Origin of the sequence: uncultured Microbacterium sp., assembly GCF_937927635.1 — a bacterium.
GTDB lineage: Bacteria > Actinomycetota > Actinomycetes > Actinomycetales > Microbacteriaceae > Microbacterium.
Genome location: NZ_CALBRW010000003.1, coordinates 56870 through 166698 on the forward strand (window position 1 = coordinate 56870; position 109829 = coordinate 166698).

Annotated in this window: 114 protein-coding genes, 1 tRNA gene and 2 pseudogenes (1 of these 117 cut by a window edge); 74 read left to right on the forward strand and 43 right to left on the reverse strand. The window is 68.9% G+C overall.

What is annotated here, in order from left to right:
* The 6 genes from Q0568_RS00570 to Q0568_RS00595 form a co-directional block, all read left to right on the forward strand.
* Positions 1-174: the 3' end of a D-ribose ABC transporter substrate-binding protein gene (locus Q0568_RS00570; RefSeq protein ID WP_298860544.1), read on the forward strand. 774 nt of this gene lie to the left of the window's left edge; only the last 174 of its 948 coding nucleotides appear in the window; its start codon lies beyond the left edge, outside the window; its stop codon occupies positions 172-174.
* Positions 171-1154: a ribokinase gene (locus Q0568_RS00575; RefSeq protein WP_366941298.1), complete on the forward strand. Its 984-nt coding sequence runs from the start codon at positions 171-173 to the stop codon at positions 1152-1154. The genes Q0568_RS00570 and Q0568_RS00575 overlap by 4 nt, the downstream gene beginning before the upstream one ends.
* Positions 1151-1534: a D-ribose pyranase gene (gene rbsD / locus Q0568_RS00580; RefSeq protein ID WP_298860546.1), complete on the forward strand. Its 384-nt coding sequence runs from the start codon at positions 1151-1153 to the stop codon at positions 1532-1534. Before Q0568_RS00575 ends, rbsD begins: the two co-directional genes overlap by 4 nt.
* Positions 1535-1720: 186 nt before the next feature.
* Positions 1721-3169, forward strand: a complete 1449-nt coding sequence (locus Q0568_RS00585; protein ID WP_298860548.1) for a glyceraldehyde-3-phosphate dehydrogenase — start codon at positions 1721-1723, stop codon at positions 3167-3169.
* 224 nt (positions 3170-3393) lie between these two features.
* The gene (locus Q0568_RS00590; protein WP_298860551.1) at positions 3394-4440 is read left to right on the forward strand and encodes a winged helix DNA-binding domain-containing protein; all 1047 of its coding nucleotides are present in this window, start codon (positions 3394-3396) and stop codon (positions 4438-4440) included.
* 35 nt (positions 4441-4475) lie between these two features.
* Positions 4476-5255, forward strand: coding sequence for a thioesterase family protein (locus tag Q0568_RS00595; protein WP_298860554.1), 780 nt, complete (start codon positions 4476-4478; stop codon positions 5253-5255).
* A gap of 227 nt (positions 5256-5482) precedes the next feature.
* On the opposite strand, the gene Q0568_RS00600 is transcribed toward Q0568_RS00595, so the two are convergent.
* Entirely contained in the window at positions 5483-6925 is a 1443-nt protein-coding gene (locus Q0568_RS00600) for an XRE family transcriptional regulator (RefSeq protein WP_298860557.1), read from the reverse strand.
* A 201-nt stretch (positions 6926-7126) separates the two neighbouring features.
* Between Q0568_RS00600 and Q0568_RS00605 the strand changes: the two genes are divergently transcribed.
* The 3 genes from Q0568_RS00605 (at position 7127) to Q0568_RS00615 (ending at position 9962) form a co-directional block, all read left to right on the forward strand.
* Positions 7127-8908, forward strand: a complete 1782-nt coding sequence (locus Q0568_RS00605; RefSeq protein WP_298860867.1) for a phosphoenolpyruvate carboxykinase (GTP) — start codon at positions 7127-7129, stop codon at positions 8906-8908.
* A gap of 164 nt (positions 8909-9072) precedes the next feature.
* Positions 9073-9516: an OsmC family peroxiredoxin gene (locus tag Q0568_RS00610; protein ID WP_298860559.1), complete on the forward strand. Its 444-nt coding sequence runs from the start codon at positions 9073-9075 to the stop codon at positions 9514-9516.
* Positions 9516-9962, forward strand: a complete 447-nt coding sequence (locus tag Q0568_RS00615; RefSeq protein ID WP_298860561.1) for a hemerythrin domain-containing protein — start codon at positions 9516-9518, stop codon at positions 9960-9962. The genes Q0568_RS00610 and Q0568_RS00615 overlap by 1 nt, the downstream gene beginning before the upstream one ends.
* Positions 9963-10260: 298 nt before the next feature.
* On the opposite strand, the gene Q0568_RS00620 is transcribed toward Q0568_RS00615, so the two are convergent.
* Positions 10261-12162, reverse strand: a complete 1902-nt coding sequence (locus Q0568_RS00620; RefSeq protein WP_298860563.1) for an ABC transporter ATP-binding protein — start codon at positions 12160-12162, stop codon at positions 10261-10263.
* Positions 12163-12304: 142 nt separating this feature from the next.
* Between Q0568_RS00620 and Q0568_RS00625 the strand changes: the two genes are divergently transcribed.
* Positions 12305-12583, forward strand: a complete 279-nt coding sequence (locus tag Q0568_RS00625) for a hypothetical protein (RefSeq protein ID WP_298860564.1) — start codon at positions 12305-12307, stop codon at positions 12581-12583.
* The gene (locus tag Q0568_RS00630) at positions 12564-12938 is read left to right on the forward strand and encodes a type II toxin-antitoxin system VapC family toxin (protein WP_298860567.1); all 375 of its coding nucleotides are present in this window, start codon (positions 12564-12566) and stop codon (positions 12936-12938) included. The genes Q0568_RS00625 and Q0568_RS00630 overlap by 20 nt, the downstream gene beginning before the upstream one ends.
* Position 12939: 1 nt before the next feature.
* Here the strand turns inward: Q0568_RS00630 and Q0568_RS00635 are convergent, their stop codons facing one another.
* Positions 12940-13146, reverse strand: coding sequence for an AsnC family protein (locus tag Q0568_RS00635; RefSeq protein ID WP_298860571.1), 207 nt, complete (start codon positions 13144-13146; stop codon positions 12940-12942).
* A gap of 91 nt (positions 13147-13237) precedes the next feature.
* On the opposite strand from Q0568_RS00635, the gene Q0568_RS00640 reads away from it, so the two are divergent.
* From Q0568_RS00640 to Q0568_RS00650, 3 genes are all read left to right on the forward strand, one after another.
* Complete coding sequence (locus Q0568_RS00640; protein ID WP_298860574.1) at positions 13238-13621, forward strand: HAD-IA family hydrolase; 384 nt, start codon at positions 13238-13240, stop codon at positions 13619-13621.
* A 59-nt stretch (positions 13622-13680) separates the two neighbouring features.
* Entirely contained in the window at positions 13681-13983 is a 303-nt protein-coding gene (locus Q0568_RS00645; RefSeq protein ID WP_298860577.1) for a type II toxin-antitoxin system Phd/YefM family antitoxin, read from the forward strand.
* 76 nt (positions 13984-14059) lie between these two features.
* The gene (locus Q0568_RS00650) at positions 14060-14485 is read left to right on the forward strand and encodes a DUF2269 family protein (RefSeq protein ID WP_298860580.1); all 426 of its coding nucleotides are present in this window, start codon (positions 14060-14062) and stop codon (positions 14483-14485) included.
* Positions 14486-14512: 27 nt separating this feature from the next.
* Here Q0568_RS00650 and ribH read toward each other — a convergent pair whose 3' ends face one another.
* The 6 genes from ribH to Q0568_RS00680 form a co-directional block, all read right to left on the reverse strand.
* Positions 14513-14986 (reverse strand): 6,7-dimethyl-8-ribityllumazine synthase, encoded by a 474-nt coding sequence (ribH, locus tag Q0568_RS00655; protein ID WP_298860582.1) that lies wholly within the window; start codon positions 14984-14986, stop codon positions 14513-14515.
* On the reverse strand, positions 14983-16257 hold the full coding sequence (ribA, locus tag Q0568_RS00660) for a GTP cyclohydrolase II (RefSeq protein ID WP_298860585.1): 1275 nt from the start codon (positions 16255-16257) through the stop codon (positions 14983-14985). The genes ribH and ribA overlap by 4 nt, the downstream gene beginning before the upstream one ends.
* Positions 16254-16895: a riboflavin synthase gene (locus Q0568_RS00665; RefSeq protein WP_298860588.1), complete on the reverse strand. Its 642-nt coding sequence runs from the start codon at positions 16893-16895 to the stop codon at positions 16254-16256. The genes ribA and Q0568_RS00665 overlap by 4 nt, the downstream gene beginning before the upstream one ends.
* Positions 16895-17932 carry a bifunctional diaminohydroxyphosphoribosylaminopyrimidine deaminase/5-amino-6-(5-phosphoribosylamino)uracil reductase RibD gene (ribD, locus tag Q0568_RS00670; RefSeq protein WP_298860591.1) on the reverse strand — a complete coding sequence of 346 codons (1038 nt, stop codon included), beginning with the start codon at positions 17930-17932 and terminating at the stop codon, positions 16895-16897. Before ribD ends, Q0568_RS00665 begins: the two co-directional genes overlap by 1 nt.
* Positions 17933-18177: 245 nt before the next feature.
* Entirely contained in the window at positions 18178-19041 is an 864-nt protein-coding gene (locus Q0568_RS00675) for a DNA-formamidopyrimidine glycosylase family protein (protein ID WP_298860594.1), read from the reverse strand.
* A gap of 40 nt (positions 19042-19081) precedes the next feature.
* Positions 19082-19645, reverse strand: coding sequence for a GNAT family protein (locus Q0568_RS00680; protein ID WP_298860597.1), 564 nt, complete (start codon positions 19643-19645; stop codon positions 19082-19084).
* A gap of 209 nt (positions 19646-19854) precedes the next feature.
* Between Q0568_RS00680 and Q0568_RS00685 the strand changes: the two genes are divergently transcribed.
* The 3 genes from Q0568_RS00685 to cydC all read left to right on the forward strand — a co-directional run bounded on the left by Q0568_RS00685 (position 19855) and on the right by cydC (position 27871).
* Positions 19855-20760: a permease gene (locus Q0568_RS00685; protein WP_298860599.1), complete on the forward strand. Its 906-nt coding sequence runs from the start codon at positions 19855-19857 to the stop codon at positions 20758-20760.
* 9 nt (positions 20761-20769) lie between these two features.
* Entirely contained in the window at positions 20770-24309 is a 3540-nt protein-coding gene (mfd, locus tag Q0568_RS00690; RefSeq protein WP_298860602.1) for a transcription-repair coupling factor, read from the forward strand.
* A 208-nt stretch (positions 24310-24517) separates the two neighbouring features.
* A complete protein-coding gene (cydC, locus tag Q0568_RS00695) occupies positions 24518-27871 on the forward strand; it encodes a thiol reductant ABC exporter subunit CydC (RefSeq protein ID WP_298860605.1) in 3354 nt (1117 codons plus the stop codon).
* A 194-nt stretch (positions 27872-28065) separates the two neighbouring features.
* Here cydC and Q0568_RS00700 read toward each other — a convergent pair whose 3' ends face one another.
* Both Q0568_RS00700 and Q0568_RS00705 read right to left on the reverse strand, forming a co-directional pair.
* On the reverse strand, positions 28066-28875 hold the full coding sequence (locus tag Q0568_RS00700) for a M56 family metallopeptidase (RefSeq protein WP_298860608.1): 810 nt from the start codon (positions 28873-28875) through the stop codon (positions 28066-28068).
* 4 nt (positions 28876-28879) lie between these two features.
* Positions 28880-29236 (reverse strand): BlaI/MecI/CopY family transcriptional regulator, encoded by a 357-nt coding sequence (locus tag Q0568_RS00705; RefSeq protein ID WP_298860614.1) that lies wholly within the window; start codon positions 29234-29236, stop codon positions 28880-28882.
* Positions 29237-29364: 128 nt separating this feature from the next.
* On the opposite strand from Q0568_RS00705, the gene Q0568_RS00710 reads away from it, so the two are divergent.
* The 3 genes from Q0568_RS00710 to Q0568_RS00720 all read left to right on the forward strand — a co-directional run bounded on the left by Q0568_RS00710 (position 29365) and on the right by Q0568_RS00720 (position 32923).
* Positions 29365-30939: a cytochrome ubiquinol oxidase subunit I gene (locus tag Q0568_RS00710; RefSeq protein WP_298860617.1), complete on the forward strand. Its 1575-nt coding sequence runs from the start codon at positions 29365-29367 to the stop codon at positions 30937-30939.
* Between the two features lie 21 nt (positions 30940-30960).
* Complete coding sequence (gene cydB / locus Q0568_RS00715) at positions 30961-31998, forward strand: cytochrome d ubiquinol oxidase subunit II (RefSeq protein WP_298860620.1); 1038 nt, start codon at positions 30961-30963, stop codon at positions 31996-31998.
* Positions 31999-32326: 328 nt separating this feature from the next.
* Positions 32327-32923: a gamma carbonic anhydrase family protein gene (locus Q0568_RS00720; RefSeq protein ID WP_298860623.1), complete on the forward strand. Its 597-nt coding sequence runs from the start codon at positions 32327-32329 to the stop codon at positions 32921-32923.
* An 89-nt stretch (positions 32924-33012) separates the two neighbouring features.
* On the opposite strand, the gene gdhA is transcribed toward Q0568_RS00720, so the two are convergent.
* Entirely contained in the window at positions 33013-34380 is a 1368-nt protein-coding gene (gene gdhA / locus Q0568_RS00725) for an NADP-specific glutamate dehydrogenase (protein ID WP_298860625.1), read from the reverse strand.
* A gap of 142 nt (positions 34381-34522) precedes the next feature.
* Positions 34523-37189, reverse strand: a complete 2667-nt coding sequence (locus Q0568_RS00730) for a phosphoenolpyruvate carboxylase (protein WP_298860628.1) — start codon at positions 37187-37189, stop codon at positions 34523-34525.
* Positions 37190-37270: 81 nt separating this feature from the next.
* Here Q0568_RS00730 and Q0568_RS00735 point away from each other — a divergent pair, with 81 nt between their 5' ends.
* From Q0568_RS00735 to Q0568_RS00745, 3 genes are all read left to right on the forward strand, one after another.
* On the forward strand, positions 37271-38434 hold the full coding sequence (locus tag Q0568_RS00735) for a Na+/H+ antiporter NhaA (protein WP_298860635.1): 1164 nt from the start codon (positions 37271-37273) through the stop codon (positions 38432-38434).
* A gap of 64 nt (positions 38435-38498) precedes the next feature.
* On the forward strand, positions 38499-39122 hold the full coding sequence (locus Q0568_RS00740; RefSeq protein ID WP_298860870.1) for a MazG family protein: 624 nt from the start codon (positions 38499-38501) through the stop codon (positions 39120-39122).
* Between the two features lie 189 nt (positions 39123-39311).
* Positions 39312-40574 (forward strand): ATP phosphoribosyltransferase regulatory subunit, encoded by a 1263-nt coding sequence (locus Q0568_RS00745; RefSeq protein ID WP_298860873.1) that lies wholly within the window; start codon positions 39312-39314, stop codon positions 40572-40574.
* A 64-nt stretch (positions 40575-40638) separates the two neighbouring features.
* On the opposite strand, the gene Q0568_RS00750 is transcribed toward Q0568_RS00745, so the two are convergent.
* Positions 40639-41112 carry a DUF4442 domain-containing protein gene (locus tag Q0568_RS00750; RefSeq protein ID WP_298860638.1) on the reverse strand — a complete coding sequence of 158 codons (474 nt, stop codon included), beginning with the start codon at positions 41110-41112 and terminating at the stop codon, positions 40639-40641.
* Positions 41113-41229: 117 nt separating this feature from the next.
* Between Q0568_RS00750 and Q0568_RS00755 the strand changes: the two genes are divergently transcribed.
* From Q0568_RS00755 to Q0568_RS00790, 8 genes are all read left to right on the forward strand, one after another.
* The gene (locus Q0568_RS00755) at positions 41230-41580 is read left to right on the forward strand and encodes a GntR family transcriptional regulator (protein WP_298860876.1); all 351 of its coding nucleotides are present in this window, start codon (positions 41230-41232) and stop codon (positions 41578-41580) included.
* On the forward strand, positions 41577-42617 hold the full coding sequence (locus Q0568_RS00760) for a DUF1648 domain-containing protein (RefSeq protein ID WP_298860641.1): 1041 nt from the start codon (positions 41577-41579) through the stop codon (positions 42615-42617). Before Q0568_RS00755 ends, Q0568_RS00760 begins: the two co-directional genes overlap by 4 nt.
* 1 nt (position 42618) lies before the next feature.
* The gene (locus Q0568_RS00765) at positions 42619-43599 is read left to right on the forward strand and encodes a CPBP family intramembrane glutamic endopeptidase (protein WP_298860644.1); all 981 of its coding nucleotides are present in this window, start codon (positions 42619-42621) and stop codon (positions 43597-43599) included.
* Positions 43600-43827: 228 nt separating this feature from the next.
* Positions 43828-45108, forward strand: coding sequence for a phosphopyruvate hydratase (gene eno / locus Q0568_RS00770; protein ID WP_298860647.1), 1281 nt, complete (start codon positions 43828-43830; stop codon positions 45106-45108).
* Positions 45109-45226: 118 nt separating this feature from the next.
* Entirely contained in the window at positions 45227-45694 is a 468-nt protein-coding gene (locus Q0568_RS00775) for a septum formation initiator family protein (RefSeq protein WP_298860649.1), read from the forward strand.
* A 48-nt stretch (positions 45695-45742) separates the two neighbouring features.
* Positions 45743-46276, forward strand: a complete 534-nt coding sequence (locus tag Q0568_RS00780) for a DUF501 domain-containing protein (RefSeq protein ID WP_298860652.1) — start codon at positions 45743-45745, stop codon at positions 46274-46276.
* 11 nt (positions 46277-46287) lie between these two features.
* Complete coding sequence (locus tag Q0568_RS00785; protein WP_298860655.1) at positions 46288-47640, forward strand: S8 family serine peptidase; 1353 nt, start codon at positions 46288-46290, stop codon at positions 47638-47640.
* A 20-nt stretch (positions 47641-47660) separates the two neighbouring features.
* On the forward strand, positions 47661-49220 hold the full coding sequence (locus tag Q0568_RS00790; RefSeq protein ID WP_298860658.1) for an FAD-dependent oxidoreductase: 1560 nt from the start codon (positions 47661-47663) through the stop codon (positions 49218-49220).
* A 60-nt stretch (positions 49221-49280) separates the two neighbouring features.
* Here the strand turns inward: Q0568_RS00790 and Q0568_RS00795 are convergent.
* Positions 49281-49353 (reverse strand) — tRNA-Leu (locus Q0568_RS00795).
* An 85-nt stretch (positions 49354-49438) separates the two neighbouring features.
* On the opposite strand from Q0568_RS00795, the gene Q0568_RS00800 reads away from it, so the two are divergent.
* The 3 genes from Q0568_RS00800 (at position 49439) to Q0568_RS00810 (ending at position 52616) form a co-directional block, all read left to right on the forward strand.
* The gene (locus tag Q0568_RS00800; protein WP_298860661.1) at positions 49439-50668 is read left to right on the forward strand and encodes an alanine racemase; all 1230 of its coding nucleotides are present in this window, start codon (positions 49439-49441) and stop codon (positions 50666-50668) included.
* On the forward strand, positions 50665-51978 hold the full coding sequence (locus Q0568_RS00805) for a D-arabinono-1,4-lactone oxidase (RefSeq protein WP_298860664.1): 1314 nt from the start codon (positions 50665-50667) through the stop codon (positions 51976-51978). Before Q0568_RS00800 ends, Q0568_RS00805 begins: the two co-directional genes overlap by 4 nt.
* A 71-nt stretch (positions 51979-52049) precedes the next feature.
* Positions 52050-52616, forward strand: coding sequence for a LemA family protein (locus Q0568_RS00810; protein WP_298860667.1), 567 nt, complete (start codon positions 52050-52052; stop codon positions 52614-52616).
* Between the two features lie 42 nt (positions 52617-52658).
* Here Q0568_RS00810 and Q0568_RS00815 read toward each other — a convergent pair whose 3' ends face one another.
* A complete protein-coding gene (locus Q0568_RS00815) occupies positions 52659-53915 on the reverse strand; it encodes a crosslink repair DNA glycosylase YcaQ family protein (protein ID WP_298860670.1) in 1257 nt (418 codons plus the stop codon).
* 69 nt (positions 53916-53984) lie between these two features.
* Here Q0568_RS00815 and Q0568_RS00820 point away from each other — a divergent pair, with 69 nt between their 5' ends.
* Complete coding sequence (locus Q0568_RS00820) at positions 53985-55181, forward strand: AI-2E family transporter (protein ID WP_298860673.1); 1197 nt, start codon at positions 53985-53987, stop codon at positions 55179-55181.
* Entirely contained in the window at positions 55178-56407 is a 1230-nt protein-coding gene (ilvA, locus tag Q0568_RS00825) for a threonine ammonia-lyase (RefSeq protein ID WP_298860676.1), read from the forward strand. The genes Q0568_RS00820 and ilvA overlap by 4 nt, the downstream gene beginning before the upstream one ends.
* Positions 56408-56470: 63 nt before the next feature.
* Here ilvA and greA read toward each other — a convergent pair whose 3' ends face one another.
* Positions 56471-56956 (reverse strand): transcription elongation factor GreA, encoded by a 486-nt coding sequence (gene greA, locus Q0568_RS00830; RefSeq protein ID WP_298860679.1) that lies wholly within the window; start codon positions 56954-56956, stop codon positions 56471-56473.
* Between the two features lie 116 nt (positions 56957-57072).
* Complete coding sequence (locus tag Q0568_RS00835; RefSeq protein ID WP_298860682.1) at positions 57073-57459, reverse strand: DUF4307 domain-containing protein; 387 nt, start codon at positions 57457-57459, stop codon at positions 57073-57075.
* Between the two features lie 74 nt (positions 57460-57533).
* On the opposite strand from Q0568_RS00835, the gene Q0568_RS00840 reads away from it, so the two are divergent.
* The gene (locus tag Q0568_RS00840; RefSeq protein WP_298860685.1) at positions 57534-57833 is read left to right on the forward strand and encodes a hypothetical protein; all 300 of its coding nucleotides are present in this window, start codon (positions 57534-57536) and stop codon (positions 57831-57833) included.
* A 40-nt stretch (positions 57834-57873) separates the two neighbouring features.
* Here the strand turns inward: Q0568_RS00840 and Q0568_RS00845 are convergent, their stop codons facing one another.
* Both Q0568_RS00845 and Q0568_RS00850 read right to left on the reverse strand, forming a co-directional pair.
* Entirely contained in the window at positions 57874-58347 is a 474-nt protein-coding gene (locus tag Q0568_RS00845) for an S-ribosylhomocysteine lyase (RefSeq protein ID WP_298860688.1), read from the reverse strand.
* A gap of 28 nt (positions 58348-58375) precedes the next feature.
* Positions 58376-59110 (reverse strand): hemolysin III family protein, encoded by a 735-nt coding sequence (locus Q0568_RS00850; protein WP_298860691.1) that lies wholly within the window; start codon positions 59108-59110, stop codon positions 58376-58378.
* 68 nt (positions 59111-59178) lie between these two features.
* Here Q0568_RS00850 and Q0568_RS00855 point away from each other — a divergent pair, with 68 nt between their 5' ends.
* From Q0568_RS00855 to Q0568_RS00865, 3 genes are all read left to right on the forward strand, one after another.
* Positions 59179-59961 carry an isoprenyl transferase gene (locus tag Q0568_RS00855; protein ID WP_298860694.1) on the forward strand — a complete coding sequence of 261 codons (783 nt, stop codon included), beginning with the start codon at positions 59179-59181 and terminating at the stop codon, positions 59959-59961.
* A gap of 17 nt (positions 59962-59978) precedes the next feature.
* Positions 59979-61109 (forward strand): aminotransferase class V-fold PLP-dependent enzyme, encoded by a 1131-nt coding sequence (locus tag Q0568_RS00860; protein WP_298860697.1) that lies wholly within the window; start codon positions 59979-59981, stop codon positions 61107-61109.
* A gap of 216 nt (positions 61110-61325) precedes the next feature.
* Positions 61326-62633, forward strand: a complete 1308-nt coding sequence (locus tag Q0568_RS00865) for a PhoH family protein (protein WP_298860879.1) — start codon at positions 61326-61328, stop codon at positions 62631-62633.
* Positions 62634-62762: 129 nt separating this feature from the next.
* Here Q0568_RS00865 and Q0568_RS00870 read toward each other — a convergent pair whose 3' ends face one another.
* The 6 genes from Q0568_RS00870 to xseA form a co-directional block, all read right to left on the reverse strand.
* Entirely contained in the window at positions 62763-63599 is an 837-nt protein-coding gene (locus Q0568_RS00870) for a DUF559 domain-containing protein (protein WP_298860700.1), read from the reverse strand.
* 212 nt (positions 63600-63811) lie between these two features.
* The gene (locus Q0568_RS00875) at positions 63812-65206 is read right to left on the reverse strand and encodes an aspartate ammonia-lyase (RefSeq protein ID WP_298860703.1); all 1395 of its coding nucleotides are present in this window, start codon (positions 65204-65206) and stop codon (positions 63812-63814) included.
* Positions 65203-65874, reverse strand: a complete 672-nt coding sequence (locus Q0568_RS00880) for a carbonic anhydrase (RefSeq protein WP_298860707.1) — start codon at positions 65872-65874, stop codon at positions 65203-65205. Before Q0568_RS00880 ends, Q0568_RS00875 begins: the two co-directional genes overlap by 4 nt.
* Positions 65871-66512, reverse strand: a complete 642-nt coding sequence (locus Q0568_RS00885) for a DUF4245 family protein (protein WP_298860710.1) — start codon at positions 66510-66512, stop codon at positions 65871-65873. The genes Q0568_RS00880 and Q0568_RS00885 overlap by 4 nt, the downstream gene beginning before the upstream one ends.
* Positions 66509-66748, reverse strand: a complete 240-nt coding sequence (locus tag Q0568_RS00890) for an exodeoxyribonuclease VII small subunit (RefSeq protein ID WP_298860713.1) — start codon at positions 66746-66748, stop codon at positions 66509-66511. Before Q0568_RS00890 ends, Q0568_RS00885 begins: the two co-directional genes overlap by 4 nt.
* Before the next feature lie 257 nt (positions 66749-67005).
* Positions 67006-68283 (reverse strand): exodeoxyribonuclease VII large subunit, encoded by a 1278-nt coding sequence (gene xseA, locus Q0568_RS00895; protein WP_298860716.1) that lies wholly within the window; start codon positions 68281-68283, stop codon positions 67006-67008.
* A gap of 240 nt (positions 68284-68523) precedes the next feature.
* On the opposite strand from xseA, the gene Q0568_RS00900 reads away from it, so the two are divergent.
* From Q0568_RS00900 to Q0568_RS00910, 3 genes are all read left to right on the forward strand, one after another.
* Positions 68524-69525: a 4-hydroxy-3-methylbut-2-enyl diphosphate reductase gene (locus tag Q0568_RS00900; protein ID WP_298860882.1), complete on the forward strand. Its 1002-nt coding sequence runs from the start codon at positions 68524-68526 to the stop codon at positions 69523-69525.
* 76 nt (positions 69526-69601) lie between these two features.
* On the forward strand, positions 69602-70123 hold the full coding sequence (locus tag Q0568_RS00905) for a DUF6264 family protein (RefSeq protein ID WP_298860719.1): 522 nt from the start codon (positions 69602-69604) through the stop codon (positions 70121-70123).
* 9 nt (positions 70124-70132) lie between these two features.
* Entirely contained in the window at positions 70133-71368 is a 1236-nt protein-coding gene (locus tag Q0568_RS00910) for a hypothetical protein (RefSeq protein WP_298860722.1), read from the forward strand.
* Between the two features lie 22 nt (positions 71369-71390).
* On the opposite strand, the gene Q0568_RS00915 is transcribed toward Q0568_RS00910, so the two are convergent.
* Complete coding sequence (locus Q0568_RS00915) at positions 71391-71882, reverse strand: DUF2231 domain-containing protein (protein WP_298860724.1); 492 nt, start codon at positions 71880-71882, stop codon at positions 71391-71393.
* A gap of 84 nt (positions 71883-71966) precedes the next feature.
* On the opposite strand from Q0568_RS00915, the gene Q0568_RS00920 reads away from it, so the two are divergent.
* The 3 genes from Q0568_RS00920 (at position 71967) to Q0568_RS00930 (ending at position 73708) form a co-directional block, all read left to right on the forward strand.
* The gene (locus Q0568_RS00920; protein WP_298860727.1) at positions 71967-72473 is read left to right on the forward strand and encodes a sigma-70 family RNA polymerase sigma factor; all 507 of its coding nucleotides are present in this window, start codon (positions 71967-71969) and stop codon (positions 72471-72473) included.
* Positions 72470-73123 carry a zf-HC2 domain-containing protein gene (locus tag Q0568_RS00925; RefSeq protein WP_298860729.1) on the forward strand — a complete coding sequence of 218 codons (654 nt, stop codon included), beginning with the start codon at positions 72470-72472 and terminating at the stop codon, positions 73121-73123. Before Q0568_RS00920 ends, Q0568_RS00925 begins: the two co-directional genes overlap by 4 nt.
* A gap of 78 nt (positions 73124-73201) precedes the next feature.
* Positions 73202-73708, forward strand: a complete 507-nt coding sequence (locus Q0568_RS00930; protein WP_298860732.1) for a hypothetical protein — start codon at positions 73202-73204, stop codon at positions 73706-73708.
* Between the two features lie 56 nt (positions 73709-73764).
* Here the strand turns inward: Q0568_RS00930 and Q0568_RS00935 are convergent, their stop codons facing one another.
* The 7 genes from Q0568_RS00935 to Q0568_RS00965 form a co-directional block, all read right to left on the reverse strand.
* Positions 73765-76944 carry a type I restriction endonuclease subunit R gene (locus Q0568_RS00935; protein WP_298860735.1) on the reverse strand — a complete coding sequence of 1060 codons (3180 nt, stop codon included), beginning with the start codon at positions 76942-76944 and terminating at the stop codon, positions 73765-73767.
* The gene (locus Q0568_RS00940) at positions 76941-77702 is read right to left on the reverse strand and encodes a nucleotidyl transferase AbiEii/AbiGii toxin family protein (RefSeq protein ID WP_298860738.1); all 762 of its coding nucleotides are present in this window, start codon (positions 77700-77702) and stop codon (positions 76941-76943) included. The genes Q0568_RS00935 and Q0568_RS00940 overlap by 4 nt, the downstream gene beginning before the upstream one ends.
* 11 nt (positions 77703-77713) lie before the next feature.
* Positions 77714-78514: a type IV toxin-antitoxin system AbiEi family antitoxin gene (locus tag Q0568_RS00945; protein WP_298860741.1), complete on the reverse strand. Its 801-nt coding sequence runs from the start codon at positions 78512-78514 to the stop codon at positions 77714-77716.
* A gap of 49 nt (positions 78515-78563) precedes the next feature.
* A complete protein-coding gene (locus Q0568_RS00950) occupies positions 78564-79877 on the reverse strand; it encodes a hypothetical protein (protein ID WP_298860744.1) in 1314 nt (437 codons plus the stop codon).
* 119 nt (positions 79878-79996) lie between these two features.
* Positions 79997-81097, reverse strand: a complete 1101-nt coding sequence (locus Q0568_RS00955) for a restriction endonuclease subunit S (protein WP_298860747.1) — start codon at positions 81095-81097, stop codon at positions 79997-79999.
* Positions 81090-82778 carry a class I SAM-dependent DNA methyltransferase gene (locus Q0568_RS00960; protein ID WP_298860750.1) on the reverse strand — a complete coding sequence of 563 codons (1689 nt, stop codon included), beginning with the start codon at positions 82776-82778 and terminating at the stop codon, positions 81090-81092. Before Q0568_RS00960 ends, Q0568_RS00955 begins: the two co-directional genes overlap by 8 nt.
* Entirely contained in the window at positions 82778-84769 is a 1992-nt protein-coding gene (locus Q0568_RS00965) for a hypothetical protein (RefSeq protein WP_298860752.1), read from the reverse strand. Before Q0568_RS00965 ends, Q0568_RS00960 begins: the two co-directional genes overlap by 1 nt.
* A gap of 215 nt (positions 84770-84984) precedes the next feature.
* Between Q0568_RS00965 and Q0568_RS00970 the strand changes: the two genes are divergently transcribed.
* Complete coding sequence (locus Q0568_RS00970) at positions 84985-85539, forward strand: hypothetical protein (RefSeq protein ID WP_298860757.1); 555 nt, start codon at positions 84985-84987, stop codon at positions 85537-85539.
* A 48-nt stretch (positions 85540-85587) separates the two neighbouring features.
* Entirely contained in the window at positions 85588-86670 is a 1083-nt protein-coding gene (locus Q0568_RS00975) for a TM2 domain-containing protein (protein WP_298860760.1), read from the forward strand.
* 105 nt (positions 86671-86775) lie between these two features.
* Here Q0568_RS00975 and fbaA read toward each other — a convergent pair whose 3' ends face one another.
* Entirely contained in the window at positions 86776-87804 is a 1029-nt protein-coding gene (gene fbaA, locus Q0568_RS00980) for a class II fructose-bisphosphate aldolase (RefSeq protein ID WP_298860763.1), read from the reverse strand.
* A 183-nt stretch (positions 87805-87987) separates the two neighbouring features.
* Here fbaA and glpX point away from each other — a divergent pair, with 183 nt between their 5' ends.
* Positions 87988-88974, forward strand: a complete 987-nt coding sequence (glpX, locus tag Q0568_RS00985; protein ID WP_298860766.1) for a class II fructose-bisphosphatase — start codon at positions 87988-87990, stop codon at positions 88972-88974.
* A 156-nt stretch (positions 88975-89130) separates the two neighbouring features.
* Entirely contained in the window at positions 89131-89367 is a 237-nt protein-coding gene (locus Q0568_RS00990; RefSeq protein ID WP_298860769.1) for a hypothetical protein, read from the forward strand.
* 23 nt (positions 89368-89390) lie between these two features.
* Here the strand turns inward: Q0568_RS00990 and Q0568_RS00995 are convergent, their stop codons facing one another.
* Complete coding sequence (locus tag Q0568_RS00995) at positions 89391-89975, reverse strand: 3'-5' exonuclease (RefSeq protein WP_298860772.1); 585 nt, start codon at positions 89973-89975, stop codon at positions 89391-89393.
* A gap of 59 nt (positions 89976-90034) precedes the next feature.
* On the opposite strand from Q0568_RS00995, the gene Q0568_RS01000 reads away from it, so the two are divergent.
* From Q0568_RS01000 to ychF, 3 genes are all read left to right on the forward strand, one after another.
* Positions 90035-90775 (forward strand): class I SAM-dependent methyltransferase, encoded by a 741-nt coding sequence (locus Q0568_RS01000; RefSeq protein WP_298860775.1) that lies wholly within the window; start codon positions 90035-90037, stop codon positions 90773-90775.
* A gap of 222 nt (positions 90776-90997) precedes the next feature.
* Positions 90998-91267 (forward strand): hypothetical protein, encoded by a 270-nt coding sequence (locus tag Q0568_RS01005; protein ID WP_298860778.1) that lies wholly within the window; start codon positions 90998-91000, stop codon positions 91265-91267.
* A 47-nt stretch (positions 91268-91314) separates the two neighbouring features.
* On the forward strand, positions 91315-92385 hold the full coding sequence (gene ychF / locus Q0568_RS01010; RefSeq protein WP_298860781.1) for a redox-regulated ATPase YchF: 1071 nt from the start codon (positions 91315-91317) through the stop codon (positions 92383-92385).
* A gap of 61 nt (positions 92386-92446) precedes the next feature.
* Here the strand turns inward: ychF and Q0568_RS01015 are convergent, their stop codons facing one another.
* Positions 92447-92809 (reverse strand): hypothetical protein, encoded by a 363-nt coding sequence (locus Q0568_RS01015; RefSeq protein ID WP_298860784.1) that lies wholly within the window; start codon positions 92807-92809, stop codon positions 92447-92449.
* Between the two features lie 638 nt (positions 92810-93447).
* Between Q0568_RS01015 and Q0568_RS01020 the strand changes: the two genes are divergently transcribed.
* The 9 genes from Q0568_RS01020 to Q0568_RS01060 all read left to right on the forward strand — a co-directional run bounded on the left by Q0568_RS01020 (position 93448) and on the right by Q0568_RS01060 (position 98917).
* Positions 93448-93651 (forward strand): hypothetical protein, encoded by a 204-nt coding sequence (locus tag Q0568_RS01020; protein ID WP_298860787.1) that lies wholly within the window; start codon positions 93448-93450, stop codon positions 93649-93651.
* Positions 93648-94040 (forward strand): hypothetical protein, encoded by a 393-nt coding sequence (locus tag Q0568_RS01025; RefSeq protein WP_298860790.1) that lies wholly within the window; start codon positions 93648-93650, stop codon positions 94038-94040. Before Q0568_RS01020 ends, Q0568_RS01025 begins: the two co-directional genes overlap by 4 nt.
* Complete coding sequence (locus Q0568_RS01030; protein ID WP_298860793.1) at positions 94037-94765, forward strand: bifunctional DNA primase/polymerase; 729 nt, start codon at positions 94037-94039, stop codon at positions 94763-94765. Before Q0568_RS01025 ends, Q0568_RS01030 begins: the two co-directional genes overlap by 4 nt.
* Complete coding sequence (locus tag Q0568_RS01035; protein ID WP_298860796.1) at positions 94762-95865, forward strand: AAA family ATPase; 1104 nt, start codon at positions 94762-94764, stop codon at positions 95863-95865. Before Q0568_RS01030 ends, Q0568_RS01035 begins: the two co-directional genes overlap by 4 nt.
* Before the next feature lie 225 nt (positions 95866-96090).
* Positions 96091-96399, forward strand: coding sequence for a WhiB family transcriptional regulator (locus Q0568_RS01040; RefSeq protein ID WP_298860799.1), 309 nt, complete (start codon positions 96091-96093; stop codon positions 96397-96399).
* The gene (locus Q0568_RS01045; protein WP_298860802.1) at positions 96396-96968 is read left to right on the forward strand and encodes a hypothetical protein; all 573 of its coding nucleotides are present in this window, start codon (positions 96396-96398) and stop codon (positions 96966-96968) included. The genes Q0568_RS01040 and Q0568_RS01045 overlap by 4 nt, the downstream gene beginning before the upstream one ends.
* Before the next feature lie 324 nt (positions 96969-97292).
* Positions 97293-97580: a hypothetical protein gene (locus tag Q0568_RS01050; RefSeq protein WP_298860805.1), complete on the forward strand. Its 288-nt coding sequence runs from the start codon at positions 97293-97295 to the stop codon at positions 97578-97580.
* A 2-nt stretch (positions 97581-97582) separates the two neighbouring features.
* Positions 97583-98239 (forward strand): recombinase family protein, encoded by a 657-nt coding sequence (locus tag Q0568_RS01055; RefSeq protein WP_298860809.1) that lies wholly within the window; start codon positions 97583-97585, stop codon positions 98237-98239.
* 351 nt (positions 98240-98590) lie between these two features.
* Positions 98591-98917, forward strand: a complete 327-nt coding sequence (locus Q0568_RS01060) for a hypothetical protein (protein ID WP_298860812.1) — start codon at positions 98591-98593, stop codon at positions 98915-98917.
* Positions 98918-99027: 110 nt separating this feature from the next.
* Here the strand turns inward: Q0568_RS01060 and Q0568_RS01065 are convergent, their stop codons facing one another.
* Entirely contained in the window at positions 99028-99513 is a 486-nt protein-coding gene (locus tag Q0568_RS01065) for a hypothetical protein (protein WP_298860815.1), read from the reverse strand.
* Between the two features lie 239 nt (positions 99514-99752).
* Between Q0568_RS01065 and Q0568_RS01070 the strand changes: the two genes are divergently transcribed.
* On the forward strand, positions 99753-99941 hold the full coding sequence (locus Q0568_RS01070; protein ID WP_298860817.1) for a hypothetical protein: 189 nt from the start codon (positions 99753-99755) through the stop codon (positions 99939-99941).
* A 183-nt stretch (positions 99942-100124) separates the two neighbouring features.
* On the opposite strand, the gene Q0568_RS01075 is transcribed toward Q0568_RS01070, so the two are convergent.
* Positions 100125-101465, reverse strand: a complete 1341-nt coding sequence (locus Q0568_RS01075) for a recombinase family protein (protein WP_298860819.1) — start codon at positions 101463-101465, stop codon at positions 100125-100127.
* A 145-nt stretch (positions 101466-101610) separates the two neighbouring features.
* Between Q0568_RS01075 and Q0568_RS01080 the strand changes: the two genes are divergently transcribed.
* From Q0568_RS01080 to Q0568_RS01115, 8 genes and pseudogenes are all read left to right on the forward strand, one after another.
* The gene (locus Q0568_RS01080; RefSeq protein WP_298860821.1) at positions 101611-102048 is read left to right on the forward strand and encodes a VOC family protein; all 438 of its coding nucleotides are present in this window, start codon (positions 101611-101613) and stop codon (positions 102046-102048) included.
* 119 nt (positions 102049-102167) lie between these two features.
* The gene (locus Q0568_RS01085) at positions 102168-102449 is read left to right on the forward strand and encodes a type II toxin-antitoxin system RelE/ParE family toxin (protein ID WP_298860824.1); all 282 of its coding nucleotides are present in this window, start codon (positions 102168-102170) and stop codon (positions 102447-102449) included.
* The gene (locus tag Q0568_RS01090; protein ID WP_298860827.1) at positions 102424-102738 is read left to right on the forward strand and encodes a HigA family addiction module antitoxin; all 315 of its coding nucleotides are present in this window, start codon (positions 102424-102426) and stop codon (positions 102736-102738) included. Before Q0568_RS01085 ends, Q0568_RS01090 begins: the two co-directional genes overlap by 26 nt.
* A complete protein-coding gene (locus Q0568_RS01095; protein WP_298860829.1) occupies positions 102735-103211 on the forward strand; it encodes an NUDIX domain-containing protein in 477 nt (158 codons plus the stop codon). The genes Q0568_RS01090 and Q0568_RS01095 overlap by 4 nt, the downstream gene beginning before the upstream one ends.
* Before the next feature lie 238 nt (positions 103212-103449).
* Positions 103450-103902: a hypothetical protein gene (locus Q0568_RS01100; protein ID WP_298860833.1), complete on the forward strand. Its 453-nt coding sequence runs from the start codon at positions 103450-103452 to the stop codon at positions 103900-103902.
* Positions 103903-104039: 137 nt separating this feature from the next.
* Positions 104040-104255: pseudogene (locus Q0568_RS01105) on the forward strand (aldo/keto reductase); the annotation flags it as partial.
* Positions 104256-104281: 26 nt separating this feature from the next.
* Positions 104282-104719 (forward strand): cupin domain-containing protein, encoded by a 438-nt coding sequence (locus Q0568_RS01110; protein WP_298860836.1) that lies wholly within the window; start codon positions 104282-104284, stop codon positions 104717-104719.
* Positions 104716-105096 carry a DUF2255 family protein gene (locus Q0568_RS01115; protein ID WP_298860839.1) on the forward strand — a complete coding sequence of 127 codons (381 nt, stop codon included), beginning with the start codon at positions 104716-104718 and terminating at the stop codon, positions 105094-105096. The genes Q0568_RS01110 and Q0568_RS01115 overlap by 4 nt, the downstream gene beginning before the upstream one ends.
* Positions 105097-105169: 73 nt before the next feature.
* Here the strand turns inward: Q0568_RS01115 and Q0568_RS01120 are convergent, their stop codons facing one another.
* Genes Q0568_RS01120 through arsM form a run of 3 tightly spaced genes read right to left on the reverse strand, consistent with a single transcriptional unit; the run spans position 105170 to position 107488 of the window.
* Positions 105170-105574: an arsenate reductase ArsC gene (locus Q0568_RS01120; RefSeq protein ID WP_298860841.1), complete on the reverse strand. Its 405-nt coding sequence runs from the start codon at positions 105572-105574 to the stop codon at positions 105170-105172.
* Complete coding sequence (gene arsB, locus Q0568_RS01125; protein ID WP_298860885.1) at positions 105571-106620, reverse strand: ACR3 family arsenite efflux transporter; 1050 nt, start codon at positions 106618-106620, stop codon at positions 105571-105573. Before arsB ends, Q0568_RS01120 begins: the two co-directional genes overlap by 4 nt.
* A 58-nt stretch (positions 106621-106678) precedes the next feature.
* Complete coding sequence (gene arsM, locus Q0568_RS01130) at positions 106679-107488, reverse strand: arsenite methyltransferase (RefSeq protein WP_298860843.1); 810 nt, start codon at positions 107486-107488, stop codon at positions 106679-106681.
* 86 nt (positions 107489-107574) lie between these two features.
* Here arsM and Q0568_RS01135 point away from each other — a divergent pair, with 86 nt between their 5' ends.
* From Q0568_RS01135 to Q0568_RS01145, 3 genes are read left to right on the forward strand one after another with little or no spacing between them, the layout of a single operon-like run.
* Positions 107575-107946 carry a metalloregulator ArsR/SmtB family transcription factor gene (locus Q0568_RS01135; RefSeq protein ID WP_298860846.1) on the forward strand — a complete coding sequence of 124 codons (372 nt, stop codon included), beginning with the start codon at positions 107575-107577 and terminating at the stop codon, positions 107944-107946.
* Positions 107947-107992: 46 nt separating this feature from the next.
* Complete coding sequence (locus Q0568_RS01140) at positions 107993-108514, forward strand: GNAT family N-acetyltransferase (protein ID WP_298860849.1); 522 nt, start codon at positions 107993-107995, stop codon at positions 108512-108514.
* Positions 108502-109149 (forward strand): DUF2809 domain-containing protein, encoded by a 648-nt coding sequence (locus Q0568_RS01145; protein WP_298860852.1) that lies wholly within the window; start codon positions 108502-108504, stop codon positions 109147-109149. The genes Q0568_RS01140 and Q0568_RS01145 overlap by 13 nt, the downstream gene beginning before the upstream one ends.
* A gap of 28 nt (positions 109150-109177) precedes the next feature.
* Here Q0568_RS01145 and Q0568_RS01150 read toward each other — a convergent pair.
* A pseudogene (locus Q0568_RS01150) lies at positions 109178-109714 on the reverse strand (class I SAM-dependent methyltransferase); the annotation flags it as partial.
* Positions 109715-109829: the final 115 nt, after the last annotated feature.

Sequence of the window (109829 nt, forward strand, 5' to 3'; positions counted from 1 at the left end):
AAGGCCATCAAGGCCGGCACCATGGTGGGCACGATCGCCCAGCAGCCCGGTGAGCTGGGCAAGCTCGCCGTCGACCAGGCCGTCAAGGCGCTCAAGGGCGAGAAGGTGGACGCCACCGTTCCCGTCAAGGTCGTCTCGGTGACCTCGAAGAACGTGGACGAGTACCTCAAGTGACATCCGATCGACTGGACGACGCCGTGCCGGAGGGAACCCCCTCCGGCACGGCGGCCGGAGGCGTCTGCGTCGTCGGATCCATCAACGTCGACGAGATCGTCGTCGTGCAGCGGCATCCGCGGCCGGGGGAGACGCTGCTGGCTGCCTCATCGGCCGTCGCCCCGGGAGGGAAGGGCGCCAACCAGGCTCTCGCCGCGGCGCGGCTGGGGGCGCGCGTGAGCATGGTCGGCGCCGTGGGCGATGATGGTCGCGCGCAGACCGCACTGACCCTGCTGGCCGACGCGGCCGTCGGCCTGGCAGACGTCGCGCATGTCGACGGGCCCACGGGCATCGCCCGGATCACCGTCGACGAAGGCGGGGAGAACACGATCATCGTGATCCCCGGGGCCAACGCGCGCGTCGATGCCGAGCGGGTCGCGGAGCACTCCGACTCGATCTCGCCGGCGGCGGTGGTCGTGCTGCAGGGCGAGATCCCGGTGGCCGCCTCCTCGCGGGCGGCGGGGCTGGCGACAGGCCGGGTGCTGCTCAACCTGGCACCGGTGATCGACGTCCCCGCGGAGCTGCTGCACGCGGCCGACCCGCTCGTGGTCAATGAGCACGAGGCCCGGCTGCTGCTGGCGCAGCTGGCCGGGGAGACGCGATCGGATGCCGATGACGAGCGCGTCGCGGTCCGACTGCGCGAGCACGGGGTGCGATCCGTGGTGCTCACGCGCGGCGAGCGGGGCGCCGTATGCGCCGACGGCGACGGCGTGACGGCGATCCCCTCGCCACAAGTGGACGCGGTGGACACCTCGGGAGCGGGTGACGCGTTCGTCGGCGCGCTGGCTGCGCGCCTGGCCGAAGGCGATGATCTGCGCACGGCCGCGCGGTTCGCGGCGCGGGTCGGCGCCTTCGCGGTGCGATCCGCCGGAACCCAGCCCTCCTACCCCTGGGCGGGTGATGACCTGCCGTCCGCGGCGGAGGACGGGGGAGCGGCATGAAGCGCGGCGGGATCATCAACGCGCATCTCGCTGCTGAGCTGTGTCGTCTGGGGCACACCGACACCGTCATGGTCGCCGACAGCGGCCTGCCGATTCCGGCGGGGGTCGCGGTCGTCGACCTGGCGCTGGTGTTCGGCATCCCTCGGTTCGTCGACGTGCTCGACGCTCTCCGGAAGGAATGCGTCTTCGAGGGATGCACGGCGGCGCAGGAGGCTCGCGGCACCACCGTGGGCGGGATGATCGAGGAGCGGTTCCCCGGCACGGTCTTCGTGCCGCACGACGAGCTCAAGACGCTCACTGCGCAGGCCAAGTTCGTGGTGCGCACGGGTGAGGCCACGGCGTTCTCGAACGTGCTGCTGCGCTGCGGCGTGCCGTTCTGAGCACAATCCGCGGATTCCGGCGTTAAGAATGCCCGTTCTGTACGCGGCATGCATAGTCGGACCGATCTTGCCTCCCGAAATCCGCGGATTCATGCGCCGGTGGAGGCTAGCCTGGTTACGGCGAATCCGCCTCCTCACCTCCGCATCGTGAAAGAACGGTGCTGGAACACGCTCGCAAGGACGCACATGGAACACGTCGTGACCCACCACGATGACTGGCACATCAACGAAGAGCTCGCAGAGCGGATGATCCCGCTCATCGGCGGCCTGAACCGCAGGCACGACGTGGTCACGTCGTTGCACGGCCACCGGCTGCTGGGACTCTCCACCACCGGCATCCTGGAGGTGCACGAGCGGGTCGCGCAGCTGGGCCACAAGCAGCTGGCGCTCGCCGACACGCTGGCCGTGCTTGAGGCGCTGTGCGAGCTCGGCCCCGGCGCCTCGTCGCTGGACGTTGCGCGACTGGTCGAGGGGCACGCGGCGAGCGGCAAGGAGCTCGACGACTACCTGCGCGATGAGCTCGCCCCGGCGCTCGGCGCCGAGCTCGCCGAGCCCGTCGATGTGGTGCTGTACGGCTTCGGCCGCATCGGCCGGCTGCTGGCCCGCATCCTCATCGCCCACAAGGGCGGCGGCAGCGGCCTGCGCCTGCGCGGCATCGTCGTGCGCCGCGGCTCGGAGAACGACCTCGTCAAGCGCGCCTCGCTGCTGCTGCGCGACTCCGTGCACGGCCGGTTCGAGGGCACCGTCGATGTCGACGAGGAGCACGATCAGATCATCGCCAACGGCACCCGCATCCAGCTGATCTACTCCGACGATCCAGGCACCATCGACTACACCGCCTACGGCATCCACGACGCCATCGTCGTCGACAACACCGGCCGCTGGCGCGACGAGCAGGGCCTCAGCCGTCACCTGCAGTCCACCGGCGTCGCCCGTGTGCTGCTGACCGCGCCCGGCAAGGGCGAGCTGAAGAACATCGTGCACGGCATCAACGACGCGATCATCGAGCCGACCGACCGGATCCTGTCGGCGGCATCCTGCACGACCAACGCCATCACCCCGGTACTGGCGGCCATGCATGAGGCGTACGGCATCGTACGCGGGCACGTCGAGACCGTGCACTCGTTCACAAACGACCAGAACCTCATCGACAACTTCCACAAGGGCGACCGTCGCGGACGCTCGGCGGTGCTGAACATGGTCATCACCGAGACCGGCGCGGCCAAGGCCGTGGCCCGCGCGCTGCCCGAGCTGGCGGGAAAGCTCACCGGCTCCGCCATCCGCGTGCCCACGCCTGACGTGTCGCTGGCCGTGCTGCACCTGACGCTGGAGAACCCGGCCACCAAGCCGGAGCTCAACGACTACCTGCGCCGCGCGTCGCTGCACTCCAAGCTGCGTCAGCAGATCGACTACGTCGAGAGCCCCGAGGTGGTCTCCAGCGACTTCGTCGGCTCGCACCGCGCGGGCATCGTCGACGGCCTGGCGACCGTCGCGAACGACCACGACGTGGTGCTGTACGTCTGGTACGACAACGAGTACGGCTACTCCTGCCAGGTCGTTCGCGTGCTCGAGGACATGGCCGGCACTCACCCCGTGGTGCTTCCCGCGCGTCGCGAGGTCACGCTGCACGCCTGAGTGCTGATCGTCCCCTCTCCGGATTCAGAGATGCCGAGAAGGGGCAGATGGGCCCGGCGGCGATGGCCTGAGAGCCGGAGCATGTCTGATCGGTATCCGCGGCGACCCTGCGAAGACTCAGCCGCCGGGACCTCGGGCCGCTGACCCCGACGCTCGTACTGAGCGAGCGCCAGTGAGTCGAAGTGAAGTGCCGCGATGTCGGCGGTCACCGGCATGATGGGCGGATGACTCCGCGCACCATGCTGGACCGCCGACTGCGCTCGCACCGGCTGCGGGCTCCCGCTGCGAGCGTGACGGATGCCGCGCGGCACATGCTGGCCGTGCAGAGCCAGGATCTGCTGGCCGGGCGGTGGGCGCTCGGCGTCCGCACCAAGGGGTCTCCGGTGATCGCCGACGTCGACGCGGCGTTCGCGCGCGGAGACCTGGTGCGTGCGTGGACCATGCGCGGCACGCTGCACATCATCCCCGCGTGCGACCTGGCGTGGGTGCTGTCCGTCACGGGGGAGCGGCAGCGTCGCCAGGCCGCGGGCAGGCAGCGCGATCTCGGGATCGACGAGCGGATGCTGGGCACGGCATCCGCCGTGCTCCGTCCCGCCCTGCGCGACGGCGGATGCAGCCGGGCCGAGGCATTCGCGCTGTGGGACGCGGCCGGCATCGGCCCGCGCGCGCAGCGCGGCTACCACCTGCTGTTCGCGCTCACCATCGCCGGAGAGATCTGCCAGGGTCCCGTCGTCCCGAACGAGCGCGGTGTCGCGCGGGAGCAGCGGTTCATGCTCGTCGAGGACTGGGTGCGCTCCTCCGACACCCCGGCTGATCCGCTCGCGGAGCTGTTCGTCCGCTACATCGACGGGCACGGCCCCGCCGGTGTCGCCGACTTCGCCTGGTGGTCCGGACTGACGCTCGGGACGGCGCGGGACGCGCTGCAGCGGGCAGTCGGCCGCATACAGGAGATCGAGGAGGGGCTGTTCGTCGCGCTGTCCACACCGCGACGCTCGCCGAAAGCGGCGGAGGCGTTCGCCCTGCCGGCCTTCGACGAGTACTACATCTCGTACGCCGACCGCGGCATGACCAGCTCCCCGGACGTGCAGGTCGCCGTCGGACCGGGGAAGAACGGCATGGTGCGGCCGATGCTCGTCGAGCGTGGACGCGTGATCGGCACCTGGTCGCACGCGGATGCCACCCGGCACCTGCCGCCGGAGCTGTTCGCCGGCGAGCAGCAGTCTGCGGCCACGGCATCCGCCCTCGCCCGCTTCGCCCGCTTCATCGGCTGAACGGTGCGGGTGCGGGCACGCGGCAGAATGAGAGCGTGCCGAGCTACTTCCACCGCCTGTCCGAGACCGCCTTCGAACCCACCGAGCACGTCGGTGGCGCGTGGAACGAGGCCGAGCAGCACATCGCACCGGTCCTCGGCCTGCTCGCGCACGTCGTCGAGGCCGAGCACGCAGTCCGGCGCCCGGACGCGCTGCTGGCGCTGTCGCGCGCGAGCTACGACATCCTCGGAGTCATCCCGATGGACGCGTTCGAGATCCAGGCTCCGCGCGTGGTCCGGCCCGGGCGCACGATCGAACTGGTCGAGGTGACGCTGACGCACGGCGGACGCGCCGCCGTCACACTGCGGGCCTGGATGCTGCAACCGGGCGACACCGCGGCGATCGCCGGCATCCCGTTGCCGTCGCTGCCCGACCGGGAGACGCTCCCGGAGTGGTCGCCGGGCGATGTGTGGCCCGGTGGCGCCATCCGCTCCATCGACGCGCGCCGCGAGGCGGTCGCCACCGGCCGATCGCGATGCTGGATCCGGCCCCGCTACCCGTTGCTGGAGGGTGAGGCGATCTCGTCGCGGTCACGGATGCTGGGCATGGCCGACTTCGCCAACGGCATCGCCACGCGCGTACCGCCCGAGCAGGCGCTCTACCCGAACGTCGACCTCACGGCCAGCCTCTTCCGCGAGCCTGCGGGGGACTGGTTCGGCCTGGACACCTCGGTCTCGTTCGGCCCCGACGGCGTGGGCCTGACCGAATCCGTGCTCAGCGACGCCTCGGGCGCCGTCGGCACATCCTCCCAGACCCTCACCGTCCGCCCGCGCTGAGTCGGCTGCTCCGTCGTTCGGCCTGCGATCCGGCATCCGACCCCGCTGAGAACCGGAGGATGGCCGAGATCCGGACGGATCCGGCGGGCGTCATCCGGATCTGGGCGATCCTCCGGTTCTGGGCAGGCGGGCGGGCGCAGAACGGATGCAGGATGCAGGATGCAGGATGCCGGATGCCGGATGCCGGATGCAGGGCGCGTGCCGACAGTGCGACGCCGGGCGCGGGACTACTCGCCGGCGTGCCGGTCGAGGAACGAGTAGACCTCGCTCTCCTCGACACCGGGGAAGGCGCCGCGGGGGAGCGGCGAGAACATGTGCGTGTGCACGCGGGCACTGGGCCAGGCGCGGCCGTCCCAGCGCTTCGACACCTCCGCCGAAGCGCGCCGGCAGCAGCTCTCGTCGGGGCAGGTCGATTGCGCGCGGTTCGAGGTCTCGCGTCCGCGCCACCAGCGGGCGTCGTCGAACGGCACGCCCACAGTGATGGAGAATCCCCCCGAACCCGTCGAGCCGGTCTGCGTGGCGCACCAGAACGTGCCCGACGGGGTGTCGGTGTACTGGTAGTGCTCGGTGGTGCGGTTGCGCTGGTCGAAGGCCGCGCGGGCCGAGAACTTGCGGCACGCCGGCTGGCCCTCCACGGCGCCCGTGACGTCCATCGGCAGCGGCAGGTCGTCGTTCTCGTACACCCGCGTGATGGCACCGCTCTCGTCGACGCGCAGGAAGTGCAGGCGCATGTCCAGGTGGTGCGTCATGAGGTTCGTCATCCGCAGTCCTGCGGCCTCGTGCGTCACGCCGAAGGCGTCGCGGAAGTCCTCCACCGCCAGGTTGCGGTCCTTCTTGGCCTGCTGCAGGAACGCGACGCCGGCGGTCTGGGGGATCAGGCAGCAGGCCGCGAAGTAGTTGATCTCCAGGCGCTGCTGCAGGAAGTCGGCGTAGTCGGTCGGCCGGGTGTGCCCCAGCAGGCGGTGCGCCATGGCCTGCAGCGCCATCGAGCGCAGGCCGTGTCCGCCCGGGATGGAGGCCGGCGGCAGGTAGATGCGGCCGTTGTCCAGGTCGGTGATCGAGCGCGTCGACGACGGCAGGTCGTCGACGTAGATCAGCTCGAAGCCGAGCTTCTCCGCCATGATGCTCACGGTGCGGTGCGTGAGCGCGCCCGAGGTGTGTCCGGCCGCCTTGAGCTGCTTCTCGGCCAGCGCCTCGATCTCCGGCAGGTAGTTGGACTTCTCCCGCATCCGCAGGCGCAGCTCGGTGTTGGCGCGACGCGCCTCCTCCGGCGTGGCGATGGCCTCGCGCTCGCGGCGGTGCAGCTCGCGGTGCAGGCCCAGGATCGCCTCGAGGGTGTCATCGCTCATGCTCTTGGACGCGCGGATCGACGCGATGCCCAGCTGGCGGAACACCGGGCTTGCCTGAGCGCGGTCCAGTTCGATCTCCAGCGCCGCGCGGTGGTTCGGCGGCTCACCGGAGATGAGGTCGGCGACATCCGTGCTGCACGCCTGGGCGATGGCCTGCAGCAGCGACAGCTTCGGCTCGCGCTTGCCGTTCTCGATCAGGCTCAGCTGCGAACCCGCGATGCCCACCAGCGCGCCGAGTTCGTCGAGGGTGTAGCCCTTCTTGGTGCGGTGATGCCGGATGCGATGTCCGAGCGTGCTGAGCTCGAGTCCTGTGGTCGCCATTCCTTGAGCATACCCGAAAGAAGAACAGTTCTTTCCGTGCGAATCGGCCGAAAGCATGCGCAAAACACCGTGAAGATGGATGTATCGCATCCCTCTTCATTAGGAGAAGACATGGCTATGGCCGATACGTACGCCCCCCGCACCTCCCCCGTCGCTCCCGTTCGCAGCTTCGGAGAGGTGCCCGCGTATGACACGCCGGCCATGAAGGAGCTGCGCGACTGGGTCGACGGCATCGCCGCGCTCACCCAGCCCGCCCGCATCCACTGGATCGACGGCTCCCGTGCCGAGAACGACGCGATCATGCACCGTCTGGTCGACGAGGGCAAGATCATCAAGCTCAACCCCGAGTGGCGTCCCGGTTCCTACCTCGCCCGCTCGCACCCCAGCGACGTCGCCCGCACCGAAGCCCGCACCTTCATCGCCTCCGAGAAGGAGGAGGATGCCGGTCCCACCAACAACTGGGCGGACCCGGTGCAGATGCACGCCACCATGGACAAGGTGTTCGCCGGCTCCATGCGCGGCCGCACCATGTACGTCATCCCCTTCTCGATGGGCCCCGTGGGCGGCGCGCTGTCGCACATCGGCGTGCAGGTGACCGACAGCGCCTACGCCGTGGCATCCGTCAGCATCATGACGCGCGTCGGAGACGCCGTCACCCGCCAGATCGCAGAAGGCGCACCGTGGGTCAAGACTGTGCACTCGGTCGGCGCTCCGCTCGAGCCCGGCCAGGCCGACGTCGAGTGGCCGTGCAGCGACGAGAAGTACATCGTGCACTTCCCCGAGACCCTCGAGGTCTACTCCTACGGCTCGGGCTACGGCGGTAACGCGATCCTCGCCAAGAAGTGCTTCGCGCTGCGCATCGCCTCGGTGATCGCCCGCGACGAGGGCTGGCTGGCCGAGCACATGCTGCTCATCCGCGTGATCTCGCCCGAGGGCAAGCAGTACCACGTGGCGGCCGCGTTCCCGTCGGCCTGCGGCAAGACCAACCTGGCCATGCTGCGCCCGACGATCCCCGGCTGGAAGGTCGAGACCCTCGGCGACGACATCGTCTGGATCCGCCCCGGCGAGGACGGTCGCATGTACGCGATGAATCCCGAGGCGGGCTTCTTCGGCGTGGCACCCGGCACCGGCGAGTCCACCAACGTCACCGCGGTGGAGACGCTGTGGGGCAACACGATCTTCACGAACGTGGCGCTGCGCCCCGACGGCGACGTGTGGTGGGAGGGTCTGACGGACACCCCGCCGGCCAACCTCATCGACTGGCAGGGCAACCCGTGGACCCCGGACTCCGGCCGCCCGGCCGCGCACCCGAACTCCCGTTTCACGGTCTCGGCCGCGCAGTGCCCGCAGATCTCCGAGGACTGGGAGAAGCCCGAGGGCGTCCCGCTGGATGTGATCCTGTTCGGCGGCCGCCGTGCCACCAACGTGCCGCTGGTCGTCGAGGCCACCGACTGGACGCACGGCGTCTTCCTCGGTGCGACCATCTCGTCCGAGCGCACCGCCGCCGCCGAGGGCACCGTCGGCGAGCTGCGCCGTGATCCGTTCGCGATGCTGCCGTTCTGCGGCTACAACATGGGCGACTACTTCGGCCACTGGCTGCAGGTCGGTCGAGCGCTGCGCTTCGACCGCGCTCCGCGCATCTTCCAGGTCAACTGGTTCCGCCGTGGCGAGGACGGCCGCTTCCTGTGGCCGGGATTCGGCGACAACTCCCGCGTGATCGACTGGATCATCCGCCGCATCGATGGGAAGGTGGGCGCCGTCGACAGCCCCATCGGCCGCCTGCCGCGTCGCGAAGACCTCAACCTCGAGGGCCTGACGATCACGGATGCCGATCTGGACGAGCTGTTCGACGTGAACGTGGACGCGTGGAAGGGCGAGGCCGACTCGACCGAGGAGTACTTCTCGATCTTCGGCAGCAAGCTGCCCGCCGCCATGCGCAGTGAGCTGGATGCCCTGCGCTACCGGCTCTCCACCGCGCACTGAGCGCATCGACAGACCCGCGACGGCGGGATGCGGGAGACGACCCATGGCTGAGTGGTCTCCGGCATCCCGCCGTCGCGTCATGCGCGGGCATTGGAGGAATTTTCCACAGGGTTTATTGTGGATAAATACCACGCCTGTGGATGACCACCCGAGAACGGAGCGACATGAGCATCGCAGCACGCACAGCCACCACCACCTGGGACGGCGCCCTGGCCACCGGTACCGGCACCTTCGGCGCGACCAGCAGCGGCGCGCTCGACGGTCAGACGGTCACCTGGGGCTCGCGCACCGAGGCGCCCGAGGGCAAGTCCAGCCCCGAGGAGCTGCTGGCCGCCGCGCATTCGTCCTGCTTCTCGATGGCGCTCGCGCTGACGCTCGGAGAGCACAAGACCCCGCCGACCAAGTTGGTCGTCACCAGCGAGGTCACCCTGGACGCCGTCGACGGCGTGCCCACCATCACCACCTCCGCCATCACCGTGCGCGCCACCGTGCCCGGTGTGGATGCCGCGACCTTCGCCTCGATCGCCGACGAGGCTGCGAAGCTGTGCCCCGTCTCGCGCCTGTTCGGCGGCGCGACCATCACGGTCGACGCCCAGCTGGACGCCTGATGGCCGAGGGCACGGCGCTGGCCGACGCGCTGACCGCCGAGCACCGCGCGATCGACGTCGGCATCGAGGACTTCCTCGGCGACGCCTCGAACCCGAAGCCGCTGCAGGACGCGATGCTCGCACTGCGCCGGCACATCTACCTGGAGGAGGAGTTCCTCTTCCCGCCGTTGAAGGCCACCATGATGATGCCGATCTTCGTCATGCTGCGCGAGCACGGCGAGCTGTGGCGGGCCATGGACGACGTGGACGCCACGGTCGCCGCCGGCGACGATGCGGACGCCAAGTGCCGTGACCTGCTGGTGCTCCTGGACGACCACAACAAGAAGGAGGAGCCCATCGTCTATCCGCATTCCGATTCGGATCTGGACGACGACGTGCGGGCCGAGCTCGCCGAGTTCCTCAGCAACGGCACCTACCCGGAGGGCTGGGTCTGCGAACAGGCCTGACTCCGGTCACTGGACCGTCGAGACCCCCTCACCGTTGACGCGGCGGCGAGGGGGTCTCGGCTATCTGCAGGGTCGTGACCAGGGCTCTGCTCGCGGGTCTCATAAGGCTCCCTCGCACCCCCGGAGCCAGCGATATGGCACCCGCGACACTCCCGGGCGTAGGGCTGCTGCTCTCGCGGGGCCGGAATGGCGGCCTCATGCTGTGGAAGCCAGCCATCTGGGACCCGCGGGATCAGGCCGGCTGAGCGGCCACCGGCTCTGCTCGGCGGTCGTGCCGGTTCGGGGAACCGCGATCGCCTCAGACCAGCAGCTGGTGCTTCGCCAGGTCGCGGTACAGCGGCGTGGACTGCACGAGCTCGGAGTGCATGCCCTGGCCGATCACCCGGCCATCCTGCAGCACGACGATGACGTCGCTGTCGACCACGGTCGAGAGCCTGTGCGCGATGACGAGCAGCGTGCGATCCTCGGCGGCCGCGTCGATGGCCTCGCGCATGCGCTGCTCGTTCACGCCGTCCAGCGATGAGGTCGACTCGTCCAGCAGCAGGATGGGGGCCTCGGTCAGCAGGGCGCGGGCGATGGCCAGCCGCTGGCGCTCACCGCCGGAGAGCATCACGCCGTCCTCACCGACCGGGGCCTCGAGTCCCAGCGGGCTGCGCTCCAGCACGTCGCCGAGGTTCACCGAGCGCAGCACGCGCTCGCAGTCGGCGTCGGTGGCATCCGGGGCCGCCAGTCGCAGGTTCTCGGCAAGCGTGCCCGCCAGGGTCGGGGCGTCCTGCTCGACGTAGCCGAACTGGGCGCGCAGCTGCTCCCGCGGATACGCGCGCACGTCGTGGCCGGCCAGTCGGATGGACCCGGCGGTGGGGTCGTAGAAGCGCTCGATCAGCGAGAGGATCGTGCTCTTGCCGGCGCCGGAGGGGCCGACCAGTGCGACGCGTGAGCCGCGCGGCACGGCGAACGAGACGCCCTTGAGCACATCCCGGTCGTCCTCGGTCGGCGAGGCATCGGCCGGGGCAGGCGAGTCGGATGCCGCGCGCTCCAGGTGCGCGTCGACCAACAGCGACTGCGCCTCCTTCGCCGCCGCCTCGCGGGCCGCGATCACGGCATCCGGATATCGGAACCGCACCTCGCGGAACTCGATGGCGGGGGCGCCGACGACGGGAGCCGCCGTGGTGGCGGCATCCGCGTCGTCGTGCTGGGTCTCGGTGGGCAGGTCCAGGATCTCCTGGATGCGGCCCAGCGCGCCCAGCGCCTGGTTGACCGACGTGATGGCGCCGAATGCCTGCCCGAGGGGCATCACGAGCATGAACAGGAACATGATGAACGTCACCAGCGAGGCGATGCTGAGGGCACCGGATGCCACGCGGAAGCCGCCCACGCCCAGCACCACCAGCAGGGAGACCTGCAGTGCGATGCCCGCCACAGGCACGACCATCGATGAGATCTTCGCGATGCGCACGCCCAGTCCGTAGGCCTCGCCGGCGAGGGAATCCACAGCATCCGTCTCGCGCTCGGTCGCGCCCGACGCGCGCACCGTGCGGATGCTGGAGATGCCCCGTTCGATGCCGCTGGCGAGCTCGCCGACCTTCTGCTGCTGCGCGGCGGATGCCGTGCGGATGCGTCCGGAGAGCAGCACGACCGCGACGACCGACCCGCCGATCACCAGCACGATCAACAGCAGGAGCAGCGGGTCGATGATGAGCATGGCGATGAGGGCGCCGACGAACAGGATCGCGCCGCCGACGGCATCCGCAAGACCCTGCGTGAGCACCGCGTACAGCAGGGTGGTGTCGGTTCCGACGCGGGAGACGAGGTCGCCGGTGCGACGCGCGTCGAACTCGCTGATGGGCAGGTGCAGGATACGGGCGATGAGCTGTCGGCGGCTGGAGTAGACCACGGCCGTGCCCGTGCGCTGCAGCAGGTAGTGCTGGTAGCCGGAGATGACGGAGGCCACGATCACCAGGGCGACCAGCAGCCAGACCAGCGCACCGAGCGCCCGGCCCTTCTGCACCTGCGAGATGACCTGCCCCACCAGCAGCGGCTGGGCGAGCGAGGCGGCGGCGCCGACGATGCTGAGCACCGCGACGAGCGCGAGCACCTTCTTGTGCTCGAACAGGAAGGGGAGGAGCTGGCGGAACGTGGCGCGCGGACCGTCCTGCTGCGCGCCGCGCCCGCGTCGGCGTGCTGTCGCCGTACGGGGCATGGGGAACCTTCTTCGGATTCGGGGGCGCTCCATTGTCTCTGGGTCGCCTATGCATCTCCCCATTCGCGAACTCCGAGGAAGTTGTCCACAGATAGCTCTTGAGCGCATGTGCAGCGCATGCGACCATGGGAGCGTGTCTCGCATGCTGCAAGTGAGGAACCTCCCCGATGAGGTGCACGCGCGTCTCAAGGAGCGCGCTGCCGCGGAGCGGATGTCGCTGTCGGACTACGTGGCCCGCGAGTTGGAGAAGCTAGTCAGATACCGCAGCAATGCGGAGATCCTGGCGGCTGCGCGCGCGAGGCGGATCGCTGAGGGGACCACGACGACCAGGGAGGAGATCGTGGAGACTCTCCATGAGGTGCGTGCTGAACGGGATGCCGAACTGGATCGGAGGATACGGGATGCCCGATCTGGTTCTTGATGCTTCCACGGTCGTCGAACTCGTTCGCGGCGAACTCGAGTGGACTCTGGACGGCGATCTCCATGCGCATGCGGGCCTGGATCTCGAGGTGCTCTCCGTGCTGCGTCGGATGGCGCTGCGCGACGAGACCCCACCGCATGTGGCGAGGGAGTCTCTCGACGTCTTCATGGCGCTGATCATCGAGCGCCATCCGGTTCGAGACCTTCTGCCGCGGGTCTGGGCCATGCGGCACGACATCTCCGCCTACGACGCGGGCTATGTCGCGCTGGCGGAAGCACTCGGTGCGCCGCTTGTGACGCACGACAGCAGGCTCGCGAAGACCGCCGAGCGCTATTGCGAGGTCATCGTCCCCTAGCTCACGCCTTCCCGAATCTCTTGTGCGCGGCCTGCTTGCTGACACCGAGGGCGCTGGCGATGGCCTGCCAGGAGTAGCCGGCCAGGCGGGCGCGGCGCACCTGCGCCTCTTCGGCGCGCGCCAGTTCGCGCCGGATACCGGTGAGTCGATGCAGCTCGGCGATCGGCTCGCCTTCGGGATCGACGGAGAGGGCGGTGTGAACGGACATGTCGTCAATATAAGTTGACGAAGGGCAGAAGTCAAGCAGGGTTGACGATATTCCGGATCAGGCATGATGGACGGATGCCGATCGCGCCGCCATGCGCGCCGACTTCTGGGACGCCTACTGCGGCACGGGCAACACCGAGCTCATCGACTACGCGCGGTCGCTGAAGAGCCGAGTCGGTCTGGCCATCCTGTCGAACTCCGCCGACGGCGCCCGCGAGGAGGAGGCGCGGCGCTACGGCTTCTCGAAGATCTTCGACCCGATCTGCTACAGCCACGAACAGGGCGTGAGCAAGCCCGATCCTCAGGCATACCTCGCCACGCTGCGCCGGCTGGATGCCGATCCCGCCGACGTGCTGTTCATCGATGACCATCAGGAGTCCACTGACGGCGCCGCGGCCATCGGCATCCGGGGCATCCTGCACCGCGACAATGCGACGACGATCGCCGCGATCGAGAGGTTCCTCGCTCGCGATTGATCGGGTTATCCACAGCGCGGCGGATCGCCTCCGAAGCCGCACCTGATCGGGGAGCATGGATGCATGTTCTCGAGGCAGTGCAGAAGCAGATGACCTACCTGGTTGACCAACGTTGGTCTGGTGCTTACCCTGACCGTATGAAGACGGTGAAGGTGCAGTATGCGAAGACGCATCTGTCCTCTCTGCTGCACGACGTCGAAGCCGGCGAAGAAGTGATGATCGCGCGCGGTGATCGACCGGTTGCGCGTCTGGTTCCGCTTCAGACATCCGATCAGCGTGAACTGGGGTTCGTGCCGTATGACGTGCCCGACTCGTTCTTCGATGCGCTTCCGGACGACGAGCTCTCAGCCTGGGAGTCCTGACAGTGCGGTTCCTGCTCGACACTCACGTGCTCCTCTGGGCACTCACCGCTCCCGAGCGTCTGAGTAGGCTCTAGGCATGGGTACCGTCATGATCCTCCTGCACGTCCTGACCGCCGTCTTCATCGTCGGTCCGATGGCCATCATCCCGATGACCGGCCTGCGCACACTGCGCTCCGGCAATGCCTCCGCGGTGCGCAGCCTTGCGAAGTCGACAGCGATCTTCTCCTGGCTGTCGCTGCTCACCTTCCTGCTCGGATTCGGCGTCGCCGGCATGTGGAAGATCAGCATGGGCACGCCGTGGGTGCTGATCTCGACCATCGCCTACGTGATCGCGTTCGTGCTGAGCACCTTCGTCGTCGTGCCGCAGATGCGCAAGGCCGCCGACCAGGTCGAGGACGCGGCCGCGGGCGCCAAGCCCGCCGCCTATGGTGCGGTCGCCGCGTTCAGCGGCATCACGAGCCTGCTGCTGCTCGTGGTCGTCGTGCTCATGGTCGTGCACTGAGCCTGGGCGCTTCACAGCACCTCTGCGTCAGCCCCGCAGCTGGGCGATCACGCGTGCCGTGCGCAGAGCGGCCTCTGCGGCCTCCGCGCCCTTGTCCTCCTGTGAGTCGGCGAGGCCCGCACGGTCCAGCCCCTGCTGCTCGTCCTCGAGGGTGAGCACGCCGAAGCCCACCGGACGGCCGGCATCCAGCGCCACGCGGGTGAGTCCGTCGGTGGTCGCGGCGGAGATGTACTCGAAGTGCGGCGTGCCGCCTCGGACGATCACGCCGAGCGCGACCACGGCATCCGCTCCGCCGGCGAAAGCCGCCTGCGCGGCCACCGCCAGCTCGAACGACCCCGGCACGCGCACCAGCGTGTGCTCGGCGCCGGATGCCTCCAGCACGCGCTGCGCGCCGGCGATCAGGCCGTTCGTGATGACCTCGTGCCAGGTGCCGGCGATGACGACGACCCGCAGGCCGGTCCCGTCGACAGGGGAGGTGGTGGGGGCTCCGGCGCCGCTCATGCGTCGTCCTTTCCGTGGGCGAGCGCAGCGGCCAGCTCGGCTTCGCCGATGATGTGGCCCATGCGGTCGCGCTTGGTCTCGAGATACTGGTGGTTGTTCGGGCCGACGCCGACGATCAGGGGCACCTGCTCGACGACATCCAGGCCCAGCTCGCGCAGCTGCGCGACCTTGTCGGTGTTGTTGGTCAGCAGACGCACCTTGGAGATGCCCAGGTCGCTGAGGATGCCTGCCGCGGCCGCGTAGTCGCGGGCATCCGCCGGGAAGCCGAGCGCGAGGTTCGCGTCGACGGTGTCCAGGCCGTCCTCCTGCAGGTGGTAGGCGCGCAGCTTGTTGATCAGGCCGATGCCGCGGCCCTCGTGGCCGCGCATGTAGATGACCACGCCGCCCTCCGCATCGATGCGGTCCAGGGCCGCCTGCAGCTGCGGGCCGCACTCGCACTTCTGCGAGCCGAAGGCCTCGCCGGTCAGGCACTCGGAGTGCACCCGCACGAGCGCGGTCTCGCCCGGGGTGCCGGAGACGACGGCGATGTGGTCGGTGCCGGTGACGCGATCCTTGTAGGCCAGGAACCGGAACGTGCCGTGCGAGGTCGGAACCGTGGCGTCGGCGCGCAGGCTCACCCGGCGGCCGGTCTTCGTCGCGCGGCAGTCGACCTCGTCGCGGGGATCGGTCTCGTTCAGGTGCACGATCAGCTGCGCGATGGTGATCACCGGCATGCCCTCGCGAGCGCCCAGCTCCTGCAGCTCGGGCAGGCGCATCATGCTGCCGTCCTCGGCCACGACCTCGGCGATCGCGCCGACCGGACGCAGGCCCGCCAGGCGCATGAGCTCCACGGCGGCCTCGGTATGTCCGCCGCGCTCGCGCACGCCGCCGTCCACCGCGCGCAGCGGCAGGATGTGACCGGGCCGGATGATGCTCTTCGCGGTGGAGTCCGGGTTCGCCAGGGTGTTCAGCGTGTGCGAGCGGTCGTGGGCGCTGATGCCGGTCGTCACGCCCTCGGCGGCGTCGACGCTGACGGTGTAGGCCGTCGAACGGGCGTCCTCGTTGCTGGCGACCATGGGCGGCAGGTTCAGGCGGTCGGCGAGGTCGGCGGGCATCGGCGCGCAGATCAGGCCGGACGTCCAGCGCACCATGCGCGCCATGACCTCGGGGGTGGCCAGCTCGGCGGAGATGATGATGTCGCCCTCGTTCTCGCGATTCTCGTCGTCGGCGACGATCACCGGCTTGCCGGCGCGCAGCGCGTCGAGGGCCTCTTCGATGGTGGAAAGGCTCATCGCGAGCCTCCTTCCTGGGCGGTTTCCGGGGCAGTGCGGAACGCCAGCAGGCGCTCCACGTGGCGGGCGAGTATGTCGGTCTCGAGGTTGACGACGTCGCCGGGGGTCAGCGCGCCGAGGATGGTGGCCTCGAGGGTCTCGGGGATGAGGGAGACCTCGAACCAGGCATCCGTCTCGGTGGCGTCGCTGACGGCGCTCACGGTCAGCGACGTCCCCGCCACGCTGATGGAGCCCTTGTCGACCACGAGCGGTGCGAGATCGGCGGGGAGTGAGATGCGCAGCACGCGCCACTGGTCGCCCGGGCGCACCTCGAGCACGCTGCCGGTGCCGTCGACGTGCCCCTGCACGATGTGGCCGCCCAGTCGGGCGCCGACCGGCATGGCCTTCTCGATGTTCACGCGCGACCCGACGCTCAGCGCGCCCAGCGCCGACACGTCGAGGGTCTGCTTCATGACATCCGCGTCGAACGTGTCCGGGGTGGAGCCGACCACGGTCAGGCACACTCCGCTGACGGCGATGGACTCGCCGTGCACGGCATCCGCTGCGGCACCCGGCGCGCGCACCGTGAGCCGCCAGCCGTCGCCGGACGGCGCGATTCCGGCGATCTCGCCGACTTCCTCGATGATTCCGGTGAACATCAGTCTCCTTCTTCCGAGTTCTCGCCGGCCGCCGGGTGGGCGACGGCCAGCAGGTCGTCGCCCAGGGGCAGCCATTCGTCGATGATCAGGCGGCGTGCGGCCGCGATGGTCGGCACGCCGATGTCCGTGAGCGCGAGGCGCTCCCCACCCAGCAGCACCGGGGCGAGGTACACCAGCACGGTGTCGGCCAGGCCGGCGGCGAGGAACGCGCTGGCCAGGGTCGGGCCGCCCTCCACGAACACACGCTGGATGCCGCGGGTGCGCAGGTCCTCGAGCACGGAGATCAGGTCGTGCGTGTCGTAGAACAGCGGTGCGTGAGGGTGGCTGCGCAAGGCGGCATCCGCAGGCGTCTGGCGCGACCCGATCACGACGGGGACGGGCTGGTGCTCGTACAGGGCGTCGCCGTCTCGGGCGGTGAGTGACGGGTCGTCGGCGAGGACGGTTCCGGTGCCGACGACGATGGCGTCGGATGCCGCGCGGCGGCGGTGCACGTCGGCGCGGGCGGTAGGTCCGGTGATCCACTGGCTGGTGCCGTCGGATGCCGCGGCGCGGCCGTCCAGGCTCTGCGCCCACTTCACGGTGACGTGCGGGCGGCCCAGGCGCTGCGCGGTGATCCAGTCATGGATGAGGGCTTCCGCAGCATCCGCCTGCTCACCTGATTCGACGTCGACGCCGGCGGTGCGCATCCGGTCGGCGCCACCCGACGCGCGCGGGTTGGGGTCGTCCATCGCGTAGACCACGCGGCCGATGCCGGCGTCGATGAGGGCCTGCGAGCACGGACCGGTGCGGCCGGTGTGGTTGCAGGGCTCCAGGGTCACGACGGCCGTGGCACCCGTGGCGGCGCCGGGCGTGAGCTTTGAGAGCGCGTCGACCTCGGCGTGCGGGGTGCCCGCGCCGCGGTGCCAGCCCTCGGCGAGGATCTCGCCGGAGGCGGAGAGGATGACGGCGCCGACCTGCGGGTTCGTGCTGCGCGGGCCGTTCGCGGCCAGTGCCAGCGCGCGGGTCATCGCGTCGCGTTCCGCCTGCGTGGATGCCATCCGTCGTCCTCTTCTGGATCTCCGGGGCAGGCTCCACGCACGAACGCGTCGCCCGTGCTGCCTCTCCTCCGGACTAGCGAACCTGAGTTCGCATCACCGTCGGTCCTGGAATTCCACCAGATCGGCGCCTGTGACCAGGCGTTCGCGGACTGTCACCGCCGGTTCGGATTCTCACCGACCCCGGAGCACGTTGATGCTCTGAGTCTACTCAACGTGGCATCCGCGGATTCATTCCCCGTCATATTTCACTTCAGCAGCCGCGACAGCCGGCGGTCGGCGAGGATCTTCCCGCCGGTCTGGCAAGTGGGGCAGTACTCCAGACTGCGGTCGGCGAAGAACACGCTGCGCACGGTGTCGCCGCACATCGGGCAGGCCTCGCCGCGGCGGGCGTGCACGCGGAATCCCGCTCGCTTGGCATCCTTCAGCTGCGCCGGCGGCTTGCCGGACGCGACCCGGATCGCCTCGCGCAGGGTGGACTGCATGGCCTCGTAGAGCCGGTCGATCTCGGTGTCGTCCAGGTTGCCCGCCGGCGCGTACGGCGACATCCTCGCCACGTGCAGGATCTCGTCGCTGTAGGCGTTGCCGATGCCGGCGATCAGGCCCTGATCGCGCAGCAGGCCCTTGATCTGCATCCGCCTGCCCGCGAGCAATGCTGCGAACGCGTCGCGCGTGAACGCAGGATCCAGCGGGTCGGGGCCGAGCCGTGCGATGCCGGGGACCTCCTGGGGATCGCGCACGACGTACACGGCCAGGGACTTCTTGGTGCCGGCCTCGGTGAGGTCGAACCCGCTGCCGTCGTCCAGTGCCACGCGCAGTGCGATGGGGCTTCTGCCCGGCTTGATGAGCGTGGTCGGCAGGGCGTCGTACCAGCGCAGCCAGCCGGCCTTGGCCAGGTGGAACACCAGATGCAGATCGTCACCGCAGACCAGGTCGAGGAACTTGCCGTGCCTGGCTGTCGCGGTGATCTCCGCACCCGCAAGCGCGGTGTGCGGCGGATCGAACGTCTTCAGCGCCGCGATCTCGCCCACGCTCGTGCGGGTGATCGCGTGCCCCACGGCGCGCTCGCCGAGGAAGTCGACGAGCCCCTGCACCTCCGGCATCTCGGGCATGCTGCCATCCTGGCATCCGGCACCGACATGCGACAGGACATCAGAGCACCGGCCACTCCACGGGCGTGCGGTCATCCGTGGCCAGCAGTCCTGCGATCCAGCCGTCGTCGCGGCCGCGCGGACCGGCGAGGCCCTGGCGCAGCATCCCCTCGTAGCGGAAGCCGAGTCCTCGGGCGGTGCGGGCGGAGGGGATGTTGCCCACCACAGCCCGCCAGGTCAGGCGAACCAGCTTCAGCTCGCCGAAGGCGTAGTCCACCACCGCACGGGCGGCTTCGCCCATCACGCCCTGACCGCGGTGCGCAGCGGTGCCCCAGTAGCCGATCTCGGCCTCGCCGCCGTGCGGATGCTGCGTGATCCTGTGCAGACCGATCATGCCCGCCAGGACGCCGTCGCGGCGGATGGCCCACACGGTCTCCACCCCGTCGGCCCACCACGAGTCCACCAGACCGATGAAGTCCTCGGCATCCGACCGGGAGTACGGGCTCGGCACCGTCGTCCAGCGCGACACCTCCGGGTCCTGGCAGGCGGCGGTGATCGCGTCGACGTCGGCCTCGGTCGGGATCGAGAGGACGAGGCGGTCGGTGCGCAGGATGACGGGTTGCATCCGTCCACGCTAGACGGGCGGTGCCGGATCACTGATGCTCCGATGCGCGCCTGGCGTGTCTCGCGCCCGGCGGGGCTCGACACGCGGCGAGTGTTCGTCGGCATCCGTGATCCGTCACGGGCCATGGGCCGAGCAGCGGCATCAGACGGTCGGCGGGCCGGTAGTATGTCACACACGGCCGTTCCGCCGCGAGCCCTGGGAGGACGGCCATGACGACGCAGCGCTCATCGCCCCGTGGCGTGGGGGTCTCGCTGCTGGCATCCGCCCTGTTCGCGAGCATCTTCTACCTGACCGCGCAGTTGAGCTCCTCCGCCGAAGTCGTCTGGGCCTGGCGCGTGTTCGTCACGCTGGGGCTGTATCTGCTGGCGCTGTGGATTCCGGCATCCCGCGACGAGCTTCGCGTGCTGTTCCGCAGGCTGCGCACCCGCTGGTGGATGCCGCTGCTCGCCCTGCTGCTGGCGAGCATCGTCGGCTTCGAGCTGTGGCTGTTCATGTGGGCGCCCATGCACGGGCACGGCCTGGACGCGTCGCTGGGCTACCTGCTGCTGCCCATCACCCTGGTGCTGGGCGGGCGCTTCATCCTGCACGCGCATGTCAGCCGGATGCAGTGGGCGGTCGTGGCGCTGGCGGTGGTGGCCGTCGTGGTGAAGATCGCGGCGACCCCACAGCTGTCGTGGGTGACGATCGCCATCTGCATCCCGTATGCGGTGTATTTCGTCGTGCGGCAGCGCTTCGGACTGGACGGCCCGCTGGTGTTCGGCATGGAACTGGCGCTCATGTCGCCGGTCGCCGTCGTCGCTCTGGTCACCGCGGTTCCCGGCCCGCTGCCGGTGCCGGAGCTCATGGGTCTCGCCGCGGTCGGCCTGCTGGGCGGTTTCGGCATGATCCTGTATCTCGCGGCATCCAGCATGCTGTCCATGCCGGTGTTCGGACTGCTCAGCTATGTGGAGCCCGTGCTGCTGGTCGCGGTGGCGTTCGTCCTGGGGGAGCGGATGCAGGGAGCGGATGCCGTGGCCTACGGCATCCTGGCCGCAGCTCTCGCCCTGCTGGCCGTGGAAGGATTCCGGGCCGCCCGACGCCGCCCGCCGGAGCCGGATGTCGGTGCGGCCGATTAGACTTTTCCGGTGACTGTTCCGGGGATTCTGCGCGCCTTGGAAGAGGCGAACCTGTACCGCGATGCCCTCACCTGGGCGCAGACCGATGGCGAGATCTCGGTGGTCGACGGGCTCGACGCCCCGGTCATCGCCGGGCTGCTGACCAAGCGCGCACAGGCGGGCCACCCGGCATCCGCTCTGGTCGTCACCCCGACCGGCCGCCGGGCCGAGTCCGTGGCGGCGGCGCTGGGCACCTACCTGGCGGATGCCGAGATCCTCACCTTCCCCGCCTGGGAGACGCTGCCGCACGAGCGCCTGAGCCCCAGCCCCGACACCGTCGGGCGGCGCCTGGCCACGCTGCGCCGCATCACCACCTGGGACGGCTCCACGCCGCTGATCGTGGTGGCCTCGGTCCGGGCGGCGCTGCAGCCGGTGGCCGCGAACCTGGGTGACGCCGCACCTCTCGAACTGCGGCTCGGCGGTCGAGGGATCGAGCTCGAGGATGCCGTGGAGCAGCTCGTCGAGCGCGCGTACTCCCGCGTCGACATGGTGTCCCGCCGTGGTGAGTTCGCCGTGCGCGGCGGCATCCTGGACGTCTTCCCGCCGACGTCCGATCATCCTGCGCGGGTGGAGTTCTTCGGTGACGAGGTCGATCAGATCCGGGCCTTCTCGGTGGCCGACCAGCGCTCGCTGCCGGGCGATGTCGCCTCGGTCGAGCTGCCCGCCAGCCGCGAGCTGCTGCTGACCGCCGAGGTGCGCGAGCGCGCCGCTGCGCTCGTGAGCGCGTTCCCCGCCATCTCCGGGATGCTGGAGAAGATGGCCGAGGGCATCCCGGTCGAGGGCATGGAGTCGCTGCTGCCTGCTGTCGCGGGTCCGCTGGTGACCCTGGCCGAGTACCTGCCGGAGGGTTCGGCCACGGCCATCGTCGACCCGGAGCGCGCGAGCGCCCGCGCGCAGAACCTCGGCGAGACCAACCGGGAGTTCCTGGAAGCCGCGTGGAGCGCCGCGACCTCGGGCGCCTCCGCGCCCATCGACCTCGACGCAGGCGACTTCATCTCCATCGCCCGGCTGCGTGAGATCGTCCGCGGGCGCGACGGCGTGTGGTGGCGATTGAGTGCGTTCGCCACGGATGACGCGGATGCCGCGAACCTGGACTCGTCGATCATCCCGTCGTTCCACGGGAACGTCGACGGCGCCGTCTCCTTCGTGCAGGCTCGCCTGGGCGAGGGCTGGCGCGTGGTCGTCGTCGCCTCCGGGCAGGGGCTGGTCGAGCGCGCACGTGATGTGCTCAGCGACCGCGGCATGGCGGCCAGAGTGCTCGAGGATCTCGCCGAGGCTCCGGATGCCGGTGTCGCGACGCTTGTGGTCGGAGCCGTGGAGTCCGGCTTCCAGGTGCCCGAGGCGAAGCTGGCGGTGCTCACCGACAGCGAGTTCTACGGCCGCACCATCGGCGGCGACCAGCGGGTCGTCAAGAAGCTGGCCTCGCGCCGGCGCAACGTCGTCGATCCGCTGCAGCTGAAGCAGGGCGACTACGTCGTGCACATCACGCACGGCATCGGCCGGTTCGTGGAGATGACCAAGCGCGAGGTGTCCTCCGGCGGCCGGCACGCCGTCAAGTCGACGCGCGAGTACCTGGTGCTCGAGTACGCGCCGTCCAAGCGCGGGTACCCGGGCGACAAGCTGTACGTACCCACCGACCAGCTGGACCTGTTGTCGAAGTATGTCGGCGGCGAGGCGCCCGCGCTGTCGAAGATGGGCGGCAGCGACTGGTCGGCAGCCAAGGGCAAGGCCCGCAAGGCCGTGCGTGACATCGCCGTCGAGCTGGTCAAGCTGTACTCCGCACGCGTGAACTCGAAGGGGTACGCGTTCGGGCCGGACACCCCCTGGCAGCGCGAGCTGGAGGAGGCGTTCCCGTTCGCCGAGACGCACGACCAGCTGCAGACCATCGACGAGATCAAGGCCGACATGGAACGGCCGATCCCGATGGACCGGCTGCTGTCGGGAGATGTCGGCTTCGGCAAGACCGAAGTGGCCGTGCGGGCCGCGTTCAAGGCCATCCAGGAGGGCAAGCAGGTCGCCATGCTCGTGCCGACCACTCTGCTGGTCAAGCAGCACATGGAGACCTTCACCGAGCGCTTCGCCGGCTTCCCCGTGAAGGTGCGTCCGCTCTCGCGCTTCCAGACCGACAAAGAGGCCCGGCTCACCCTGCAGGGGCTCGTCGACGGATCGGTCGACATGGTCATCGGCACGCACCGCATCCTCACCGATCAGGTGATCTTCAAGGACCTGGGTCTGATGATCATCGACGAGGAGCAGCGCTTCGGCGTGGAGCACAAGGACGCGCTGAAGAAGATGAAGACCAACGTCGACATCCTCGCCATGAGCGCGACGCCCATCCCGCGCACGCTGGAGATGGCGGTCACCGGCATCCGCGAGATGTCCACCCTGCAGACGCCGCCGGAGGACCGGCATCCGATCCTCTCCTTCGTCGGACCCCGCAGCGACAAGCAGATCGCCGCGGCGATCCGCCGCGAGATCCTGCGCGAGGGCCAGGTGTTCTTCGTGCACAACCGTGTGCAGTCCATCCAGCGGGTGGCGTCCGAGCTGGCGGAGCTGGTGCCCGAGGCGCGCATCGCCGTCGCGCACGGCAAGATGGGCGAGCACCAGCTGGAGCAGGTCGTCGACGACTTCTGGGAGCGCAAGTACGACGTGCTGGTCTCGACGACCATCATCGAGACGGGCCTGGACATCTCCAACGCCAACACGATCATCATCGACAGGGCCGACAAGTACGGTCTGTCGCAGCTGCACCAGCTGCGCGGACGCGTGGGCCGCGGGCGCGAGCGCGCGTACGCGTACTTCCTGTACGACGACGCCAAGCCGCTCTCGGAGACGGCCGCCGATCGGCTGCAGACCATCGCCGTGAACAACGAGCTGGGTTCGGGAATGCAGGTGGCGCTGAAGGACCTCGAGCTGCGCGGTGCCGGCAACCTGCTGGGTGCCGAGCAGGCCGGGCACATCGCCGGCGTCGGCTTCGACCTGTACCTGCGCATGATCGGCGAGGCCGTCGCCACGTTCCGCGGTGAGGACACCACCTCGGATGTCGAGCTGCGGCTGGAGCTGCCGGTGGATGCCAGGATTCCCGAGCACTACATCGACAGTGAGCGGCTGCGGCTGGAGGCGTATCAGAAGCTGTCATCCGCGGCCGGCGCCGGTGCGGCCGATGACGCGATCGACCTGGTCGCCGAGGAGCTCGTCGACCGCTACGGCGCACTGCCCGAGGAGGTGCAGACCCTGGTGACCGTCGCGCGGCTGCGCCGCCGTGCCGCGCGTGCGGGTCTGACGGATGTCGTGGCGATGGGCTCGAACCTGCGGGTCGCACCCGCGCGCCTCGCGGATTCCATGAAGGTGCGTCTTCAGCGCCTGTACCCGAAGGCGAAGCTGGTCGGCGGGGGAGAGGCGCTGGTGGTGCCGATGCCCACGGAATCTGACCTCATCGAGTGGGTCGGGAATCTGCTCACTGCCATGTTCCCGGAGCCCGTGAAGGAGCCCGCGGTCATTCAAGGCTGAGCCCCGTCGCGCGACTGCTCGCGCGGCAGTTCTCGCTTCGAGCTGCAGTTCTCGACCCGTTCGGATTCTCGCGCGGCAGTTCTCAATCGACGCTGCGGATATTTGCGCCGCGCTGCTCGAAAACTGCCGCGCGAACTCGGCGGATGCTGTGGCATGCTCCGCGAAGCGCACGGACCGAATCCTCTTCTACGCGACGTAGAATTAGCGGGTGAGCACGATTCGCAACGACCCCTGGGTGATCGAGGCCGAGCGGGCGGCGCAGGCGCCGGGGTTCCGCCGGCCGGAGTTCGGACCGGTGCCGAAGGGCGCGGTCTACGCGCTGGGCGCACTCGCGGCATCCCGCGCTGTCGGCCTCGTGCTCATCGCCGAGGCCGTCGCTCGTGGCATCGTCGCGCTCACCGGGCACGACACGACCAGCACCGCGGTGATCCTGCTCTGCGGCATCCTCGGCATGCTGCTGCGCGTGGGCGGCGAATGGGCGACGTCGGTGGTCGCGCGGCGCGTCGCCACGACCGTCAAGCTCGACCTGCGCGGCCGGATCTGGCGACGCATCGCACGGGGCGGCGAGAGCAGCGGCGGCACCGCGGTGCTGGCGGCAGACGGGCTCGACGACCTCGACGACTACTACGTGCAGACGCTGCCCGCGCTGGTCGGCGCGGCCGTCGTGCCGCTCATCGTCGGCATCCGCATCCTCGGTGCCGACTGGCTGAGCGCGCTGATCATCGTGCTCACCGTGCCCCTGGTGCCCCTGTTCATGATCCTCATCGGCAAGCACACCCAGCAGCGCACCGACGCAGCGCTCAGCGCCCTCACCCGACTCGCCGACCATCTCACGGAGCTCGCCCGCGGACTCCCCGTGCTGGTCGGGCTCGGCCGCGTCGAGGAGCAGACCCGTGCGCTGGACGGCATCCAGACCCGTTACCGGCAGCGCACCCAGGAAACCCTGCGCTGGGCGTTCCTCTCCTCGCTGGCGCTCGAGCTGATCGCCACGCTCTCCGTCGCCGTCGTGGCGGTCGTGCTCGGCATCCGCCTGCTGGATCGGTCGATGACTCTGGAACCCGCCCTGGTCGCGCTGATCCTCGCGCCGGAGTGCTTCCAGGCGCTGCGCGACGTCGGCTCCGCGTTCCACGCGTCGCAGGACGGGCTCTCCGCCCTCGATCGCGCGAATGCGCTGTTGGGGCAGCAGAATGCCCGCGACGTCCGCCGAGACGGAGGGGCTGTCCGCATCCGGCGGCTCTCGATCCGCTATGCCGGGCGGGATGCCGCGACGCTGACCGGCCTGGATGCGGACGTGCAGGGGATCACGGCCGTCACCGGGCCCAGCGGCGCCGGCAAGTCGACTCTGCTGGCGGCACTCGCCGGCGTCCTTCCGCAGGACGCCGAGATCACCGGCGAGATCCACGGTGTGGATCCGGATGCCGTGGCCTGGGCGCCGCAGGCGCCGCGCGCGTTCGCCGCCACGCCCCGGGAGGAACTCGCGCTGTACGGTGCGGGACCTGCGGCGCTCGACGAGCTCGGCCTCGGCGCGCTGGCGGATGCCGCCGTCGCCGAGCTGAGTCCCGGCGAGCTGCGCCGGCTGTCCGTCGCTCGCGCACTGGCGGGGGTGGACGCCGGCGCCCGGCTGCTCGTACTGGACGAGCCCACGGCGCACCTCGACCCCGTCGCGGCAGGTCTCGTGCGGGATGCGGTGCTGCGCCGCAGTCGTTCGTGCATGGTCGTGCTGGCCACCCACGAGCCGGAGACGCTGGCTCTCGCCGAGTGGCGCATCGTCATCGCACCCGCCGTGGCCTCAGGCGCCGGGCGGGAGGCGGACGTCGATGAGGTCACTGGCGCACCGACGGCGGCGGGGATCGAACCGCCGCACCAGGCAGGGGAGGACCCGGCATCCGGGGCGGCGCACTCCGCCTTGCGACCAGGACATCTCACGCTGTTCGCGCTGCTGCGCCCGCACGCCCGCCTGTGGGCGGGGTCCATCGCACTCGGCGCGCTCGCCGCGGGTCTCGCCGCGGCGCTCACGGCCGTCTCCGGCTGGCTGATCGTGCGCGCCAGCGTGGAGGAGCACATCATGTACCTGCTGGTGGCCATCGTCGGAGTGCGCGCGTTCGGCATCGGCCGTGCGGTGGCCCGTTACGCCGAGCGCCTGGTCACGCACCGTGCCGCATTCCAGGTGACGGATGCCCTGCGCCTGCGACTGTGGCGCGCCATCGCCGCGCGCGGCGCGGGTTCGCGGCGGCTGCTGGAGGGCGGGGCGCCGCTGGACTACCTCGTCACGCTGGCCGACGACCTGCGCGATCAGCTCCCGCGCATCGTGCCGCCGATCGGCGCGAGGATCCTCGTGATCGCGGGGACGATCGTGACCACGGCATCCGTCGCCCCGCACCTCGCGCCTCTCGTGGCGACGATGCTGATCGCCGCAGTGATCCTGGCGGTCGTGCTCGCCATCCGCGGTGAGCGGGGCGCCGGTGCCGCTCGCGTCGCCGCGCGCTCGGCGATCATCCGCGGCACCTCGGCGCTGGCAGCCGCCGCCGACGATCTGCGCGGCAATGGCGTGACGGAGCCGGCGCTGCGTCAGCTCGACGCCCATGCAGACCGGCTCGCAGACGCCGAGAGACGCGCCGCCTGGTCTGCGGGCCTGGGCGCGGCGGTGATCACCGCCGCGACGACCCTGCTGGCCGTGCTGGCACCGCTGCTCACGGCACAGGGATCCGCGGCATCCGCATCCATCGTCGCACTGCTCGCCCTTGCCGTGCTCGAGCCGCTGTCGGACCTCGTGGCATCGACCCAGCGGATGCCGGCGCTACGCGAACTGCTGCGCAGGCTCGACCTGATCCTGCAGCCCGCGCTGTCTGCGAGTTGGGGGAGTGGACATCCGGATGCCACGCACGAACTCGCCCTCGACGACGTCTCGGTGCGGTATCCGAGCACTCCCGGGCCTGCGGTCGAGGGTGTCTCCGGCATGGTCCCCCGCGGCCGCTGGCTGGTGCTCGACGGGCCCTCCGGCTCGGGCAAGTCCACGCTGCTCTCGGCCATCATGGGGGCTCTTCCGCTGGCATCCGGTGCTGTGCGAGCCGACGGCACCGCTCTGACCGAGCTCGACGAGCGCGCCTGGCGCGATCGGGTGGCCTGGTGCCCGCAGGACGCGTACGTGTTCGACTCCACGCTGCGGGGCAACCTCGCACTGGCGCGGTCGCACGATGACGCCCCCGATGAGGAGGCGATGCGGCGAGCGCTGCAGCGCGCGGGGCTCGGCGGACTGCTGGACTCCCTTGCCGGCGGGCTCGACACGCGCGTGGGCGCGGGCGGCTCAGCGCTCTCCGGCGGGGAACGTCAGCGACTGGCGGTGGCCCGCGCTCTCCTCACTCGCGCCGACGTGATCCTGCTCGACGAGCCCACCGCGCACCTGGATGAGCCGACCGCCGCCGCGATGATGGCCGACGTGCGTTCGGCGGCATCCGAGCGGATCGTCGTGCTGGTCACGCACCGCCAGGTCGGTCGGCGGGATGACGACGTGATCGTGCAGCTGCCCGACGGCATCCGCGACCCGGAGCCCGCACTGCGCTGACTCTCGTGCGGGCCTCACGCGCGCACGGCATCGTGCTTCGCGCGGCTCTTCTCGACCAACGCTGCGCAGATACGCACAGCGTTGGTCGAGAACTGCCGCGCGGGGGACGGTCGAGGTCGAGAACTGCCGCGCGGGTCGAGAAGTGCCGCGCGGGCTGGAACCGGATCCGTGTGGCAACGCGCCCGCACGGTGACTCAGCGGGCGAGTCGGCGGAACCTGTCGCTGACCCGCATCGAGCCCGACACCGGCTGATCGGCGCCGGGCACGCCGCTGGCGCCCACCTGCAGGATCGCTCGCGCCAGCACCTCGTCGCGCACCTCGCGGCGGGCGTGGTCGTCGGCGAGCATCTCGACCAGGGCGGCGACCTCGACCTCCGCGCGTGCGGCGATCGGGAACCACGGCAGTGCCGAGCGCCAGGCGCGGAACGCCAGCAGCAGCAGGTCGTGCCGCTGCTCGACGTGCGCGCGCTCGTGAGCGATGACGGCGACCAGCTCGTCGGGATCCAGGCGGTCCAGCAGGCCCTGCGAGAGCACCGTCACAGATCGGGCGCCGCGCGGCAGGCAGTACGCCATCGGCACGGCATCGTCGATCACCCGCGTATGAGCGCGGGTGGGATGCGGTGAGGTGAGCATCTCCAGGAGGGCGAGGTGGCGGTGCCGCAGTCGGGTCACCTGCACGATCGTGACCGCGAGATGGCCCAGCAGATACGCCGCGAACAGCACCGCCGCGATCGGCGCGAACCACGGATGCTGCGGCAGGGCAGCATATCCGGCCAGCGCGAGCGCGCCGATCATCGACAGCCCGCCCGCCAGCCCGATCACCTGCCACAGCAGCAGGGCCATCACCGGGGCGCGCATCGGCCACGTCGCGCGCGACAGCGCGACGGGCACGGGCCAGGCCAGGGCTAACGCGACGACGCCGAGCACCACCGCCCCGGCGATGATCACGCCGTGCGGGATCACCAGGGCGCCGGCCGGCGCGGCATCCATCGCGACCAGAAGCATGAGATCAGCCGGAGTGGCCGAGCAGCTGCCGCAGGATCGCGGCATCCTCGGCGGAGACCCCGCCGACGAACCGCTCGAGCACGGCGGTGCGGTCGGCGGCGTCGCCCAGCACGGTGTGCATGAGTTCGGCCACGTGCTCGGCCCGGGACGAGGTCGCCGTGTAGTGGTGCGGGCGCACGGAGCGGTCGGAGGACACGAAGCCCTTCTTCTCCAGCCGCGACAGCACCGTGAGCAGCGTCGTGACGGCGAGGGGCCTGCCGTCGGCCCCGAGACGGCTCTGCACGTCGTAGGCGCTCAGCGCGCCGTCGGCATCCCAGAGCGCATCCATCACCGCGCGCTCCAGCTCTCCCAGCGCTGCCATCGGGCCTCCCTCGTCACGATGATTCTACCCCACGTAGAAAGTGTTCTATTGTGTGTCGAAGTAGTTCTACGTGACGTAGAATTCGAGAGTCGACCGGATGCGGCATCCGGCCTGAGGAGGAGAACCGCATGGACGTGCTCGACATCGCGCGATGGCAGTTCGGCATCGTGACCGTCTACCACTTCCTCATGGTCCCGCTCACGCTGGGCCTGGGAATGATGGTCGCCATCATGCAGACGCGCTGGGTGCGCACGGGTGACGAGAAGTTCCTGCGCATGACGAAGTTCTGGGGCAAGGTCTATCTGATCAACTTCATCATCGGCGTGGCCACCGGACTCGTGCAGGAGTTCCAGTTCGGCATGGCATGGAGCGAGTACTCCCGCTTCGTCGGCGATGTCTTCGGCGCACCGCTGGCCATGGAGGGGCTGCTGGCGTTCTTCGTCGAGTCCACCTTCCTCGGCATCTGGATCTTCGGCTGGGGACGGCTGCGCAAGGGCCTGCACCTCGCGGCGCTGTGGTGCGCGGTGATCGGCTCGTGGATCTCGGCGTTCTTCATCATCACCGCGAACTCGTGGATGCAGCATCCGGTGGGCGTCGTGAAGGGTCCGGACGGGCGCCCGGTCATGAACGACATCTGGGCAGTGCTCACCAACAACACCGCACTGGCCGCATACACGCACACCATCCTCGGCGCGCTCGTCGTCGCCGGCATGTTCCTGCTCGGCATCTCGTGGTACCACCTGTGGCGCCGTCGTCACGACGGCATCGACACCGTCGACGAGACCGGCCATGTCGTCGTCGGACAGGCGGATGCCGCACCCGGCCGCGACCGCACGGATCACGGCGTCTGGCTGTGGTCGCTGCGCCTGGGCGCGGTCGTCGCCATCGTCGCCTTCGCCGGCACGGTGATCTCGGGTGATGTGCAGGGCAAACTCATGTACGAGCAGCAGCCCATGAAGATGGCCGCGGCCGAGGCCGCCTGCCACACCGGCTCGGACTTCTCGGTGCTCTCGCTCGGCGACCCCGGATCCACGGACTGTGCCGACGTGGTGACGCTCATCAAGATCCCCGGCGCGCTGGGATTCCTGGGCACCGGGAAGTGGGGTGCCGACATGCCCGGCATTCGCGATCTGGAGACGCACTACGTCGACCAGTACGGCAAGACCATCCCGAACAAGGCGATCTACGGCGACATGGCCGGGACCGACGTGAAGTACGTGCCGGTGATGTGGGTCACGTACTGGGGCTTCCGGCTGATGATCGGTCTCGGTGGCGTGGTCGCCCTCGGTGGCGCGGTGGCGCTGTGGCTGACTCGCAAGGGCACCGTGCCGAGTTCGAAGTGGATCATGCGGCTCGCGCTGCTGGGAATCGTCGCGCCGTTCGCCGCGAACATCGCCGGGTGGATCTTCACCGAGCTGGGTCGCCAGCCCTTCGTCGTGGCGCCGAACCCCACCGGCGTCGACGGGGTGTACATGTTCACCGCAGCGGCCGTCTCGCCTGGCGTCACCGTCGGGGAGCTGCTGTTCTCGGTCATCACGCTGAGCGTCGTGTACGGGATCATGCTCGTCATCGAGCTGTTCCTGATGGTCAAGTACGTGCGCGGCGGCGTGGCGTCGTCCATGCCCGAGCTCGCATCCCCGGCATCCGCCGACGATGCCGACAACCCCGACCACCGCGACGACGTGCTCGCCTTCGCGTACTGACCGGTCTGAGAGGACACCATCATGGAACCGCTTCCCGTCGTCTGGTTCATCGCGATCGCGCTGCTGTGGACCGGTTATCTGCTGCTGGAGGGCTTCGATCTCGGAGTCGGCATGCGGATGCTGTTCACGACCCGCTCCGAGCGGGACCGCCGGGTGATGCTGAACACCATCGGCCCGATCTGGGACGGCAACGAGGTGTGGCTGATCACCGCGGGCGCCGCCATGTTCGCGGCCTTCCCGGCCTGGTACGCGGCGCTGTTCTCCACCCTGTACGTGCCGCTGACCATCACGCTGGTGGGGCTGATCGTGCGGGCGGTCGGCATCGAGTACCGGGGCAAGCTGCACACCGAGCGGTGGCGCACGGTGTGGACCTGGCTGATCGGCGTCGGCTCCGTGATCGTGGCGTTCTGCATCGGCGCGGCGCTGGCGCTCACCTCGACCGGGCTGCCGCTGGACGCCAACGGCGACCGCGTGGGCGGGCCGTTCGTGTGGCTGACTCCCGTCGCCGTGCTGGGCGGGCTGGCCGTGGTCGGCTTCGCACTCGCGCACTCCGCGACGTTCCTGGGCCTGAAGGCCGACGGCCCGGTGCGCGAGCGGGCCGGGAGCTTCGCCGCGCGCTGGGCGCCGCTGTGCCTGATTCCCGCGGCCGGGTGGGCCATCCTCGTGCAGTTCGAGCACGGCGGCAGCGTGCTGTCGTGGGCGTTGGTGGCGCTGGCCGTCATCGCCGCAGTCGTCGGCTGGATCGCGGCGCGCGCCCGCCGCGAGGGCATCGCGTTCACCGGATACGCCGGATTCGGGCTGTTCGGTGTGGCATCGATCTTCGCCGGGATGTTTCCGCTGGTGCTGCCCTCGACCGTGGATGCCGCTTTCGACCTCACTCTGTGGAACGCCGCCAACGGCTCGTACACGCTGGGCGTGATGACCGTGGTCGCGGGGATCTCGCTGCCGGTCATCGTGCTGTACCAGGCCTGGAGCTACTGGATCTTCCGCAAGCGCGTGACGCCCGGCATGATCCCCGAGGTGCACATCGTGCTGCCGGCCGTGCTCCGGGCGCGCTGAAGGGGCATCCGGAAGTCGCGGCGGCGGGCACGCGGCGTGACGGATCACGGATGGCCCCGCCTGTCTGCGGCCTGTCGCCCAGTCGACACGCCGCAGGACGACCGCGCGGTCAGTGATCCGACACGCGGCGGATCACGCGGCATCCGTAGTGCGCGAGCGGATGCTGGGCGCCAGCCGCGGGGATGTGCGCTTCGCGCTGGCGGATTTCGGGTATTCGTCCGCGCGGGGCGCACATCTCCGCGCGAGATGCTCGCACCACGTCGCGCCCGCGGTGCTCGACACGCGGCATCCGTGGTGCGCGAGCGGATGCCGCGACTAGTCTGGCCGCATGATCTACGAGCACCTCGGGGCTCGGCCCCGCATCCACGACACCGCCGTCGTGGCGCCGACCGCTGTGATCTCCGGCGATGTGGAGATCGGGCCGAACTGCCAGGTGCTGCACGGCGCCGTGATCACCGCCGAGGGCGGACCCATCGTGCTCGGCGAGCACGTGATCGTGATGGAGAACGCGCTCATCCGCGCGACGGCGGCGGATGCCGTGCACGTCGGCCACCATTCGCTGCTGGGCACGCTGTCGTCCGTGGCAGGTGCTGACATCGGGGCGGAGTCGTTCCTGGCATCCGGCGCCCGCGTCTTCAACGGCGCACGCGTCGGTTCGCATTGCGAGATCCGCGTGAACGCGATCGTGCACCGCCGCAGCATCCTGCCGGACGGCAGCGTGGTGCCGATCGGCTGGATCGCCGTCGGCGACCCGGCGCAGCTGCTCTCGCCCGACCACGACGAGGAGATCGCGGCCCTGCAGCCTGAGCTGGACTTCCCCGGCTACGTGTTCGGCGTGGACCGCGACACCCCCGACCTGATGGTGCAGCTCACCGAGCGCTATGCCAGCTCCCTGGCTCGCCACAGGCACGACCAGCAGGTCTGAGCCCGCCCGCCCAGACCCCTCCTGAACGCCGAGACCCCTCCTGAATCACGCGATTCACGAGGGGTCTCGACGCTGCTGAGGGGTCTCGGTCAGATGACGCCCTGGGCCAGCATCGCGTCGGCCACGCGCTCGAAGCCGGCGATGTTGGCGCCCGCCACGTAGTCGCCGGGGGTGCCATAGCGCTCGGCGGCGCGGAACGACGCGTCGTGGATGTCGGTCATGATCTCGCGCAGCTTCTGCTCGCTGTTGGCGAAGTTCCAGCGCTGGCGTGCGGCGTTCTGGCTCATCTCCAGGGCCGAGGTCGCCACGCCACCGGCGTTGGCCGCCTTGCCCGGCGCGAACAGCACCTCGGAGTTCTGGAACGCGCCGACGGCCTCGGGCGTGGAGGGCATGTTGGCGCCCTCTGCCACGGCGCGCACGCCGTTGGCGATCAGCATGTTCGCGGAGTCCAGGTTCAGCTCGTTCTGCGTGGCCGACGGGATGGCGATGTCGACCGGGATCTCCCAGACGTTGCCGCCCTCGACGAAGGTCGCACCCGGCCGACGGCGGGCGTACTCGACGATGCGGCCGCGCTCGACCTCCTTGATCTGCCGCAGCAGCTCCAGATCGATACCGGCGTCGTCGAGCACGTAACCCGAGGAGTCGGATGCCGTGACAGCCCGCGCTCCGAGCTGCTGCGCCTTCTCGATGGCGTACAGGGCCACGTTGCCCGAACCGGACACCGCCACGCGCTTGCCCTCGAGGGTCTCGCCGTGCACGGCCAGCATGGACTGCACGAAGAACACGGCGCCGTAGCCGGTGGCCTCGGTGCGCACCTGCGCGCCGCCCCAGCCGATGCCCTTGCCGGTGAGCACACCCGACTCGTGACGGTTGGTCATCTTGCGGTACATGCCGAACAGGTAGCCGATCTCGCGGCCGCCCACGCCGATGTCGCCCGCGGGAACGTCGGTGTGCTCGCCGATGTGGCGGAACAGCTCGTTCATGAACGACTGGCAGAAGCGCATGATCTCCGCGTCGCTGCGGCCGTGCGGGTTGAAGTTCGCGCCGCCCTTGGCTCCGCCGATGCCCTGGCCGGTGAGCGCGTTCTTGAAGATCTGCTCGAAGCCGAGGAACTTCATGATCGAGATGTTCACGGTGGGGTGGAAGCGCAGACCGCCCTTGTACGGGCCGAGAGCCGAGTTGTACTGCACCCGGTAGCCGCGGTTCACGTGCAGCTGACCGGCGTCGTCGATCCACGGCACCCGGAAGATGATCTGGCGCTCGGGCTCGATGAGCCGCTCGAGCACGCCGTTCTCGACGTACTTCGGGTGACGCTCGAGCACCGGGCCGATGGAGTGCAGCACCTCGTGCACCGCCTGGTGGAACTCCGGCTCGTTCGGGTTGAGCGCGCGCACCGTGTCGAAGACGGGCTGTGCGGCGGCGCTGAGCGGATGGAAATCGGCAGTGGTATCGGTCACGCGGGGAAGCTTTCTCGGAATAGGAATGGGGGATGCGAGCGATCGTGTCGCATGATGCTTCGCCGGATCAGGCTGGAATCTCACTTTACATCGGCTGCTAGGGGTCCCTAACAATCGTGTCAGCCCACCCGATCGGGCCCGATCACCCGGTGTTCTGCAGGCCGGCGGCCACCCCGCTCACCGAGAGCAGCAGCAGGCGCTGCAGGTCGGGATCGGGCGCCGGGGCCGTGGTCGCCGCCGTGCGCAGGGCGCGCAGCGCCCGCAGCTGCAGCAGCGACAGCGCATCCACGTACGGGGTGCGCAGCTGCACGGCGCGCTGCAGGATGGGCTTGTTCTGCAGCAGGCTCTCGCCGCCGGTGAGCCGGATGACCCAGTCGCGGGTCAGCCGCAGCTCGTCCAGCACGATCGCGGCGAGGTCGTCGCGGTCGCCCAGGGCGAGGTATTCACCGGCGATGCGCTCGTCGGTCTTGGCCAGGCTCATCGCCACGTTGTCGACCATGGTGTGCAGCAGCGGCCATTCGCGGTAGGCCTCTCGCAGCGCGGCCTCATCGCCCACGGCATCCAGAGCCGAGCCCAGGCCGAACCAGCCCGCCAGGTTGATGCGAGCCTGCGTCCATGCGAACACCCACGGGATGGCGCGCAGATCCTCCAGCGACTCCACCGACAGCCCGCGGCGCGCGGGCCGCGAGCCCAGCGCCAGCAGGCCGATCTCCTCCATGGGGGTGACGGTGGCGAACCACGGTGCGAACCCGTCGGCGTGCACGAGCGAGAAGAACCGCTCGCGCGAGGCCACGTCCATGGTGGCGGCGATGGGGGCGAAGCGCTCGGCCGCGCCGCTGGTGCGCTTCTCCACCGTCGGCGAGGACGCCAGCAGCGTGGCCGCCGCGACCTGGTCGATGTGCCGCATCGCGATGGCCGGCTCGCCGTAGCGGGCGAAGATCACCTCGCCCTGCTCGGTGAGCTTGAACCGGCCGTCGACCGAGTGCGGCGGCTGGGCCAGGATGGCCGAGTTGGCGGGTCCACCGCCGCGTCCCAGCGCACCGCCGCGGCCGTGGAACAGGGTGAGGCGGATGCCGGCATCCACCGCCCACTGGGCGATGTCGCGCTGCGCGTCGTACAGCGCGAGCGTGGCTGCCACCGGGCCGACGTCCTTGGAGGAGTCGGAGTAGCCGAGCATGACCTCGAGCCGGTTGCCGGTGGCCTCCAACCGCTTTCGGAACTCGGGGAACTGCACGACCTCGGCGAGGATGCCGGGGGCCGCCTGCAGGTCGGCGAAGGTCTCGAACAGCGGCACCACGTCCAGCACGGGTGCGTTCTCGCCCAGGGCGTAGGCGGCCAGCCGGTGCACGTTCTGCAGGTCCTGGGCGGAGCGGGTGAACGAGACCACGTACCGGCCGGTCGCGCGCAGGCCGTAGCGGCTCTGGATGTCGGCTATGGCGCGGAACACCTCCAGCACCTCCTGGGTGCGCTCGGAGAGCTCGCCGCCCGCGTCCAGTTCCGCGAGCGCCTCGGCGTGCACCTGCGAGTGCTGGCGCACCTCGAGCTCGGCCAGGTGGAAGCCGTAGGTCTCCACCTGCCAGATCAGGTGCTGCACGCCGCCGAATGCGTGGCGGGTGGCACCGGCATCCGCAAGAGAGGACTGCACGGCCCGCAGGTCGGCCAGCAGCTCCTCGGGGGCGCGGTAGGCGTCGGCCTCGCCGGTGCGGGTGGCCAGCACGCGGTGCCCGAGCGCCAGCAGCACGCGGCGGTGAGGCTCGTCGGGGGAGCGCTTGGCGATCGCAGCCGCCAGCTCGGGCTGCGCCTGCGCGAACCGCTCCCACAGGCCGACGACCTCGGTGCTGGGCGGTGTGCCCTCCGCGTCGAGGGTGAGCGTGCGGCCGATGCGCTCGATGGCGCGTTCGATGCCGCGCAGCACGTGGTCGGCGGCGATGGAGGCGGCCTCGCGGGTGACGGATGCCGTGACGAACGGGTTGCCGTCGCGGTCACCGCCCACCCACGTGCCGACCCTCACGAATGCCGGGACGAGAGGGGCGCCGTTGCCTGATCCCTCGCCTCGGAGTGCGTCATCGATCCGCCGGTACACGTGCGGAACGGTGGTGAACAGGGTCTCGTCGAACACGCTCATCACCGTGCGCACCTCGTCGGTGGGTGACGGCTTCTGCGCGCGCAGCGGCGCGGTGCGCCAGAGCGTGTCGACCTCCTCCAGCATGCGGCGGTGCGCGCGCTTCTGCTCCGCGCCGCCGGCACTGGCCGCGTCGTTCTGCGTGAGCAGGTCGGACAGCCGGCGGATGCTGGAGGACACCGCCCGGCGGCGCGCCTCGGTGGGGTGCGCAGTGAAGACGGGATGGAAGCGCAGTTCGGCGAGGCGCTCACGCGCCTCGGCATCGCCCACCTCCTGGCGCAGCCGCGCGAACGCGGTGGCGACGGTGTCGGCGGCATCCTCCCGTCCCGGGCGGCCGGCGCGCTCGCGCAGCACGCGCACGCGCTGGTGCTCCTCGGCGAGGTTCACCAGGTGGAAGTAGCAGGTGAACGCGCGGGCGACCTCGTCTGCGCGTTCGATGGTGAAGGACTCCGCGATGGACGCCGCCCGCGCGAACGCCTCATCGTCGGCATCCGCTGCCTGGATGGTGGCCAGTCGGAGTCGCTCGACGTCCTCGAAAAGGCCCGGCGTGCCCGACTCCCGCAGCACCTGACCGAGCAGGCCGCCCAGCATGCGCACGTCGGCACGCATGCTGTCGGGAATGCCGTTGGACGCCTCGAACCGGGAGATGACTCGGATGGCTTCGGTGTTCGTTGGCTCGAGGGTCATGCCCCGAGCGTAACCCGGGCTCCAGACGGGCCCGTGCTTCGTGACGGAGGCCCGCGAGAGGGCACGACCTACGATGGTGGGATGCGCATCACGGCCAATCCTCTGCGGGGACAGCAGTTCCCCGCCGCCCTCCTGCTCGCCGCGGCGGCCCTCGGGCTGCTCTTCGCGAACCTCCTCACGCACGACGCGATCGCGGCCGTGCTGGACGGGCGCATCGCCATCCCCGGCACGGCGCTCGACCTGACTGTGCGCGAGTGGGTGGCCGACGGCCTGCTGGCGATCTTCTTCCTGGTGGTGGCCATCGAGCTGCGGCACGAACTCACGCACGGCGAACTGAACTCGCTGAGCAAGGCCGTGCAGCCGGCGATCGCGGCAGGCGGCGGCGTGCTCGTGCCGATCCTCATCTACCTGCTGGTGGCGGGCGGTGGTCAGACGCACGTCGGCTGGCCGATCCCGACCGCCACCGACATCGCCTTCGCGCTCGGCGTGCTGGCCATGTTCGGGAAGGGGCTGCCCACGGCCGTGCGGGTGTTCCTGCTGGCGCTGGCCATCCTCGACGACATCATCGGCATCGTGTTCATCGCCGTGCTGTTCGCTCACGACGTCGACTGGCTGATGTTCGGCCTGTCGGTCGCGGCCGTCGTGGTGTTCTGGGCGCTCAGCCACTGGCTGCACGCCACCGGGCATCCGGGCATCGCCGTCGCCATGGGGGTGGTGGGCGTCGTCGCCTGGGGATGCATGGCGCTGTCCGGCATCCACGCGACGATCGCCGGCGTACTGCTGGGGCTCGCAATGGCGCCGGTGCCCGCCGAACGTGTGCGGCATGCGCTGGAGCCCACGGTGAACGGGCTCATCCTGCCGGTGTTCGCCTTCGTCGCGGCGTTCGTCGTCATCCCGCACGTGTCGCCCATGCAGCTGTCGCCGGCGTTCTGGGGCATCCTCATCGCGCTGCCCGTCGGCAAGATCATCGGCATCACCGTGTTCGGCTGGCTGAGCCTGCAGATCCGCCCGCGGGGCACGGCGCCTGCGCTGGTGCTGCCCGATCTCATCGCCGCCGGCGTGCTCGGCGGCATCGGATTCACCGTGTCGCTGCTGCTGGCGAACCTCGCCTTCACGACCGACGCCGCGCTGCGCGACGAGGCGATCCTGGGCGTGCTGGGCGGCTCGCTGATCGCACTGGTGCTGTCGGGAGTCTTCGTCTCGATGCGCGCGCGGCACTATCGGATGCTGGCGAAGGCCGCCTGAGGAGGATGCTGTGATCGACCCGGTCACTGATGTTCCGGATCCGCTGCGGGCCGCGGCGGAGACCATGCGCCAGGTGCGCGAGCGGTGCGTGTGGTCGCAGCGCATCACGCACCGCGACCTGGTGCCGTACCTCATCGAGGAGTCGCACGAGGTCATCGAGGCCGTGGAGACCGGCGACCGCACGGGCCTGCGCGAGGAGCTCGGCGATCTGCTCTGGCAGGTGCTGTTCCACTCCGCCGTCGCCGCCCAGGACGCGGATGATCCGTTCGACATCGACGACGTGGCGCGCGGGCTCACTGAGAAGATGGTGCGCCGGCATCCGCATGTCTTCGGCGACGCCGTCGCGAGGACTCCCGAAGAGGTGCTGGTGCACTGGAACGCCGCCAAGGCCGCCGAGAAGCGCGAGCGACGCAGCGTGCTGGACGGGGTCCCGGCAGGGATGCCCGCGCTGGCGCGCGCGCAGAAGGTGCTGGGGCGGGCCGCGAAGGTACTCGACCCATCTCCGGTCGTTGAGCGAGCCGTAGGCGAGACGAAACGCGTCGCATCCGAGTCCGCCCTCGGCGACGCCCTCCTCGTGCTGGTCGCCGAGGCTCGCGAGAACGGCTGGGATGCCGAGCGCGCCCTGCGCGAGCGCATCCGCCTGCTCGAGGACGAGGTCCGCGCGGCCGAGGCCGACCCGGGGCGGTGACGTCTCGGAACCGGCATCCGCTCGACTCTCTCTTCTCTGTTCAGGAGCCGAATGCCGGTTCTCAGGCCTCATCGCCGACGTTTGGCTTCCGGCCAGGGAGCGGAAGTTCAGCCAGGGAACCGATCGCACGGTCATACTCGCCAGACCTGGAAAGATGGACGGGTGGCAACCGTGAACCCGCCGCGCGGAATGCGCGACTTCCTCCCCGCTGACAAGGCCCGTCGCGAGCGCGTGCTCGCCGTCATCCGCGAGCGCTACCGCGCGCACGGCTTCGACGAGATCGAGACGCCCGTGGTCGAGGAGTACGACCGGCTGCATGCCGGCGTCGGCGGCGACAACGAGAAGCTGTCCTTCAGCATCCTGCGCCGTGGGCTGGATCCCGAGCAGATCCGCGCGGGCGCCGACGATCCCGCCGCGCTCAGTGACCTGGGCCTGCGCTACGACCTCACCGTGCCGCTGGCGCGCTTCTACGCGACCAACCGCGGCCAGCTTCCCGGCGTCTTCCGCGCCATTCAGATCGGTCCGGTCTGGCGTGCCGAGCGTCCGCAGAAGGGTCGCTACCGCCAGTTCGTGCAGTGCGATATCGACATCATCGGAGACGAGTCCGTCCGGGCCGAGGCCGAGCTGATCACGGCATCCCTCGACACCATCGACGCCCTCGGGCTCGAAGGCGGCATGGTGCGCGTGAACGATCGTCGCGCGCTGGAGTGGATGCTGGATTCGTTCGGCTTCACGGCTGGCGAGCGCCCCGGTGTGCTGATCACCATCGACAAGCTCGACAAGATCGGGCCCGACGGCGTGGCCGGCGAACTGCGTGACCGCGGGGCCACGGCATCCGCCGTCGACGCGTTCGAGGCGTTCCTGAAGCGTCCGCAGACCCTGGAGCACAACCCGTACGGCGAGCGCCAGATACGCAAGGCGCTGCCCGAGGGGGCGCCCGACGAGCTGATCGCGCACCTGGTCGGCCTGGGCGAGGCGGTCGTCGCCGCCAGACCGGATGCCGGCGAGCCGCCGCTGATGTACGACCCGTTCCTCGTGCGGGGGATGGGCTATTACACCGGCACGATCTTCGAGCTCGCGCACCCGTCGGTGAGCTACTCGCTGGGTGGCGGCGGCCGCTACGACGGCATGATCGGCCGCTTCCTCAGCCAGCAGGTGCCGGCAGTCGGCTTCTCGATCGGCTTCGAGCGCATCGTCGACCTGGTCGCGGAGCGCGAGGCGGATGCCGCGGCGTCGATCGTGCTCGTGCACGACAAGGGCGTTCCGGTCACCGAGCTGCTCGCGCACAAGGCGGCGCTGCTGCGCGGCACGGCGGCGCGGGTGCGCCTGGAGCGCCGCCCGAAGAACCTGCACGGCCTGCTGGAGCGCTCGGCCGCCGACGGCTACACCGGCTTCGTGACGGTGGCCGCAGGCCAGGACGCGGGGACCCTGGAGGTCAAGCCCCTCGGCTGAGCCCGGGGTGCCGGTCCGTCGGCCCCCGAAGTGGAACGGCGGCGTGAGGCTGTGTCCTGCCCGGTCAGCGCCGACGTGCCTCCGTGACGCGCTTCTTCTCGCGCACGTACACCTCGCGGCGCACGCGCGCGACGGTGTCCCCGTCGGCATCCGTGATCTCGGTCTCGAACCACTCCAGCACCTTCGCACCGCCGCGAGCGCGCTCGCGCAGCTCGGCGACCTTCGCCGGCGGCACGTCGAATTCCGCGGTCAGCACGCCGCGGCCGGGCTTCAGGAACTCGATCTCGCCGCGGGTGTCCCACACCACGTGATCGCGGCCGAGCTGGTGCATCACGAGCATGAAGAAGTACGGGTCGGTCATCGCAGACATCGACCCGCCGAAGGCGGTCTTCACGTAGTTGCGGGTGAAGAGGTTCACATGCAGCTCGACGGTCGCGTGCGTCCAGTCCTCGCTGAACCGTCGCACGCGGATGCCGCTGAACAGGTTGGGGATCCACAGGCTCATGCCGAGGGCCAGGCGTCGGGGAGTGATGCGCATGCCTGCCAGTCTGCTCACCGACATCCGCTCTGCCCGCATCGTGTGGTGCGTGCGCACAAAAGATCTACTTGAACTAGTTGATCTAGTTGCCATAGAATAAGGCGACTGGAGGTGGACATGCTCATCCGACTGGATCCCGACAGCGCTCGTCCGCTGTTCGAACAGATCGCGACTTCGGTTCGCAGCGATGTGCTGGCCGGGCGGCTGCGTCCCGGAGACCGGCTCCCTGCCGCGCGCGAAGTGGCGGATGCCCTGGATGTGAATGTCCATACGGCGCTGCGCGCATATCAGGAGCTGCGCGACGAGGGGCTCATCGACCTGCGTCGCGGGCGGGGGGCCGTGGTCTCGGCATCCGCCGCACCTCTCGCCGCTCTCGCAGAGGACATCGCCGCACTCGTCCATCGCGCGGACGACCTCGGCGTCAGCCCCGCGACTCTCGCCGCGATCATCAAGGAGATGACGTCATGAACGACCGTCCTGCCGAGCAGTCCGTGACCGCACGGCACGCCGGCGATATCAGGCGCGCTCGCCGTGCACTGATCATCGTCGGCCTGCTGATCCCGGTGGTCCTCACCGCGATCGCCACCGTGCTCATCGCCGTGTGGATTCCGGAGCTGCCGGATCCGGCGGCCACGCACTGGGGAGTCGGCGGCGTCGACGGCTTCGGCTCCCCGCAGTCGTACCTGTGGATGGCCATCGGCCTGGGCCTCGGCCTGCCGATCCTCATGGTCGCCGCTGTGCTCGCCATGGGACGGCATCAGTGGGGCGGCGCCTCGCGCCTGCTCGGCGGCATGGCACTGGGCCTGTCGGGATTCAGTGCGGTCGTCAACACCGGCTCGGTCGAGGTTCAGCGAGGACTCGCGGATGCTGCGCACGTCGGCCCCGTGTGGCCGATCGTCATCGGCGGCTTCTGCGCGCTGCTGGTGCTGACCACCATCGGCTGGGCCGTGCAGCCGGATGTGCACCCGACGCTCGGTGCGCCGCTGAAGCCCGCGCACCTCGCGTCGATCTCGGCGGGAGAGCGCGTGGTCTGGGTGGCCACCGCCTCGATGTCGCGCGTCGCAATGCTGGTGATCGGACTGGTCATCGTTGTCGTCGTGGGCATCACCGCCGTGATGGTGATGGAGCGGCACGAGGCCTGGTGGATTCCCGTCCTCACGCTCGTGATCATCGGCGCAGCATTCGCGACCTCGGCGTCCTTCAGGGTGCGTGCCGGCGCCGATGGCCTCTCCGTCCGCTCGCAGGCCGGGTTCCCCCGAGTGCACGTCCCGCTGGACGAGATCACCTCGGTGCGGGCTGTGGACTGCCATCCGTTCGGCGAGTTCGGCGGCTTCGGCTGGCGGATCGGCCTGGACGGCCGCACCGGCATCGTGCTGCGCACCGGACCCGCGATCGAGGTCGAGCGCCGTGACAAGCGACCCCTGGTCGTCACCGTCGATGGAGCGGATGTCGGTGTCGCCACGCTGAACGCGTACCTTGCGCGCAGAACCGAGGAGGGTGAGTGAGATGGCGGACACGAACAACGAAGAGCGGATGCCGCGCATCGGCCTGAACGCGATCATCTCCTACGTGGTGATGGCGATGGGCCTGGCCTGGCTGGTGGCGCTGCCGCTGTGGCTGGGCGACGGCCTGGCGACGCCGGGAGCCGCGCTGCTGCTGCCGGTGATGATGTACGCCCCGGCGGCCGCCGTGCTGATCGTGATGCTGGTGATGCGCCCGGTGCCCAAGGGACAGCGGCTGAGATTCCTGGGCATGTGGCCGCTACGGCCTGCCAAGCGCGTGGTCTGGATGAGCGTGATCGCCGTGTTCGGCGCGTTCGCGGTGGTGCTTCTCGCGCTCGCGATCGCCGCGCTGTCCGGATGGATCACCCTCGACCTGGTGGGCTTCTCCGGCTACCGGGAGATGCTGAAGGCGGCCCTTCCCGCGGGTGTGGAGCTGCCGCCCCTCGGACTGCTGGTGCTCGCGCAGCTGATCGCGATCCCGTTCGCCGCCGTCACGATCAACGCGCTCGCCGCCTTCGGCGAAGAGCTGGGCTGGCGCGGCTTCCTGGTTCCGGCGCTGCGGCAGTACGGCACCTGGACGGCGCTGCTGGTCAGTGGCGCGATCTGGGGCCTGTGGCACGCTCCGGTCATCCTGCTCGGTTACAACTTCGGGCGCACCGACATCACCGGTGTGCTGCTGATGACCGGCGGATGCATCGCGTGGGGCGTGCTGCTGGGATTCCTGCGGTTGCGTTCGGGCTCGCTGTGGCCGGCGGTCTTCGCGCATGGCGCGCTGAACGCCTCGGCGGGGCTGCCGCTGGTGCTCTACGCCGCGGGCACGCGCGTCGAACCCGCGCTCTCGCTTGCTCTGGGCGTCTCCGGTTGGATCGCGTGCGCGGTGGTCGTGGTCGTCCTGCTGCTGACCGGCCAGTTCCGCAGGCAGCCCGCACTGGCCGCACCACGGCCGAAGCCCACGCCTCCCGCGCCTCCTGCATCCACGCCGTGACGATCAGCCGAGACCCCTCATGATCGTCGAAACCCCTCATGAATTGTGCAACTCACGAGGGGTCTCGACAGTCACGAGGGGTCTCGGGGCGTTGAGTGGTCGGCTGTCGGGGGCGAGTGGGCGCGTGGAGCGCGAAACACCTCGGAGCGCCGGATGCCGGATGACTAGACTGAACGGCGGATCGACGTCGCTCCACATCCCCTTCCCTCCCTGAAAAGGAGCACACCCGTGGCACTGATCGAGGCTGTAGGCGCACGCGAGATTCTGGACTCGCGTGGAAACCCGACCGTCGAGGTGGAGGTGCTGCTCGACGACGGCATCGTCCAGCGCGCGGCCGTCCCCTCCGGCGCATCCACCGGAGCATTCGAGGCATACGAGCTGCGCGACGGCGACAAGAGCCGCTACGGCGGCAAGGGCGTGCTGAAGGCCGTCGAGGCCGTCATCGATGAGCTCGGCCCGGCCATCGAGGGCGAGGAGGCGAGCGAGCAGCGCGTCATCGACGAGATCCTCATCGGCGTCGACGGCACCGACAACAAGAAGCGCGTCGGCGCCAACGCCATCCTCGGCGTCAGCCTGGCCGTGGCCAAGGCCGCCGCCGACTCGGCCGACCTGCCGCTGTTCCGCTACCTGGGCGGCCCCAACGCGCACCTGCTGCCCGTCCCGCTGTTCAACGTCATCAACGGCGGCGAGCACGCCGACAACGGCATCGACTTCCAGGAGTACTTCCTGGCACCGATCGGTGCCGACACCTACTCCGAGTCGCTGCGCTGGGGCGTGGAGACCTACCACGTGCTCAAGAGCGAGCTGAAGGCCGCCGGCTTCAACACCGGCCTCGGTGACGAGGGCGGCTTCGCGCCCGACCTGCCCAGCAACCGCGAGGGCCTGGACTTCCTGCTCAAGGCCATCGAGAAGGCCGGCTTCACCCCGGGCAAGGACATCGCCGTGGGCCTGGACGTCGCCGCCACCGAGTTCTTCAGCGACGGCGTCTACCACGTCGAGGGTCAGAAGCGCACGGCCGCCGAGCTCATCGAGTACTTCGAGGGCCTGGTCCGCGACTTCCCGATCGTCACCATCGAGGATGCCCTCGCCGAAGACGACTGGGACAACTGGAAGGCGCTCACCGACGCACTGGGCTCCAGGGTGCAGCTGGTCGGCGACGACCTGTTCGTCACCAACCCGCAGCGCCTCGCCGACGGCATCAAGCGCGGCGTGGCCAACTCGCTGCTGGTCAAGGTCAACCAGATCGGCACGCTCACCGAGACCTTCGACGCCGTCAACCTCGCGCACCGCTCGGGCTACACCACGATGCTCTCGCACCGCTCCGGTGAGACCGAGGACACCACGATCGCCGATCTCGCGGTCGCCGTGAACTCGGGTCAGATCAAGACCGGTGCGCCCGCCCGCAGCGAGCGCGTCGCGAAGTACAATCAGCTTCTGCGCATCGAGGAGGAGCTGGGGGATGCTGCGGTCTTCGCCGGCCGTTCGGCCTTCCCGCGCTTCCAGGCCTGATCAGGAGATCTGAGCGCACAGACAGCACGACGAAGGGGGAGAGGTGGCACGACGACCTGCTCCCCCTTCGGCGTCCCCGAGGGCACGCGAGTCCCACGACCGGCAGTCGACCCGGCGCATGCCGAGGGAGCACCCCCAGGCATCCCGTGCCGTCGACGTGCGGGAGTGGGCCGGCGGCATCCGCCTCTCGGCGTTCGCCGTGATCATGCTCTCTCTCGTCGTGCTCGGCACCTGGGTGCTGGTGCCGTCCATCGGCACGTATCTCGGGCAGCGGCAGCAGATCGCCGCTCTCGAGCACTCGGTGCAGGTGACTCAGGATCAGATCGATGCGCTGAAGCAGGAGAAGGCGCGCTGGGGCGACCCCGCCTACATCACCACGCAGGCGCGCGAACGGCTGTACTACGTCAAGCCCGGCGAGGTCGTCTACCTCGTCGACAACGATCTGGATCCTGCGGAGATCCCGCCCGAGCAGAAGGCCGTCAGCGACAAGCTCCAGGAGAGCGGCGCCGACTGGATGCCGCAGCTGCTGCGCAGCATCACCTCCGCCGGGATGGCGAAGACCGCGTCGGTCGCACCGGCGCGCTGACACCGCGCACTGGGGCATCACACAGGCCGCGCCCCGTACGCTGGTGACGTGACGACCCCGCCCTTCCCGACACCCACCGCCGCTGAGATCGCCGTCGTGTCGGATCAGCTCGGACGCACGGCCCGCGGGGTCGTCGGCATCGCCGCGCGCTGCGTGTGCGGCAACCCGACCGTCGTGGCCACGGCGCCGCGCCTGGACGACGGTTCGCCGTTCCCCACGTTCTACTACCTGACCCACCCGGCCGCCACCGCTGCGATGTCGACGCTGGAGGCGGAGCAGGTGATGCCCGAGCTGGCCGCCCTGCTGGAGGACGAGGACGTCGCCTCCGCGTACCTCGCCGCTCATCGCGCGTACCTCGCCGACCGCGCGCAGTTCGGCGACGTGCCCGAGATCGACGGCGTGTCCGCCGGTGGAATGCCCACCCGCGTGAAGTGCCTGCACGCCCTGGCAGGGCACGCCCTGGCCGCCGGGACCGGTGTCAACCCCATCGGCGATGCCGCGCTCGCCCGCGCCGCATGGTCGCCCGAACGATGCGCGTGCGCGCACCCCGGCGCTGCGCTCTCGGCGGTCGACGCGGGATGAGTCTGCGCCGGATGCTGTCGCGTGTCGCCGTGTGCACGGCGGTGGCGGCATCTGTGGCGCTGGCCGCGGCACCCGCGATGGCCGCGCCGGCCGCTCCGGCACCGCCTGCGGCTCCGGCCGAGGCGACGCCGACGCCGCAGGCTACCGCTCCCGTGCCCGACGATGCGAATGATCCCGTTCGCTCCCAGGAGTACTGGCTGGATGCGTCGCACATCCGCGATGCCTGGCGGACGACCCTCGGTGAGGGAGTCACGATCGCCGTGCTCGACACCGGCATCGGCGCCGCGGGCGGCGCCTTCGGGAATTCGGTCGTCGGCGGCATCGACATGTCCGGCGTCGGATCGAAGGACGGACGCACGCCGGTCGGCGTGATCAACAGCGATCACGGCACGCTCGTCGCATCCACCGCCGCGGCGCCGGGGAAGGCCGACGGGACAGGTCTGATCGGCGTGGCGCCCCGCGCCGAACTGCTGTCGGTGTCGCTGGGCTTCCCCGGATCCTCGTCGACGGTGCCGTTCAGCGAGCAGGTCGCCAAGGGCATGAGATGGGCTGTCGACCACGGCGCCGACGTGATCAACCTGTCGTTCACCACCAACACCCTCGACTGGGACCCCAGCTGGGACGACGCGTTCCTGTATGCCTACGAGCACGACGTGGTCGTGGTCGTGGCCGCGGGCAACAGGGGCAGCGGCACCTCCATCGTCGGTGCTCCGGCGACCATCCCCGGGGTGCTCACGGTCGGCGGCGTCGGCAAGGACGGCGTCGTCAGCCGCGAGGCATCCACGCAGGGCATCACGATCGGCGTGATGGCGCCCAGCGAGCAGCTGCTGGGACTGACGGCCGACGGCACGGTGGTGGGCTGGGAGGGGACCAGCGGTGCGGCGCCGATCGTGGCCGGGGCCGCGGCCCTCGTACGGGCCGCTCACCCGGGCATCAGTGCGGATGACGTCATAAATAGACTCATCCGCACGGCCGTGCGCGTTCCCGGCATGACGCGGACGCCCGACGTGCAGTACGGCTACGGGCTGCTGGACGTGAACGCCGCGGTCACGGCATCCGTGCCGCACGTCACGACCAACCCGATGGGAGATCTGAAGGACTGGATCCGGGTGTACCGGCGTGCGGCATCGCCGACGGACCCGACGCCGGTTGCCACCTCGACACCCGTCGCGATCGCTCCGCTGCCGCCCGCGGACCGCCCCAGTGAGCCCGGATCGCCCCTGCTGCCGACCGCCGAGACGCTCCGGTACGGTACTCTGCCGCTCCTCGCCCTCACTGTGCCTGGTATTGTGATAGCGCTTGGCGTCACCGCAGCTGCCCGGCGCATCCGAATGGAGCGCGGTAGACGCACTCCCACACCCTGACGACGAGGAGTTGTCCCCCTGTGCCTCAGAACAGCACTGCACCCCGCATTCTGATTGTCGGTGGAGGCTACGCAGGTTTCTACACCGCATGGAAGCTCGAGAAGCACCTCCGCCGAGGTGAGGCCGACGTGACGATGGTGGACCCGCTGCCGTACATGACGTACCAGCCGTTCCTGCCGGAGGTGGCTGCCGGCTCCATCGAGCCCCGGCACGCCGTGGTGGCGCACCGCCGCCACCTCAAGCGCACCAACGTGATCAGTGCGAAGGTCACCGGCATCGACCACGCGAACAAGGTCGCGACGATCACACCGTCGGTGGGGGAGCCGTACGAGTTCGCGTACGACCAGATCGTCGTCACTGCCGGCGCCGTCTCGCGCACCTTCCCGATCCCCGGCATCGCCGACAACGCGATCGGGCTGAAGACCATCGAAGAGGCCGTCGCCGTGCGCGACAAGCTGCTGTCGAACTTCGACAAGGCCGCCGCCATCCCCGCCGGCCCCGAGCGCGACCGCCTGCTGAGCGTCGTCGTCGTGGGCGGCGGCTTCGCCGGCATCGAGGCATTCGCCGAGCTGCGCTCGTTCGCCTCCGCGCTGGTGGCGAAGTACCCGCAGCTGGCCTTCGAGGACACGCACTTCCACCTCATCGAGGCGATGGGCCGCATCATGCCCGAGGTCTCGCTGGCCACCAGCGAGTGGGTCCTGAAGGACCTCGCCAAGCGCGGCGCGAACGTGCACCTCGACACCCAGGTCACCGGCGCTGTCGACGGCAACGTCGAGCTCTCCACGGGTGAGGTCATCCCGACCGACCTGATCGTGTGGACGGCCGGCGTCATGGCCAACCCCACCGTGGTGCGCGGCAGCGACCTGCCGACCGAGCCGCGCGGGCGCATCAAGGTGCAGGCCGACCTGCGTGTCATCCAGGAGGACGGCGCGATCGTCGCCGACGCCTGGGCGTGCGGCGACATCGCTCAGGTTCCCGACAAGACCGGCGGCCTGCCCGACGGGTCCTGCGTGCCGAACGCTCAGCACGCCGTCCGCCAGGCCAAGCTGCTGGCGAAGAACCTCGTCGCGGTCCTGCGCGGTGAGAGCCCCAAGGAGTACTTCCACAAGAACCTGGGCGCCGTGGCCGGTCTCGGCCTCTACAACGGCGTGTTCCAGTCCGGCAAGATCGCGCTGAAGGGCTTCGTCGCCTGGCTCGCACACCGCGGCTACCACGGCCTGGCCATGCCCAGCTGGGAGCGCAAGTGGCGCGTGCTGGGTGACTGGTGGCACAACCTGTGGCTGGGTCGCGACATCGTGAGCCTGCAGGCCGTCCAGCACCCGCGCGACGTGTTCGAGCAGTTCGCCGCGCGCCCCCGTCCGGCTGCTGCCGCACCTGCTGAGCCCGCCAAGCCCGCTGCCGAGAAGGCTGAGCCGGCCAAGCCGGCCGCGGAGAAGGCCGCGCCGAAGGCGGATGCCGTGAAGCGGCGTACTGAGCGAGCGGAGCGAGACGAAGTGAAGCCCGCTGCCAAGAAGCCGGCCGCGAAGAAGGCTCCCGCCAAGAAGACCGCTGCGAAGGAAGAGGCTCCGGCCAAGGCCTGAGCCCCGCACCCGCGAGAGGGGCCCGCTCGAGATCCTCGAGCGGGCCCTTCGTCGTGTGAGTGCCCCCACCGGGATTCGAACCCGGACTGAAGCGTGTTTAAGACGCCTGCCTCTGCCGTTGGGCTATGGGGGCCCGTCGGCCAGCCTAGCCGCGCACGCCTGGTGAACCCGGTGTCAATGAGGGCGACTCCGAGTCCCGGACCACATAGGGTGGGGGTGTGCTCGACCTCACTGCTGAACAGAGCCCCACTCGCGAAGCCTGGCGCGATCCGGCGCGCTACTGGGCATCGCTGACCGAGGCCACCGCCCACCTGCCGGCACCCGTCGCGGTCATCGAGCGCGACGCGCTGCGGCACAACGCCATGGACATGCTGGTGCGCGCCGGCGGCCTCCCCATCCGCGTGGCTACGAAATCCGTGCGCGTGCGCTCGGTGCTGGATGCCGTGCTCGCGATCCCCGGGTATCAGGGCATCTTGTCCTTCACGCTCGCCGAGGCGCTCTGGCTGGCCGAGAACCATGACGACATCGTGCTCGGCTACCCGACCGTCGACCGTGTCGGCCTGCAGAAGCTGCTGGCGGACGAGAGGCTCGCGTCGCGCATCACCCTGATGATCGACGACATCTCCCATCTCGACTTCATCGACGCGATCGCAGCCCCCGGCACGCGCCCCGAGGTGCGCGTCGCCATCGACGTGGATGCGTCGTACAAGGCGCCCGGCCTCGGTCATCTCGGTGTACGGCGCTCGTCGCTGTTCACCGCCGCCGACGTCGCCGGATTCGCCCGTCAGGTGGTGCGACGCCCCGGATTCCGACTGGTCGGCCTGCAGATGTACGACGCGCAGATCGCCGGCCAGGGGGATGCCACGGGTGCCGAGGCGCCCCTGATCCGGATCGTGCAGGCCCGCTCGCGCGACGAACTGCGGATCCGCCGTGCGCAGATCGCCGACGCGATGCTCGGCATCGCGCCGCTGGAGTTCCTCAACGGCGGCGGCACCGGATCCCTGGAGTTCACCGGCAGCGACGAGTCACTCACCGAGGCCACCGCGGGCAGCGGCCTGCTGGCCGGACACCTGTTCGACGGCTACCGGTCGTTCCGTCCCGCGCCCGCCACCGGCTTCGCATTCGACGTGGTGCGCAAGCCCGCGCCCGACATCGCCACCGTGCTCGGCGGCGGCTGGATCGCCTCCGGACCCGCCGTGGCGTCCCGCCAGCCCCTGCCGGTCTGGCCGCAGCACCTGCGCACCCTGCCGCGCGAGGCGGCCGGCGAGGTGCAGACTCCGCTTCAGGGCGAGAGCGCCCGCGGCCTGGAAGTCGGCGACCGGGTCTGGTTCCGGCACTGCAAGAGCGGCGAGCCCGCCGAGCGCATCGACAGCTACCAGCTCGTCGCCGACGGGAAGATCGTCGACGAGCTGCCCACCTACCGCGGCGAGGGGAAGGCCTTCCTGTGACACGTCCCGGCGGAACCTGGCGGAACTGGGGACGCTCCGCGTCGGTGCGTCCCGTGCGCGTGGAGCGGCCGCGCTCGCCGGAGGGCGTCCAGCGTGCGGTGAAGGCAGCTGCTGCGCAGGGCCTGACCGTGAAGGCCATCGGAGCCGGCCACAGCTTCACCGGCATCGGCGTGGCACCCGGGGTCCTGCTCGAGCTGGACGACCTGCAGGGACTCGTCTCCGCCGACGCCGCCACCGGCCGCGTCACGCTGCTGGCCGGCACGCGACTCTTCAACATCCCCGGACTGCTGCGCCCCTACGGCCTCGCCATGGAGAACCTCGGCGACATCGACCGGCAGTCCATCTCCGGCGCCATCTCGACCGGCACGCACGGCACCGGCACCGCGTTCGGCGGCATCGCCACGCAGGTGCGGGGTCTCACGCTCATCACGGCCGACGGCGAATTCCTGCGCATCGACGAGACGCACAACAGCGAGATGCTCCCCGGCGCGGTCGTCGGCCTGGGGGCGCTCGGAGTGGTCGTCGAGGTCACCCTGCAGTGCGTCCCCGCCTTCGTCCTGCACGCCGTCGATGCGCCGGCCCCGCTCGACGCGACGCTGAGCACCGTGCACGAGCAGGCCGCGGCCGCCGACCACCTGGAGTTCTACTGGCATCCGCACACGGATGTGGCGCTGACCAAGACCCAGACCCGGATGCCGGAGTCGACCCGACGGCGGCCGACGCCGGCCCTGTCGCACTGGATCGACGAGACCGTGCTCACCAACGGCGTGTTCGGCGCGTTCTGCGCGATCAGCCGCGCCGTACCCGCCATCATCCCGCCGTTCAACCGGCTCGCCGTCCAACTCACCGGCGACGGCGACTACTCCGACGAATCGCACCGTGTGCTCATCCACCACCGCAACGTGCGCTTCCGCGAGATGGAGTACGCGCTCCCGGCCGAGAACCTGGTGCCGGCGTTCGAGGAGCTGCGCGCGCTGATCTCCGATCGGGGCTGGCGCATCGAATTCCCCGTGGAGGTGCGCTTCGCAGCATCCGATGAGCTGTGGCTCTCCACCGCCTCGGGGCGGGACAGCGCCTACATCGCCGTGCACCGGTACTGGCGCGTCGACCCGCGGGAGTACTTCCGCGCGGTGGAGCAGATCATGCTGCGCCACGGCGGGCGTCCGCACTGGGGCAAGCTGCACAGCCTCACCGCCGCGCAGCTGAGGGAACGGTATCCGCGCTTCGACGACTTCGTGGCGCTGCGCGACCGACTCGACCCCGATCGAGTGTTCGGGAACAGACATCTGGAGCGCATCCTCGGAGCCTGAACCCGCCTGTCTTCCAGCCGACGCGCAGAGTCGCGCACGTAGGATGGATCAAGATCCAAGAGGGGGCATCCATGGAATGGCTGTGGCCGGTACTGATCATCGTCGGCGTGCTCGTGCTCGTCGGGATCTATCTCTGGTCGACCTACAACTCGCTCGTGCAGCTGAACGTGCGCGTGGACGAGGCCTGGAGCGGCATCACCGTGCAGCTCAAGCGCCGTGCCGACCTCATTCCGAACCTCATCGAGACCGTGCGGGGCTATGCCGCGCACGAGAAGGCCGTCTTCGAGGGCGTGACCCGCGCCCGCGCCGAGACGCTCTCCGCCACCGGCCCCGCTGAAGCCGGTGTCGCCGAAGGGCACCTGCAGCAGGCGCTGCGCAGCCTGTTCGCGGTCGCCGAGGCATACCCGCAGCTGCAGGCCAGCCAGAACTACCTGCAGCTGCAGCACGCCCTGGTCGACACCGAGGACAAGATCCAGGCCGCCCGTCGCTTCTACAACGGCGGCGTGCGCGAGCTGAACACCAAGATCAAGGTGTTCCCCAACAACATGTTCGCCCGCGGGCTCGGCTTCACCGAGCGCGAGTTCTTCGAGGTCGCCGACGGCAGCGCGATCTCCGAGCCGCCGCGCGTGCAATTCTGACAACGACCCTTCGTCCTGGGGCGCTGAGACGGCCTCACGTCGTCATTCCCGCGGATGCACGTGCCTCCCCACGGCCACCGCATGCCCGCCGAGCGCCCTGGCCACGGCATCCGAGGCATCGCCCCATCCCGACACGCTGAGGCGCTCCAGACCCTGCCAGGCGGCCGCCCTGGCGAGCTCCTCCGCGATGCGCGGAGCGTCCGTCTCGGGACGGGCGTGCTGCTCCCACCATGCCGACTGCACCTTCAGAGCGGATGCCGCACGGTCGGCCTTCAGATCCACGCGAGCCACGATCCGGTCGCCCACCAGCACCGGCAGCGAGTAGTACCCGTAGCGGCGCTTGTGCGCGGGCACGTAGATCTCGATGCGGTAGTCGAAGTCGAACACCCGCAGCGCACGATCGCGGAACCACACCACCGGGTCGAAGGGCGTCAGGAGAGCCGCGCGGTCGATGCGCCGAGGCAGCGCGGCGTCCCGATGCCGCCAGGCCGGCACGGCGCGCCCGCCGCGCTCCCAGCCGCGCACGACCACGGGCTCCAGCTCGCCCGCGTCGACGAGGTCGCCCACGGCCGCGCGCACGGCCGACCGGTCGCGCAGCCGGTAGTAGTCGTTGAGGTCGGAGATCGTCGCGACACCGTACGAGCGCGCGGCGCGGCGCACCAGCTCGCGCACGGCATCCGGTTCAGGCAGGGGCGCTTCCAGGACCGCGGCGGGGACGATCCGCTCGGCGAGGCCGTAGCGGCGCTCGAAGCCGACGCGGCCCGCGATGGCCACCTCACCGCAGCGCCAGAGATGCTCCAGGGCCGACTTCGCGGCATCCCAGTCCCACCACGGCCCGCGCTCTCGCGGAGCGTCGTCGCGCAGATCGGCCGGGCGCAGCGGGCCGCGGTCTCGCAGCTCGGCCCGCACCCAGTCCAGCGTGCGCGCGTTGGCGTGCATCCAGGAGCCCTCCTCGGATGCCCGGCGACGCCAGGCCTGCATCCGAAACGCCCACAGTGCCCAGTCCTCGACGGGCATGAATGCCGCCTCGTGCGCGAGGTACTCGACGTAGTGCGTGGTGCGCGAGAGGAAGGACCGGTCCAGCAGCGCGGTGTCGTAGGCCCCCAGACGGGAGAACATCGGCATGTAGTGCGACCGGGCGAACACGTTGACCGAGTCGATCTGCAGGACGCCCAGACGCTCCATGGTGCGGTGCAGGTGGCGATGGGACACGGCATCGGGCATCCGGCGGGAGAACCCCTGCGCGGCCAGCGTCATCCGACGTGCCTCGCCGGAGCTGAGTGCGGGGGAGTGCGGCATGATCCCAGGCTAATCGGAGCCGCCGACACGGAACCCGGTGCCGTCGGCGGGCGTACGTAGAATTGTGCAATGAGCGACAACCCCGCACCGAGGTTCCGCAATCCGTTCCGCCACTATCCGCCGGTGACCGAGCGCACGGTCACCACCGAGGTCGACGAGGCCGTGCCGAAGCCGCTGCGGGTGACCGCCGCCTACTCCTGGCGAATGCTGGTGATCGCCGGAGCCATCGCGCTGTTCATCTGGCTGGTGATGCTGCTGAAGGCGCTGGTCATCCCGTTGATGGTGGGCATCCTCGTCACCGCACTGCTGTGGCCGGCGTTCCAGCTCATGCTGCGCGCACGCTTCCCGCGCTGGCTCGCCATCGCCACCAGCGTGGTCGGCACGATCGGCATCGTGGCCGGGCTCCTGACCCTCGTGGTCTGGCAGGTGCGGCTGCAGCTCCCGGATGTGCGGGATCGCACCGCCACCGCCGTCGAGCAGTTGCGGCAGACGCTGCTGGACAGTCCCTTCCATCTGACCGCGAGCGACATCGACGGGTACCTGCAGCAGGCGAAGGACCTGCTCAGCGCCCAGCAGGACTGGCTGTGGAGCGCCGCCGGCGCCGTGACCGGCACTGCGGCGGAGGTGCTCACCGGAGCGGTGCTGGCGCTGTTCATCCTGATCTGCCTGCTGGCAGACGGCGGCGGCATCTGGAAGTGGACGCTGCGGCTGTTCCCGCGCAGGGCCAGGCCGGCGGCCGACGCCGCGGCCCGCAACGGCTGGGCGACGGTCGTCAACTACGCCCGCACCCAGATGCTGGTCGCCGCCATCGACGCGGTCGGCATCGGCATCGGCGCCGCGGCGCTGGGCGTGCCCATGGCCATCCCGGTGGCCGTGCTGGTGTTCCTCGGCTCGTTCGTGCCGATCGTCGGTGCGGTCGTCACCGGCGTGATCGCGGTGTTCCTGGCGCTGGTCTACAACGGCATCTGGATCGCCGTGGGCATGCTGGCGGTCGTGCTGTTCGTGCAGCAGCTCGAGGGCCACATCCTGCAGCCGATCCTGATGGGATCGGCCGTCAAGGTGCATCCGCTGGCCGTCGTGCTGGTGGTCGCCGGCGGCGCGATGATCGCGCGCATCCCCGGCGCACTGTTCGCCGTCCCGCTGGCGGCCTTCATCAACGTGGCGGCGGTGACCATCTCCACCGGCGCCTGGCGGACGGGTGAGGAGCCCGACGCCGATCTCATCTGGAGCACAGTGCCGCGGGAGCGGCCGAGGAGGAATCGATGAACGCAGTCCCGAGCCTGTCCGAGTTCGCTGCAGCGCAGCAGAGTCTCTCCGAGGTGATCTCGCACACCCCCACCGAGCTCTCCCGTGCGCTCAGCGAGATTCTGGGCTCGCCGGTGCTGCTGAAGATGGAGAATCTGCAGCGCACGGGCTCGTTCAAGATCCGCGGCGCCTCGTACCGTCTGGCTCAGCTGACCCCGGAGGAGCGCTCGCGCGGCGTCGTCGCGGCATCCGCCGGCAACCACGCGCAGGGCGTCGCACTGGCGGCCCAGTCGCTGGGGATTCCTGCGACGATCTTCATGCCGCTGGGGGTGCCGGTGCCCAAGCTCCTGGCCACCCGCGGCTACGGCGCCGAGGTCGTGCTGGAGGGCGAGACGGTCTCCACCTCGCTGCGCCTGGCCGCCGAGTTCTCCGAGCGCACCGGTGCCGTGCTCATCCCACCGTTCAACCATCGCGACGTCATCATCGGCCAGGGCACGCTGGGGCTGGAGATCTTCCAGGACGTCCCCGACGTCGACACGGTCATCATGGGCATCGGCGGCGGCGGGCTCATCGCCGGCGTCGCTGCGGCCATCAAGCAGGCGGCGGCCGAGGCCGGGCGCACCGTGCGCGTGATCGGGGTGCAGTCCGAGAAGGCCGCCGCCGTACCGCCGTCGCTCGCCGCCGGGCATCCGGTGGAGATCACGACGCAGCCGACCATCGCCGACGGCATCCTGGTCGCCCGTCCCGGCGATGTGCCCTTCGAGATCATCAAGGATCTCGTCGACGAGGTCGTCACGGTCTCCGAGGACGACATCGCGCGCGCCATCCTCGTGCTGCTCGAGCACGCCAAGATCGTCGTGGAGCCCGCAGGGGCTGTCGGCGTCGCCGCCATCCTCGCGGGAAAGGTGACGGATGCCGGGAAGACCGTGCCCATCCTCTCCGGCGGCAACATCGACCCGATGCTGCTGCAGCGCGTGGTCTCGCACGGCCTGGCGGCCTCCGGCCGCTACGCGACGGTGAGCATCCCGCTGCCGGACCGCCCAGGCCAGTTGGCGCGCGTCTCCGAGGTGCTCGCGCAGGTGGGCGCCAACGTCATGGAGGTGCTGCACACCCGGCACGGCCACGGCCTGCAGATCAGCCAGATGATCCTGCAGCTCTCGATCGAGACCCGCGGACCCGAGCACACCCAGTTGGCGCTGGACAGCCTGCGCGCGGCCGGCTTCGAACCCGACGTCGTCCCCGAGTAGACGGTGGATGCGAAGAGGCGGATGCTCGTCCCCGAGCATCCGCCTCTTGGTCGCTTCCGGCTGTCAGCCGGTGTAGGTCTCCACACCGGTGACCTCGACGGAGATCGACCGGCCGTTGGGCGCCTCGTAGGAGGTCTTCTCGCCGATCTTCAGGCCGAGGACGGCCTGGCCCAGCGGGCTGGCCTCGCTGTAGACGTCGAGGTCGCCGCCGGCGATCTCGCGGCTGCCGAGGAGGAAGACCTCCTCGTCGCCGGCGACGATCGCGGTGACCACGGTGCCGGGCTCGACGATGCCGCGACTGACCGGCGCCTCGCCGACCTTCGCGGTCTTCAGCAGCTGCTGCAGTGTGACGATGCGGGACTCCTGCTTGCCCTGCTCGTCCTTGGCGGCGTGGTAGCCGCCGTTCTCCCGCAGGTCGCCCTCTTCACGGGCAGCCTCGATGCGCGCCGCGATCTCCTCGCGACCGGTGGTGGAGAGATACTCCAGCTCTTCGACGAGCCGGTCGTAGGCCTCCTGCGTGAGGAAAGGTACCTGAGCGTCTGTGGACACAGCGTGCTCCTTCGGTGGGGCCCCTTCAGGGGCTGACGGAACCCGTGCCGTCATGGCGCGGGGGAATATGCCAAACGCCCCGGCAGGGCCGGGGCGCAGGTCTCTTGCCGTCGAGTCTAGGCGACCCAGCAGGACTTCACCAAACCCGTGGTGGCCTGCGCGACGGTGGGGATGCTCACCTGGACGGCTGCCGTGTGCTTCTGCGTGGCGGCGATGTCCATGACCTTCCAGCCCACCACGCCGAACTCCTTGTCCAGCGCCTGCACCACGCACACCACGTCGGATCCCCGCGGTGCCGTGTACTGGAAGCTGATGTCGACGGTGTGCGAGTCCGTGAGCGTGAACCCGGTGTCCTGGGCGGTCACGGTGTTCAGCTGGCTCGCGACGGTCATCCAGCCGAACGCGACCACGACGGCCACGCCGATGATGCCGCCGATGACCCACGGCAGGCGCCGCCTGCCTCGACGACCGTAGCGCTCATCGAGCTCGAGTGCAGTGGTCACGGATCTCCCGGTTCGGTCTCGACGGATAGGCTGGTGTTCCCAGGTTATGCGACCTGAGGAGGAAAGGCGCACTCATGATCCTGTTCGGCGAGAACACCCCGATGCCGACGCCGACCTCGACCGTCCCTCCCGAGCTGGTGACGCCCGGCTTCGCCGGATTCGCCGTCGTGATCGTGATCGTCGCGGCCGTCATCCTGCTGATCTGGGACATGAACCGTCGCATCCGCCGCGTGCGGTACCGCGACGAGGTGCGCGAGGAGCTGGATGCCGAGCAGGCCGAGCTGGATGCCCGCCAGAGCCGAACCGGCACGGGTTCCGACTCGACCGCCGCGGAGGCCGCGGAAGACGGCTCCGGCGAGGACGATCCGCGCTGACCTGCGCGGCCGGCGTGCGCCGGTTCAGACGCGCCCGGGTTCAGACGCCGACGCGTTCGAACGCGTCGAGGCTGATTCCCTGCTCGAGGATGCGCGCTGCCCACTCCTTGGCGCTGTGCAGACTGTGGTCGCGGTAATTGCCGCACTCCACGGCCGAGACGCCGGGCACGTCGCTCCACTGCGCCGGGCCCGCGATGAATTCCAGGCCCTTGCGGACGGCATCCACGACGTCGGTGACAGCCGGCTCGCCCCACATGATCAGGTGGAACCCGGTGCGGCATCCGAAGGGCGAGAAGTCGATCACGCCGTCGATGTTGTCGCGCAGCGCGCTGGCCATCGTGTGCTCGATGGTGTGCAGACCGGCGGTGGGGATCTCACCCTCGTTGGGCTGCACGAAGCGCACATCGAAGTTGGAGATCGCATCGCCCTTCGGTCCGCGCTCCACGCCGATCAGGCGCACGTAGGGCGCCTTGACTGCGGTGTGGTCCAGGGTGAAGCTCTCGACATCGGCCATGGGATCCTCCAGAAGATCGTTCTGGAGTTCAGGATGCCATGCCCAGCGATGGCGCGTACGGCGCCAGCGAGATCAGAAGACATGCGGTCCAATGGCACAGGAACGCCAGCACCGTGCAGACGTGGAAGATCTCGTGGAAGCCGAAGCGACCGGGCCACGGGTTGGGCCGCTTCATCGCGTAGATCACGGCGCCGATCGTGTAGAGCACGCCGCCCACGCACACCAGCACCATCATCGCGACATTCGCGCGCACCAGATCGACCATGTACATCACGGCCGCCCAGCCCAGCAGCAGGTACAGCGCAACATACAGCCACCGCGGGGCGTTGATCCAGAACACGCGGAACAGGATGCCGGCCAGCGCGCCGCCCCACACCAGGAACAGCAGCAGCGTGCCCTTCTGCGGGGGGAGTGCCAGTACCGCCAGCGGCGTGTACGTGCCGGCGATCAGCAGCAGGATGTTGGCGTGGTCGATGCGCTTGAGGACGCCCTTGACCTTCGGACCCCAGTTGAAGCGGTGGTAGACGGCGGAGTTGCCGAACAGCAGGAGCGAGGTCGTCATGAACACGGCCGCGGCCCATTTCGCCGGCGTCCCGTGCGCGAGCACGATGAGGACGATTCCCGCCGCGATGGCGACGGGGAAGGTGCCGGCGTGGATCCAGCCGCGCCAGGTCGGCTTGATCTCGACGGCGGCGTCCTTCTTCGCAGCGTCGAGCAGCGGGAGCTGGGGGACATCGGGACTGCCTGCGGCTCGGGTGCTCACGTGCTCACTCTAAGCGGGGCACCATTCCGTCAGCCGTACATATCGGCTGCGGGCGGTAGCGTATCCCTGTGAGTGCACGCGACGGTTCGGGGCGGGGTCCCCTCTATCGCCTCTACGGCAACCGCCTTCGACGGAGGATCGATCCGGCGACGGTTCCGCACCACGTCGCGATGATGATCGACGGCAACCGGCGGTGGGCTCGCCAGCTCGGCTACGAGTCGGCGGCAGACGGGCACCGCGCGGGCGCCGCGAAGATGCGCGAGTTCCTCGGCTGGTGCGACGAGCTGGGCGTCAGCGTGGTCTCGCTGTACCTGCTCTCCGCCGACAACCTGCACAAGCGCGACTCGCAGGAGATCCACGACCTCATCGAGATCATCGCCGAGCTCGCCGACACGCTCGCGCAGCACGGCAACTGGCGCGTGCAGCACGTCGGCCGCGCCGACATCCTGCCGGAGGAGCTCTCGCGGGTGCTGGCGGATGCTTCGGAGCGCACCCATGACCACACCGGGCTGCATGTGAACCTGGCTGTGGGCTATGGGGGGCGCAACGAGATCGTCGACGCGGTGCGCAGCATCATCAGTCAGCACAACGACTCCGGCGGCACGCTCGAGGACCTGGCCGCACAGCTCACGCCGGAGATGATCGGCGAGCACCTGTACACCGGTGGGCAGCCCGACCCCGACCTGGTGATCCGCACCAGCGGTGAGCAGCGCCTGAGCGACTTCCTGCTGTGGCAGAGCGCCCACAGCGAGTTCTACTTCGTCGAGGCTCTCGGCCCCGACCTGCGCCAGGTCGACTTCCTGCGCGCGATCCGCGACTATGCGGATCGAGACCGCCGCTTCGGCCGCTGATCCGCGAGACTGGGGCGATGAGCGGTCTTCAGGAGTACAGCGCGTCGTTCGCCGGTGAGACCGGGTATCTGAACTGGGCGGCCTTCGGACCGCTGTCGCCTGCGGTGCGCGCCGCCATGGCAGACGGCGAGTCGGCGCTGGGGTCATTCGATCCGCGCCGGCATGGCGCCGTCGGTGCGCGTGTCGCACGCGCCGCAGCCGGCATCGCCGAGCTGCTGGGCGCCGTCCGCACGGACGTCGTGCTGCGACCGAGTTCGACCGACGTCCTGCAGCACGCGCTGTTCGGCGTGCGCGGTGCGGTGATCGCCGGCGCGGCCGAGTTCCCCAGCATCAGCCTCACTCTTCAGCGCGCCGCCGACGCGTCTGCCGGCGGGGTGGTGCCCCGATGGATCGCCCCGGTGGATGGGCAGGTGACTCCGGATGCCGTGGCCGCGGCGCTCGACGATGAGGTGACGGCCTTGGCCGTCAGTCATGTCGACTATCGGACGGGATACCGGGCAGATCTGCCGGCACTGCGCGAGCTGATCGGACCCGACCGCCTGCTCATCGTGGATGCCGTGCAGTCCTTCGGCGTGGTGGACGAGGACTGGAGCGCCGCCGACGTGGTCGCCGGACACGGCTACAAGTGGCTGCGCGCGGGACGGGGCACGGGGTTCGGCTGCTTCTCCTCCCGCGCGCTCGAGCGCATCCGGCCCGTGCTCAGCGGCATCACCGGCATCGACGTCGAAGAGCCGTTCACCGGGGAGGTGCCGCCGCCGGCATCCGCTGCCCGGGCCTTCACCACGAGCGTTCCCGATCAGCTCGCCGTGGTGCGTCTCGAGGCCGCGGTCGATGAGCTGCGCGGGGTCGGCGTCGCCGAGGTCGCCGGGCAGGTCGCCGAGCGTGCGGGTGAGATCCTCGCGATCGCCGAGAGGCACGGCATCCGCTCCATCACTCCGGCCGATCCTGCGCGGCGCGCGGGGATCGTGTCTCTCGTGCCCGACGATCCGGAGGCGCTGGGGCGCCGCCTGGCCGAGGCAGGCCTGGTGGTGACCGTGCGCGGGGGTGCGGTGCGCGTGGCCGCGCATGCGGGCACGTCTGCGCAGACACTGCGGATGCTGGATGCAGCGCTGCCGGCATCCGGCAACCTCGCGGACGCGCGAAGTTAACCTGACACGCCCGCGTGTCCATCCGCGCGCGGCGTCGCGCTCGTCGTACCTTCAAGGCATCGGGCACCGTGCCCGATCGGGTCGGCCTTCCGGATCGCGACTCGTGGCCCCTGGTCGACTCGCAGCAGAGCCGGGAAGTCCCGGATCGGGGGATCGATCGTGACCACACGCACCGCCCAGCAGCAGTCCACCCGCAAGACCGCCAGGACAGGAGCCGTGTCGCACGATGACACGGCTCTTCGCACATACGTGCTCGACACGTCCGTGCTGCTCAGCGACCCGCAGGCCCTCTTCCGCTTCGCGGAGCATTCGATAGTGCTGCCGCTGGTGGTGATCTCGGAGCTCGAGGCCAAGCGCCACGACCCCGAGCTGGGCTACTTCGCCCGGCGCGCGCTGCGCCACCTCGACGACCTGCGCGTCGAGCACGGCCGGTTGGACTTCCCCGTCGAGGTCGGGGACGGCGGCACGCTGCGGGTGGAGCTGGGCGCGGCCGACCTGTCGATCCTGCCCGCCGGCATTCGGATCAGCGACAACGACAGTCGCATCCTGGCCACAGCCGCCCATCTCGCCGCCGCGGGCGAGGCGGTCACCATCGTGTCGAAGGATCTTCCGATGCGGGTGAAGGCGGCATCCCTCGGGCTGCAGGCCGAGGAGTACCTCGCCGAGCAGGCCGTCGACTCCGGCTGGACGGGCATCGCGCCGCTGGACCTGTCCGGCGACGAGATGAGCGACCTGTACGAGAGCGAGGTCGGGCTCAGCGAGCAGGTTCGGGGCATGCCCGTCAACACCGGGCTGATCATCCACTCCGAGCGCGGCTCGGCGCTGGGGCGCGTGATCGGTGATGGCGAGTACCGGCTGGTGCGCGGCGATCGCGAGGTGTTCGGGCTGCACGGGCGATCCGCCGAGCAGCGCATCGCCATCGACCTGCTGCTCGACCCGGAGGTCGGGATCGTCTCGCTGGGCGGGCGCGCAGGCACCGGCAAATCGGCGCTCGCGCTGTGCGCGGGCCTGGAGGCGGTGCTGGAGCGCCAGCAGCAGAAGAAGATCATCGTGTTCCGGCCGCTGTTCGCCGTGGGTGGGCAGGAGCTCGGCTACCTGCCCGGCGACCGCGAGGAGAAGATGAACCCGTGGGGCCAGGCGGTGTTCGACACCCTCGGCTCCGTCGTCTCCGGCAACGTCCTCGAGGAGGTCGTGGAGCGGGGGATGCTGGAGGTGCTGCCGCTCACGCACATCCGCGGCCGCTCGCTGCACGACGCGTTCGTGATCGTCGACGAGGCGCAGTCGCTGGAGCGCAACGTGCTGCTGACGGTGCTGAGCCGGATGGGCCAGAACTCGCGGGTGATCCTCACGCACGACGTGGGCCAGCGCGACAACCTGCGCGTCGGCCGCCACGACGGCGTGGCCAGCGTGATCGAGACCCTCAAGGGCCACGACCTGTTCGCGCACGTCACCCTCACCCGCTCTGAGCGCTCGGCCATCGCAGCCCTGGTGACCGAGCTGCTGGAGGGCAGCGAGCTCAGCTGACCGGCATCCGCTCCTGTTCCCGCTCTCTTCCCGGGAACACGTGCACGACCTGGGAACACTTGCACGGCCTGATCGCGGGATTGGTCGTGCATTCGTTCCCGGGTCGTGCATGTGTACCTCGCTGGGGAGTCAGGAGAGCGCCCGCGCACGGCGCAGGGCTGCCAGGATCGCGGGCAGCACCTTCTCCCAGTGGTGGATGACCTGCGCGTAGTCGAAGCGCAGCGACTCATATCCCAGAGCGGATGCCGCGGCATCCCGCACCAGGTCCTTATGACGCTTGTCGGGCCCGGCGTGATTCTGCTTGCCGTCCACCTCGATGATCAGCCGCCCACCAGCGACGAAATCGACCCTGCCCACGCCGTCGATGTCGACCTGACGCTCCAGGCGTATGCCGAGCAGATGCAGCCGCAGCCGCAGCAGTGACTCCAACCCGCTGTCCGCGTCGGGACGTGCCAGATCGATGAGCCACCGCGCGGAGTCCGGCAGGGCAGCGCGGATGCGCAGGCGCGCGGCGCGCGAGAGCTTGCGCTTGTGCCACGCGGATTCGAACGAGGCGAAGAACGCCTCTTCGCCGGCGCAGGAGAACGTGTGGATGAGGGCGGCCTCCACGGACGCCGTGCCGAATCGCGTGGGGCCGTCGAAGAAGTGGCTCACGCACGCGCATCCCGGATGCGGGTGCCTGCGGCCGTTCGCGCCCAACCACACGTGCGGGGCCGGCTCCTCGCTGATGGTCCAGATGCCGTGCAGCTTCAGCGCCGCCTCGCAGGTCAGCATCCCTCCATGCGCGGCAGCGCGTACTGCCTGCGCGTCGGCGTCGAGCGACGCGAAGACGCCGGGGCGCACACGCCGGATGGTGCCGGCGGCTGCGTGTGCGGCGAGGGCCTTGCGCGATATGCCGTGCTTCTGCAGCATCCGTCCTCTGGCGATGCCACCGGCGCGGCTTATGAGGACTGAGGGATCGAGCATCCCCTCACCCTGCCCCCTCGCAGACGCGCGCAGCGCGGGAACCGGCCCGATGTGCGCAACTCGTCCCGAAACCGGGATTGTGCAGGAGGAATGACCCGGTACAGACGCACGACCCGGGAACGGATGCACGATCAAATCATTGGATCGGTCGTGCAAATGTTCCCGGGTCGTGCAAGCGTGCTGGTGCCGGGACGCGAAACCGGGCCGGGGCGTCAGCCGGCGTGCGTCATGGAGAGCAGGTCGAGCTTGGCGTCCAGCTGCTCCTCGGTGATCTCACCGCGCTCCACGTAGCCGAGGTCGATGACGGCGTCGCGGATGGTGATGCCCTTGGCGACGGCGTGCTTGGCGATCTTCGCCGCGGCCTCGTAACCGATCAGCTTGTTCAGCGGCGTCACGGTGGACGGGCTCATGCCGGCCAGCGCCGTGGTGCGCTCGACGTTGGCCACCAGGCCGTCGACGGTCTTGTCGGCCAGCACGCGCGTGGCGTTGGCCAGCAGGCGGATCGACTCGAGCACCGCGGTGCCCATCACGGGGATCTGCACGTTGAGTTCGAAGGAGCCGGATGCCCCGCCCCAGGCGACTGTCGCGTCGTTGCCGATGACTCGTGCGGCGACCTGCAGCACGGCCTCGGGGATGACGGGGTTGACCTTGCCGGGCATGATCGACGAGCCGGGCTGCAGGTCGGGCAGGTGGATCTCGCCGAGACCCGTGTTCGGGCCCGAGCCCATCCAGCGCAGGTCGTTGTTGATCTTCGTCAGCGAGACGGCGATGGTGCGCAGCACACCGGATGCCTCGACGAGGCCGTCACGGTTGGCCTGTGCCTCGAAGTGATCCTTCGCCTCGGTGATCGGCAGGCCGGTCTCGGCGGCCAGCAGGGCGATGACCTTCTGCGGGAAGCCCTTCGGCGTGTTGATGCCGGTGCCCACGGCAGTGCCGCCCAGGGGGACCTCGGCGACGCGCGGCAGCGCGGTCTGCACGCGCTCGATGCCCAGGCGCATCTGGCGTGCGTAACCGCCGAACTCCTGGCCGAGGGTCACGGGCGTGGCGTCCATCAGGTGGGTGCGGCCCGACTTGACCACACTCTTCCACTCCTCGGCCTTGGCCTCGAACGCTGCGGCCAGGTGCTCCAGCGAGGGCACCAGGTTGTTGATCAGGGCCTCGGTCACGGCGATGTGCACGGACGTCGGGAAGACGTCGTTGGACGACTGCGACGCGTTCACGTGGTCGTTCGGGTGCACCGGGGAGCCGAGGATGCGGGAGGCGAGGGTCGCGACGACCTCGTTCATGTTCATGTTCGACGAGGTGCCCGAGCCGGTCTGGTAGACGTCGATCGGGAACTCGCCGTCGTGCACGCCCGTGGCGACCTCGTCGGCGGCCTGGGCCACGGCATCCGCGATCGCCGCGTCGAGCGTGCCCAGCTCCTTGTTGGCCAGGGCGGCCGCCTTCTTGATGCGGGCAAGGGCCGCGATCTGCGCGGACTCGAGGCCCTTGCCGGAGATCGGGAAGTTCTCCACCGCACGCTGGGTCTGCGCGCCGTAGAGGGCGTTCACGGGCACGCGCACTTCACCCATGGTGTCGTGCTCGATGCGGTACTCGTTGTCAGTCACTTCTGCTCCTTCGAGAGTGATGGGATGTCGGTGTCGGCGAGGCCGACCTGGGCGATGGGGACGGCGGTGCCGTCGGTGAGTCGGTACTTGGCGCCGACGATGGCCAGTCTGCCCTCGGCGACGGCGGTGCTGATGATCTCGGAGGACTCCAGCAGACCTGCGATGGTGCCTCGGAGGTGCTCCCTGCCGACGGCCTCGCGGTCGATGTCGGCGACCGAGGTGCCGCCGCGCTCCTTCAGCAGGCGGCGCGCGGCAGGAACGATCGGAGCGATGAGCTTCCAGATGTGCGGCGGGAGCGGTTCCGCATCGATGGCGGTGCTCTGCACAGCGGCGTCGACCGCACCGCACGAGTCGTGCGCCAGCACGATGAGCAGCGGGACGTCCAGCAGTGCGACCGCGAACTCGATGCTGGCCACCGCGGACTCGGTGACCATGTGGCCGGCGTTGCGGGTGGTGAACAGGTCGCCCAGGCCCACGTCGAACAGCGTCTCGGCGGCCACGCGCGAGTCGGAGCAGCCGAGGAAGGCCGCGAACGGGTTCTGCCCGCCCACGAGCGCCGCGCGGTGCTGCGCGTCCTGGTTGGGGTGCCGCGGCGTGCCGGCGACGAAGCGGCTGTTGCCCTCGAGCAGTCTCTCCCAGGCCTCGGCGGGAGCGAGCGTGGTGGTCATTCGGCCTCCTTCAGAGCGCCCAGCTGTGGGGTGAGGGATGCAGCGAGCTTCTTGGTGGAGTCGGCGGAGCGCGAACCGTACAGCAGCACGTAGTCGTGCCCGGCCTGGGTTCCCAGCGCGTACGTGACGTTGGCCGTGCCGCGGTCGCCCATGTCGAACACGTCCCAGGTGATGCCGTCGATCTTCGCGGTGCCGTTCGGCGCCATGCCGCCGGTCGCCTGCGGCGCCCACTTCACGTCGGAGTCGAAGGCCTGCGCCAGCTTGATGAAACCGCGCTCCTTCTCACCGGCAGGGGCCAGCGTGATGCTCCACACCGTGACCCCGCCGGTGTCCAGCCCCGCGGCGTTCACGCGCCAGAAGTCGCCCAGCTCCGGCACGACCACGTCGTGGCCCGTGGTGGAGGTGACATCGGCGGCGATCTTGGCGACGTCGATCTTCGGTGCCGCCGTCGGCTCGCCGCGCGGCACGGCGAACACGATCACGGCCACCACGGCGACCGTGACGATCAACGCCGCGATGAGGTTCCGGAACGTCTGGCTGGACCGGTAGACGCGGCTGGATTCGGCCTTGCGGTCGGCGGTCTCCTGCGCAGTCTCGGGGCGACCGAGCTCTGCGACGATCCCCGGCTTGCGGCTCATTCGTCTCCTTCAGCGGATGCCGGTTCGCGTGCGGCATCGAGGCGGCGCTTCGCACCCAGCAGCCATTCCTCGCAGCGGGCGGCGAGGGCTTCGCCGCGCTCCCACAGTGCGAGGGAGTGCTCCAGCGTGGGGGAACCCTGTTCGAGCTCGGCGACCACGCGCACGAGCTCGTCGCGGGCGGCCTCGAACGACAGCGATTCGACGGGAGTGTCGTTGGACGCAGTCACGGCATCCATCCTACCGGCGTGCCGCGATGCTCCTGGCTCCCGGGCGTCGGTTGCGAATCGGGGGCCGACACGCCAGATGTCCGACGAATTCGCGGGAAACGTCCGACATGTGGCGTGTCGGCCCCCAAAATGCAACGGCAAGCGAGGGCGGGCGGATGCCGGGGGACCGGATGCCGGATGCCGGATGCCGGATGCCGGGGCGCCGGATGCCGGATGCCGTGGAAACCGGGGTACGGCCGGGTGCTGCGGTCGGCAGCACCCGGGCGTCAGGCGTCCTCGGCTACCTGGCCCTCGGAGCGGGCGCGCAGCGAGCCCCGGTCGACGGTGACGGTCAGTGCCGTGCCCGCGGGGGCATCCACGGCATCCGTGAGGATGCGGCCGTCGTCGAGGTGCGCGATCGCGTACCCGCGCGCCAGGGTCGCGGCGGGCGACAGCGCCCGCAGCGATGCCCGCAGCTCGGAGGTGGTGCGCTGGGCGGCGTCCAGCCGTCGGGTGAGGGTGTCGCGCCCGCGGGATGCCAGCAGCCACACCTCCTGCGCGCGGTCGTCGACGATGGGGTCGGGGGAGCGCAGCACCGGGCGCGTGCGCAGCTGCTCGAGCCGAGCGATGTCGTTCGAGATGCGCTGCGTCAGCCGCCCGGTCGCGCGAGCGCGCAGCTGGGCGATCAGGGCGCGCTGTTCGCCGACATCCGGCACGACCCGCTTGGCGGCGTCCGTCGGCGTCGACGCCCGCAGATCCGCGACGTCGTCCAGCAGGGGATGGTCGTTCTCGTGCCCGATGGCGCTGACCACCGGGGTCGACGCTTGGGCCACCGCCCGCACGAGACGCTCGTCGCTGAAGCCCAGCAGTGTCTGCGGGTCGCCGCCGCCGCGGGCGATGATGATCACGTCGACCTCGGGATCGGCATCCAGCCTCGCCAGTGCGGCGAGCACCTCCGGTACGCTGCGATCGCCCTGCACGGCCGCATACGCGGTGCGGAAGCGCACCTGCGGCCAGCGCAGCTCGGCGTTGCGCAGCACGTCCTTCTCGGCATCCGATCGCTCGCCGGTGATCAGCCCGATCAGGTGCGGCAGGAACGGCAGCTCCTTCTTGCGGGCGGGGTCGAACAGTCCCTCGCCGCGCAACTGCGCGCGAAGCCGCTCCAGCTTCTCCAGCTGGTCGCCCAGGCCCACGTGCTTCATGGACGAGACGATGAAGCTGAAGTCGCCGCCTTTGACGAAGTAATCGGCCTTGACGGCAGCGATCACGTGGTCGCCGACGGCGAGGTCGGCCGGAACCCGGGCGCGCACGCTGGACCAGATCCGGATCGAGATCTGCGCGTCGGAGCGCACATCCTTCAGGCGCGCGAACACATTGCCGCCCCGCAGGTTCCAGGACGTGATCTCGCCCTCCACCCACACCGTGTTCCAGCGCGCGATGAAGTCGCGGATGGTGCCGTTCAGGCGCGCGACCGAGGTGGGAGCATCCGGCGTCGAGTCGCGCGGGGCGACCGAGTCCGCCGGCGGCGGTTCGCCGGGCAGGGCTGCGGCTTCGAAGACGGTCACCTCCCCATTGTCGCGGATGCCGCGGACACGGCCGTTTCCGGAGGCACGAATGTCGGCGGAAAGAACGGATGTCGGCGGAGAACGCACATCTGCGCCGACATCCGTGATCCGAGCCGGCATCCGTGCCAGGCAATCAGTACCGCTCGGCCCTTCATCAGGGGCGCTCGGTAGACTCGAAGGGTGAGTGCAACCATCGTCAGGCTCCCCGCCCCGCCGCGTCCGAACCGCAGAACGGCGCCGCTGGAGGACCGTCCCGTCGACGGCGCGAAGCGCGTGCTGCTGGCCGCTCCGCGCGGCTACTGCGCAGGCGTCGACCGCGCCGTGGTCGCCGTCGAGAAGGCGCTGGAGCGATACGGCTCGCCGGTGTACGTGCGCAAGCAGATCGTGCACAACATCCACGTGGTGACCGAGCTGGAGAAGAAGGGCGCGATCTTCGTCGACGAGGTCGATGAGGTGCCCGAGGGCGCGCACGTGGTCTTCAGCGCGCACGGCGTGTCGCCCGCGGTGGTGAGCGCCGCCGCCGATCGCGGCCTGCTGGCCATCGACGCCACCTGCCCGCTGGTCACCAAGGTGCACCGCGAGGCCGTGCGCTTCGCCCGCGACGACTACGAGATCCTGCTGATCGGCCACGACGGGCACGAGGAGGTGGAGGGCACCGCCGGCGAGGTCCCCGACCACGTGACCGTCGTGAACTCCCCGGAAGAGGCCGACACCGTCGTCGTCAAGGACCCCAGCAAGGTGGTGTGGCTCTCGCAGACCACTCTCTCGGTGGACGAGACCATGGAGACCGTCAACCGGCTGCGTGCCCGGTTCCCCGAGCTGCACAACCCGCCGTCCGACGACATCTGCTACGCCACGCAGAACCGCCAGGTCGCGATCAAGAAGGTCGCCAAGGAGGCGGACCTCGTGATCGTGGTCGGCTCCGCCAACTCCTCCAACAGCGTGCGGCTGGTCGAGGTCGCCCGCGAGCACGGCGCCAAGGCCGCCTACCGCGTCGACTACGCCGACGAGGTCAAGCAGGAGTGGCTGGAGGGCGTGCGCACGGTCGGCGTGACCAGCGGCGCCTCGGTGCCCGAAGTGCTGGTGCGTGAGGTGCTCGAGGCGCTCAGCGAGGCCGGCTACGCCGACGTCGAGGAGGTGCGCACGGCCGAGGAGGACCTGATGTTCTCGCTGCCGAAGGAGCTGCGCACGGATGCCGACGGCAAGCGCGACACGCGCGCACTCGGCGGCCACCTGCGCTGAGGGGGCGGCCGGCGGCGAGCCGCAGACGCCGGAGCTTCACGGCCGCGCCCAAGACGCGCACGGTAGCGTGGAGCGCATGAGCATGGACCGGCCGCAGTACGGCGAGTATGCGACCCCCGAGGAACAGCGCGCCAGGGCGGGGCTGCCGCCGATCGAGGCGGAGCCCGTCGTTCCCGCGCCTGCGCCGCCGCAGCCCGTGACCCCGCAGTCGGCCGCACCCGCCAGGCCTTCGGCGGGGCGGCTCATCACCCTCGTGCTGCTGGGCGTCGGCCTGTTCAACGTGCTCTCCGCCATCCCGAACTTCCTGAATCTGTCGGAGACGCTCCAACTGAGCCTGAAGATGTTCGGCAGCGACGCGGAGTTCACGAACTATGCTGCGGCGAAGAACTGGGGCGTCATCGCGCTGGTGGTCCTGATGGCCGGCTATGCGGCCACGATCTGGTTCTCGGTGCGGCGGATGCGCGCGGCTCGTTCGAGCTGGTGGGTTCCGCTGGTCGGGTTCGTGGTGACGATGTTCGCGGTGTCGCTGTGCATGTCGGTGCCGATGATGGGCGATCCGGCCTTCACCGAGCTCTTCCAGGCTCCGCCGGCTGGGTAACCTCGAGGGATGGCAGCAGAGCAGATCGCGTTCCAGATCACCTACGCGTCGGTCTGGACCGCGGACGGTGCCGATCCGAGTGCGAAGGCGGAGCGGATCCTGCGGGACGCCCGCATCCTGGCTGCCATCCGCGGCTTCGACGGCGAGTCGACGACGCTGCTGCTGCCGGTCACGGAAGACGGCTCCGTCGTGGCACTGGATGCCGATGACGGGCTGCGGTTCGACCTGAGCGCCGACGCCCTCGGAGCGCTGTTCGCGGCATCCGGCCTCTCGCTGAGTCTCGGACTCTCCGACGACGCCCTCGGCGAGGTCGATGCCGAGCTGGAGCAGCAGTTCGGCGAGGCCTTCGAGCAGCTCGACGGCGCGGATGACGAGGACGATCTGACGGGCGCCGGGATGCCGGACGACGACCTGCTCGCGCCGGATCCGGTGCGGGTGACGGAGTTCTCCCGCCGCGGACCCTGGGCCGCGCGCATGACCGCGCAGCTGCTGGACACCCCGGTCGACTACCTCGAGGACGGCACCTGGTCGGTGTTCTGCTATCGCACCGACCGTGCGCACGGGGCGGTCTCAGGCGGAGCATCCGATCTGCCCGTGGTCGAGGTGAACGTGCCGCACGACGGCGAGGCGTGGGTGGAGGTGACCGGCCCGCACGGGCGGTCGGCGATGTTCTGGCCCAACGCCGAGCAGTTCACGCGTCCGGTGCTGCCGCTGGACTCGATCACCCAGCCCGCGAGTGTCGAGGTGTACCGCCGGATGCTGAGCGAGGCCGACGGCGCGCGAGAGGAGCTCGCGCAGCTGGGCATGGGCGATGTGGATGCGGATGCCGTGCTGCGCGCGTGCCTTCCCGAGGCGCTGGGCGGCGTGGAGGGCTCGCACGCCCGGTTGCGTGCGCTGGTCGTGGCGTTCGGGATGCCCGAGTCCCTGGTCTCCGCCGGGCTGGACGAGACCGGCGGCGGCAGGCGGTTCTTCCCGCAGGGCTGGCCGCGCACCGTGTCGGACATCATGGTCGGCGGCATCGTCGAGGCCACGTCGCTGGTGCACCGCGACCGTCCGGTGGTGCGCTTCGCACGGTTTCTGCGCAAGCGCCCCGTGCTGAACGCGGCGCTGAGCACCGCGGAGCTGGCTGTCGGCGTCAGCCTGTCCTGGGGACGTTCGCGCGTCGGCCGGGGGATCGGCATCCTGCTCGTGCTGGATGCCGCGGCCGATCTCGCACTCTGGATCGTCCGCATCCGCCGGCGCTGACCGAGAACTGGCGCTGACGGGGTCACACCCCTCCCCAGACGGCTCGCGCGCCCGCGTCGCCGGCGAGCACCGTGACGACGATGGTCCCGACGGAGGTGATCAGCGCGGCGGCCGTGATCACGGTCGCCGCCGCTCGCGCCGCCCGTGGCCTGCTGCGGCGCAGCCGCGGCAGCATCCGCTCTCCTGCCGCCACCGCGACCGACGCGACCAGCAGTGCGATCGTCCACGGGATCAGCATCAGCCCGAGCGCCTCGTGCCGCAGGATCGCCGGCGTGTACCCGAGCTGGGCGGCCAGGTCCTGTCCTGCCAGCACGGTCACCGGCACGAGCGCTGCCACGATCAGGGCCGCGACCTGCGGTGCCCAGCCGAGGCGGCGTCTGGCGGCGGGCCAGGCGGCTGCCAGGGCGACGGCGAGCGCGGTGAGCGGCGTCAGCACCACGACGGCGTGCACGAGGAGCGGATGCAGCGGCAGGCCGGCGATGCGCAGGCCGCCCGCTTCGGCGAAGATGTCCATGGGGGGAGAACGATCTTCACGCGACTTTCGTTCAGTGTGAACCGAGAGGCGGCCCGTCTCGTGCTCATCGTGAGGAGGGTTTCTGTGGCAGAAGACGATGACGAGCGGCTGACCGCGCTGTACGAGCTGCATGCCGGACCGATCCGGCGGTACGTGGTGAGCATCACGGGCAACCGGGGGTCCGCAGACGATGTCGTGCAGGAGACGCTGCTGCGCGCCTGGCGCACGCCGCGCATCCTGGAGCAGGATCCGTCCACGTCGAGGGCGTGGATGATCACCGTCGCCAGGCACATCGTGATCGACGAGGTGCGCAGCGCCCGTCGCCGCCACGAGAACCCGGTCGCGGAGCTGCCGGAGCGGGTCACCGACGACCACACGGATCGGCTCTTCGACGCGCTGCTGATCCAGGACGCACTGGCCGCCGTCAGCCCCGAGTACCGAGAGGTGGTGATCGCGGCGTACTACCGCGGACGCAGCGTGGGCGAGGTCGCGGCGGAGCTGGGCATCCCGGAGGGGACGGTCGAGTCCCGGATGCACTACGGACTGAGGGCCCTGCGGCTGGCGCTGCAGGAGAGAGGGGTGACGCGGTGAACACCGAGCACGAGAAGTACGCCGACTGGGACGCCGCCTACGCGCTGGGGGCGCTGTCTGCAACGGAGCGGGCGGAGTTCGAGGGGCACCTGGCCGAGTGCGAGCGCTGCCGGGTGGCCGTGGCGGAGCTGACCTCGACCGTCGCGGCGCTGGCACGGGTCAGTGCGGAGGATGCGCAGCGCATCGCGGATCAGGATGCCGACGGCGCGGCGCCTGTGCGGGTGCTGGCGGCCGCGCGCGCTCGCCGCCGCACGCGCAGGAGGGCCGCGTCCTGGATCGTCGGCGCGGCGGCTGCCGTTGTCGTGGCCACCGTGATCTCGGTCGCCCTGCTGATGCCGCGTGCGCCTGAGGCGGTCGCTCTGCAGCCGGTCGGGGGAGCGTCGGTCGTGGCGACCGTGGCGCTGACCAGCGTGCCGTGGGGCACCAAGCTCGACGTGGTCTGCGCCTACGAGGGCCACGCGGGTTGGAACGGCATGTACGAGCTGGCGGTCACCGCCGCCGACGGCACCACCACGACGCTCTCGAACTGGCGGGTCGAGGCCGGCGCGACCGCGCGGCTGTCCGCCGGCACGGGTCTCTCGGAGGCCGACATCCGCTCGGTCGAGATCAGGGATGCCTCCGGAGATGTCGTCGTGAAGCACGAGTTCTGAACCATGCATCCGTCCTTCTCGTGTCACAGGAGAATCGGGCTCGCATCCGCGCAAGCCCATGACGAACAGGACGGCATCATGCGCAAGTCACTCGCCATCGGGGGCATCGCCCTCGCACTCCTCCTCGCCGGCTGCTCGGGCGGCACGACAGGCTCCGGCTCATCCGGCGGCTCCGGCTCGGGCGACGGGTACGGAGCGCCCTCATCGCAGGCGTCGGAGCCTGCAGCATCCGGAGGCGGACTCGCCGTCGCCGACTCGTCGCTCGGGAAGATCGTCGTCGACGGCGAGGGCATGACCGCGTACATGTTCGACAAGGACACCCAGGGCACGAAGACCAGCGCCTGCACGGGAGCCTGCCTGTCGCAGTGGCCGCCGATCCTCTCGGACTCCGCAACGCCCAAGGCCGACGGCGTGACCGGGACGTTGTCCACCATCGACACCCCGGACGGCAAGCACCAGGTGACGCTCGACGGCTGGCCGCTGTACACCTTCGCCGGTGACTCCGCGAAGGGCGACGTGAACGGCCAAGGAGTGAAGGACATCTGGTGGGTGCTCTCGCCCGCCGGTGAGAAGATCGGCGGCTGAGCCGGGTTCCCTGAACCCGCCGGTCCTTGGGCTCCTGAGCCTGTCGAAGGGTCGCCCTATCGCTCGTCGGCGTAGCGCGGGGCCATCGCCTCCATCTGCTCCATCACCAGGCCGATGGCCCCGGGCTGCTGGTCTGGCGGGTACTTGTACTTGACCAGCAGCCGCTTGATCGACGAGCGCAGCTTCGCTCGCACGTCGTCGCGCACGGTCCAGTCCGTCCGCACGTCGCGGCGCATGATCGCCACGAGCTCGCGGGCGATCTGCGCCAGGGTGTCCTCGCCCTGGATGTCGACGGCCGATTCGTTCGTGGCGACGGCGTCGAAGAACGCGAGTTCGTCGTGGGAAAGCGGGGGTGAGAAGTGCTCGCCGCGGGACGCCTCGGCGGCCACCTCCTTCGCGAGTGCGACGAGCTCGGCGATGACCTGCGCCGAGGTGAGCTGCTGGTTCGTGTAGCGGTTCATGATCTCGGCGATGCGCTCCGAGAACGCCCGCTGCCGTACGAGGTTGCCGTGGGACACCGCCGTGCTCTCGTCGATCAGTGCGGCGCGCAGCGCCTCGATCGCGAGCTGCGGGTTGCGTGCGCGCTGCACCTCCGCGGTGAACTCGGGGGTGAGCCTGTCCAGCGCGAGGCGGGGCATGCCGGCTGCTTCGTAGATGTCGATGACGTCGTCCGTCGCGGTGGCATCCGCGATCAGCGCGCCCAGCAGACGCTGGATGTCCTCGGGGATCGGCTGGTCGTTCGCCTGCCGGTCGCGGGCGTCGTACTTCGCCATCCAGACGCGCACCTCTTCGTAGAACGCGATCTCCTCCCGCAGTTCGGTGAGCGTGGTGCCGCCCGAAGCGAGTGCCCAGGCTCGCGCCAACTGTCCGCTGAGCTTGCGGAAGCGCGCAGCAGCGCCGGGCGTCCCGTCGTCGGATGGAGGATTGCGCTTCACATCGCGCAGGAACTCCGTCGCGCGGGTCGCGGCGCGCAGCAGTGCGCGGGGTCCGCCGGCGGCGAGGTCGCCGCGCCAGTCGCATCCTTCCAGCAGCATCCGGATCTGCTCCACGAACCCCCGCGCGAGTTCGTGCGCCTCCGCGACGTCGCGGCCGACGGGCTTGCGCTCCCGATCGGTGACGGTGTACTCCTGCAGGGCCTGGGACAGGTTGTCGGCCAGTGGCGCATAGGCGACCAGCAGACCGTCCTGCTTGCCGCGGAAGGTGCGGTTCACGCGGGCGAGGGTCTGCATGAGCAGGGCGCCCTTGAGGGGACGGTCCAGGTACAGGGTGTGCAGGGGCGGCGCGTCGAAGCCGGTCAGCATCATGTCCTTGACGATCACGAGCTCCAGCTCGTCGTCCGGATCCTTGAGCCGGTCCTTGATGGCGGCGTTCGCCGAGTCCCGTCGCACGTGCGTGCTCACCGGAGGCTGGTCGGCGGCAGTGCCCGAGTAGACGACCTTGATGCGTCCGGCATCCAGCGCGTCGGAATGCCAGTCCGGGCGCAGCGCGATGATCGCGTCGTACAGCTTCGCGCAGATCTCGCGGGTGCCGCCGACGATCAGCGCCTTGCCGGGGCCGCCGATGAACGTGCGCATGGCCGCACGGCGCTTCTCCCAGTGCTCGACCAGATCGGCGGCGAGCGCCTCGATGCGCTCGGGCGCGCCGTAGACCGCGTTGACGACCGCGACGGATGCCTCGAGCCGGGCGCGCTCGGTCTCGTCGAGCCCCACGGTGAACTCGTCGGCGGCCAGGTCGATGTCCTCCGGGCTGACATCGCCGGCGAACGCCACTTTGATCAGGCGCGGTTCGAAGAAGACCGGCACGGTGGCGCCGTCGTCGACGGCGCGGGTGAGGTCGTACACGTCGATGTCGTCGCCGAACACCTCGCGGGTGTCGCGCTCGGCGAACGAGATCGGGGTGCCGGTGAACGCGATGCGGGTGGCGTTGGGCAGCGCGCGCTGCAGGTGGTGGGCGTACCCGTCGAGGTCGTCGTAGTGGCTGCGGTGCGCCTCATCGACGATGACGATGATGTTGCGTCGGTCGCTGAGCAGCGGATGCTGCATTCCGGCATCCTTCTCGGCTTTGCTCAACCCGAACTTCTGCAGCGTCGTGAAGTAGATGCCGCCCGTGTTGCGGGCCGACAGCTCGTCGCGCAGCTGCGCGCGGGTGGTGACCTGGGTGGGCTTCTCGGGCAGCAGCAGGCTGCGGTCGAAGGTCTGGAACAGCTGCCCGTCGAGCTCGTTGCGGTCGGTCACGACCACGATGGTCGGGTTCTTCAGCTTGGGGTGGCGCGAGGTGATGTTGGCGTACAGCTCCATCTCCATCGACTTGCCCGAGCCCTGCGTGTGCCAGACCACACCGGCCTTGCCGTTGGTCTCGACGGCCTGGATGGTCTTGCCGACGGCCTTGTTCACGGCGAAGTACTGGTGCGGCTTGGCGATGCGCTTGACGAGCCCGTCCGCGCCCTCGTCGAACGCGGTGAAGTTGCGCACGAGCTGCAGGAAGCGCTCCTGGTTGTACAGACCCGCGAGGGCGTCGTCGAGCGGCTGCACGTCTTCACCGTTCTCGAAGCGCGGTTGCGGCAGCGGGATGCCGTCGTCGTCGACGTTCCACGGCGAGAAGTGGTTGAGCGGCGTGAACGGGGTGCCGTACCTGGCCTCCAGCCCGTCGCTGGCGAGGGTGAACACGCAGAATCGGAACGCGAGGGGCAGCTCGCGCAGGTAGGTCTGCAGCTGATCGTAGGCGGATGCCGCGCCGACGCCGGCCTTCTTCAGCTCCAGGATGCTCAGCGGCATGCCGTTCACGTAGAGGACGATGTCGAAGCGGCGATGCACCTCGCCGTGACCGGGGGTGTTCTGACGGATCGTGACCTGGTTGACGGCGAGCCAGTCGTTCTCGGCGGGGTCGCTGCTGATCAGCCGCAGCGTGGGGTTGTGCTCGACGCCGTCGTGGTCGAGGTAGCTGAGGCGGTACCCGCCGGTGAGATAGCGGTGGATGCGGTGGTTCTCGGTGATCGCGTCCTGCGAGCGCGGGGAGGCGATCTCGACAGCCGCCTGCTGCAGGTACTCGGCCGGGATGCCCGGGTTCAGGCGCCGCAGTGCATCGAGCAGGCGTGGGCGGATGAGCAACTCGTCCCAGCTGTCGCGCTCGCCGCTGCCGGGGGCGATCCGATCGCCGCTGAGCGAGGGCCAGTCGAGCGGCTCGGCGAGCGTGTCGAGGGCGCTCTGCTCCCACATGGACTCGGGGATGGCGCTCATTCGATCTTCTCCAGGAGTTCGGTGATGACGAGCTCGGCGGCGACGTCGGGGTCGTAACCCGCCAGGCCGCCGGCCAGAAGCGGTGCGAGATCAGTGCGGAATCGCCCCGTGGTGAGCTTCTCGCGAAGGTTGGCGATGGCACGAGTGGCTGTGTAGCGGTCGGGACGATAAGGGGTAAAGCTCGACAGGATGCGCGCGGGGTCGAGATGCAGGTGTGTGAGCGCAAGCCACAGATCGAACAGATCGCGACCCTTGCTGCGCTGGAAGAGCGCGCGCAGCTTCGTGGAGACGAGCTCTTCGGGTGTGAATGTCAGCACGTCGGCAGTGCCCGACCACCACGAGGAAGTCACCGCATGGCGCAAGGTGATCAGTGACTGCGCCGGAGAGAGTTCGTGGGTGTTGATCTCGATCTTGATGCGTATCGGCGTTCCTGCGTCGGAACTCGTGCGCCAGAGAACCTTCGGATGCTCGCCCATGCGTGAGGCGACGTCGAACTCCAGTTCTTTTCCCATATCGAGCAGGGCGCCGGTGATCTGGCCGATACCTCCGGAGGTGGTGCGCACGTAGTCGAGGTCCTCGCTGTACCGCTCAGGTTTCGACAGATGGAGCTTGTGAAAGGCCGTCCCGCCGCGAAACACCAATTCAGCGCCCAGCAACGGATGCTGCGCGACGGTGCAGATGGCCTGAGAGAGCAGCAGATCCTGTTCGACCTGTTCGCGGGTCTGCCACGGATGCTCGGTGCTCCACTCGGTGACCATCTGAGCGGGGATCATATGTCCGGCTCCACGTCGTCATTGAGAGACAGGTTCCACCGTGCGTTGACACGACTGGTGATCGCCAGCGAAGGGTTCAGACGTGATGGACGCGACGGTCCGGACGCGCTGATCGCGTGCAGCGCGTCTTGTGCCGGTGCTTCGCTGAACGTCTCCAGAATCCAGCCGAGACGTCGGATCGAGGCGACCGGGTAGTGCGCGGCAGCACTGGCGATGGCGCCCGCCTCGAAATCAGGATGCTCGCTGAGCTCGATCAATACGGTGGCGGCGTTGTCGATTCCGGCGGCGATGGACGGGTCTGTGGCGATGTCCAACGCCGTTGTCGCGACAGTGCTCACCCACGCACGGCCGGTGGGGGTGTTGTGCTGTCGGGCGGCGCCCTCCGGCATGCTCCGTCGGGTGTGAAACGAGAAGCGGGTTCGCCCGACCTGTCGGTCGCGAACGGGACGATCGGTGGCGACCTGGAACTGTTGGACGGCCTGGTGCGACGCGCCGTGCAGCGCTGCAGCGCTCAGCCATCCGACGTAGTACTCCACTTCGAGATGGTGCATCATCCCGTCGACGATCTCGATGCCAGGGGGGGCGCCCCACAACCTGTAATGCGCGGGAACCGGAACCCAGAGCCCCTGAACAGGACTCACCCATTCGGACTTCTTCACTCGGGGGTGCAGTCGCCGGCTCACCTGTTCACGAGGCACGTCGAGGATGCCGGCGATGTCGTCTGAGGTGAACGGGCCGCGACCGCGCGCGAGCGCCCAATCGGCGAGGTCACGAGCCCGAGGCCGCTCGTTCTGCATAGTGCTGATTATCATAAAATCTCAGATGGTTCGCAATAGTGAGCGCACGCTACGGCTTGTCAACGGTGGCCGCGTCGTCGTCGGATGCATCTTTGCGCAGCAAGCGCTCGCCGAGCCCGGTCAGAAGCTTGCCCGCGCCCGTGCGCGCGTTGTCTGCGGTCTCGCCGGCGAAGCGCCCGACCGCCCTCGCCGTGTCGACGGATGCCGCGGCGATGTCCTCACGTGCGTCGTCGGCCGCCTCGATCCAGCGCTTCTCGGTGATCGCGTCGCGGGACTGCTCGATGCTGAGGCGGGAATGGAAGTCAGTGATGTCGTCGGCGATGCGGTTGCCGGCGCGCACGATCCGGTGTGAGGCGTTCGGCGCGAACAGCACCTTGGCATTGGCACGAGCCGCGGTGGCATCCATCCGCGCGAGCAGTGAGGCAGTCGTCTGGGTGATCAGAGCCTTGCGCTTCTGTCGTGCGGCGCGCAGTCCTCGCCGGTGCCGTTCGACTTCGCCGGGGTCATCGGGGGAGGCATCGAGCACGCGGTCGATCTCGAGGATCGCGGTGGCGTCCTGCAGCTGGAAGCAGCGTGCGAGCACTGCCAGCCACTCGAGCACGGTCTGCTCGGCCTCGTCGGCGAGGTCGGCGAGGTCGCCCACCTTCGCCGTGCGCTCCACCTTCTCGGCCAGCGCGTCCAGCCGGCGCAGCGCGTACGCCTGCGTGCTCGCGACGGTGGCGGTGGTGCCCTGCACTTTCGACCAGGTGACGTCGGAGACGAAGCCGACTTCGCCGCGGATGGTCATGGCCTCGTCGATGACCAGCTCAACGCCGATCATCTGAGCCAGTGCGGCATCCTTCTGCGCGCGCAGCACATCGTCGACCTTGGCGTCGATCTTGGCGAGGTAGTCGATGATCTCGTCCATGGTCTGCTGCATGGCCAGCTGGGCCATGATGCCGGCGGCGCCTGCGAGCACGGCCGGGTTGGTCAGCATTCCGGTGACGCCTGGCTGCCGGACGAATTCGAGGATGTGGTTGGTCTTGCCGTTCTTCATCACGATGGCGCGCGCAACCTTGTCGGACGAACCCTTCATCGGAGGCAGATCGTGCAGCGCCTTCGCGGACTTCTCGGTGAGCTTGATCCAGCGGCCGGAGTTCTCGGCGACCTGGGTGCCTGCCTGAAGCACGCCCGATGCGCCGCTCAGCTTGGAACCGAGCTTCTGCATCCCGAGCTCGCGCGACTCGAGTCGACGTGACGTGAGGAACTCCTCGACCGCCGCAGGCGGACCGATCACGGCGACGCCGTCCCCGTCGCTGATCAGCTCGACCTCGTAGTCGAGCAGCTCCCGTTCGTCGTCAGTGCTGATGGTGTCGTCAGTCATCGGTTCCTCCTGAAGTGGCGGTGTCGCCGGCGAAGACGAACTCGAGGGATGCCGCGGGGTCGACGTTGGTCATTGCGTTGACCTTTCAGTAGTCGGGGAGGAGGCGTTGAGGTGCTGCATCACACGCCCACCTCACTCAGGATCTTCTCAGCATTCTTGACTCGGAGCTGACCAGACATCAGTTTCGGAAGCAGCGCGTCGCGCGTGGCGGCGAGAGTGCGATTCTCGGCAAGTCCTGCGTGGACAGTGTCGCGGATGGAGGCGATCTCCTCGCTGATGCGGGTGGCTGCCGAGTGCCCGGGCCAGGGAACGTCAACAGCGGCGAGGTCTCTCCATGAAGCGCGTGGCATTCGGGTGCCCTCGCTGGATGCAGTGACCGATGCGATAACGGCATCAGATGCCGCAGCTGCGGACGCGAATCCTGACAGATCGGCGTCGCGCGGACGTAAGACGAGGATGTCTGTCGAGCAGATTCCGCTGAATGGCGCAGTGACCACTTTGTGGAAGTACGGCCTGAGCTTGCCGAACAGCAGGTCTCCAGCTTCGAACGCGCTCTTCGTGCTTGACGCATCCTGAGCGATTCCAGCTTCGCTTAGCCACATTGAGCGTCGGGGGACATGCTCAAGACCGACATAGGGGGTGGTCGGTTCGATTTGAGTCGGATCGACTCCGATCCGTGGGGACGTGAAGAGCTTCGAAAGCGGGATTGAGTCGGTGCAATCGGACAAGGCCACCAATGCGCGCACGAATTCATCGGCGGTGGCGGCGAGGCGGGTGTTGGCGGCGATCTTGTCGTCGAGAGCGCCCAGGACTTCGGCGATTGCCTGCTGCTCGGGGAGCGGAGGGAGTGCAACCGGGATCGATCGCAAGAAGTTCCGATTGAGTGAAGGCTGTGCGCTTCCCGAGTTGAAGGCAGTGAAATCGATGGAGTCAAGCAGTCGATAGATCCAATAGGGATTGTTGCCCTTGAAGTCACGCACGAACAGACAGGTATTGAGCGGCCAGTAATCTGCCACAACGAACGTGGCTTGACCGATAGATGCTCCGCTCCTGCCGATTGCTACGCCGGGTCCCTCATACATGGCTCGGTCGTGATAACCCGTCACACCGAACGAACCAATAATCGGGACTGACCCATCTGCGCGTTCTGAACTCGGGAGATCGTGTCCGCGCTGTAACTCAATGACCTCACTCAAGGGTTGCGTAGACCACTCAGACATCGACCCTCCCCAGCTGCTCGCGCACCACAGCCGCCAACCGCTCGGACTCCTCGAACTGAGCGAACAGCTCGCTCTTCAGGCGTTCCAGCTTTTCCTCGATGGGTTCGCCGTCGTCCTCCTCGGGGGGAGCGCCGACGTAGCGGCCGGGGGTGAGGGCGTAGTCGGCGGCCTTGATCTCGGCGAGAGTGGCGGAGTAGCAGAAGCCGGGGATGTCGGCATACTCAGCGGGGGTCGTTTCGGCTCGCTGCGCTCGCTCAACGCGTTTCGTCTCTTCGCTGCGCTCCTCGCTCAACGACCGGGGGGAGGGGACCTCGAAGCCGCGCCAGGCGTGGTAGGTGTGGGCGACGAGGGCGATGTCCTCGTCGCTCAGGGCGCGCTCGGCGCGGTCGACCATGTGGCCCAGGTTCCGGGCGTCGAGGAACAGCACCTGGCCGGTGCGATCCACCGGCCCGGTCTTGTCCTTCGCGAAGAACCACACGCACACCGGGATCCCGGTGGAGCGGAACAGCTGTGTCGGCAGCGCCACCATGCACGAGACCAGGTCGGCTTCGACGATCTGCGCGCGGATCTGACCCTCGCCGCCCGAGTTCGACGACATCGAGCCGTTCGCCATCACCACGCCGGCCACTCCACCGGGTGCCAGCTTGGACAGGATGTGCTGGATCCATGCGTAGTTCGCGTTGCCCGCCGGCGGCACGCCGTAGCGCCACCGCGGATCGGACTCGTTGCGCGCCCAGTCCTTGATGTTGAACGGCGGGTTCGCCATCACGAAATCGAACTGCACATCGGGGTGCAGGTCGCGCGCGAACGTGTCGCCCCAGCGCGGCCCCAGCTTGCCGCTGAGCCCGTGGATGGCCAGGTTCATCTTCGCCATCCGCCAAGTGCGCTCGTTCAGCTCCTGCCCATACACCGAGATGTCAGAGCCCTCGCCGTGATTGGCGTCGATGAACTTCTCGGCCTGCACGAACATGCCGCCCGAGCCGCACGCCGGGTCGTACACGCGCCCGTGGGTGGGCTGCAGCAGCTCCACCAGCACGCGCACCACGCCCGCGGGTGTGTAGAACTCCCCGCCCCGCTTGCCCTCGGCCGCCGCGAACTTCTCCAGGAAGTACTCGTACACCTCGCCCAGCAGGTCGCGCGCACGACGCCCGTCCGCGCCGCCCTGGCCCTGTCCGGCGAAGTGCGCCGAGTTGAACAGGTCGACCAGCTCGCCGAGCCGGCGCTGGTCGACGTTGTCGCGATTGAAGATCCGCGGCAGGGTGCCGCTCAAGGCCGGGTTCGCCTGCATCACGGCATCCATCGCCTCGTCGATCAGCAGACCGACCGACTTCTCCGCCTCGCCGAGCGTCGGTCCCAGCCCCTTCGCGTGCTCGGCCAGGAACGACCACCGTGCGTTCGCCGGCACCCAGAACACCCCGCGTCCGGTGTACTCGTCGGTGTCGTCTATCAGCGCGGCGATCTGCTCGGCGTCGTACCCCTCGCCAGAGAGCTCGTCGTGGATCTGCCCGCGACGCTCGTCGAAGGCATCCGACACGTACTTCAGGAACACCAGCCCGAGGATCACGTCCTTGTACTGCGACGCGTCCATCGACCCGCGCAGCTTGTCGGCGGCCTTCCAGAGCGTGTCCTTCAGCTCCTTCATGGTCGACGGCGCGGTGCCGGTCTTCTTACGTGCAGCCATCAGCGGCTCCCTTCGGGGTGGGGTGGTTCGGTGTCGGCGGTCAGTGCGCCCGCCGCGAAGGCGTCGGTGACCAGGCGTTCGAGCTCGGCGAGAGCGGAAGCCCTGCGTTCAGCATCCCGCCGGGCACCGACAATCCCGGCCAGCGCCGTGCTCAGCGCGGTGCGCTGGCCGGCGGGGATGCGGCGCAGGCTCCAGCGCCGGAACGGCAGGGCCTCGGTCAGTGCGTTGACGTCGGCGGCGACGACCTCCGGGGCGAGCGTCTCATCGAGCAGCCGCAGCACCCGCGCCGGGTACTCGACGACCGACGATCCATCTGTATCGACCACGGCCGCGGGGTGCGCGCCGGTCAGGACGATCACGTCACCGGGCAGCGTCAGTTGCGCGCGGGGGTAGTCCGCTGCCAGCCGCATCCGATCGATACGGCGAGCGGATGCGGCCTGAGCACGCACCTCGTCGCGCCCGATCACCGGGTAGCCGTCGGCAGACGCGGTGTCGGTGGGATCGAGGCGGATGCCGCTGATGAGCCGGGCTTCGCGGGCCGCCAGAGCATCGCCCAGCAGCGTGTCCTGCACCGGCGGTGGCGTCGTCGCCAACAGGGCGGGCAGCGCCGGTGCGTCCGGTAGCTGCATGAGCTTCTGATCGACCAGTGCCGCGAGCTCTGACGCGTCCGTGCGCGCCGGGCGCTGCGGGCGACTCGCCTGCACGAGCGATCCCTCAGCGGCGATCAGCGCCGCCGTGCGGATGAAATGCACGAAGCGGAAGGAATGCGCGAGCGCCTCGCGCGCCGAGCCGAGCGACACGGACAGGTCGCCCACCAGATCACGCGCGCGGGCGTCGGTGAGCGTGAAGCCCTGCAGATCGCCGATGACAGTGAAACGGTCGCCGAGCGCGGCACCCCCCTGCGGCCCCCCGATCAGCCAGAGGGCCAGCGACTGCCGCACCGCAGACGGGACCAGCCCCGCGGGCAACCGCACGATGCCGCGCACGCGCCCGGAGCGCAGCAGGAAGTCTCGAGACACGGCTGCCGCACCGGTGAGCGGCTCGGTCAGCAGGGCGGCCGGTCCGACGACGATGATGCGGTGCCGGTCGCTCAACTCGACGAGCAGCTCCTCGAGCTGTACGAGCTCGGCTGCGCCGTCGCTTCCGGACAGACGCGCCAACCACACGGCCGGGGTCTGGGAAAGCGGCGGCCGGGCGGAGAGCGTCGGGAGGCGATCCCGGATGATCAGGCGTCGCCGCACAGCGCGGTTTCCTGTGGGCACGTGGAGGGCGGCATCCTCACCGCAGAGAGCGGATGCTGCGTCGAACAGCGCCCCGGCGTCGAGCTCGGCAGGGGCATCGGCGAGGACGACGTTCTCGCCCGTGGTGATCTCCTGCACCAATCCGGCGATCAGCCGGGATCCTCGATCTCCGATCGGGCCGGCGATGCCGCTGCTGCCAGCGGCCGTGATCCGAGCGTGCAGCACGTCGGCCGCACCGGCGGGGGAGTACGCGGCGTCGATCAGCGCCTCGACGAACTCGGGCAGCGTGGAGTCGGGGGTGAGCGCGTCGATCTCTCGACGCACCGCGGTGTCGTCCGGATCGGCCTGCTCCGCACGGACGGAGAGATCGCCCTGCGTCAGGGGCATCCCGTCGAGCACACGCAGCGCCAGCAACGACTCGACGGATTCCAGGTGCGCGCCGTCGGGGTCCGCTGAATCAGAGGCGGAAGAGAAGGCTGCAGCATCGGCGACGGCATCCGGATTGTTGCCGTGCGCGGTTTCGGCGAGCCAGGCGGCGATCTGCGTCGCGTCGAACAGCTCCTGGTTCGAGCGTGCGCTCACCGGCGCGGGAAACGCGCCGATTCCGCTCGCGAATCGCTTGCGCCACATCGACACGACCGGCCGGCGGACGCGAGCGAGCTCCGCGATCTGCGGCAGTGAGATGAGGGGGGTCGGCGAAGCCGGGATGCCGCTGTTCCGCGGCCCGCTCTTGCTCGTGCCCGTGCTCATGACTCTGACCATATTGGAGCGTCGGTTGCTCGTGCAACAACACCTTGATAAGAGGGCTTATCAATATACAACCGGTGCGACGCTGCGGAATCGGCCTAGCTTGTGATCCGCGGGTCATGACGCCGCAGCGGCGGGCGGGTGAATGGGGACTCGTGAGGGACCCGCCCGCCGCCACCACCCCGTGCCACGTGCTCACCGCAGAAGGAGAGAACATCATGTCCGATAGCCAAGCGAATCCGGCATCCGAAGATCCTGCACCGGAAGCAGCCGGTGCTCGCAGGCGAGTGCCGACCCGCACGCTCGTCGCGATCGGTGCAGCAGCAGCCATCTTGATCGGTGCGGTAGTCACGACCATCGTCATCGCAGCGCGACCGAGTCCTATCGAACAGGCGGGGGAGAGCTGCGCAGCGAGCAAGCCCCTCGACGCCTTCCTCGCAGACGTTCGGGCAACGGCATCCGCGACACCCGAACCCGTCGATACCGCTGACTCCGACGCGTTGGACGAGCTCTTCGATGGCGTCGTCTCCGTCGAAGACGACGGCAAGACGCTGATCGTCCAGACGAAACCGAAGGACGACGATCCGCTCGGTATCACCGGCCTCGCGCTCGACTGCGTGTACGAACAGCTGGATGTCCCCACGCGCATCACCGAGCGCATCGCCGCGACTCGCAGTCTCGACGGGCGCCAGGAAGCCGAGTGGGAGGACTACTCAGCGTCGTGGAGCTACCACCCTGACAGCGGCGCCAACCTCATCATCGCGCAGGACTGACGCGCCCGACACATCTCCAACCACCACCCATCACAGTTAGGAATCCTCATGTCCATCCCCACTCCGCCGTCTGCTCCGTCCGGACAGCCGCCGCAGGCGCCTCCGCCGGCCTATGCGTATCCCGCGACCCAGGTTCCCTCGAACGGCCCGACCGGCGAGAGCAGGTCGTTCCTCGTCACGTGGCTGCTGTCTCTGCTCGTGGGTGTCTTCGGTGTCGACCGGTTCTACCTCGGCAAGGTCGGCACCGGGCTGCTGAAGCTGTTCACGCTCGGCGGTCTGGGCGTGTGGTGGCTCGTCGACCTGATCATCATTCTGGCCGGGGCGATGCGCGACAAGGCCGGCCGCGCGCTCGCCGGCTATGACAAGACCAAGCTGATCGCCTGGATCGTCACGGCGGCGGTGGTGCTGGTCAGCGTCGCCAGCGGTGCGATCAACGGGGCATCGAGCACGGATGCGGGTGCTCCGCCCGCGTCGGAGTCGTCCGCCCAGGCGCAGCAGTCCGAAGACACGCAGCAGGAACCTGCCGAGGAACCGGCAGAGGCTGAGGAGCCCCCGGCGCCCGAGCCCGGTGCGGCGGCAGCATCCTGGGCGAACGACCGATTCGGCGGCTTCGCCCCGATCCAGAAGTCCGGCACGGGCGACACCGTGATCGACCTGCCCGCGGGAGCCACAGGCGGGATCGTCGTCGCCACGCACAAGGGCACGCGCAACTTCGCGGTCTCTGTGCTCGACGCGAACAACGGGTCGACCGGAGAGCTGCTGGTCAACACGATCGGCGCCTACAGTGGCACGACCGCGTGGGGGATCAGCGCACTCGGCGAGGGTGCCAAGCTGCAGGTCACCGCCGACGGCGCCTGGACGTTCGACATCCGCCCGATGGGAGACGCGCCGCTCGTCGCCCCCAGCGGCACCGGCGACGCCGTGTTCCTGTACGAAGGCGGGGCGGCCTCGCTGGCGGCGACGCACGCCGGATCGCGCAACTTCGTCGTGCAGGAGGAGACGGGCGAGGCGTTCAGCATGGGACTGCTCATCAACGACATCGGCGCGTACAGCGGCACGGTACCGCTCTCGGCCGGCCCGTCGGTGATCACCGTGACCGCCGACGGGGCGTGGACGCTCGCGGTGAAGTAGGCAGTCGAGCCGGTTGAGACGACAGATGCCCCGGATCGTGTGATCCGGGGCATCCTGCGTCTCGTCTCGCTTCGCTCGCTCAACGATCGGGCGAGTGCGAGCGACTCAGCTCTGCGACTTGCCGAACGAGCCGAGCTGCTTGGTGGACTCGATGACACGGGCCGCCATCGCGGTCTCGGCGACCTTGCCCCAGGCGCGCGGGTCGTACTGCTTCTTGATGCCGACCTCGCCGTCCACCTTCAGCACGCCGTCGTAGTTCTTGAACATGTAGTCGGCGATGGCGCGCGTGTACGCGTACTGCGTGTCGGTGTCGACGTTCATCTTGATCACGCCGTTGGCGACGGCCGTGGCGATCTCCTCGTCGGAGGAGCCGGAGCCGCCGTGGAAGACCAGGTCGAGCGGGTTCTTGCCGGTGTTGTACTTGGCGGCGACCTGGGCCTGGATCTCACCCAGCAGCTCGGGGCGAAGCTTGACGCCGCCCGGCTTGTACACGCCGTGCACGTTGCCGAAGGTGAGGGCGGCGATGTAGCGGCCCTGCTCGCCCATGCCGAGCGCCTGGATCGCCTTGTCGACGTCGGCGAACGTCGTGTAGAGGGCGTCGTTGGAGCCCTCGTGACGGACGCCGTCCTCCTCGCCGCCGACGACGCCGATCTCGACCTCGAGGATGGCGTTGATGTTCTTCATGCGCGGCAGCAGCTGCTCGGCGATCTCGATGTTCTCCGCCAGCGGCACGGCGGAGCCGTCCCACATGTGCGACTGGAAGATCGGGTTGCGTCCGGCCTTGACCTCTTCCTCGGATGCCGCGATGAGCGGCTCGACGAAGCCGGCGAGGGCGTCCTTGGGGCAGTGGTCGGTGTGCAGCGCGACGGTGACCGGGTAGCTCTTGGCGACCTCGGTGGCGAACTTCGCGAAGGCGAGCGCACCGGTCGCGCGGGCCTTGACGGTCTGGCCGGCGAAGTAGTCCGCACCGCCCGTGGTGACCTGGATGATGCCGTCCGAGCCGGCCTCGGTCAGGCCCTGCAGCACGGCGTGGATCGTCTGCGAGCTGGACACGTTGAAAGCGGGGTACGCGAAGCCACCGGCCTTCGCGCGGTCGAGCATCTCTGCGTACTGATCCGGAGTGGCGACGGGCATGAATTCTCCTGCTTCTGAAGTGCGGGGGTCATGCTCACTCTATCCGCGCGGAAGCCTGATCTTCTCGGCTGTTTCGACGGCCCCGAACCTCGTTCTTGAGATGCTGTTAAGAACTCAGAATCCTTCGTCTGGAAATCGGGAAAAGTCGACGGTTTCGCGCGCGCGGCTCGTTAGTCTGACCCTATGGTGAGCCCAACAGCCGAACTCAGCCCCCTCCGTCCCGACCGCAACCTGGCAATGGAGCTGGTGAGGGCCACGGAAGCCGCAGCGATCCGAGCGGTCCCGTTCATCGGCCGCGGCGCCAAGGAAGCGGCGGATGGCGCCGCCGTCGACGCCATGCGCGCCTTCCTCGGAACGGTCGACTTCGCCGGTCGCGTGGTCATCGGCGAGGGCGAGAAGGACAACGCCCCCATGCTGTTCAACGGCGAGGAGGTCGGCACCGGCCGCGGCCCCGAGTGCGACATCGCCGTCGACCCCATTGACGGCACCTCGTTGACCGCCGCCGGCCGCCAGAACGCGCTGTCAGTGCTGGCCGTGTCCGACCGAGGCTCCATGCTCGACGCCTCCAGCGTCTTCTACATGGACAAACTCGTCACCGGTCCGGCCGGCGTCGGCGTCGTCGACATCCGCCTGCCCATCGGCGAGAACATCCGCCGCCTGGCCAAGGCCCTCGACAAGCCCGTGGAGGAGATGGTCGTCTCGGTGCTGCACCGCCCCCGTCACGAGCAGCTCATCCAGGACATCCGGGATGCCGGGGCCGGCACCCGCCTGATGAGCGACGGCGACGTCGCAGGCGGCATCAACGCCGCCCGTCACAGCGCACGCACCGACATGTGCGTGGGCATCGGCGGCAGCCCCGAGGGCATCGTCACGGCCTGCGCGATCAAGGCTCTCGGCGGGCACATCCAAGGCATCCTGTGGCCCCGCGACGACGACGAGCGCCAGCGCGGCATCGATGCCGGGCTGGAGATGGACAAGGTCTACGAGGCCGACGACCTCGTCAAGGGCAACAACACGATCTTCGTCGCCACCGGCGTCACCGACGGGCAGCTCGTGCGCGGCGTGCGCCGCAAGCGCGATTACCTCTACACCGAGAGCGTCGTGCTGCGCAGCGCATCGGGCACGCTGCGCCGCATCGTGTCGGACCACCTCGTCTCGAAGTGGCTCTGAGCCGGGCATCCTGACCCGTCCCGCCGGGCCTGCGGGATTTCCCAGCCACTGCTGGCAGAATGGCAGTGGTCCGGCGCGTGTGCTCCGGACCATCACGGATGGGAGCGCCTCGGGATGTCATCGCACGAGCACCACAGCAAGTCGGAACACCCTCAGATGATCACCACCAAGACCGGTCGCATCCTGCGGGTCACCGACGAGCAGCTCGCCGCCGCAGCATCCGCCAAGGCCGCCGCCGCGGCATTCCCCGACCCGGCCCGCCGCAAGGACGTGCTGTTCCGCGTGCGCCGTGAAGAGGGACACGAGCTGAGCTCGTGGTGGATGATCGGCGCGTTCGTGCTGACCTCGGGCATCGTCATCGCCCTGCTCTCCGGCGTTCCCGGCGGGGCCTGAGCGCTACTGTCCGGCCTGCTTGATCAGGCCGCGCGAGTCGCCGCCTGCGGCACAGTGAGTCGGACGCCGAGCTTCGCGCCCAGCGTGTCCACGTCGCCGGCGCCCGCCCGTCGAGCCGCGTCGATCACAATCTGCGCGCACGCTCGCGCGTCGGCGAGGGCGTCGTGGTGCGGGAAGGCGCCGAAGCCGGCGGCCGCCGCGGCCAGCGGCAGCTTGTAGGAGTCCAGGTCGTACGTCTTGCGGGCCACGGCCAGCGAGCACAGCGAGCGGTACGGCGGAGCGTCGATCCCGGTGACCTCGCACGCGCGGCGCAGCACGTTCATGTCGAACCCGGCGTTGTGCGCGACCAGCACGTCGGCGCCGGCGAAGGCGCACAGCCGGTCGATCTGCTGCGTCCAGGTGTCGGCGCCGACGACGTCCTCGGCGTACAGCCCGTGGATGCGCGTGTTCCACTCGTTGAACTCGTCATGACCGGCAGGAGGCCGGATCAGCCAGCCGGTCTGCGCGACCACCTGGCCCGCACGCACGCGGACAAGTCCGACGGAGCATGCCGAGGCGGGGCTGGAGTTCGCCGTCTCGAAGTCGATCGCGGTGAAGTCCAGTGGCACGGCTCCACTCTCGCGGGGCATCCCCGCGCGAGGGATCAGGCGCGCCGTAGGCTGACGACATGAGCGATGCGCGAGCGACATCCTTCGGCTCCCAAGCCGAGACCTATGAGGCATCCCGACCGGACTATCCGTTCGAGGCGGTGGCCTGGATGCTGGAACTGCTGCCTGCCGGGTCTCGCCGGGTCGCCGACGTGGGAGCCGGTACCGGCAAGCTCACCCGGGTGGTCGCGGATGCTCCGGATGCCGAGGTGGTCGCGGTGGATCCGGATGCCGCGATGCTGGCCAAGCTGCGTCAGACCGTGCCCGGGGTGCCGACGTACGTGGGCACCGCCGAGTCGCTTCCGCTGCCCGACGCGAGTCTGGATGCCGTGGTGCTGGGCCAGGCGTGGCACTGGGTGGATCCGGTTGCGGCATCCGCCGAGGTCGGACGCGTTGTGAGGCCGGGCGGCACCCTGGGGCTGATCTGGAACACGAGGGACAACCGCGTGGACTGGGTGCGCAGGCTCACCGAGATCATGCACGCGAGTGCCGCCGAGGAGATGCTCGACGAGGGCGTCGTCGTCGTCGCCGCGCCGTTCGGCGAACCCCAGCGGAAGGCATGGGAGTGGGTCCGTCCGATGACTCGAGCCCAGCTGCATCAGATGGCGGATTCGCGCAGCTACCTGATCACGGCATCCGCCGAGGAACGCGCCGAGGTCCATCGCGGCATGGACGGGCTCTTCGACGACCTCGGGCTGGCAGGGGAGGCGACCATCGACCTGCCCTACGCGACCACCGCCTTCCGTGCCACCAGGGGATGAAGCTACCCTTGGGCCATGAATCGTCAGCGCAACATGCTCGCGGTGGCCCTCATGGCATCCGTTGCTCTGAGTGGTTGCGCGGAGATTCAGACGCCGCGACCGACTCCGACGGTGACTGCCCCAGCGGATAGCGCTGCACCTGCAGCATCCGGTTCTACGGCGACGTGGGAGCTGATCGAACCGGGGAGCGTCACCGCGGAGAGCAAGACACTCGATGTCGCGGTGACCCGTCTCGAGTGCGCCAACGGAGTGACTGGCGAGCTGCTTGCTCCGATGGTCACCTACGAGGCAGACCGCGTGATCATTCGAATCGACGCAGAGCCGCTGGACCTCGAGGCTGCGAACTGTCTCGGCAACAATGCAGTCCCGGTCACGGTTGCGCTCAGCGAGCCGATCGGCGAGCGCGCCCTTGTCGACGGCGGTTGCGCCGGTGCGGATGCCGCGGACACGACGCCGTGCCTGTCCGACGTGCGCGCCTCCTTCGCTCCGTAGATCCGCGCCACCGGGGGAGAGGCGCAGCCCCGGTAGACTGGACCCCCGTGGCCCTTACCATCGGAATCGTGGGACTGCCGAATGTCGGCAAGTCGACCCTCTTCAACGCGCTGACCAAGAACAATGTGCTCGCGGCGAACTACCCGTTCGCGACGATCGAGCCGAACGTGGGTGTGGTGAGCCTGCCCGACAAGCGCCTGGAGGTGCTGGCCGGCATCTTCCACAGCGAGCGCATCCTGCCCGCCGCGGTGTCGTTCGTCGACATCGCCGGCATCGTGCGCGGTGCCAGTGAGGGGGAGGGGCTGGGCAACCAGTTCCTCGCGAACATCCGCGAGGCCGACGCCATCGCGCAGGTGGTGCGCGGCTTCTCCGACGATGACGTGGTGCACGTCGACGGTGCGGTCAATCCGGCATCCGACATGGAGACCATCAATGCTGAGCTGATGCTGGCCGATCTGCAGACCGTCGAGAAGGCGATCGTGCGTCTCGAGAAGGAGGTGCGCGGCCGCAAGACCGACCCCGTCGTGCTGGAGACGGCGAATGCCGCGAAGGATGCCCTGGAGCGCGGCGTGCTGCTGTCGACCTCGGGCATCGACCTGGCGCCGATCAAGGAGCTGGGCCTGCTGACCGCCAAGCCGGTGATCTTCGTGTTCAACGTGGACGAGGCTGTGCTGACGGATGCTGCGCGCAAGGCCGAGCTGGAGGCGCTGGTCGCGCCCGCGAAGGCCGTCTTCCTCGACGCGAAGATCGAGTCCGAGCTGATCGACCTGGATCCCGAGGATGCCGCCGAGCTGCTGGCCTCCACCGGCCAGGAGGAGTCGGGCCTGGATCAGCTCGCGCGCATCGGCTTCGACACCCTCGGGCTGCAGACGTACCTGACCGCCGGCCCCAAGGAGTCCCGCGCCTGGACCATCGGCAAGGGCTGGAAGGCGCCGCAGGCTGCCGGCGTGATTCACACCGACTTCGAGAAGGGCTTCATCAAGGCCGAGGTCATCTCGTTCGAGGATCTGGTCGAGCTGGGTTCGATCGCCGAGGCCCGCGCGCACGGCAAGGCCCGCCTGGAGGGCAAGGACTACGTCATGCAGGACGGCGACGTGGTGGAGTTCCGTCACAGTTAGCGGTCACGGGTTCTTCGCCCCGGCTGCCGTGCCAACGGTGGACACCGACCGAGGGTGACGGTTAGCCGTTGCGGTTCATGCAGTCCACGTCGGCAGGCTGCACGGCCTTGCAGTCATGCTTCGCCGGGTCGTAGTACTCCACACCGTCCGGCAGCACAGGGCCAGGCTCACCGATCAGTGCCCGGTAGTCGTTGGGACACCCCTCGGTGCCGTAGCACTTCATGCCGTCGGGGTAGATCAACCACGGGCCGGAGTCCTTGGCCCAGGCAGGCAGCTCGGTCAGGTAGGTCGGGGTCGGCGTGGCGGCCACGGTGGCCGGGGGTGCTGCCTGGGGCGCGGTGGTGGTAGTGGTGCACCCAGCAAGGGCCATACCGGCTAGGGCCAGTGCGGCGAGTGCAGGGGCGAGCTTGGCTGTGCTGGGCATGCCGCCATACTGACAGACCGGCCCTGGCATGCGCGAGGGCTGATTATTCAACAATTGGTGGCCCGCTGCTGGGCTGCCGGGGCGCTGGTGACGGCTGCAACACGCGCAACACGCCGGGGCGCGGGGCAATTTTGCAGACCCGGTTATCCTTCCTGGACAGGGCTTTCTCCTGGTGGGGAGGCATTTCCTGAAGAGCGGAGACGGGGTGCGGTGGGGTAGCTTAGTGCTTGTGACCAGCACAGTCAATCTCATCTCCCACGGCAGCGTCGTGTCCAGATGGGATGATCGGTGGGGTCACTGGACGCCGTCGGCGGGCTGGCCTCTGATCCTCGGTACGGACTACGAGTATCACCACCGTCCGTCGACCGACGATCCCCAGGGCGAGATGTATTGCCGCTATAAGTTCCGCGGTGGCGCGGTAGTCACCAGCACACGGCTCCGCGAACTGTTGGACAACGCACGCGTCACCGGAGATACTCGAGTCGTCATAGACTGACCCAGCACCACCAGGCCCTCAGGAACTGCACCACGAATTCCTCGGCTTCTAACTGAAAAGGCATCAAGGACCCTCAGCGGGGACCTTTCAACAGGCACGCTCTGTCATCTGACACGTTGTGCCTTCCGCTGAAGGGGTCCTCGTGGCCAAATCACCTTTGCAGCGCCTTGCCATGGAGAAGGCACAGGCGTTCAAGACGCACGATCAAGAGCGCCGCACGCAGGCCAGCCGCGACCTGGCCGAAGCCAAGATTGCCGACGCCGTCAAGCGCGCGCTCGCTGCAGCTCCACCGCTCACCAATCAGCAGATCCACCGGCTGACCGCCCTGCTGCGAGGTGTGAAATGAGCACCCTGTCAGTCGCGCCGTTCACCGAAGCCGAGTACCCAGCGAAGCCGAGGCTGTCACGTTCCGAGGCGATGGTCGTGCTGCGCCTCGGTCCTCAAATCGAATGGTTCCGTCCGTTCGCTGAGCATGCTGGCGTAGCTCCGCGCACCGCCCCGCCTTGGGGGTACATCCACATTCACGGCGAATGGGACGAGCCGCCCGTGTGGGAGAACGTGGGGTTCTGGTCGCCGGATGAGCTGCGCTGGGGGATGGAACGCCTCTACGCCGCGCACGAATGGCACCTGTTCGACGTCAACGGGTACCTGAACGATCACGAATGCCACGGGGTGTTCTGGTGGCTCCCCTCCGATCCGCGCCTGCTGCGGCTGCCGATGGGGGTGACCCGATGACCCCCATGCTGCGCGCTGCGCTCAACCTCGCCGAGAACGGATGGGCGGTACTGCCGCTCGACGGCAAGCGCCCCGTCACGCCTCACGGCCACCTGGACGCCTCGACCGATCCCCGCATCATCCGGCGCATGTGGGCTGATGGTGACTGGAACATCGGCTCCCCGGTGCCTGACAGTCTGCTCGTGTTCGACGTCGACCCCCGCAATGGTGGCAGCCTCGAAGCCTTGGAGCAGCGCGCCGGGGTTGAGCTACCGCCCACGCTCGAGGTCATCAGCGGTCGCCGTGACGGCGGGCGTCACCTGTACTTCCTGCGCCCGTTCCGGCAGCCGTACAGGGGCGGCATCCCCGCTGGCATCGACCTGAAGACCAACGGCTACATGGTCATGCCTCCGAGCGTTCACCCGGACACCGGAAAGCCCTACGAGTGGGTCTATCGCGAAGCTGCGCACCTGCCCCGTCAGGTTGTGGCGCTGATGCTGCCCCGCACCCGGATCACCCGCCGCAACCCCAGGGCCACGGACCCGATCGCGCTGGCCGCGTTCGTTCGCACCTTGCAGCCGGGGGAGAAGCACGACGGGCTGCACTGGGCCGCGCGCCGTGCGCATGAAGCCGGGGTGGATCAGCGCGGGCTGGATCGCCTCATCGACGCCGCTGAGGACATCGGCATGGATCCCAGGGAGGCCCGCCGCGTAGTCGAGTCAGCCGGGAAGGGGCTGGGCGCATGACCGTTCGCAGGAAGAGCGCGCCCGTGGTGCCGGAGGCCGATCTGGTGCCGGAGGACGAAGTGCAGGAGCTTGAGGCGGAGGCGTCGGGCTGGCTGCCGGAGGACTTCAGCAAAGTGCTGCGCGGCATCGTCAATGGCACGCTGGCACCCATCGAGCCGGAGCTACTGGCCATCGAGGGCGCGGAGTTCCTGCTGTATGCGGGGCGCGTCAACGGCATCCACGGGCACAGCAACGCGGGGAAGTCGTGGACGGCCCTGATCGCCTGCGCGCAGGAGCTCAAAGCGGGCAACCGCGTGGTCTACATCGACTACGAGGACACGACGCAGGGCATCCTGGAGCGCCTGGTTCACAACTACAAGGTGCCGCCGAAGGTGATCCGCAACCGGTTCACGTACATCTCGCCTACAGGCCGGTTCGCGCCTGCGGTCGTGGGTGACTTGATCGAGCGGCTGTCACCGTCGCTGGTCGTGTTCGACTCCACGGGCGAATCTCTCGCGATGGAAGGCTTCAAGCCGAATGACGATGACGACATTGTCGAGTGGTTCCAGCTGGCACCGCGCTACGTGTCCCGGCTCGGGCCTGCGGTGCTGCTGCTGGATCACAGCCCGAAGAACACCGAGGGTGACAGCCTCTGGCCTATCGGCAGCCAGCGCAAGCGGTCGGCAATCACCGGCGTTCAGTACTTGCAGAAGGTCGTGACGCCGTTCAGCAAGAAGCAGTCGGGCAGGGCGCGGCTGGTGTGCGCGAAGGATCGCCTGGGCAACTTCGCGGAGGGCGAGACGGTAGCCGAGCTGAAGGTTGATGTGGTCGCCGGCCGGAGCAGCAGGTTCAACCTGGTAGCGCCGATGCCGCGTGAGCTTGCTGACGAAATCGCCTACAAGGCGCGGCTCGTGAAGATCTGCAAGGTGCTGGCCGAGGCCGACAAGCCCATGTCGAAGACGGCGCTGCGCATGGCAGCCGGGGGTGACTCCACCAAGGCGGGCGCTGCTATCGACTGGCTCGTTGACAGCGGTTACATCGAGCAATCACCGGGTGCGCGGGGCGGGCTGCTGCACACGCTTATCCGGATGTACGAAGACAGCTCGGAGGACTCCGAATGAGCACTCGTCGTTTGTCGTTTGCACCCGTTTTCAGCGGTTTGCCAAAAGGTGCCAGCGAGCCGTTTTCCCGTTTGCCGCCCTTAGGCAAAACGGTAAACGGGTCCAGGCGGGGGTGGGAAATGACTCCGAGTCGTTTTCGCCCTCGCAGCGCGTATCGGCGGGCGCACGCCATGGAAAAGCTTCACGGCTGTACGGCGGTTCACAGCAGCACGCAGGAGGACAGCCATGAGCGCTGATGACGCTTGGGAAGACCTGAAAGCGGTGCTGGAACACTACGCGCCACCTTGCAGCGGCCTGCACCTGTTTACGGCCGACTCTCGAACCGACGACCAGCGCGACGCATGCGCTGTCATCTGTGCGCACTGCCCCATCCGTGACCTCTGCAACCACTACGCCGTCGCCTCGCGGGTTGACTCCGGCTTCTGGGCTGGCATCGACCGGGCCTCACGCGGCAGGGGTCGCCCGCGCACATCAACCACCGACGCCGGGGCGGTACCTCCGGCACCCATCACACAGAAGGAAGAACCATCATGAGCAAGGCAACCGCCAAGTCCGTCGAGCAGACCCTCCCCGCCGCCCTGAACGGCTTCAAGGAGCAGGCCGCGCAGGTGAAGGAGGCGCACCGGGCCGCCCGCAAGGCGATCCGGGATGACCGCATGACCAGCGACCTCGCCAAGAAGCAGCACCTAGAAGCGCTGGACAAGGACACCCGCAGCAAGCTCGACGGCATCAAGGCCGAGCAGGACTCGTTCGTCAAGAACCTGCGCGACCAGGTCGAGAAGGAGTTCCGCGGCACGCAGCCGATGGACGCCAACTCGATCATGTTGCGCCGTGACGCCGCCGACCGCGCCCGCAAGATCATCGACCAGCAGGAGGCGGTGGACATGCTCAATGACGCCATCGCCAACGGTGACGCCGAGATGGCGCACGCCATCGGGAACCGTGCTCGCAACACGGGCATGTCCGGTGTGGTCGAGACGTGGCAGGCTGCGTTCCCGGAGACGGCGGGTGCTGCGGCTGCGCTGGCCTACGTCGAGGCGAACACGTCGGGCGCTGCCTACAACATGGCGAACCAGATGACGTACGCGGCGCCGAACGTCTGACCCTGACTGGGTGAGGGATTTCAACTCCTTTGCCCTCACCCGCTGGGCGGTGCATCGCCCGGCACCCAGAGGCTCCCTGGCACATGCTGGGGAGCCTCTGGCGTACCTGGGGGCCAGCCCACCCCGCTAGACCCGTGAGAGGGCACTCAGAAGCGCTCGCCGACGGGTGTGCACCACCGCTGCCGACCAATCCCAGTCGGAGGGGTTCAGCACTTTGACAAGTAGATGCGAGACAGATTGAACATTGTGTTTTACGAACCGTCCCCTTCCATGTAATGTGTGTCATGTATCGAACAAATGTTCGAACCTGCTAAGGAGGCCAACATGTTCACTCGCACCATCCGCGCCACTGGCGAAAAGCTCACCGTCGGTACCGCAGTCGAACTCGGGCTTGACCCGGAGGGCGGCAAGTGGGTCACCGTCTGTGAAGAGCACAAGACGCACGTCTACGCGCCCACGCAGTCAGCTGCCTACTACACCCACGGCATCGACTTCTGTGACGGCTGCCGGGAGGGCTCGCCCGCGCCGGTCGCCGAGGCTGCACCGGCCAAGCGCGCAGCCAAGCCCGCCCCTGTCAAGAAGGCCACCACGGCAGGCAAGGGCAACCACTGACCATGACCACCATGATCGGCTACCTGCGGGTGTCCACTGAGGAGCAGGTCAGCAGCGGTCTGGGGCTGGAAGCGCAGCGTGACACCATCCAGCGGTACGCCGACGCGCACGGGTGGGACATGGTCTGGTACGTGGATGAGGGCCTCAGTGCCAAGTCGCTTGACCGCCCGCAGCTACAGGCCGCGCTCACCCGGCTGCACCCCAAGAAGCGTGATGTTGACGGCATCGTGGTGGCCAAGCTCGACCGCCTGAGCCGCAGCGTCGTGGACTTCGCCGGGGTGCTTGAACTCGCCCGTGCGCGGGGGTGGGCACTCGTCGCTATCGACCTCGGTGTGGACACTTCAAGCCCCACGGGAGAGCTCGTGGCCAACCTGATGATGTCCGTTGCGCAGTGGGAGCGCCGGGTCATCGGTGAGCGCACCAGTGCCGCCATGCAAGCGGCCAAGCGCCGGGGCGTGACGTATGGTCGCCCGTCTGCGCTGCCCCAGGCCACGGCTGACCGGCTGCTGAAGCTGCGCAAGCGTCACACCCTGGCTGCCACCGCCGACCGGCTGAATGCCGAAGGGCACACCACCGCCACCGGCAAGCCGTGGACGCTGAACGCCGTGGTCAAGACCCATCAGCGGCTGACGCGCCCCGCCACCCCGGCAGCAGCCTGACCGCCACCACCGAGACCCCTGGGCCAGCGCGTGCCTGGGGGTCTTGTGCGTCCCTGGGTGGCCCACGGGCTAGCGCCAGCGCTGCCGGGACGCCAGAGGACGACCAGAGCGACAGCCGCGAGGACATGCAGCCGGTGCCTACACCAGCGCCAGCGCATGCAGCACCGTCCAGCCGTGGCGGGCTTGGCCCCTGGGGTTGCCTGTGGGCCAGCTTGAACACCCCGTGCCGACCCCTGCTGACAGCGCATCACGCCCGGGCTGACGATCCCACTTGCTCACCGATCTTCAGGTGAGGCATGGTTCATTCATTCGAACATTCGTTCTAATATCACGCCAACCAAGGAGCACATCATGGCCAGCAAGCGCGCCACCACCAGCACCCCCGTCGAGACCATTGAGGCAGCCGCGTTCGACGAGGCGCTGCCCGCCATCAACGACGCCCTCGACCGGTTCATCAAGTCGGTGACGGTCACCAGCACGCACTATCGCTACAAGGCCATTCGGGCTATCGCGTTCCAGGCGTTCACCAACGCCATCGAGGACGGCACGTTCGACGCCCTGGTGGATCAGGCCATCGCCAACGCTGGCGACCTGCCCGCTGGCTGGGGGGGTGGAGGCCGCTGCTGCCAAGAAGCCCGCTGCCAAGCCTGCCCCGGCGAAGAAGACCGCGGCTGCTAAGGCACCGGCCAAGTCCGGGCCCGCTGCGCCCGTCAAGAAGGCCCCCGCTCAGCGCGCCACGCAAAAGGAGCGATAAGAGCGCTGGACGGGGGCCTTCTTGATTTGGTGCGTCAGTCGCAAGAGAACTTGTACTCTCCGGTCGAGTCACGCGCAGTGCCTGTCTGTCCTCGACTGTTGGTGCCCCACGCAAACGTGATCACCTTGAACGGGTAGACGCCATTGCCCTTGCAGATGTACTTAACCTTCTTGGTCTGGTAGTTTCCGGGTCCCTGACTCACGAACGGGCCAGCTGCACGGAACCAGATCCAGCCATTGTGCATCCAGACTTCATTTGTCATACCGGTCTTCGTCACGCCTGGTGTGCAGCCCGTGAGTGCTGGTTTGGAACCGACGGTGCCGTACTTGTAGCCGGTCCCTGACTTCCGAACCCACATGTTTCCAGGGGAGATGTAGCAGCGCTCGGCAGATACGCCGATTGGCACGGAACGCGCACTGGGCCTGTTTGAGCCTGCGGAGTCTTCGGCGTTTGACGGAAAGTTCAGCTCAAGAACCCCGTCGTCGCCACTTGAGATCGCAGCCATTTCCTCGTTGGTCATGGTGGCAGGAAAGGGGGAAGAGAAGTCGACTTCGTCTGAAGGAGGCGGGGTCTGTGTTGCGGATGCGGCTCCTGGCAGTGCAAGCGCTCCGGCGACGAGGGTAAGTGCTAGCAGAGATGACTTTAGTCGTTTCATAGGATCCTCCGGTATCGAACTGCGAACTGTCGACGTTGCAAGCATCCTAACCGGCTGATGAGTGCTGATTGCGCGCCGCGAGACGAGACCGTAACGTGATCGGGGTGAAACAGGTGTGGATCGTGTACCACGACAGCGGGCCGGACAACAACATCCTCGGCGTCTTCGACGATGAGGGGGAGGCGTACGAGTTCCAGGAGCTAGTCGCGCCGAAATATGACAATGGTGCACTCCTCACGCCCTTCCCCGTGCCGTGGCGTTACACCGACCGTGTCACGGAAATTCGGATCTGATCGGGCGAGTGCCCCCCGCTGCACCCCTTTCAAGATGACCCTGGCCCGCGCTGGCTGGGCGTCTCTTGCTGCCCGCTGCTGTGGTCTGCTGTGCCGTCCTGGCCCCGCGTACCGGCTACCCAGGGGGCAGGCGTGGGCTGCTAGGACGCCAGACGGACGCTCAGCGACAGCCAGGACGACCCGCTACGCACGCCACACCACGCGCACGGTCCCGGGGTCGAAGCCCTTCCGACCACGGGGCGAGCGCAGCAGGTACACCGTCATAAGCGTGTCGATGAGCGCCCGCTGCCGGTCAAGGTTCAGCGAGTCGAAGCTGTCTAGCATGGCCTTGTACTCGGCCACCACGTCCACCGGTCGGCTGGCACCTGTAAGCGCCTGATCAAGCTCGGCCAGGCGTGCGTTCAGCCCCGCAACGGCCTCCCTGACCTCATCACGCGACATGGTGCCGTCGGCCACCAAGCCCGCGAGTGTGGCCTTGCGGTCGGTCAGTGCGGCTTGCTCGGTGCGTAGGTGGTCGGTGTCCACATCGGGGGCCAGTGCAGCAAGGAACGCCGGATCGGCCAGGCGTGCCCGCGCCAGCCGCAACACGAAGTCGTCCACGGCCTCCAGGGATCGGTTCAGACGGCACACGGGGCAGGCGTACCGGCCACCGCTGCCAGCAGTGCGCACCGTGGGGCCATCGGGGGCAGGGTCACCGGGCTGCACCGTGAGCACGCGCGCGCACTCGCCACAGCGGAACAGGCTGGTGCCCAGGTGCTTACGTGCCGTGCTGCCGGTGCGGTTGGTCTGGCGGGCAGGGTCGGCCAAGCGCCGGTTCACACTGTCGAACAGTTCACCTGACACCAGCGCCTCCCAGTCGCCCACGCCTACGACCTCACCCTTGTACACCCGACGGCCAGCGTAACGGGGGTTAGTCAGGATGGTGCGCACGCTGCTCGGGGTGATGCCGTGCTGCCGTGACAGCGACCGTAGCGTCAGCCCCGTGCTGAAGCCGTCGAACAGGGCGCGCACCATGTCGGCCTCATCTGGCACCACGTCGCCCTCGGTGGTGTAGCCCTTCAAGCGGGTGCCCTTGGGTACGCCACCCTTCGCCGCGCGCTGGGCATTGGCGCGGCTCTGGCGCTCGCCCTTGCGGCGGACCTCGAACCGGGCGATGGACGCCAACATGGACGCCCTGAACTCACCGTCAGCCGTGGTCAGGTCAATCTCACCGTCAAGCGTCACCAGCATCAGCCCGTGGTCAATCAGGGTGTTCAGGTCGCGGGTGGAGCGCACCACGCGGTCAAGGTCCACACCGATCACCACATCCAGGCCGTCAGCGGCTGCCAGCATGCGTCCCCAGGCGGTGCCCTTGCCGCGTGGCTTGCTGGCGCTCACGTCGTTGTCGATGAAGGCCTCCACCACCACCCAGCCGCGTGCTGTGGCTAGCGCGGTGGTGCGCTCGGTCTGCCGCTCGATGCCTTCATCGTCGGACTTGGACTGCCGTAGGTACAGCGCGGCACGCTTGCGGGTAGTGGTGGCCATACCGCTAACAGTAACGTAACCCGGTGGAGTTCCGCTTCAACGTCTGACCCTCCCCGGTCGTTGAGCGAGCGAAGCGAGACGAAACGCGGCGACCGCCGTCCTCCACACACCGCATGCTGAGGTGTAAGCCTGGCAGGGTGGAATCGTGACTACGCCAGACATCGAACCTGATCTCGTTCCAGAACTGCTTGTCTCGAGTATTGGTGTCAGCCTTGACTTCTGGTGTGGACTGTGTGGTTTTGATGTCGCGTATGAGCGACCAGGCGAAGGGTTCGCCTACATCACGCGGGGCACTGCCCACCTCATGCTCGAAGAGCGTGGCGTCGGGCGCAACTGGCTCACCGGGGAGCTCATCCAGCCATTCGGCCGTGGGATCAACTTGCAGGTCCGTGTGCCTGAGGTCGGCCCCGTCGTCGAAGCACTCAGACAGGCGGGCATGGCTCTCTTCATGGAGCCCGAGACGAAGTGGTACCGCGTCAGTGACACCGAGGAAGCGGGCGTTCGCCAGTTCCTCGTCACTGATCCGGATGGGTATCTGATTCGGTTCCAGAGTTCGATCGGACGGCGTGAACCCGCGTACTGATGAGCATGTGCTGTCCCACATCCACAGACGACACCGCTAACGGCAACGCACCCCGGTGGAGTTTCGATTTAACGTGTAGCGTTATTGACGCATCGCGTTAAACGTGGCATGCTGTAGACGTGATCAGGTCCTTCGCCGACAAGGTGACCGAGCGACTTTGGCATCGCGACAAGGTGCCGTCGGTCGATCCCCGTGTCCAGAAGGCAACCATTCGAAAGCTGACGCAGATCCACGCCGCTCGATTCCTCGACTCGCTGCGCGTTCCCCCGGGCAACCGTTTGGAGTCACTCAAAGGCGACCGTGTGGGGCAGCACAGCATCCGCGTCAACGATCAATGGCGAATCTGTTTCACCTGGACAGAAGGAGGTGCCGAAGATGTCGAACTCGTCGACTATCACTGAGAAGTGGGATCCTGTTCATCCAGGTGAGGTTCTCATGGAGGACTTCATCGAAGGGTTCGGGATCACGCAGAACAAGCTGGCTGTATCCATCGGCGTGCCACCACGCCGCATCAATGAGATCGTGCACGGTAAGCGTGCGATCACTGCTGACACGGCATTGCGCCTTGGGCGCTACTTCGGGATCGACCCGCAGTTCTGGCTCAACCTGCAGGCGCACTATGAACTGGAGCTGGCTCAGGACCGAGTGTCTGAGCAGATCGCGGCGATCACGCCGTTGAAGGCCGCGTGAGCAGCGGACCAGTGCGTCGAGTCGTCCGGAAGGTCGTCGGCTACGTCGTGCATGAGCGGCGGCTGCTCGTGTTCACGCACGACGATGTGCCTCTCGAAGTGGCCGGAGTTCAGGTGCCTGCCGGCACGATAGAGGTGGACGAGTCTCCTGAGGCAGCGATCGTGCGTGAGGTCTTCGAAGAGACAGGGCTCACCGTTCGAGTCGTCGGTGCCTTGGGCGTCGAACGCTACGACGTGTGGCCCTCCAAACCGGAAGTGCACGAGCGACACTTCTTCCAACTGGACCCGGTGGAGAATGAAATTCCTGAACGGTGGAGCGCAGGTGAAGGAGATCCTTCAGATAACGGCGATGTCCAGCGGTGGACGTGCTACTGGATGCCACTGGAACAGGCTCACGTGCTGTCTGCAGGGTTTGGGGCACGACTCGGCGAGATCGTGCCCGGGTCTGCAGTGATACCGCTGACGGTGACGTGACCCGGTGGAGTTCCGCTTCAACGTCTGAGCCCTCCCGGTCGTTGAGCGAGCGAAGCGAGACGAAACGCAGCAACGTAGGCTGGAGTCCAGTCATGGCCTGGAGGTGGGGATCGTCGGCGATCACGGACAATGCCGGATGGCGGATCGCCGGTCAGATGTCGATCCGTGACGTGACCCGGCGGAACTCCGCTTCAACGTCTGACGGTTTGGTGGACGGCGGTACATGAATGGTTCCCGAATGTTGAGGCGTATTAAGCGACGTCTCACGAGGAAGCGCTGGGCAGCAGTTGCGGCCACGGCGACGCTGGTGGTCGGTCTGTGCGCAATGGGCCTGTCCTGGGGCACCTGGGGCGTGTTCGTGACCTGCAGTGCCCTGACATTGGTGGGCGCTGCGGCTCCGGCGCTGTTGCTTCTGCCGCGGAGTGCGGTGACGCGGATGCTGGTCATGCAGGTGGCGTCCTGTGCGATGTGGTTCATGCTCATCGGATGGGGGCTGGTCGCACTGCTGAACCCCGAGTACACCGTCGGTTGGGGATTTCCGACCAAAGGCGGCGGTGGCATGCGCGTGGAATATGAGGCTGACGCATGGTGGATAGGTTGGACCGTGCTCAGCACGGGGGTCGCCTGCGCTGCACTGATCATCACCGTCGAGATACTCCCTGGCATCCGTCGAGCTCGAGCGAAGCGCTGACATCGGGAGAAGCTGTTCGGCGCCTCACTCCTGGCCTTCCATGATGCTGTGCAGCACGGCGGTCGCGCCGATGCCCTGACGAAGGGTGTACCAGTGGAGCCTCCCTGACGCCCGCCGGCGGAACTAGCGTTGTGGGCATGAACAGAGCACTCGGACAAGGGCTGCAGATCTCTGCGATCGGACTCGGAGCGATGGGGATGTCGCAGAGCTACGGTCCCAATCCCCGCGATCGTGACCAGATGATCGCCGTACTGCGCTCGGCCGTGGAGGAGGGCGTGACCTTCTTCGACACCGCTGAGGTGTACGGCCCCTACGTCGACGAAGAGCTCGTCGGCGAGGCGCTGCAGCCGATCGCTAGATGAGAACGGAAGACGACGAAATGACACGCGACGAATTCGACCAGCCCTTCCCGCTCGGAGAGCCCAATGACGCCTACGCGCAGTACTTCATCGGGCAGAGCTTCCTGGCTCCGCTCGCCGCCGGCAGCGTTCCGGTGAGCAACGTGAGCTTCGAGCCGGGCTGCCGCAACAACTGGCACATCCACCACGGCACGGGAGGTGGAGGCGACCAGATCCTGATGTGCACCGCAGGATCCGGCTGGTACCAGGCCGACGGAGAGGAACCGATCAGCATGGAACCGGGGACCGTGGTGCGCGTTCCCGCCGGTACGAAGCACTGGCACGGAGCCAAGGCGGATGCCTGGTTCAGCCACCTGGCCCTCATCACGCCAGGCGAGGGCGTCAGCAACGAGTGGCTCGAGCCGGTCACCGACGAGGTGTACGGCCGGCTGCCGCAGAACGGAGAGACGCACTCATGACCGCATGGACACCCGAGCAGATCGAGGCCATCGGGTCGACCGACGACTTCCACATCTCCCCGTACCGCGACGACGGCATCACTCCGGGTACGCCCACCTGGATCTGGTCGGTCGTCGTCGACGGCGACGTCTACGTTCGCGCGTACAACGGCACCGCCTCACGCTGGTACCGCTCCGCGCTGGCCCAGCGGGCCGGCCGGATCCGGGCAGGAGGGCTCGACGCAGAGGTCGCATTCACGACTGTCGACGACGCCGCGCTCAACGGCCGCACCGACCGCGCCTACTCCGAGAAGTACGCGGGCAGCCCCTACCTGCCGCCCATGATCACGGCGAAGACGCGCGCCGCCACCGTGCGCGTCAGGCCCCGGGCCGAGTAGCACAGGGAGGATGGCGGACAGGATACGTCCTTGTTGTCTCACGCCGCGGGCAGGGATGCCACGCCGGTGGCGATCAGCCGAGCAGGCTGCTGATCAGCGCTTCGACGCGTGATCTGATGTCGTCACGGATCGGCCGCACCGCTTCGATGTCCTGGCCTGCGGGGTCATCCAGCTTCCAGTCCTCGTAGCGCTTGCCGGGGAAGACCGGGCAGGCATCTCCGCATCCCATGGTGATGACCACGTCGGACTCCTGCACAGCCTCGGACGTGAGCACCTTCGGGGACTCTGCGGAGATGTCGACGTCTGCCTCGTTCATGGCCTCGACCGCGACGGGGTTGATCTGGTCGGTGGGCAGCGACCCGGCTGACCGGATGTCGATCCGATCGCCGGCCAAGTGGCGCAGCCAGCCGGCGGCCATCTGGGAGCGTCCGGCGTTGTGCACGCAGACGAACAGGACGGACGGCTTCTTCTCGGTCACGGGGTCCTCTCGACAGCAGTGAGTGGGGTGGTCTTGTGCCGCTTGCGGATGGCCAGCGCGACGTAGACGAGGCCGACGAGGACCGGCACCTCGATCAGCGGTCCGACGACGCCCGCGAGCGCCTGCCCGGAGGTCACGCCGAACGTTGCGATGGCCACGGCGATGGCCAGCTCGAAGTTGTTCCCTGCTGCCGTGAATGCCAGCGTGGTGGTCCGCTCGTAGGGGAGGCCGGCCGCCTTGCCCAGGGCGAAGCCGCCGCCCCACATCAGCACGAAGTACGCGAGCAGCGGCACGGCGATCCTCGCCACGTCGGCCGGGCGACTGGTGATCTGCTCGCCCTGCAGCGCGAACAGGATGACGATGGTGAACAGCAGTCCGTACAGGGCCCACGGTCCGAGCCGCGGCAGGAACTGCCGCTCGTACCACTGGCGCCCTCGGGCTCTCTCTCCGAGCCGGCGCGTCAGGTAGCCGGCGATCAGCGGTACGCCGAGGAACACCAGAACCGAGCCGGCGATCTGCCAGGGTGACACGTCCAGCTGCGCCTGCGGCAGGTCGAGCCAGCCGGGCAGTATCGAGAGGTAGAACCAGCCGAGCACCGCGAACATCATCACCTGGAACACCGAGTTGATCGCCACCAGCACGGCGGTCGCCTCGCGGTCGCCGCACGCCAGGTCGTTCCAGATGATCACCATGGCGATGCACCGGGCGAGCCCTACGACGATCAGCCCGGTACGGTATTCGGGCAGATCGGGAAGCAGCAGCCAGGCCAAGGCGAACATGAGCGCCGGTCCGACGAGCCAGTTCAGCACGAGCGAACTGACCAGCAGCCGCTTGTCGCCGGTGACAGCGCCCAGGCGGTCGTAGCGGACCTTGGCCAGGACCGGGTACATCATCACCAGCAGGCCCAGCGCGATCGGCAACGACACTCCTTGGACCTCGACGGCGCTGAGCGCGGTGCCGAGTCCCGGGACGACGCGGCCCAGCAGGAGACCTGCCACCATGGCCACGCCGATCCACGCCGGAAGGAATCGGTCCAGTGTCGACATCTGCCGCAGCAGCGGTTCACCAGGAGTCGCGGTGCGGGTGTCGAGGTCGGCCGTGCCCTCAGTCATCGAGCGGCTTGACGGCCCGGATCAGCGCCGAGTGCATTCCCGGGGCGGCCTCGTGCGTGAACGTCACCTCGGCGTCGACGAACCCGACGGATGCCAAGCCGTCGAGGTACTCGGCGCGGGAGAGCGCTCCGGCGATGCAGCCGACGTAGGAACCGCGCTCCGCGCGATCGGCAGGGGTGAGATGGTCCTCGGCGACGACGTCGGAGATGCCGATGCGGCCGCCGGGAACGAGCACGCGGAACATCTCGGCCAGGACGGCGGGCTTGTCCGTGGAGAGGTTGATGACGCAGTTGGAGATCACCACGTCGACGGCGGCATCCGGCAGCGGCACGTTCTCGATGGTCCCCTTGAGGAACCCGACGTTCATCGCGCCCGCCTTTGCCTTGTTGGCATTCGCCAGCTCGAGCATCTCGTCGATCATGTCCACGCCGTAGGCGAAACCGGTCGGCCCGACCCGACGCGCCGAGAGCAGCACGTCGATGCCGCCGCCTGAGCCCAGATCGAGCACCTTCTCGCCCTGGTGCAGGTCTGCGACCATCATCGGGTTGCCGCAGCCCAGCGACGCCGCGATCGCCTCGGCAGGCAGCTCGCCCTGCTCGTCGGCGGAGTAGAGGCTCGAGCCGAAGGCGTCCTCGACAGTGCCGCTGCCGCCGCAGCACGAGGCGTTCTCGGCAGGGCTGCAACAGGATCGGCCCGCGTCGATGACGGTCAACGCATCGCGGCTTCCGCGAGTGACAGCGCTCGCCGCTGCGGCGTACCGCGCGCGGACGCGCTCCCGGGTCTCGGTGTCTGCGTCGGTCATTTCCGTGCCTCCTATCGAAGAATGTCGATGTATCGATCCTCCCGCACCCATCGACGTTCGTCAATGCGTCGCGTAGGGTGGATCCCATGAACTCCAGGGTCGAGCTGCCGATCAGGCCAGTGGGTGTCGCCGCGTGCTGCTCGCCGCTGACCGGGGGTGCGCTGGACGACGAGTCCGCCGATCAGTTGGCACGGGTGTTCAAGGCGCTCGGCGATCCCACGAGGGTGCGCTTGATCTCCCTCATCGCGGCTGCACAGGGAGCGGAGGCCTGCATCTGCGACCTGACCGACCCCGTGGGGCTCAGCCAGCCGACCGTCTCGCATCACATGAAGGTTCTTGCTGAGGCGGGCCTTGTCACGCGCGAGCAGCGCGGCAAGTGGGCGTACTACGCACTGGTCCCCGACGCCTTCGACGCACTGCGTCAGGCGGTCAGCTTCGATCAGACGCCGACCTGCTGACGCTCCGATCGGCTGACACCGCTCACCGGGATGTCAGAATCGTGGTGTGGACAGCACCGAATCACGCATTCGGATCCGCCCCTATGGGAGTTCGGATGCCGGTGAAACGCTGCGGATCTTCCAGGATGCGATCACGGTCACTGCGGCCGCGGATTACACGCCCGAGCAGGTCTCGGCATGGGCGCGGCCGGACAGCCGTGACCCCGACGCGTGGGATCGGGCGATGCTCGGGCGCCGGAGCTATGTGGCTCTTATCGGCGACGACATCGCGGGCTTCTCCGATGTGAGCGCAGGCGGCTACGTCGACATGATGTTCGTGTCGCCGCGATTCGCGCGCAGGGGCGTGGCCCGGGAGCTGCTGACATTCCTCGAAGCGCTGGTCCGGCGGAACTCGGCGGAGCGGCTCTCCGCCGACGTCAGCATCACTGCGCGTCCGTTCTTCGAAGCGATGGGCTTCCGGGTCGACGCCGAACAGCATCCCGTGACCGGGGGTGTCATCATGACCAACTTCCACATGACGAAGGATCTCGACGACGAGGGGGAGCCGGAGGGCTCATGCGTCGTCTGATCATCGCGCTGGTCGCGGGAGTCACCGTCGCGGCCGGGCTCGCCGTGCACCTGATCGCGCCGGAAGGGGCGATCAATGATGCGGTCGGCGACGTGCTCTACGCCGTGCTGATCACTCTGCTCGTCCTGTTCATCGCGCCGCGGGCGCGGTGGCGGGTCACCGGCGCGATTGCTCTCGGCTGGTGCTTCGGCGTCGAATTCCTGCAGCTCACCTCGCTGCCGGCTCAGTGGGCGGCATCCGTCCCTCCGCTGCGGCTGGTGCTCGGCAGCGGATTCTCCGCGTGGGATCTGCTCTGGTACGCGGTGGGTGTCGCGTTCGCCGTCGGGGTCGACGCATCGCTTGTCCATCGTCGAAGGATGACCCGCATATGCCTGTCCGGAAGCCTGATCTGCGCCGACCCCGCTCAGGCCGCACTCGTCGAACGCCTGCTGCCCGCGCACGTCGCACGCACGCGTGAAGAGCCCGGATGCCTGAGCTTCGAGGTCAGGCGCACCGAAGACCCGCTGGTCTGGCGCGTCTCCGAACTGTTCGAGGATCACGTCGCTTTCGACGCGCACCAGGCCCGGGTCGCCGACAGCGAATGGGGACGGGAGACCGTCGGCATCCGCCGCGATTACGTCGTCACGTCCGATTGAGCCGTCGCCGGCGGTCTCGATGTTCTCGTCAGCCCGCCCGGCGGGCACGCATCACCGCATCGTGCACGTGGCGGGTCGAGACTGCTCCCGCGGGCCGGTCGCGCCGCTCGTGGAGCTCGATCTCCCACTCCGGCGAGGCGGTCAACGCGGTGACGAAATCATCCATGCCGACGTAAGCCTCGTGGTCGTAGGGGTGGGTGACGTCCGGGCTCTCCTGCGCCACGGCTGTGCGGATGTCTCCGCTGTCGTGATTGATGATCAGCAGATGGCCGCCGGGTGCGACGGCATCCAGGATATTGGCGACACCGCGCGCATCGGGGGTCCGCGGAATCGACGCGTACGCGGCCATGACCAGGTCGTATCGGGTGGCTCCGAAGGGTGAAGCTGTATTGGCATCCGCTCGCAGGGTGTCCACCCGCAACCTGCGCTGCTGTGCCGCGGCGCGGATGCGGTCGAGGGCCGGCTGCGAGATGTCGCTCGCGGTGACCTGCCAGCCCTGCTCTGCAAGCCAGAGCGCATCGCCGCCTTCTCCTGCTCCGACGTCGAGAGCGGTTCCCGGCTCAAGCGCAGTCGCCTCGGCGACGAGCGCGCCGTTGGGGTTGCCGCTCCAGACCGGTCCGCTGCGTGAGTATTAGCGTTTCTGAGCACCATCGGTATTGCGGTTGAGCACCGCTCGCTGA

Coding starts and splice junctions, on each gene's coding strand:
- Q0568_RS01135 (WP_298860846.1), top strand. CDS start 107,575: ATGAACTCCAGGGTCGAGCTGCCGATCAGGCCAGTGGGTGTCGCCGCG.
- Q0568_RS00705 (WP_298860614.1), bottom strand. CDS start 29,236: ATGGCAGCGCTGGGAGAGCTGGAGCGCGCGGTGATGGATGCGCTCTGG.
- Q0568_RS01050 (WP_298860805.1), top strand. CDS start 97,293: ATGTTCACTCGCACCATCCGCGCCACTGGCGAAAAGCTCACCGTCGGT.
- glpX (WP_298860766.1), top strand. CDS start 87,988: ATGGTGAGCCCAACAGCCGAACTCAGCCCCCTCCGTCCCGACCGCAAC.
- Q0568_RS00600 (WP_298860557.1), bottom strand. CDS start 6,925: ATGGCGACCACAGGACTCGAGCTCAGCACGCTCGGACATCGCATCCGG.
- Q0568_RS00955 (WP_298860747.1), bottom strand. CDS start 81,097: ATGTCTGAGTGGTCTACGCAACCCTTGAGTGAGGTCATTGAGTTACAG.
- Q0568_RS00810 (WP_298860667.1), top strand. CDS start 52,050: ATGGAATGGCTGTGGCCGGTACTGATCATCGTCGGCGTGCTCGTGCTC.
- Q0568_RS00840 (WP_298860685.1), top strand. CDS start 57,534: ATGATCCTGTTCGGCGAGAACACCCCGATGCCGACGCCGACCTCGACC.
- Q0568_RS00720 (WP_298860623.1), top strand. CDS start 32,327: ATGATCTACGAGCACCTCGGGGCTCGGCCCCGCATCCACGACACCGCC.
- Q0568_RS01110 (WP_298860836.1), top strand. CDS start 104,282: ATGACACGCGACGAATTCGACCAGCCCTTCCCGCTCGGAGAGCCCAAT.
- Q0568_RS01055 (WP_298860809.1), top strand. CDS start 97,583: ATGACCACCATGATCGGCTACCTGCGGGTGTCCACTGAGGAGCAGGTC.
- Q0568_RS00585 (WP_298860548.1), top strand. CDS start 1,721: ATGGAACACGTCGTGACCCACCACGATGACTGGCACATCAACGAAGAG.
- Q0568_RS00675 (WP_298860594.1), bottom strand. CDS start 19,041: ATGCCCGAGATGCCGGAGGTGCAGGGGCTCGTCGACTTCCTCGGCGAG.
- rbsD (WP_298860546.1), top strand. CDS start 1,151: ATGAAGCGCGGCGGGATCATCAACGCGCATCTCGCTGCTGAGCTGTGT.
- Q0568_RS00910 (WP_298860722.1), top strand. CDS start 70,133: ATGGCAGCAGAGCAGATCGCGTTCCAGATCACCTACGCGTCGGTCTGG.
- ribD (WP_298860591.1), bottom strand. CDS start 17,932: ATGGCATCCACGCAGGCGGAACGCGACGCGATGACCCGCGCGCTGGCA.
- Q0568_RS00860 (WP_298860697.1), top strand. CDS start 59,979: ATGAGCGGTCTTCAGGAGTACAGCGCGTCGTTCGCCGGTGAGACCGGG.
- Q0568_RS00815 (WP_298860670.1), bottom strand. CDS start 53,915: ATGCCGCACTCCCCCGCACTCAGCTCCGGCGAGGCACGTCGGATGACG.
- Q0568_RS00680 (WP_298860597.1), bottom strand. CDS start 19,645: ATGCAACCCGTCATCCTGCGCACCGACCGCCTCGTCCTCTCGATCCCG.
- Q0568_RS00620 (WP_298860563.1), bottom strand. CDS start 12,162: ATGCCCCGTACGGCGACAGCACGCCGACGCGGGCGCGGCGCGCAGCAG.
- Q0568_RS00950 (WP_298860744.1), bottom strand. CDS start 79,877: ATGACTGACGACACCATCAGCACTGACGACGAACGGGAGCTGCTCGAC.
- Q0568_RS01075 (WP_298860819.1), bottom strand. CDS start 101,465: ATGGCCACCACTACCCGCAAGCGTGCCGCGCTGTACCTACGGCAGTCC.
- Q0568_RS01045 (WP_298860802.1), top strand. CDS start 96,396: ATGAGCAAGGCAACCGCCAAGTCCGTCGAGCAGACCCTCCCCGCCGCC.
- Q0568_RS00785 (WP_298860655.1), top strand. CDS start 46,288: ATGCTGTCGCGTGTCGCCGTGTGCACGGCGGTGGCGGCATCTGTGGCG.
- Q0568_RS01030 (WP_298860793.1), top strand. CDS start 94,037: ATGACCCCCATGCTGCGCGCTGCGCTCAACCTCGCCGAGAACGGATGG.
- Q0568_RS00615 (WP_298860561.1), top strand. CDS start 9,516: ATGGCCGAGGGCACGGCGCTGGCCGACGCGCTGACCGCCGAGCACCGC.
- Q0568_RS00635 (WP_298860571.1), bottom strand. CDS start 13,146: ATGTCCGTTCACACCGCCCTCTCCGTCGATCCCGAAGGCGAGCCGATC.
- fbaA (WP_298860763.1), bottom strand. CDS start 87,804: ATGCCCGTCGCCACTCCGGATCAGTACGCAGAGATGCTCGACCGCGCG.
- Q0568_RS00960 (WP_298860750.1), bottom strand. CDS start 82,778: ATGGCTGCACGTAAGAAGACCGGCACCGCGCCGTCGACCATGAAGGAG.
- Q0568_RS00630 (WP_298860567.1), top strand. CDS start 12,564: ATGCCCGATCTGGTTCTTGATGCTTCCACGGTCGTCGAACTCGTTCGC.
- Q0568_RS00730 (WP_298860628.1), bottom strand. CDS start 37,189: ATGACCCTCGAGCCAACGAACACCGAAGCCATCCGAGTCATCTCCCGG.
- Q0568_RS00990 (WP_298860769.1), top strand. CDS start 89,131: ATGATCACCACCAAGACCGGTCGCATCCTGCGGGTCACCGACGAGCAG.
- Q0568_RS01015 (WP_298860784.1), bottom strand. CDS start 92,809: ATGCCCAGCACAGCCAAGCTCGCCCCTGCACTCGCCGCACTGGCCCTA.
- Q0568_RS00935 (WP_298860735.1), bottom strand. CDS start 76,944: ATGAGCGCCATCCCCGAGTCCATGTGGGAGCAGAGCGCCCTCGACACG.
- arsM (WP_298860843.1), bottom strand. CDS start 107,488: ATGACCGACGCAGACACCGAGACCCGGGAGCGCGTCCGCGCGCGGTAC.
- Q0568_RS00665 (WP_298860588.1), bottom strand. CDS start 16,895: ATGTTCACCGGAATCATCGAGGAAGTCGGCGAGATCGCCGGAATCGCG.
- Q0568_RS00735 (WP_298860635.1), top strand. CDS start 37,271: ATGCGCATCACGGCCAATCCTCTGCGGGGACAGCAGTTCCCCGCCGCC.
- Q0568_RS00765 (WP_298860644.1), top strand. CDS start 42,619: ATGGCGGACACGAACAACGAAGAGCGGATGCCGCGCATCGGCCTGAAC.
- Q0568_RS00745 (WP_298860873.1), top strand. CDS start 39,312: ATGCGCGACTTCCTCCCCGCTGACAAGGCCCGTCGCGAGCGCGTGCTC.
- Q0568_RS01035 (WP_298860796.1), top strand. CDS start 94,762: ATGACCGTTCGCAGGAAGAGCGCGCCCGTGGTGCCGGAGGCCGATCTG.
- Q0568_RS00775 (WP_298860649.1), top strand. CDS start 45,227: ATGCCGAGGGAGCACCCCCAGGCATCCCGTGCCGTCGACGTGCGGGAG.
- Q0568_RS00740 (WP_298860870.1), top strand. CDS start 38,499: ATGCGCCAGGTGCGCGAGCGGTGCGTGTGGTCGCAGCGCATCACGCAC.
- Q0568_RS00965 (WP_298860752.1), bottom strand. CDS start 84,769: ATGAGCACGGGCACGAGCAAGAGCGGGCCGCGGAACAGCGGCATCCCG.
- Q0568_RS00880 (WP_298860707.1), bottom strand. CDS start 65,874: ATGACCACCACGCTCGCTCCCGCCGAGGCCTGGGAGAGACTGCTCGAG.
- Q0568_RS01040 (WP_298860799.1), top strand. CDS start 96,091: ATGAGCGCTGATGACGCTTGGGAAGACCTGAAAGCGGTGCTGGAACAC.
- Q0568_RS00605 (WP_298860867.1), top strand. CDS start 7,127: ATGAAGGAGCTGCGCGACTGGGTCGACGGCATCGCCGCGCTCACCCAG.
- Q0568_RS01000 (WP_298860775.1), top strand. CDS start 90,035: ATGAGCGATGCGCGAGCGACATCCTTCGGCTCCCAAGCCGAGACCTAT.
- Q0568_RS00820 (WP_298860673.1), top strand. CDS start 53,985: ATGAGCGACAACCCCGCACCGAGGTTCCGCAATCCGTTCCGCCACTAT.
- Q0568_RS00975 (WP_298860760.1), top strand. CDS start 85,588: ATGTCCATCCCCACTCCGCCGTCTGCTCCGTCCGGACAGCCGCCGCAG.
- Q0568_RS00885 (WP_298860710.1), bottom strand. CDS start 66,512: ATGAGCCGCAAGCCGGGGATCGTCGCAGAGCTCGGTCGCCCCGAGACT.
- Q0568_RS01100 (WP_298860833.1), top strand. CDS start 103,450: ATGTTGAGGCGTATTAAGCGACGTCTCACGAGGAAGCGCTGGGCAGCA.
- Q0568_RS00845 (WP_298860688.1), bottom strand. CDS start 58,347: ATGGCCGATGTCGAGAGCTTCACCCTGGACCACACCGCAGTCAAGGCG.
- Q0568_RS01060 (WP_298860812.1), top strand. CDS start 98,591: ATGGCCAGCAAGCGCGCCACCACCAGCACCCCCGTCGAGACCATTGAG.
- Q0568_RS00915 (WP_298860724.1), bottom strand. CDS start 71,882: ATGGACATCTTCGCCGAAGCGGGCGGCCTGCGCATCGCCGGCCTGCCG.
- Q0568_RS00945 (WP_298860741.1), bottom strand. CDS start 78,514: ATGCAGAACGAGCGGCCTCGGGCTCGTGACCTCGCCGATTGGGCGCTC.
- Q0568_RS00625 (WP_298860564.1), top strand. CDS start 12,305: ATGCTGCAAGTGAGGAACCTCCCCGATGAGGTGCACGCGCGTCTCAAG.
- Q0568_RS00940 (WP_298860738.1), bottom strand. CDS start 77,702: ATGGTCACCGAGTGGAGCACCGAGCATCCGTGGCAGACCCGCGAACAG.
- ilvA (WP_298860676.1), top strand. CDS start 55,178: ATGAACGCAGTCCCGAGCCTGTCCGAGTTCGCTGCAGCGCAGCAGAGT.
- Q0568_RS00750 (WP_298860638.1), bottom strand. CDS start 41,112: ATGCGCATCACTCCCCGACGCCTGGCCCTCGGCATGAGCCTGTGGATC.
- Q0568_RS00755 (WP_298860876.1), top strand. CDS start 41,230: ATGCTCATCCGACTGGATCCCGACAGCGCTCGTCCGCTGTTCGAACAG.
- Q0568_RS00870 (WP_298860700.1), bottom strand. CDS start 63,599: ATGCTCGATCCCTCAGTCCTCATAAGCCGCGCCGGTGGCATCGCCAGA.
- Q0568_RS00710 (WP_298860617.1), top strand. CDS start 29,365: ATGGACGTGCTCGACATCGCGCGATGGCAGTTCGGCATCGTGACCGTC.
- Q0568_RS01025 (WP_298860790.1), top strand. CDS start 93,648: ATGAGCACCCTGTCAGTCGCGCCGTTCACCGAAGCCGAGTACCCAGCG.
- Q0568_RS00930 (WP_298860732.1), top strand. CDS start 73,202: ATGCGCAAGTCACTCGCCATCGGGGGCATCGCCCTCGCACTCCTCCTC.
- Q0568_RS00640 (WP_298860574.1), top strand. CDS start 13,238: ATGCGCGCCGACTTCTGGGACGCCTACTGCGGCACGGGCAACACCGAG.
- Q0568_RS00610 (WP_298860559.1), top strand. CDS start 9,073: ATGAGCATCGCAGCACGCACAGCCACCACCACCTGGGACGGCGCCCTG.
- Q0568_RS01065 (WP_298860815.1), bottom strand. CDS start 99,513: ATGACCAACGAGGAAATGGCTGCGATCTCAAGTGGCGACGACGGGGTT.
- ribA (WP_298860585.1), bottom strand. CDS start 16,257: ATGAGCCTTTCCACCATCGAAGAGGCCCTCGACGCGCTGCGCGCCGGC.
- Q0568_RS00685 (WP_298860599.1), top strand. CDS start 19,855: ATGACGACGCAGCGCTCATCGCCCCGTGGCGTGGGGGTCTCGCTGCTG.
- Q0568_RS00890 (WP_298860713.1), bottom strand. CDS start 66,748: ATGGATGCCGTGACTGCGTCCAACGACACTCCCGTCGAATCGCTGTCG.
- Q0568_RS00700 (WP_298860608.1), bottom strand. CDS start 28,875: ATGCTTCTGGTCGCGATGGATGCCGCGCCGGCCGGCGCCCTGGTGATC.
- Q0568_RS01145 (WP_298860852.1), top strand. CDS start 108,502: ATGCGTCGTCTGATCATCGCGCTGGTCGCGGGAGTCACCGTCGCGGCC.
- Q0568_RS01090 (WP_298860827.1), top strand. CDS start 102,424: ATGTCGAACTCGTCGACTATCACTGAGAAGTGGGATCCTGTTCATCCA.
- Q0568_RS01115 (WP_298860839.1), top strand. CDS start 104,716: ATGACCGCATGGACACCCGAGCAGATCGAGGCCATCGGGTCGACCGAC.
- arsB (WP_298860885.1), bottom strand. CDS start 106,620: ATGTCGACACTGGACCGATTCCTTCCGGCGTGGATCGGCGTGGCCATG.
- Q0568_RS00760 (WP_298860641.1), top strand. CDS start 41,577: ATGAACGACCGTCCTGCCGAGCAGTCCGTGACCGCACGGCACGCCGGC.
- Q0568_RS00970 (WP_298860757.1), top strand. CDS start 84,985: ATGTCCGATAGCCAAGCGAATCCGGCATCCGAAGATCCTGCACCGGAA.
- Q0568_RS00645 (WP_298860577.1), top strand. CDS start 13,681: ATGCATGTTCTCGAGGCAGTGCAGAAGCAGATGACCTACCTGGTTGAC.
- Q0568_RS00905 (WP_298860719.1), top strand. CDS start 69,602: ATGAGCATGGACCGGCCGCAGTACGGCGAGTATGCGACCCCCGAGGAA.
- cydB (WP_298860620.1), top strand. CDS start 30,961: ATGGAACCGCTTCCCGTCGTCTGGTTCATCGCGATCGCGCTGCTGTGG.
- ribH (WP_298860582.1), bottom strand. CDS start 14,986: ATGAGCGGCGCCGGAGCCCCCACCACCTCCCCTGTCGACGGGACCGGC.
- Q0568_RS00590 (WP_298860551.1), top strand. CDS start 3,394: ATGACTCCGCGCACCATGCTGGACCGCCGACTGCGCTCGCACCGGCTG.
- Q0568_RS00650 (WP_298860580.1), top strand. CDS start 14,060: ATGGGTACCGTCATGATCCTCCTGCACGTCCTGACCGCCGTCTTCATC.